The organism is Pseudomonas sp. LA5 (assembly GCF_028640825.1).
GTDB classification, from domain to species: Bacteria; Pseudomonadota; Gammaproteobacteria; order Pseudomonadales; family Pseudomonadaceae; genus Chryseomonas; species Chryseomonas aestiva.
The window spans coordinates 20,643-134,024 of sequence record NZ_JAQYZY010000024.1; the positions used below are offsets into that span (position 1 = coordinate 20,643).

General features: G+C 65.6%; 101 protein-coding genes and 1 pseudogene (1 of these 102 cut by a window edge). 58 read left to right on the top strand and 44 right to left on the bottom strand.

Annotated features, from left to right (window positions below; all coding sequences use genetic code 11):
- The first annotated feature begins 156 nt into the window (after positions 1-156).
- Positions 157-1,044: an alpha/beta fold hydrolase gene (locus tag PVZ72_RS04945; protein WP_273861339.1), complete on the top strand. Its 888-nt coding sequence runs from the start codon at positions 157-159 to the stop codon at positions 1,042-1,044.
- Positions 1,045-1,259: 215 nt separating this feature from the next.
- On the opposite strand, the gene PVZ72_RS04950 is transcribed toward PVZ72_RS04945, so the two are convergent.
- From PVZ72_RS04950 to PVZ72_RS04975, 6 genes are all read right to left on the bottom strand, one after another.
- Positions 1,260-2,231, bottom strand: a complete 972-nt coding sequence (locus tag PVZ72_RS04950) for a D-2-hydroxyacid dehydrogenase family protein (RefSeq protein WP_187980063.1) — start codon at positions 2,229-2,231, stop codon at positions 1,260-1,262.
- 145 nt (positions 2,232-2,376) lie between these two features.
- Positions 2,377-3,183: an ABC transporter ATP-binding protein gene (locus PVZ72_RS04955; RefSeq protein WP_273861340.1), complete on the bottom strand. Its 807-nt coding sequence runs from the start codon at positions 3,181-3,183 to the stop codon at positions 2,377-2,379.
- Entirely contained in the window at positions 3,165-4,178 is a 1,014-nt protein-coding gene (locus PVZ72_RS04960; protein ID WP_273861341.1) for a FecCD family ABC transporter permease, read from the bottom strand. Before PVZ72_RS04960 ends, PVZ72_RS04955 begins: the two co-directional genes overlap by 19 nt.
- Positions 4,175-5,152, bottom strand: a complete 978-nt coding sequence (locus PVZ72_RS04965; protein WP_187981247.1) for a FecCD family ABC transporter permease — start codon at positions 5,150-5,152, stop codon at positions 4,175-4,177. The genes PVZ72_RS04960 and PVZ72_RS04965 overlap by 4 nt, the downstream gene beginning before the upstream one ends.
- 59 nt (positions 5,153-5,211) lie before the next feature.
- Positions 5,212-6,156: an ABC transporter substrate-binding protein gene (locus tag PVZ72_RS04970; protein ID WP_187980060.1), complete on the bottom strand. Its 945-nt coding sequence runs from the start codon at positions 6,154-6,156 to the stop codon at positions 5,212-5,214.
- Positions 6,157-6,450: 294 nt separating this feature from the next.
- Complete coding sequence (locus tag PVZ72_RS04975; protein WP_273861342.1) at positions 6,451-8,577, bottom strand: TonB-dependent siderophore receptor; 2,127 nt, start codon at positions 8,575-8,577, stop codon at positions 6,451-6,453.
- A gap of 165 nt (positions 8,578-8,742) precedes the next feature.
- Between PVZ72_RS04975 and guaB the strand changes: the two genes are divergently transcribed.
- The 4 genes from guaB (at position 8,743) to PVZ72_RS04995 (ending at position 17,849) form a co-directional block, all read left to right on the top strand.
- Positions 8,743-10,212 carry an IMP dehydrogenase gene (gene guaB, locus PVZ72_RS04980; RefSeq protein ID WP_059315777.1) on the top strand — a complete coding sequence of 490 codons (1,470 nt, stop codon included), beginning with the start codon at positions 8,743-8,745 and terminating at the stop codon, positions 10,210-10,212.
- Positions 10,213-10,340: 128 nt separating this feature from the next.
- The gene (gene guaA / locus PVZ72_RS04985; RefSeq protein ID WP_173149486.1) at positions 10,341-11,918 is read left to right on the top strand and encodes a glutamine-hydrolyzing GMP synthase; all 1,578 of its coding nucleotides are present in this window, start codon (positions 10,341-10,343) and stop codon (positions 11,916-11,918) included.
- A 499-nt stretch (positions 11,919-12,417) separates the two neighbouring features.
- Positions 12,418-15,222, top strand: a complete 2,805-nt coding sequence (locus PVZ72_RS04990) for a hypothetical protein (RefSeq protein ID WP_273861343.1) — start codon at positions 12,418-12,420, stop codon at positions 15,220-15,222.
- Positions 15,219-17,849 (top strand): adenosine deaminase, encoded by a 2,631-nt coding sequence (locus tag PVZ72_RS04995; protein WP_273861344.1) that lies wholly within the window; start codon positions 15,219-15,221, stop codon positions 17,847-17,849. Before PVZ72_RS04990 ends, PVZ72_RS04995 begins: the two co-directional genes overlap by 4 nt.
- Before the next feature lie 573 nt (positions 17,850-18,422).
- On the opposite strand, the gene PVZ72_RS05000 is transcribed toward PVZ72_RS04995, so the two are convergent.
- From PVZ72_RS05000 to PVZ72_RS05035, 8 genes are all read right to left on the bottom strand, one after another.
- Positions 18,423-20,369, bottom strand: coding sequence for a putative bifunctional diguanylate cyclase/phosphodiesterase (locus PVZ72_RS05000; protein ID WP_273861345.1), 1,947 nt, complete (start codon positions 20,367-20,369; stop codon positions 18,423-18,425).
- Positions 20,370-20,782: 413 nt separating this feature from the next.
- Positions 20,783-21,460 carry a type 1 glutamine amidotransferase domain-containing protein gene (locus PVZ72_RS05005; protein WP_187980055.1) on the bottom strand — a complete coding sequence of 226 codons (678 nt, stop codon included), beginning with the start codon at positions 21,458-21,460 and terminating at the stop codon, positions 20,783-20,785.
- Between the two features lie 146 nt (positions 21,461-21,606).
- Entirely contained in the window at positions 21,607-22,857 is a 1,251-nt protein-coding gene (locus PVZ72_RS05010; RefSeq protein WP_273861346.1) for a hypothetical protein, read from the bottom strand.
- 177 nt (positions 22,858-23,034) lie between these two features.
- Positions 23,035-24,210: a chromate efflux transporter gene (gene chrA / locus PVZ72_RS05015; protein ID WP_273861347.1), complete on the bottom strand. Its 1,176-nt coding sequence runs from the start codon at positions 24,208-24,210 to the stop codon at positions 23,035-23,037.
- Between the two features lie 10 nt (positions 24,211-24,220).
- On the bottom strand, positions 24,221-24,646 hold the full coding sequence (arsC, locus tag PVZ72_RS05020; protein WP_187980052.1) for an arsenate reductase (glutaredoxin): 426 nt from the start codon (positions 24,644-24,646) through the stop codon (positions 24,221-24,223).
- Positions 24,643-25,689 carry an ACR3 family arsenite efflux transporter gene (gene arsB, locus PVZ72_RS05025; RefSeq protein WP_187981246.1) on the bottom strand — a complete coding sequence of 349 codons (1,047 nt, stop codon included), beginning with the start codon at positions 25,687-25,689 and terminating at the stop codon, positions 24,643-24,645. Before arsB ends, arsC begins: the two co-directional genes overlap by 4 nt.
- Positions 25,690-25,773: 84 nt before the next feature.
- Complete coding sequence (locus PVZ72_RS05030) at positions 25,774-26,097, bottom strand: ArsR/SmtB family transcription factor (protein ID WP_187980051.1); 324 nt, start codon at positions 26,095-26,097, stop codon at positions 25,774-25,776.
- 69 nt (positions 26,098-26,166) lie between these two features.
- Positions 26,167-27,090, bottom strand: coding sequence for a LysR family transcriptional regulator (locus PVZ72_RS05035; RefSeq protein ID WP_273861348.1), 924 nt, complete (start codon positions 27,088-27,090; stop codon positions 26,167-26,169).
- A gap of 65 nt (positions 27,091-27,155) precedes the next feature.
- Between PVZ72_RS05035 and PVZ72_RS05040 the strand changes: the two genes are divergently transcribed.
- Together PVZ72_RS05040 and PVZ72_RS05045 are read left to right on the top strand one after the other, a co-directional pair.
- Entirely contained in the window at positions 27,156-27,689 is a 534-nt protein-coding gene (locus PVZ72_RS05040; RefSeq protein ID WP_187980049.1) for a GNAT family N-acetyltransferase, read from the top strand.
- Positions 27,689-28,849: an MFS transporter gene (locus PVZ72_RS05045; RefSeq protein WP_273861349.1), complete on the top strand. Its 1,161-nt coding sequence runs from the start codon at positions 27,689-27,691 to the stop codon at positions 28,847-28,849. Before PVZ72_RS05040 ends, PVZ72_RS05045 begins: the two co-directional genes overlap by 1 nt.
- 20 nt (positions 28,850-28,869) lie before the next feature.
- On the opposite strand, the gene PVZ72_RS24140 is transcribed toward PVZ72_RS05045, so the two are convergent.
- The 3 genes and pseudogenes from PVZ72_RS24140 to mntR all read right to left on the bottom strand — a co-directional run bounded on the left by PVZ72_RS24140 (position 28,870) and on the right by mntR (position 30,734).
- Positions 28,870-29,412 (bottom strand): methyl-accepting chemotaxis protein, encoded by a 543-nt coding sequence (locus PVZ72_RS24140; protein ID WP_431312620.1) that lies wholly within the window; start codon positions 29,410-29,412, stop codon positions 28,870-28,872.
- Positions 29,407-30,183, bottom strand: a pseudogene (locus PVZ72_RS24145) (PAS domain-containing protein); the annotation flags it as partial. The gene PVZ72_RS24140 and the pseudogene PVZ72_RS24145, both read right to left, overlap by 6 nt.
- Positions 30,184-30,284: 101 nt before the next feature.
- The gene (gene mntR, locus PVZ72_RS05055) at positions 30,285-30,734 is read right to left on the bottom strand and encodes a manganese-binding transcriptional regulator MntR (RefSeq protein WP_017640022.1); all 450 of its coding nucleotides are present in this window, start codon (positions 30,732-30,734) and stop codon (positions 30,285-30,287) included.
- 218 nt (positions 30,735-30,952) lie between these two features.
- Here mntR and PVZ72_RS05060 point away from each other — a divergent pair, with 218 nt between their 5' ends.
- Together PVZ72_RS05060 and PVZ72_RS05065 are read left to right on the top strand one after the other, a co-directional pair.
- Complete coding sequence (locus PVZ72_RS05060) at positions 30,953-32,299, top strand: Nramp family divalent metal transporter (protein WP_187980046.1); 1,347 nt, start codon at positions 30,953-30,955, stop codon at positions 32,297-32,299.
- A 124-nt stretch (positions 32,300-32,423) separates the two neighbouring features.
- Entirely contained in the window at positions 32,424-33,437 is a 1,014-nt protein-coding gene (locus tag PVZ72_RS05065) for a YrzE family protein (protein WP_133862652.1), read from the top strand.
- A gap of 97 nt (positions 33,438-33,534) precedes the next feature.
- Here the strand turns inward: PVZ72_RS05065 and PVZ72_RS05070 are convergent, their stop codons facing one another.
- Positions 33,535-34,092 (bottom strand): TetR/AcrR family transcriptional regulator, encoded by a 558-nt coding sequence (locus PVZ72_RS05070; RefSeq protein ID WP_187980045.1) that lies wholly within the window; start codon positions 34,090-34,092, stop codon positions 33,535-33,537.
- 95 nt (positions 34,093-34,187) lie between these two features.
- On the opposite strand from PVZ72_RS05070, the gene PVZ72_RS05075 reads away from it, so the two are divergent.
- Positions 34,188-35,369: an MFS transporter gene (locus PVZ72_RS05075; RefSeq protein WP_273861350.1), complete on the top strand. Its 1,182-nt coding sequence runs from the start codon at positions 34,188-34,190 to the stop codon at positions 35,367-35,369.
- A gap of 139 nt (positions 35,370-35,508) precedes the next feature.
- Here PVZ72_RS05075 and PVZ72_RS05080 read toward each other — a convergent pair whose 3' ends face one another.
- Positions 35,509-36,447 (bottom strand): DNA/RNA non-specific endonuclease, encoded by a 939-nt coding sequence (locus tag PVZ72_RS05080; RefSeq protein ID WP_273861351.1) that lies wholly within the window; start codon positions 36,445-36,447, stop codon positions 35,509-35,511.
- 153 nt (positions 36,448-36,600) lie between these two features.
- Here PVZ72_RS05080 and PVZ72_RS05085 point away from each other — a divergent pair, with 153 nt between their 5' ends.
- Positions 36,601-37,956, top strand: a complete 1,356-nt coding sequence (locus PVZ72_RS05085; protein WP_187980042.1) for an OprD family porin — start codon at positions 36,601-36,603, stop codon at positions 37,954-37,956.
- A gap of 677 nt (positions 37,957-38,633) precedes the next feature.
- Here the strand turns inward: PVZ72_RS05085 and PVZ72_RS05090 are convergent.
- The 3 genes from PVZ72_RS05090 to PVZ72_RS05100 form a co-directional block, all read right to left on the bottom strand.
- Positions 38,634-43,766: a DUF4011 domain-containing protein gene (locus tag PVZ72_RS05090; protein ID WP_273861352.1), complete on the bottom strand. Its 5,133-nt coding sequence runs from the start codon at positions 43,764-43,766 to the stop codon at positions 38,634-38,636.
- Between the two features lie 140 nt (positions 43,767-43,906).
- Positions 43,907-45,289, bottom strand: coding sequence for a heavy metal sensor histidine kinase (locus tag PVZ72_RS05095; RefSeq protein ID WP_273861353.1), 1,383 nt, complete (start codon positions 45,287-45,289; stop codon positions 43,907-43,909).
- Positions 45,286-45,957 (bottom strand): heavy metal response regulator transcription factor, encoded by a 672-nt coding sequence (locus PVZ72_RS05100; protein WP_093254533.1) that lies wholly within the window; start codon positions 45,955-45,957, stop codon positions 45,286-45,288. The genes PVZ72_RS05095 and PVZ72_RS05100 overlap by 4 nt, the downstream gene beginning before the upstream one ends.
- Positions 45,958-46,077: 120 nt before the next feature.
- Between PVZ72_RS05100 and PVZ72_RS05105 the strand changes: the two genes are divergently transcribed.
- The 4 genes from PVZ72_RS05105 to PVZ72_RS05120 all read left to right on the top strand — a co-directional run bounded on the left by PVZ72_RS05105 (position 46,078) and on the right by PVZ72_RS05120 (position 49,307).
- Complete coding sequence (locus PVZ72_RS05105; protein ID WP_017640014.1) at positions 46,078-46,689, top strand: hypothetical protein; 612 nt, start codon at positions 46,078-46,080, stop codon at positions 46,687-46,689.
- Between the two features lie 63 nt (positions 46,690-46,752).
- Entirely contained in the window at positions 46,753-47,379 is a 627-nt protein-coding gene (locus PVZ72_RS05110) for a cytochrome b/b6 domain-containing protein (protein ID WP_133862660.1), read from the top strand.
- Positions 47,366-48,121, top strand: coding sequence for a molybdopterin-dependent oxidoreductase (locus PVZ72_RS05115; RefSeq protein ID WP_187980039.1), 756 nt, complete (start codon positions 47,366-47,368; stop codon positions 48,119-48,121). The genes PVZ72_RS05110 and PVZ72_RS05115 overlap by 14 nt, the downstream gene beginning before the upstream one ends.
- Before the next feature lie 304 nt (positions 48,122-48,425).
- Positions 48,426-49,307 (top strand): NAD(P)-dependent oxidoreductase, encoded by an 882-nt coding sequence (locus tag PVZ72_RS05120; protein ID WP_273861354.1) that lies wholly within the window; start codon positions 48,426-48,428, stop codon positions 49,305-49,307.
- Positions 49,308-49,347: 40 nt separating this feature from the next.
- Here the strand turns inward: PVZ72_RS05120 and mqo are convergent, their stop codons facing one another.
- The gene (gene mqo, locus PVZ72_RS05125) at positions 49,348-50,859 is read right to left on the bottom strand and encodes a malate dehydrogenase (quinone) (protein WP_273861355.1); all 1,512 of its coding nucleotides are present in this window, start codon (positions 50,857-50,859) and stop codon (positions 49,348-49,350) included.
- Between the two features lie 139 nt (positions 50,860-50,998).
- Positions 50,999-51,907 carry an AEC family transporter gene (locus PVZ72_RS05130; protein ID WP_273861356.1) on the bottom strand — a complete coding sequence of 303 codons (909 nt, stop codon included), beginning with the start codon at positions 51,905-51,907 and terminating at the stop codon, positions 50,999-51,001.
- 430 nt (positions 51,908-52,337) lie between these two features.
- Here PVZ72_RS05130 and PVZ72_RS05135 point away from each other — a divergent pair, with 430 nt between their 5' ends.
- The gene (locus tag PVZ72_RS05135) at positions 52,338-53,159 is read left to right on the top strand and encodes an AraC family transcriptional regulator (protein WP_273861357.1); all 822 of its coding nucleotides are present in this window, start codon (positions 52,338-52,340) and stop codon (positions 53,157-53,159) included.
- Here the strand turns inward: PVZ72_RS05135 and PVZ72_RS05140 are convergent.
- Positions 53,145-53,732: a LysE family translocator gene (locus tag PVZ72_RS05140; protein ID WP_273861358.1), complete on the bottom strand. Its 588-nt coding sequence runs from the start codon at positions 53,730-53,732 to the stop codon at positions 53,145-53,147. The genes PVZ72_RS05135 and PVZ72_RS05140 overlap by 15 nt on opposite strands.
- Before the next feature lie 202 nt (positions 53,733-53,934).
- On the bottom strand, positions 53,935-56,157 hold the full coding sequence (locus PVZ72_RS05145) for an ATP-binding protein (RefSeq protein WP_187980034.1): 2,223 nt from the start codon (positions 56,155-56,157) through the stop codon (positions 53,935-53,937).
- Between the two features lie 251 nt (positions 56,158-56,408).
- On the opposite strand from PVZ72_RS05145, the gene tadA reads away from it, so the two are divergent.
- A complete protein-coding gene (tadA, locus tag PVZ72_RS05150; protein WP_133862666.1) occupies positions 56,409-56,912 on the top strand; it encodes a tRNA adenosine(34) deaminase TadA in 504 nt (167 codons plus the stop codon).
- Here tadA and PVZ72_RS05155 read toward each other — a convergent pair.
- From PVZ72_RS05155 to PVZ72_RS05175, 5 genes are all read right to left on the bottom strand, one after another.
- Positions 56,909-57,307 carry a SufE family protein gene (locus PVZ72_RS05155; RefSeq protein WP_273861359.1) on the bottom strand — a complete coding sequence of 133 codons (399 nt, stop codon included), beginning with the start codon at positions 57,305-57,307 and terminating at the stop codon, positions 56,909-56,911. The two genes, tadA and PVZ72_RS05155, sit on opposite strands and share 4 nt — an antisense overlap.
- Positions 57,304-58,512 (bottom strand): aminotransferase class V-fold PLP-dependent enzyme, encoded by a 1,209-nt coding sequence (locus PVZ72_RS05160; protein ID WP_133862668.1) that lies wholly within the window; start codon positions 58,510-58,512, stop codon positions 57,304-57,306. Before PVZ72_RS05160 ends, PVZ72_RS05155 begins: the two co-directional genes overlap by 4 nt.
- A gap of 50 nt (positions 58,513-58,562) precedes the next feature.
- Positions 58,563-59,597 (bottom strand): 2,3,4,5-tetrahydropyridine-2,6-dicarboxylate N-succinyltransferase, encoded by a 1,035-nt coding sequence (gene dapD, locus PVZ72_RS05165; RefSeq protein WP_158892591.1) that lies wholly within the window; start codon positions 59,595-59,597, stop codon positions 58,563-58,565.
- 73 nt (positions 59,598-59,670) lie between these two features.
- Positions 59,671-60,033: an ArsC family reductase gene (locus tag PVZ72_RS05170; protein WP_273861360.1), complete on the bottom strand. Its 363-nt coding sequence runs from the start codon at positions 60,031-60,033 to the stop codon at positions 59,671-59,673.
- Positions 60,034-60,164: 131 nt separating this feature from the next.
- Positions 60,165-60,605 carry a YhcB family protein gene (locus PVZ72_RS05175; RefSeq protein WP_064307427.1) on the bottom strand — a complete coding sequence of 147 codons (441 nt, stop codon included), beginning with the start codon at positions 60,603-60,605 and terminating at the stop codon, positions 60,165-60,167.
- A 185-nt stretch (positions 60,606-60,790) separates the two neighbouring features.
- On the opposite strand from PVZ72_RS05175, the gene PVZ72_RS05180 reads away from it, so the two are divergent.
- The 6 genes from PVZ72_RS05180 (at position 60,791) to rpsI (ending at position 65,787) form a co-directional block, all read left to right on the top strand.
- Complete coding sequence (locus PVZ72_RS05180) at positions 60,791-61,426, top strand: alpha/beta hydrolase (RefSeq protein WP_273861361.1); 636 nt, start codon at positions 60,791-60,793, stop codon at positions 61,424-61,426.
- 33 nt (positions 61,427-61,459) lie between these two features.
- The gene (locus PVZ72_RS05185; protein WP_187980031.1) at positions 61,460-62,806 is read left to right on the top strand and encodes a tryptophan--tRNA ligase; all 1,347 of its coding nucleotides are present in this window, start codon (positions 61,460-61,462) and stop codon (positions 62,804-62,806) included.
- Positions 62,807-62,892: 86 nt separating this feature from the next.
- Entirely contained in the window at positions 62,893-63,987 is a 1,095-nt protein-coding gene (gene zapE, locus PVZ72_RS05190) for a cell division protein ZapE (RefSeq protein ID WP_273861362.1), read from the top strand.
- A gap of 54 nt (positions 63,988-64,041) precedes the next feature.
- Positions 64,042-64,743: a deoxyribonuclease V gene (gene nfi / locus PVZ72_RS05195; protein WP_273861363.1), complete on the top strand. Its 702-nt coding sequence runs from the start codon at positions 64,042-64,044 to the stop codon at positions 64,741-64,743.
- Between the two features lie 207 nt (positions 64,744-64,950).
- Entirely contained in the window at positions 64,951-65,379 is a 429-nt protein-coding gene (gene rplM, locus PVZ72_RS05200) for a 50S ribosomal protein L13 (RefSeq protein ID WP_007160609.1), read from the top strand.
- Between the two features lie 15 nt (positions 65,380-65,394).
- On the top strand, positions 65,395-65,787 hold the full coding sequence (rpsI, locus tag PVZ72_RS05205) for a 30S ribosomal protein S9 (RefSeq protein WP_017640910.1): 393 nt from the start codon (positions 65,395-65,397) through the stop codon (positions 65,785-65,787).
- Between the two features lie 673 nt (positions 65,788-66,460).
- Here the strand turns inward: rpsI and rne are convergent.
- Positions 66,461-69,757 (bottom strand): ribonuclease E, encoded by a 3,297-nt coding sequence (gene rne / locus PVZ72_RS05210; RefSeq protein WP_273861364.1) that lies wholly within the window; start codon positions 69,755-69,757, stop codon positions 66,461-66,463.
- Positions 69,758-70,461: 704 nt separating this feature from the next.
- Between rne and rluC the strand changes: the two genes are divergently transcribed.
- From rluC to sppA, 3 genes are read left to right on the top strand one after another with little or no spacing between them, the layout of a single operon-like run.
- Complete coding sequence (gene rluC, locus PVZ72_RS05215) at positions 70,462-71,415, top strand: 23S rRNA pseudouridine(955/2504/2580) synthase RluC (protein WP_133862675.1); 954 nt, start codon at positions 70,462-70,464, stop codon at positions 71,413-71,415.
- Positions 71,408-72,094: an HAD-IIIA family hydrolase gene (locus tag PVZ72_RS05220; protein ID WP_273861365.1), complete on the top strand. Its 687-nt coding sequence runs from the start codon at positions 71,408-71,410 to the stop codon at positions 72,092-72,094. Before rluC ends, PVZ72_RS05220 begins: the two co-directional genes overlap by 8 nt.
- Positions 72,087-73,079, top strand: coding sequence for a signal peptide peptidase SppA (gene sppA, locus PVZ72_RS05225; RefSeq protein ID WP_133862677.1), 993 nt, complete (start codon positions 72,087-72,089; stop codon positions 73,077-73,079). Before PVZ72_RS05220 ends, sppA begins: the two co-directional genes overlap by 8 nt.
- Positions 73,080-73,100: 21 nt before the next feature.
- Here sppA and PVZ72_RS05230 read toward each other — a convergent pair whose 3' ends face one another.
- Entirely contained in the window at positions 73,101-73,679 is a 579-nt protein-coding gene (locus PVZ72_RS05230) for a Maf family protein (protein ID WP_187980026.1), read from the bottom strand.
- A 99-nt stretch (positions 73,680-73,778) separates the two neighbouring features.
- Between PVZ72_RS05230 and PVZ72_RS05235 the strand changes: the two genes are divergently transcribed.
- From PVZ72_RS05235 to PVZ72_RS05295, 13 genes are all read left to right on the top strand, one after another.
- On the top strand, positions 73,779-74,306 hold the full coding sequence (locus PVZ72_RS05235) for a YceD family protein (RefSeq protein ID WP_133862679.1): 528 nt from the start codon (positions 73,779-73,781) through the stop codon (positions 74,304-74,306).
- Between the two features lie 10 nt (positions 74,307-74,316).
- Positions 74,317-74,499 carry a 50S ribosomal protein L32 gene (gene rpmF / locus PVZ72_RS05240; RefSeq protein ID WP_007160601.1) on the top strand — a complete coding sequence of 61 codons (183 nt, stop codon included), beginning with the start codon at positions 74,317-74,319 and terminating at the stop codon, positions 74,497-74,499.
- A gap of 6 nt (positions 74,500-74,505) precedes the next feature.
- Positions 74,506-75,495: a phosphate acyltransferase PlsX gene (plsX, locus tag PVZ72_RS05245; protein ID WP_443218234.1), complete on the top strand. Its 990-nt coding sequence runs from the start codon at positions 74,506-74,508 to the stop codon at positions 75,493-75,495.
- 82 nt (positions 75,496-75,577) lie between these two features.
- Positions 75,578-76,513 (top strand): ACP S-malonyltransferase, encoded by a 936-nt coding sequence (gene fabD, locus PVZ72_RS05250; RefSeq protein WP_187980024.1) that lies wholly within the window; start codon positions 75,578-75,580, stop codon positions 76,511-76,513.
- 15 nt (positions 76,514-76,528) lie between these two features.
- Positions 76,529-77,272, top strand: coding sequence for a 3-oxoacyl-ACP reductase FabG (gene fabG, locus PVZ72_RS05255; RefSeq protein ID WP_133862682.1), 744 nt, complete (start codon positions 76,529-76,531; stop codon positions 77,270-77,272).
- 168 nt (positions 77,273-77,440) lie between these two features.
- Positions 77,441-77,677, top strand: a complete 237-nt coding sequence (acpP, locus tag PVZ72_RS05260) for an acyl carrier protein (protein WP_007160597.1) — start codon at positions 77,441-77,443, stop codon at positions 77,675-77,677.
- Between the two features lie 137 nt (positions 77,678-77,814).
- A complete protein-coding gene (fabF, locus tag PVZ72_RS05265; protein ID WP_273861367.1) occupies positions 77,815-79,059 on the top strand; it encodes a beta-ketoacyl-ACP synthase II in 1,245 nt (414 codons plus the stop codon).
- A complete protein-coding gene (gene pabC / locus PVZ72_RS05270; protein WP_273861496.1) occupies positions 79,059-79,871 on the top strand; it encodes an aminodeoxychorismate lyase in 813 nt (270 codons plus the stop codon). The genes fabF and pabC overlap by 1 nt, the downstream gene beginning before the upstream one ends.
- A gap of 3 nt (positions 79,872-79,874) precedes the next feature.
- Complete coding sequence (mltG, locus tag PVZ72_RS05275) at positions 79,875-80,933, top strand: endolytic transglycosylase MltG (RefSeq protein WP_273861368.1); 1,059 nt, start codon at positions 79,875-79,877, stop codon at positions 80,931-80,933.
- Entirely contained in the window at positions 80,930-81,568 is a 639-nt protein-coding gene (gene tmk / locus PVZ72_RS05280) for a dTMP kinase (RefSeq protein WP_133862686.1), read from the top strand. The genes mltG and tmk overlap by 4 nt, the downstream gene beginning before the upstream one ends.
- On the top strand, positions 81,561-82,544 hold the full coding sequence (locus PVZ72_RS05285) for a DNA polymerase III subunit delta' (protein ID WP_133862687.1): 984 nt from the start codon (positions 81,561-81,563) through the stop codon (positions 82,542-82,544). The genes tmk and PVZ72_RS05285 overlap by 8 nt, the downstream gene beginning before the upstream one ends.
- Before the next feature lie 39 nt (positions 82,545-82,583).
- A complete protein-coding gene (locus tag PVZ72_RS05290) occupies positions 82,584-82,940 on the top strand; it encodes a PilZ domain-containing protein (protein ID WP_017641886.1) in 357 nt (118 codons plus the stop codon).
- A 55-nt stretch (positions 82,941-82,995) separates the two neighbouring features.
- Complete coding sequence (locus PVZ72_RS05295) at positions 82,996-83,778, top strand: TatD family hydrolase (RefSeq protein WP_273861369.1); 783 nt, start codon at positions 82,996-82,998, stop codon at positions 83,776-83,778.
- 216 nt (positions 83,779-83,994) lie between these two features.
- Here the strand turns inward: PVZ72_RS05295 and PVZ72_RS05300 are convergent, their stop codons facing one another.
- Entirely contained in the window at positions 83,995-85,125 is a 1,131-nt protein-coding gene (locus PVZ72_RS05300) for an aminotransferase class V-fold PLP-dependent enzyme (RefSeq protein WP_158892633.1), read from the bottom strand.
- 171 nt (positions 85,126-85,296) lie between these two features.
- On the opposite strand from PVZ72_RS05300, the gene PVZ72_RS05305 reads away from it, so the two are divergent.
- The 4 genes from PVZ72_RS05305 (at position 85,297) to PVZ72_RS05320 (ending at position 88,245) form a co-directional block, all read left to right on the top strand.
- Positions 85,297-85,938, top strand: coding sequence for a TetR/AcrR family transcriptional regulator (locus PVZ72_RS05305; protein ID WP_007160588.1), 642 nt, complete (start codon positions 85,297-85,299; stop codon positions 85,936-85,938).
- Between the two features lie 65 nt (positions 85,939-86,003).
- Positions 86,004-86,972 (top strand): GTP 3',8-cyclase MoaA, encoded by a 969-nt coding sequence (locus tag PVZ72_RS05310; protein ID WP_133862690.1) that lies wholly within the window; start codon positions 86,004-86,006, stop codon positions 86,970-86,972.
- 86 nt (positions 86,973-87,058) lie between these two features.
- A complete protein-coding gene (locus tag PVZ72_RS05315; protein WP_273861370.1) occupies positions 87,059-87,673 on the top strand; it encodes a DUF4823 domain-containing protein in 615 nt (204 codons plus the stop codon).
- 11 nt (positions 87,674-87,684) lie between these two features.
- Positions 87,685-88,245, top strand: a complete 561-nt coding sequence (locus PVZ72_RS05320) for a DUF1285 domain-containing protein (protein WP_273861371.1) — start codon at positions 87,685-87,687, stop codon at positions 88,243-88,245.
- 31 nt (positions 88,246-88,276) lie between these two features.
- Here the strand turns inward: PVZ72_RS05320 and PVZ72_RS05325 are convergent, their stop codons facing one another.
- Positions 88,277-89,926 carry an electron transfer flavoprotein-ubiquinone oxidoreductase gene (locus PVZ72_RS05325; protein WP_187980018.1) on the bottom strand — a complete coding sequence of 550 codons (1,650 nt, stop codon included), beginning with the start codon at positions 89,924-89,926 and terminating at the stop codon, positions 88,277-88,279.
- A 292-nt stretch (positions 89,927-90,218) separates the two neighbouring features.
- On the opposite strand from PVZ72_RS05325, the gene PVZ72_RS05330 reads away from it, so the two are divergent.
- The 5 genes from PVZ72_RS05330 (at position 90,219) to PVZ72_RS05350 (ending at position 95,412) form a co-directional block, all read left to right on the top strand.
- Positions 90,219-90,971 (top strand): electron transfer flavoprotein subunit beta/FixA family protein, encoded by a 753-nt coding sequence (locus tag PVZ72_RS05330; RefSeq protein ID WP_133862694.1) that lies wholly within the window; start codon positions 90,219-90,221, stop codon positions 90,969-90,971.
- The gene (locus PVZ72_RS05335) at positions 90,971-91,900 is read left to right on the top strand and encodes an electron transfer flavoprotein subunit alpha/FixB family protein (protein WP_273861372.1); all 930 of its coding nucleotides are present in this window, start codon (positions 90,971-90,973) and stop codon (positions 91,898-91,900) included. The genes PVZ72_RS05330 and PVZ72_RS05335 overlap by 1 nt, the downstream gene beginning before the upstream one ends.
- Positions 91,901-92,117: 217 nt before the next feature.
- Positions 92,118-93,551, top strand: coding sequence for an aminotransferase-like domain-containing protein (locus tag PVZ72_RS05340; RefSeq protein WP_133862696.1), 1,434 nt, complete (start codon positions 92,118-92,120; stop codon positions 93,549-93,551).
- Positions 93,552-93,658: 107 nt separating this feature from the next.
- Positions 93,659-94,189, top strand: a complete 531-nt coding sequence (locus tag PVZ72_RS05345; protein ID WP_273861373.1) for a hypothetical protein — start codon at positions 93,659-93,661, stop codon at positions 94,187-94,189.
- A gap of 113 nt (positions 94,190-94,302) precedes the next feature.
- Positions 94,303-95,412, top strand: coding sequence for a Gfo/Idh/MocA family protein (locus PVZ72_RS05350; protein WP_273861374.1), 1,110 nt, complete (start codon positions 94,303-94,305; stop codon positions 95,410-95,412).
- Between the two features lie 61 nt (positions 95,413-95,473).
- On the opposite strand, the gene PVZ72_RS05355 is transcribed toward PVZ72_RS05350, so the two are convergent.
- Positions 95,474-95,641 carry a DUF2897 family protein gene (locus PVZ72_RS05355; RefSeq protein WP_007160578.1) on the bottom strand — a complete coding sequence of 56 codons (168 nt, stop codon included), beginning with the start codon at positions 95,639-95,641 and terminating at the stop codon, positions 95,474-95,476.
- A gap of 48 nt (positions 95,642-95,689) precedes the next feature.
- Complete coding sequence (locus tag PVZ72_RS05360; RefSeq protein WP_187980015.1) at positions 95,690-96,145, bottom strand: multidrug/biocide efflux PACE transporter; 456 nt, start codon at positions 96,143-96,145, stop codon at positions 95,690-95,692.
- Positions 96,146-96,227: 82 nt separating this feature from the next.
- Here PVZ72_RS05360 and PVZ72_RS05365 point away from each other — a divergent pair, with 82 nt between their 5' ends.
- The 5 genes from PVZ72_RS05365 (at position 96,228) to PVZ72_RS05385 (ending at position 101,872) form a co-directional block, all read left to right on the top strand.
- On the top strand, positions 96,228-97,103 hold the full coding sequence (locus PVZ72_RS05365; protein WP_273861375.1) for a LysR family transcriptional regulator: 876 nt from the start codon (positions 96,228-96,230) through the stop codon (positions 97,101-97,103).
- Between the two features lie 90 nt (positions 97,104-97,193).
- On the top strand, positions 97,194-97,892 hold the full coding sequence (gene pyrF / locus PVZ72_RS05370; protein ID WP_187980013.1) for an orotidine-5'-phosphate decarboxylase: 699 nt from the start codon (positions 97,194-97,196) through the stop codon (positions 97,890-97,892).
- A 103-nt stretch (positions 97,893-97,995) separates the two neighbouring features.
- Complete coding sequence (locus tag PVZ72_RS05375; RefSeq protein WP_007160574.1) at positions 97,996-98,913, top strand: AAA family ATPase; 918 nt, start codon at positions 97,996-97,998, stop codon at positions 98,911-98,913.
- On the top strand, positions 98,910-99,866 hold the full coding sequence (locus PVZ72_RS05380) for a DUF58 domain-containing protein (RefSeq protein WP_187980012.1): 957 nt from the start codon (positions 98,910-98,912) through the stop codon (positions 99,864-99,866). The genes PVZ72_RS05375 and PVZ72_RS05380 overlap by 4 nt, the downstream gene beginning before the upstream one ends.
- Positions 99,863-101,872 carry a transglutaminase TgpA family protein gene (locus PVZ72_RS05385; protein WP_273861376.1) on the top strand — a complete coding sequence of 670 codons (2,010 nt, stop codon included), beginning with the start codon at positions 99,863-99,865 and terminating at the stop codon, positions 101,870-101,872. Before PVZ72_RS05380 ends, PVZ72_RS05385 begins: the two co-directional genes overlap by 4 nt.
- On the opposite strand, the gene PVZ72_RS05390 is transcribed toward PVZ72_RS05385, so the two are convergent.
- The 3 genes from PVZ72_RS05390 to PVZ72_RS05400 all read right to left on the bottom strand — a co-directional run bounded on the left by PVZ72_RS05390 (position 101,854) and on the right by PVZ72_RS05400 (position 104,373).
- Entirely contained in the window at positions 101,854-102,033 is a 180-nt protein-coding gene (locus tag PVZ72_RS05390) for a hypothetical protein (RefSeq protein ID WP_133862705.1), read from the bottom strand. The genes PVZ72_RS05385 and PVZ72_RS05390 overlap by 19 nt on opposite strands.
- 74 nt (positions 102,034-102,107) lie before the next feature.
- Positions 102,108-103,382, bottom strand: a complete 1,275-nt coding sequence (locus PVZ72_RS05395; RefSeq protein ID WP_273861377.1) for a methyl-accepting chemotaxis protein — start codon at positions 103,380-103,382, stop codon at positions 102,108-102,110.
- Positions 103,383-103,542: 160 nt separating this feature from the next.
- The gene (locus tag PVZ72_RS05400) at positions 103,543-104,373 is read right to left on the bottom strand and encodes a TatD family hydrolase (protein ID WP_273861378.1); all 831 of its coding nucleotides are present in this window, start codon (positions 104,371-104,373) and stop codon (positions 103,543-103,545) included.
- A gap of 88 nt (positions 104,374-104,461) precedes the next feature.
- Between PVZ72_RS05400 and PVZ72_RS05405 the strand changes: the two genes are divergently transcribed.
- Together PVZ72_RS05405 and PVZ72_RS05410 are read left to right on the top strand one after the other, a co-directional pair.
- A complete protein-coding gene (locus tag PVZ72_RS05405; RefSeq protein WP_273861379.1) occupies positions 104,462-105,892 on the top strand; it encodes a transglycosylase SLT domain-containing protein in 1,431 nt (476 codons plus the stop codon).
- A 153-nt stretch (positions 105,893-106,045) separates the two neighbouring features.
- On the top strand, positions 106,046-106,351 hold the full coding sequence (locus tag PVZ72_RS05410; RefSeq protein ID WP_187980007.1) for a hypothetical protein: 306 nt from the start codon (positions 106,046-106,048) through the stop codon (positions 106,349-106,351).
- On the opposite strand, the gene PVZ72_RS05415 is transcribed toward PVZ72_RS05410, so the two are convergent.
- The 4 genes from PVZ72_RS05415 to PVZ72_RS05430 all read right to left on the bottom strand — a co-directional run bounded on the left by PVZ72_RS05415 (position 106,335) and on the right by PVZ72_RS05430 (position 111,267).
- Entirely contained in the window at positions 106,335-107,411 is a 1,077-nt protein-coding gene (locus tag PVZ72_RS05415) for a GGDEF domain-containing protein (RefSeq protein ID WP_273861380.1), read from the bottom strand. The two genes, PVZ72_RS05410 and PVZ72_RS05415, sit on opposite strands and share 17 nt — an antisense overlap.
- A gap of 167 nt (positions 107,412-107,578) precedes the next feature.
- Positions 107,579-108,082, bottom strand: a complete 504-nt coding sequence (gene greB, locus PVZ72_RS05420; protein WP_273861381.1) for a transcription elongation factor GreB — start codon at positions 108,080-108,082, stop codon at positions 107,579-107,581.
- Positions 108,083-108,085: 3 nt separating this feature from the next.
- Complete coding sequence (locus tag PVZ72_RS05425; protein ID WP_273861382.1) at positions 108,086-110,596, bottom strand: ABC transporter permease; 2,511 nt, start codon at positions 110,594-110,596, stop codon at positions 108,086-108,088.
- Positions 110,593-111,267: an ABC transporter ATP-binding protein gene (locus PVZ72_RS05430; protein WP_133862712.1), complete on the bottom strand. Its 675-nt coding sequence runs from the start codon at positions 111,265-111,267 to the stop codon at positions 110,593-110,595. Before PVZ72_RS05430 ends, PVZ72_RS05425 begins: the two co-directional genes overlap by 4 nt.
- A gap of 148 nt (positions 111,268-111,415) precedes the next feature.
- Between PVZ72_RS05430 and PVZ72_RS05435 the strand changes: the two genes are divergently transcribed.
- The 3 genes from PVZ72_RS05435 to PVZ72_RS05445 form a co-directional block, all read left to right on the top strand.
- Positions 111,416-111,970, top strand: a complete 555-nt coding sequence (locus tag PVZ72_RS05435) for an arylesterase (protein ID WP_178083933.1) — start codon at positions 111,416-111,418, stop codon at positions 111,968-111,970.
- A 98-nt stretch (positions 111,971-112,068) separates the two neighbouring features.
- On the top strand, positions 112,069-112,350 hold the full coding sequence (locus tag PVZ72_RS05440) for a hypothetical protein (RefSeq protein ID WP_007160562.1): 282 nt from the start codon (positions 112,069-112,071) through the stop codon (positions 112,348-112,350).
- Between the two features lie 74 nt (positions 112,351-112,424).
- Positions 112,425-113,382, top strand: the 5' portion of a protein-coding gene (locus tag PVZ72_RS05445; protein ID WP_133862714.1) for a L,D-transpeptidase family protein. The gene runs 20 nt beyond the window's last position; 958 of the gene's 978 nt are visible here — the first part of the coding sequence; the start codon lies at positions 112,425-112,427; its stop codon lies beyond the right edge, outside the window.

The following is a 113,382-nucleotide window of genomic DNA, read 5'->3' on the forward strand; positions in this document are numbered from 1 at the left end:
TTCGCTGTAGGAGCGCCCCATGGCCGCGATGCTCTCAGACGCCGTAGCCCGGTAGGGTGGAAAACCGCGCAGCGTTTTCCACGCGAAGTGGCCACCTTGGGAACTCCCAGGCCCGCCCACCTCTCCGCTCTACAACACCCTTTGCGGAGAACTCTGATGCTCACCTCCATCCAGGCCGGCGTCTTGGACGTGGCCTATCAGGTCCAGGGACCGGACGGCGGCGCGCCGGTCCTGCTGCTGCATGGCTTTCCCTACGACATCCACGCCTACGCCGAGGTGGCCGATGAACTGGCCGCCGCTGGCTGCCGGGTCTATGTCCCCTTTCTGCGTGGCTACGGCGCCACCCGCTACCTGAGCGCCGATACCCCGCGCTCCGGCCAGCAGGCGGCCCTGGCCCATGACGTCCTGGCGCTGCTCGATGCCCTGGGCCTGGAGCGGGCGACCCTGGCCGGTTACGACTGGGGTGGCCGCGCCGCCGGCATCGTCGCCGCCCTCTGGCCCGAACGGGTCGCGGGGCTGGTGCTGGGCGACGGCTATCCGATCCAGGACATCGCCGCCGCGGCGACCCAGCCGGCCGAGCCGGCGGCGGAGCTGCGCTATTGGTACCAGTACTATTTCCACGGTGAACGAGGGCGCGCCGGCCTGGCGGAACATCGCCGCGACTTCTGTCGACTGCTCTGGTCGCTGTGGTCACCCAGCTGGCGCTTCAGCGATGCCACCTATGCGCTTACCGCTGCGGCCTTCGACAATCCCGACTTCGTCGACACCGTGATCCACTCCTATCGCCACCGCTACGGCCTGGCCCCGGACGCTCCGGCCTATGCCGAGACCGAGCGCCGGCTGGCGGCGCAGCCACCCATCCCCGTGCCCACCACGGTATTGGCCGGTGCCGACGATGGGGTCACCACGGTGCAGGGTGAAGCCAGGGTGGTGCAGCACTTCAGCGGACCCTTCCGCTACGAGGTGCTACCCGGCTGCGGCCACAACATCCCCCAGGAAGCCCCCGCCGCCTTCGCCGCTGCGATAAGGGAGCGGTTGTCGTAGGTTGGGTTGAGACGGCTTCATCGTCGAAACCCAACAGCGCTCAAGCCTGGACAATGGTGGGCTTCGCTGCGCTCAACCCAACCTGCGAGGTGTACACCGCTTTTCCCCCTCTCTTTCTGGGAGAGGGCTGGGGTGCAGTTGTCAAGCCTCGCTGCGCCCAACAGAGCGCTGCGTAGAGTGGATAACGGCGCAGCCTTATCCACGCGCCCCCAAGCCTACCGCCCCAACACCTCCGGATTGGCCAGCCCCGTCGGTTCGCCGGCGAAGAAGCCCACCAGGTTGGCGAAGGCCTCGCCGAAATAGAGTTCGTAGCTGTGCTTTTCCACGTACCCCAGGTGCGGGGTGCAGAGCACCTGGGGATGGGCGAGCAGGGGATCGTCCGGCGCCACCGGCTCCTGCTCGAAGACATCCAGCGCCGCCTGGCCGGGATGACCCTGTTCCAGCGCCGTGAGCAGGGCGCCGGGTTCGATCAGGCCGGCGCGGGCGGTGTTGACCAGCAGGGCGCTCTTCTTCATCCGCGCCAGGTCTTCGGCCCGCACGCAGCCGCGGCTGCGCTCGCTGTATCTCAGATGCAGGCTGATGACATCGGCCTCGGCGAAGAAAGACGCCTGGCTGGTCGCCGCGCGATGGCCGTCGGCTTCGGCGCGGGCGCGCGAGGCCTCGCTGCCCCAGACCAGCACCGGCATGCCGAAGGCCTGCCCGTAGCGCGCCAGGCGCTGGCCGATCTTGCCGTAGCCCCAGATGCCGAGGAGCTGCCCATCCAGCCGTTCGCCCAGGTTGACCTGCCAGCGTCCGGCATAGAGGGCGTCGATGGCCGGCTTGAGCTTGCGCCGGGCCATGAGGATCAGCGTCCAGGTCAGCTCGGCGGTGGAGACCGGCGAACCACTGCCTTCGCAGACCGCTATTCCCCGGTGGGTGCAGGCGGCCACATCGAGGTGGGCGGTGGCCTTGCCGGTCTGGCTGATCAGCTTGAGGCGTGGCAGGTGCGCCAGCAGCTCGGCGTCGATACGGGTGCGCTCGCGGGTCAGCACCAGCGCATCGGCATCGCGGAAGCGCTCCACCAGCACCTTGGGATCGCGCTCGGCATCGTGATAGAGCGTCACCTGATGCCCGGCGCGCTGGAGCAGGGGGTAGCAATCCAGGGTTTCGACGACGTGCTGGTAGTCGTCCGGGATGACGATATGCATGGCGGGCTCCGTTGTTGTTCTGGATCGCCAGTGGAGCACCTGCGGGGTCGTCCGACAAGATGGGGTGCAACGGTGGACGAGGCGGCGCCCTTGTCCACCCTAGCGGTAGCCTGGAAAACCGCGCAGCGTTTTCCGGGGCCTGCGTCTAATAGGGAATCACCAGCGGCGTGCCCGCCAGGGGATTCTCGATCACCGCGCACCTGAGGCCGTACAGCGCCTCGATCAGCTCGGGGGTGACGATCTCCGCCGGCGGGCCCTCGGCGAGGATGCGGCCGGCGCGCAGGGCGATGATGTGGTCGGCGTAGCGACAGGCCTGGTTGAGGTCGTGCAGTACCGCCACCAGGGTGCGGCCACCCTCCCGATTGAGGCGGCAGAGCAGCTCCATCAGCTCCACCTGGTGGGCGATGTCGAGAAAGGTGGTGGGCTCGTCGAGCAGCAGCAGCGGGGTCTCCTGGGCCAGCGCCAGGGCGATCCACACCCGCTGGCGCTGCCCGCCGGAGAGGCTGTCCACCGCCCGCTCGGCCAGCTCCAGGGTGTTGGTGGCTTCCAGGGCGTGCTGCACCGCGCGCTCGTCGGCCTCCGTCCAGCCGGCGAAGGCCTGACGATGGGGATGACGCCCGCGGGCCACCAGGTCGCTGACCAGGATGTCGTCCGGTGCCACCGCGCTCTGCGGCAGCAGGCCGATACGCCGGGCCACCTCGCGGGTCGGCAGGTCCTGGATCAGCTGGCCGTCCAGGCGCACCTCGCCGGCGCTGGGGCGGATCAGCCGCGCCAGGCTGCGCAGCAGGGTCGACTTGCCGCAGCCGTTGGGGCCGATGATGACGGTGAAGCGGCCATCTGGCAGCCGCACATCGAGGTCGGCGCAGATCGGCTGGCCGCCGTAGCCCACGGTGAGGCGGTGGGCGGCGAGGCGACTGGAGGGGGCGTCTTGGCTCATGGGGTCCGCCGCCATTCGCGGCTCAGCAGGAAGATCAGATAGAGGCCGCCCAGGGCGCCGGTGAGCAACCCGACCGGAATCTGGAAGGGCGCCAGCAGCCGCTGGGCCAGCAGGTCGGCCAGGGCGGTGAGGCAGGCGCCGAGCAGGGCGGGGGCGAGGATGCCGAGATCGGCGCTGCGGGTCAGGCGGCGGACCAGCTGGGGCGCCGCCAGGGCGACGAAGCCGATGGGGCCGGCGGTGGCGATGGCCAGGGCGGCCAGGGCCACGGCGACCGCCAGCAGCAGATTCTGGCTGGGCAGCACGGCCAGGCCCAGGGCGCGGGCCAGGTCGTCGCCCAGCTCCAGCAGGCGCAGCCGCCGCGCCAGCCAGGCGGCCAGCGGCAGGAGCAGCAGGCAACCGGCGAGCAGGGTCAGGGTGCGACTCCAGGTCAGCATGTCGAGGCTGCCGAACAGCCAGAGCCGGGCCTCCTGGGCTTCATCCAGCTCGGCGCGGGTCAGCAGGTATTCGTTGAGCGAAGCGAGCAGGGCGCTGACGGCGATGCCCAGCAGGATCATCCGCTCGCCACGGATACCCGCCAGAGCCGCCAGGCCGGCGACCAGTACCGCGGCCAGCAGCCCGCCGCTGAGGGCGCCCAGCATCAGCGCCGCGCCGCCCAGTTGCAGCCAGAGCAGGGTGATCAGCGCACCGCTGGCCGAGCCGACGGTGAAGCCCACCAGATCCGGACTGGCCAGGGGATTGCGCGCCAGCCGCTGGAAGATGGCGCCACTGGCACCCAGGGCCGCGCCGACGCCAAAGGCCGCCAGCAGTCGCGGCAGGCGCAGCTCCAGCAGGATCAGACTGGCCAGGGCGTCGCCCCGACCGAGCAGGGTGGCCGCCACCCGGTGCGGCGCCGGGGCGAAGGCACCGCCGCTGAGGGTCAGGGCGCAGATGCCGATGGCCGCCAGCAGGAGCAGCAACAGGCAGGCCTTGAAGCGCGCCGAGCGGCGGGGGGCGAAGCGATGACGACTCAAGGGCGCACCCGCCGGGCGGAACGGATGATCAGCGCGAGCAGCACCGGGGTGCCGAGCAGGGCGCAGACGATTCCCGCCTCCAGCTCGCCCGGCAGGGCCACGCGGCGGCCCAGGGTGTCGGCCAGCAACAGCAGATTGGCCCCGGCCAGCGGGGCCAGTGCCAGGATCCAGCGCCAGTCGGCGCCCACCAGCAGGCGCAGGGCGTGGGGCACTACCAGGCCGAGAAAGCCGATGGGTCCGGCCACCGCAGTGGCGGCGCCGCACAGCAGCACGATGGCGACGAAGGCGAGCAGCCGCAGTTGTCCGGGGCGGGCGCCGAGGGCGCGACCGAGGTCGTCGCCCAGGGCCAGGGCATTGAGACGGCTCCCCAGGGGCAGGCCCAGCAGCAGGCCGATCAGCAGCAGCGGCAGGATGCCGAGGGCGCCACCCGGCGTCTGGCCGCTCAGGGCGCCCACCGCCCAGAAGCGGTAGCTGTCGAACACCGCGCTGTCGAACAGGGTGATGATGCCGGTGCAGGCGTTGAGGCTGGCGCTGAGGGCGATGCCGGCCAGGATCAGTCGCAGCGGCTGGCCACGGGCCGGAGCGCTGCCACCGAGCAGATAGACCAGGCCGGCGGCCAGGGCTGCCCCCAGCAGGGCGCAGGCCAGGCGCGTCGGGGCGTCGTCAAGCCCTGCCAGCGACAACCCGGCCACCACGGCGAAGGCCGCTCCGGCATTGATGCCCAGCAGTCCGGGGTCGGCCAGGGGATTGCGCGTCAACGCCTGCATCAGGGCGCCGGCCAGGCCTAGGGCGGCGCCCACCAGCAGCCCGAGCAGGGTACGCGGCAGACGCAGCTCCCAGAGCACCACGGCCTCGGTGGAGTCATCGGGCGCAACCAGCAGGTGCAGGATCTGCGCCGCCGACAGCGACCGTGCGCCTATGCCCAGACTCGCCACCACCGCCAGCGCCAGGACGCTCAGCAGCAGGACCAGCACCAGGCCACCGCGGGCGGCGGATGCCCGTTGCGCAAGAGGCGCGGGGCGGGCCGGCGGGGTCATGTCATCCCCAGGGCGCCGGCGACCGTGCCGATCACCTGGCGGGCAGCGAGGGGCCCGGCGTTGAGATAGAAGGCGTCGGTATCCACGCGAACGGCCCGGGACTGACTCACCGCAGTCAGCCGCGGCCACAGCGGTTGCCGCTCCAGGCTGGCCAGGGCGGTGCCCTGCTCGGCGTAGAACAGCCAGTCGGCGTCGGCCAGATCCAGCAACTCGGCGCTGACATCCCGCGAGGTGCCCTTGAAGCGCTGCGCCGCCGGGCGGGTCACGCCCATGGCCTGCAGCAAGCCGCCGGCAAAGGAATCCGCGCCCATCAGACGCAGCCGGGCGCCGCTGGAAAACAGCAGCGAGGCGGAGGGCGGCTGAGTTCCCAGGCGCTGCGTGATGCCGGCGAGATCCCGATCCAGGTCCGCCAACAGGCGCTCGGCCTGTTGGCGCCGCCCCAGGGCATCAGCCAGCACGAGGAAGTCCGGCCGCCAGTTGCCACCGGTGCCGCGCGCCACCACCGTGGGGGCGATGCGCGAAAACAGCTCCAGGCCGCCGGCCTTGAGCACGGTGCGGTTGAGCACGATCAGATCCGGCGCCAGGCGCGCCAGGGCTTCCAGATCCGGCGCCTGGCGACTGCCCAGATCGACCATGGCGTCCAGCTCGCCGGCGCGGCCGGCAAGGGCGCTGCGCAGATAGCCGGGGGCCAGTTCGCGATTGTCCACCCGGGTGGTGCCCGCCGGGATCACGCCCAGGCTCAGGGCGGCGTCCAGCTGGCCGGTGGAGATCACGGCCACCCGCAGGGGCTGGCGGGGGATAAGGGTGCTGCCCACCACATGCTCCACCTGCCGCGGGAACTCGCCATCGACGACCGCTGCACGCGCGAACACCCGACCGGACAGGCCGGCGAGCAGGACGGTACCGGTGGCGAGCTGGAGAAAGGCGCGACGATCGAGCATGAAGGCGACTGGCTGAAGACTGAAAGAGCCCCGTCAGGCGGGCCGAGGCCCCGAGCGGGGCGGCTAGGATAGAGCATCGCTACGGGCCTGGCATCCGCTAAGGACGCCGGGCCGGTCCCTCTCCCTTTGGTGTGAGCGCAGGCTGCTATCGGATCGCGGCCATGGGCCGCTCCTACAGGTGATGCAAACTTGGGCGTAGCGTGGAAAACCGCGAAGCGTTTTCCACTGTGTTGCACGTTTCGATCCGCCCCCTCTCCCCTTGGGACAGGGCTGGGGTGAGGGCAGGCCGCTGGCTTAGAAGCTCACCGTGGCACTCAGCCGCGCCGTCCGCGGCTCGCCCACCGCCACCTGCAGCGGACTGTTGGCGCTCGACGGGTAGTACTGCTTGTCGAACAGGTTGTCGACGTTGAGCTGCAGGCGGGTCTGGTAGCCGGTCACCGGCAGGTCCCAGCGCAGGAAGGCGTCGGCCACGGTGTAGCTGCTCATGTAGAAGCTGTTGGCCGCATCGCCGGCCCGCTCTCCGACGTAGCGCGCGCCGCCGCCGAGGTGCCAGCCACCGAGGTTGGAGGGGACCGGCAGGTGGTGGGTCAGGTAGAGACTGCCGCTGTGCTTGGGTGCCTGGGGCAGGCGCTTGCCCTCGTTGCTGGGATCATCGAGCACCTCGGTGTGATCGTAGGCATAGGTGGCAATCATGTCCCAGCGCTCGGCCAGATGGCCGGTGAGGTCCACTTCGAGGCCCCGCGAGCCGACCTTGCCGGCGGCTTCGCTCACGCTCACACCCGCCACGTTGCTGGTGGTCACTACGTTCTTCTTCTGGATGTCGTACAGCGCCACGTTCAGATTCAGACCAGGCGTCAGGTCGTACTTGGCACCCACCTCGAAGCTGCGGCCTTCTTCGGGATCGAAGGTGTTGCCGCGGTCGTCGACGGTGGTGTTCGGCACGAAGGATCGACTGTAGTTACCGTATAGCGACAGGGTATCGGTGGCCTGGAACACCACACCGGCCAGCGGCAGGGCCGCGTGATCGCGCTTGTCCAGATTGGCGACATAATCCCGGCCTAGGCCTTGATCGCTGTACTGCTTGAAACTTTGGTAGCGGCCGCCCAGCACCAGGATCCAGCGATCGTTCAGGTGCCAGTTGTCCTTGAAGTACAGCGAAGTGGATTCCAGGCTGCTGTCCTGATCGCTCTGGGTCGTGCTCAGGAGGCTGGGTGCTGCCAGGCTGCCGTACACCGGCGCGTTGATATTGATGTTGCGGCGCGAGGCATTGTTGTTGCGGTAGGTGTTGCCACGGTACTGGTCGTTATCCTCGTGATCGAGGCCCACTAGCAGATCATGGCGTTGGCCCAGCAGATCCTGCCGGCCGATGAAGTCCCAACTGGCGTACGTCGTCTCGTAATCGTAATGGGCGCCATTGGCCGTCCGCAGCAGATTGCCATTCGCGGCCAACGAGACCGGCTGGGCGAAGTCCAGGCTGTACCTGTCGTTGTTCCAGGCGTAGATCAGCCGCGTCTTCCAGTCATCACTGAGCTGGTACTCGTAGCGAGCGCTAGCCGTCTCGGTGATGCCTTTGCTCTCGGACCATTTCTCGTCGAGGCGCTTGTCGTAGCTGGCGCTGCTGGGATGCCCATTGACGAACACCGTCCCGCGATCCACCGGGCCGGTGTAATCGTTATAGGAATAGGCCAGGGTCAGGCTGGCGCGCTCGCCGGTCCAGGACAGCGACGGCGCCACCAGGCTGTGCTGATCCACGCCATAGTTGCGCCAATAGTCTTCGCTCTGGCGCTCGGCGATCAGCCGATAGGCGAAGCCGCTGTCACCCAGGGGGCCGGTGGTGTCGATGCCGAGATTGCCGCCGCCTTCGCTATAGGCCGAGCCGCTCAGGGTGGTGCGTTGCTGGTACTGCGGCTGCTTGCTGACCACGTTGATCAGACCGCCGGGCTCCAGGGCGCCATAGAGCAGCGAGGCGGGGCCCTTCAGGACTTCCACGCGCTCGGCGGTGGCGTCGAAGTTGTGCGACAGATTCGAGCGCACCCCATCGCGAAAGATGGAGCCATCGGCGTTGCTGCCGAAGCCGCGTTTGACGAAGGCATCCTTGGTCCCGGCCAGGGTGTTGCCCTGGGTCACGCCGCTCACGAATTTCGAGGCGTCGTCCAGGGTCCGCACCTCGTAGTCCTGGATCAGCTGCGGGGTCACGGTCTGCACCGATTGCGCCTCTTCCCTGATCGGCACATCGCTCTTGCTCGCCGTGGAAGCGGTAGCCGCCCGATAGCTGTCGTCCGCCTCGCTGGCCGTGGCGGAAATGTCCATGGGGGCGAGACTGGCGTTTTCCGCGGCCAGCAGGCCCGAACTGGTTGCCAGGGCCAGGGTGCTGAAGGCGAAGGGCGCGAAACGGCGAAGGGCTCTGGGCGGCGTGTTCAAGGGCAATCTCGGCAGGGGCGGGTAAAGTGGCGGCGATTCTATGTTGATAGTCATTCTCACGTAAATCGAATCCTCTTACCGTTGGTGTCCGAGTGCGTTGCCGCCCATCCCCAAGCGCAGGTATAATGTCGCGCTCCTAAATTTTCCCGCCCGGGAGCGCCCGCCATGCTGCGCATCAGCCAAGAAGCCCTGACGTTCGACGATGTTCTCCTCATCCCCGGCTATTCGGATGTCCTGCCGAAAGACGTCAGTCTCAAGACCCGCCTGACCCGTGGCATCGAGCTGAACATTCCCCTGGTGTCCGCCGCCATGGACACCGTGACCGAGTCCCGTCTGGCCATCGCCATGGCCCAGGAAGGCGGCATCGGCATCATCCACAAGAACATGACCGTCGAGCAGCAGGCCGCGGAAGTCCGCAAGGTCAAGCGCTTCGAGGCCGGCGTGGTGAAGGACCCCATCACCATCGACGCCGATGCCAGCGTGCGCGATCTGTTCGACCTGACCCGCCTGCACAACATCTCCGGTGTCCCGGTAATCTCCGGCCGTGACCTGGTGGGTATCGTCACCTCCCGCGACGTGCGCTTCGAGACCCGTCTCGACGTGCCGGTGCGCGAAGTCATGACCCCCAAGGATCGCCTGGTCACCGTGCGCGAAGGCGCCGACAAGCAGGAAGTCCGCGAGCTGCTGCACAAGCACCGCATCGAGAAGGTGCTGATCGTCGACGAAGCCTTCGCCCTCAAGGGCATGATGACCGTCAAGGACATCGAGAAGGCCAAGGCCTACCCCAACGCCAGCAAGGACGACGCCGGTAGCCTGCGCGTCGGTGCCGCCGTCGGTACCGGTTCCGAGACCCCCGAGCGCGTGGCCGCCCTGGTCGCCGCCGGCGTCGACGTCATCGTCGTCGACACCGCCCACGGCCACTCCAAGGGCGTGATCGAGCGCGTGCGCTGGGTCAAGGAGACCTACCCGCAGGTGCAGGTGATCGGCGGCAACATCGCCACCGCCGAAGCCGCCAAGGCCCTGGCTGACGCCGGCGCCGACGCGGTCAAGGTCGGCATCGGCCCGGGCTCCATCTGCACCACCCGCATCGTCGCCGGTGTCGGCGTGCCGCAGATCTCCGCCATCGCCAACGTCGCCGCCGCCCTCGAAGGCACCGGCGTGCCGCTGATCGCCGACGGCGGCATCCGCTTCTCCGGTGACCTGTCCAAGGCCATCGTCGCCGGTGGTTACTGCGTGATGATGGGCTCCATGTTCGCCGGTACCGAAGAGGCCCCGGGCGAGGTCGAGCTGTTCCAGGGCCGCTCCTACAAGTCCTATCGCGGCATGGGCTCCCTGGGCGCCATGTCCCAGACCCAGGGCTCCAGCGACCGCTACTTCCAGGATTCCGCCTCCGGCGCCGAGAAGCTGGTCCCGGAAGGCATCGAAGGCCGCGTCCCCTACAAGGGCCCGCTGGCGGCGATCATCCACCAGCTGATGGGCGGCCTGCGTGCCTCCATGGGCTACACCGGTTGCGCCACCGTCGAGCAGATGCGTACCAAACCGCAGTTCGTGCGCATCACCGGCGCCGGCATGGCCGAATCCCACGTCCACGACGTGCAGATCACCAAGGAAGCGCCTAACTACCGCGTTAGCTGATTCCTGATTCAAGAGCCTGTTAAAAGCGCCGCGTGTGGACTTTTAACAGGCTCTTAGTTCTTACGTTGCGATTCGGGGCTGTCTTACAGCCCCGAATCGTCTGAACCTAGCGCTATCGAGACCTGGCCATGTCCCAAGACATCCACGCCCACCGCATCCTCATCCTCGACTTCGGCTCCCAGTACACCCAGCTCATCGCCCGCCGCGTGCGCGAACTGGGCGTCTATTGCGAGCTGCATCCCTTCGACATGGACGACGCCGACATCCGCGCCTTCGCTCCGCGCGGCATCATCCTCGCCGGCGGGCCCGAGTCGGTCCATGAGGCCGGCAGCCCGCGCGCACCCAAGGCGGTGTTCGACCTGGGCGTACCGCTGTTCGGCATCTGCTACGGCATGCAGACCATGGCCGAGCAACTCGGCGGCAAGGTCGAAGGCTCCAACATCCGTGAATTCGGCTATGCCAAGGTCGACGTGGTCGGCAAGAGCCGCCTGCTCGAAGGCATCCAGGACCACCTCGACGACGACGGCGTGCTCGGCCTGGACGTCTGGATGAGCCATGGCGACAAGGTCGGCAAGCTGCCGGACGGCTTCCACATCGTCGCCAGCACCCCGAGCTGCGCCATCGCCGCCATGGGTGACGACGAGCGCGGCTGGTACGGCGTGCAGTTCCACCCCGAGGTGACCCACACCAAGCAGGGCGGGCGCATCCTCTCGCGCTTCCTGAAGGACATCTGCGGCTGCGAAGCCCTCTGGACCCCGGCCAACATCGTCGAGGACGCCATCGCCCAGGTGCGCGCCCAGGTCGGCAGCGCCAACGTGCTGCTGGGCCTCTCCGGCGGCGTCGACTCCTCCGTGGTCGCGGCCCTGCTGCACAAGGCCATCGGCGAGCAGCTGACCTGCGTCTTCGTCGACAACGGCCTGCTGCGCCTGCACGAGGGTGACCAGGTGATGGCCATGTTCGCCGAGAACATGGGCGTCAAGGTGATCCGCTCCAACTCCGAGCAGCGCTTCCTGACCAACCTGGAAGGCGAAGCCGACCCGGAGAAGAAGCGCAAGATCATCGGCCGCACCTTCATCGACGTCTTCGACGCCGAAGCCAGCAAGCTCGACAACATCAAGTTCCTGGCCCAGGGCACCATCTACCCCGACGTCATCGAGTCGGCCGGCGCCAAGACCGGCAAGGCCCACGTCATCAAGTCCCACCACAATGTCGGCGGCCTGCCCGAGGAGATGAACCTCAAGCTGGTCGAGCCGCTGCGCGAACTGTTCAAGGACGAGGTGCGCAAGATCGGCCTGGAACTGGGGCTGCCCTACGACATGGTCTACCGCCACCCCTTCCCGGGTCCGGGCCTGGGCGTGCGCATCCTCGGCGAAGTGAAGAAGGAATACGCCGACCTGCTGCGTCGCGCCGACGATATCTTCATCAGTGAACTGCGCAAGGCCGACTGGTACCACAAGGTCAGCCAGGCTTTCGTCGTCTTCCAGCCGGTGAAATCCGTCGGCGTGGTCGGCGACGGCCGCCGCTACGCCTGGGTCGTCGCCCTGCGCGCGGTGGAAACCATCGACTTCATGACCGCCCGCTGGGCCCATCTGCCCTACGAGCTGCTGGAAAAGGTCTCCAACCGCATCATCAACGAAATCGACGGCATCTCCCGCGTCACCTACGACGTCTCGAGCAAGCCGCCGGCGACGATTGAGTGGGAGTGACTTAGTGGGCTTTGTATTAATTCATTAATTCTCTAATTAAGTAGGGTCCGCAAATGTGGGCCCTATTTTTTTGGGTATTTTTTATTAATCTGACAATGCCTGTTGAAGCAATTTTAAAATCATCTCGATTCCACGCAAAAATATCGATGTTTTCTTATTGATGGGTGTTTTTTGTATATATGGATTTCCAAGAATAATTATCGTAAGCTATATGTCTGGATTTAAATTAGTTATTTATTGGTGGTTGTTTATTAGGGTTTAATTCGGTTTATATTTTAAATTTTTATAAGTTTTCGGTTTACAAATCTTGCTATTTTTTAGCGTGTGAATATATTAATGAGATAGCTTGGTCAATGGTTTGAGTATACGTGTGGGTCGACATTGTGCTTTTATTATGCCATGAGCACTCTAGAGCGAGCCAGCAGTAAGCGTATAAGTCATTGACATTTTCCTTAAATAGGGATCCGACAAGGATAAACAAAGAATGCGGGGTTTTTAAATGCGTGTTATTGATCTTAATGGAAGTGGTGCTGAATTCTTTGACGATACTGCTAAAGTTCTTCAAGGTGAGGCTTTAGAAAAGCTAGGCTCTATAATAAGAGCCCAGCTTGGGCGGCTCGAAAATCCGAATTACAAACCGCCTTTAGGAACAGAGTTAAGTTATCCGCGGCCTCATAATGGAATACTAATACAAGGAGGGAGAGGGAGTGGTAAGACAACTTTCCTCCTCAATGCTTTGCATTACCTTCAACATAATCAAAGAGACAGTTCTCAGGTTTGGTTTGAGGGGTTGCAAAGTAGACTTCAAGTTTTACCCCCAATAGATCCTACGCTGATCGAAACCAAAGAGCATATCATAATAGTGATTATTTCGCTGATTGATGCTGCGCTCGATAACCTAGCCAATAATCCAGAAGCGAGCCGGGAAATAGTAAATGAAGCTCGAAGAAGAATGGCTGAAGGTCTCGGCCTTCTTGATGGAATTGGAAAGAGTAACCCGTATGGGGAGGAATGGGAGGATCCAGAGTGGATTATGAGTCGAGGCTTAAGAAAAGCCCGTAATGGCCGATCTTTTGAAATAAAATTTCAAGTATATATTTACGAAGCTCTCAAAGTTCTTAATAAAAAGGCCTTTGTTCTGGCTTTTGACGATGTGGATACCAATTTCCAGCATGGAAGTACAATCCTTGAAACAATTCGAAAGTATTTGACATCACCTCAGCTTATTCTTTTGATATCTGGAGATCTTGAGCTGTATGGCCGATTGGTAAGGCGAAATATTTATGATACGTTTGGAAAAAATGTCATGCGATACGATCCTGATGTTATTGGGGAAGAAAAAACCGGTATTTCTTCCGCTGTTCAAGAGTTAGAAGAACAGTATCTTTTAAAGATCGTGCCGCCACAGAATCGTATTGCTATGATGCCTCTAGGCGGTATTATGCAAGCTGCGCGCTCTAGCGAAATAGTAGTTGTTCCATTCGGCAGATCTGAGAAATTTCCTCTGCGCGAGTGGGCTAGCAAAAGTATACGGCGACAGCTGCTTGAAGAATCGTCTTCTAATGGGGCGAAAGATGTATACCATCCTTTCCTTGAACTAGTATCTCGCGAGCATTTGCGTTTGGTCATCGGATATCTTCGCGCGATCGGTGAGGAGGATTCGGTACTTGGTCGTCGGGGAGTTTTTTCTGTATTCGAAACGCGTCTTCGGCTTGCTGGCTTGGACTCGCTACAATTAGCGCATGCGACTCTAAATGACGTCTTGTTATTTACTTTCCGTTGGTTAATAACGCAAGACAAGCCGACATCTCTTGCTCGATTTGGTGTGCCTAGCGATGCTGACAAAGCGATTATCCTCCATTGTTTAGCCCTGGCTATCTCCGCGGAGTTAAAGGGATCGCCAGCTAATTGCCTACGAACTCTTTTAACCTTTAATCTTCCTATTTCGATGATGCAACGTACAGGGTTGTCGCGGCTAAGGGAGCGTAAAGCTATCCTAGAGTTTATATGGGGTGATGCGAGTCCAGATCTTCTTGAGGTGGCGGGATGCATCGGTTCTATTGCACGTTTTGACACCGCTGAAGAAAGCTCCAATAGTATAGGTAGTTTAAGGGCAAGTTGTTTCGGTTCAGTTGGCACAAAAAAAGAGGAGGTCCGATCTGAGCTGATGCGTAAGATGTTTGATTTGCCTCCGAATAAAAGCGCAGAAGGCATTAAGACAGTAAGGGATCTAGAAGGCGCCATTTCTTCTAAGAATGATGATGTTTCTGCTAGACGTTGGCTGACAAGTCTTTTAAAAGATACGGATATCGCAGAGATGTATCCGCAGAAAGGAGTTGTCTGGTTTCCGCTTCATGACTTGTCAATTCGCTGTGGGGAATTTGGCTCGTTACTGGATTTAATTACTTTTGATAGGTTTAGTGGGCGCGGTGAACAATTTAGGTCTGTATCTGCTATATCTTTGCTAGCATCCATATCAAAAATCCTAGCAGATAAAGATGGCCTTGAGCTACGCGAGCTTGCACGAACCTCTATAATTCCTGCATTTCTTCCTGATGTTGACGTCACGCGCTTAGGCTTTTCCGAAATAGAGGATATGCCAGCAGGTGGCGACGGTGAAGAAACCGCTCCTTTTGAGGCAGAAGAACAGTCAGATTTTCCTAGGTTTTTAGAATGTATTAGTGGCTGGAAACGTTTTGCTAAGCAATATGCTGGTGACGATAGCGACGCTCATGGAAAAATAGCAGAAGTATCTCCGTCGGAACTAGCACGTATTGCGGAAAGAATTCACGATCAGCTGCTGTCATTGGATGAAGAGGTCACGCTCGACTGGAAAACAGGTCATATTTTACACCGTCAAATTACTAATATTTTACATGCGTTGCTAACGACAACTTCCGGAAATTTTGGTCGACTCGCATCACCTAAATCTTCGGATCGCCCACTTGTTGAAGCACTACGACGAGCTTCAGATCAAGATGCTCGATATTTTCATCCCCTTGCTGCGATTGTACTCTCCTGTCCTTTGGTTTGGGCGTTTCTCAATACAGAAGAAGCATATAAAACGAGCGGGACTAGCACCTATAGTTTGAAAGATGAAGCAGAAAGAGCGTTACGGACGTTCCAAGACAACTGCGGAGTAGAAGACGCCCCCTTTAATCCAGAGTGGCTTAATCCACCAATTATCTCGATTGCAATTGGGCGTCGTAGCGTAGCGCGCCCACGAACAGTTACCCAAGCAGGTTTTTTTGATTTGTTGAATGTAGTGCCTAGGTACTACCCTAAATCTAGTGCTTCCAAATGATAGAAAACTTCGCGGAAAATAGATTTTTCGTTCGCTCTTTAGTTGAGCTCGCAAAGGCGAGCATGTCTAATCTCGACATGCTCGCTCGGCTAGAGTTAGGGGCCAGCGGAGGATCAGCAGACACCCACCTTAAAAGCCTATGTTTGACAGCTGAGGGTCGTGCAACAATAACTAAAAGTTTCGTAACTGGAAGATTTTTAAGATTTCGCAAGCTACATCCATTGCTGACAGATGAGGCTCTAGAACATAAGCTTGCGTGGGCCATAGCTGGCCTAGCTCAAGAGCAGTCTGACTGGTCTCGCGATACTGTCAACGAACCAGGGAAATGTATAATTCCCTTGCTCACGCGACTTGCAAGAACTTTCCTATGTGAAGCTCGTGATGGTTCTTTACGCGTACGTTCATGCTATCTAGCAGAGTGGCAAGACCTCGTGCTGGTAGTTCCCCCAATGTTAGTTTCCGCTGCTTGGATGGCCGTGCATACGGATGGGCTTGGAGATACGATTTCTAATCGCAGAATCTTTCAGCAACGAGTGCAAGGCTGGCTTTGCGATAGCACACTTCCTGTAGACGATGATCCGTTTCTGGATCACCTTTGCAGGGTAGAAGGTCTCGATGAGGCTCACATGCATCTAAATGGAACCACAGAAGCTGATAAGGTGTGGATGGATGCACTGCGTAAACCTTCTAATGTTGTGGGAGCCATTAGCAGCAATATTGGGCGTGAGCATGGGATGCACGCTGCAATTGGGAATGGGGTAAATCGGCTTTTGATTCAAGAAGATTCGGCCCTTACTCCTAAGCTTCTTTTGAGAAGGGTGGAGAGTGCCGTAGACTTGAAGTCTTTTTTGCTTGAAACTTTGGGTTCAGCTCAAGAGTGGTCTTTTTCTAATAGTTCGAGCTTGCAACAAAGATATGCAGCTGCGGTTCGAGGTAGGGTAGCCGAAAATGGAATGTCCGCAACTACCGCAGAAGCGCTACAGTTGGTAGATATTATTATCAGTATTAAAAAAAGTCGTGACGATAGTTTTCGTGGACTTGCTTTTTTTTGGTATGCATTGATTCGCGCTCAGTTTTGTAGGCTTTTAGTTCAGCAGGTTGAGCAGAAAGGGTTTGATCAGTTTCAATATATAACTTTCAATGAGTTGCGTGAAAATACCGAGAAAGACTTTGCCGAACGGTTCCGCCAGATTGATCGAGGATTGCAGCAGCCAATTGATTTTCTAGAGGGGCGTTTTGCACCTAAGACTACACCTGATGGAACTGCTATTCGGTTGATGCAGATCCTGCGGGGCTATCTCCAATTTTTAGACGAAAGACCAGATGGTAAATCTCGAGGAATTCTAAGAAAATTCTTTTCTGACAAAAAGGAATTTTCTCCGTCGCTTTCAACGACGCTAGGGTTAGTGCGCTCTTTTGAAAACGGAAAGATAGAAAACGGCGAAGAGCTGATCGCGCGAAGCGAGCGTCGTCTACGGCTCGGACTTGTAGTGCATTTCATTAAAAAAACCGACTCTGATGAGCGTGGACGTTTTAAAGAAGGTGGTTATCTTGCACCGGTATGCAGAGATAGCAAAGCTAGACGAGAGGCTGACCAATCAGCGCGGGCTTTAGTCATGTTAATGAATAGTACTGCAGGGCTTTCCGAGATTATTCGAGGCGTAGACGCTGCCAGTAACGAGCGTCATTCAGGTCCTGAGGTTTTTGCTCAAGTCTTTCGGCGGCTAAGTCGCGCTGGTATTAAACGTTTCACGTATCACGTTGGGGAGGATTTCGTACATATTGCTTCAGGTTTACGTGCGATTCATGAGGCAGTTAGATTTCTCGATTTGTCAGCAGGCTGTCGTATAGGGCATGGTACTGCCGCAGGGCTAGTTCCTTCCAAATGGTGGTCTTCAGTTGGAGGGGCGTTAGTTCAGCCGCTTGAGGACAGACTCGATGACCTTGTTTTTGCATGGGGAACTCTATCGTATAAGGGTGTCCTGCTTGATAGGCTGCCCTTGCTCGATTTAGAAATACGGCGCTTGTCAATGCAAATCTGGCAAGATCCGGTTTTAACTCCAGATCTTCTTTTGCGTGCGTGGCAGTTAAGACACCTCGATCCCACTGTTCGCGATTACGGAATGTATGACGTAGACCGAGAACGCAATGCTGAAATTCAGCTTTTTCAGGATTGCAAAAGCCGAGATCCTGATGCGCATACACAGTTTCTTCGCAGGCATGGAGTTGGCGTCGCAAATAGTGTACTTAAGCATGGGGCAAAGCCAGTTTTGGTGACGCGTGAAACTGATGTTCTAGATATTGAAGTCCTTGAGGTTTTACAGCTAGCAACGCTGGAGCTATTGCAAGAGCGTCGCATAGCGATCGAAACTTTACCTAGCAGCAATGTACGAATAAGTATTCATCAGGCCTATGAAGATCATCATGCTGTAGGTTGGTTGGGTGTCGGGAAAAAACTCGGTTCCGCAGCAGTTATTATTGGTTCAGACGATCCCGGGATCTTTGCAACAAGTCTCAGGGCAGAATACGCCCATTTGCTACGTGCGCTAGAGAGCAATGGTGCTGGTTTAGAAGCGACAAAAATTTTGGAAAACATGAATACTAATTCAAAGCGTTTTAGATTCTGAAAGCTTTTAGGTGTTCTATAATGGCTTTTGTGTTTAGGAGTATTCTCATGTTCGAATTGAGTATCAGTTTTTCGTCATTACGCATATTCGAAGTTTATTTGTGTGGGTTTTAGCTGTTTCTTGTTTTGAAAATCGAAAGCCTGCTATTTTACAAAGCTCCAATATCAATCCTTTTCAATTTATTTTCTTTTAAAAAGGCATGTGCTATTTCTTATAAGTCAATCGGGGCTTGATTATTGACTCGATTACTGTCTTTGGCTGATTGTCTGTGAGTTAGGACCCTTCGCTGTTTGTAAAAGTCGGTTAAGGCGGTAAATTACTATGTTAGTCAGGGTTTAGAGGAGCTATCGGCACACGAGATGTCTTGAAGTTGCCGTAGACACATCTACCTTTAGCTGCTGTATCATCAAATAAATCGATGGAATCTCTCGCATCACCTATTACATTTTGGGTAGCAGTCGTTTGGGCACGGTAAGTCGAAATAGCGGTGAGTACATAGCGAAATCCCACTCGTTAAGGATGAGCTTAGCTGTTGCAGTATGTACTTGTGTAGCGTCTAACCCTTTCTAAGAGTCAAACCGCAAACACCTCAGCCAACTGCTCCCCCTCCAACCAACCCCTAATATCACTCGCCCGCATAGGCTTGGCGAACAGATAGCCTTGGGCCCAAGTACAGCCTAGATTCTTCAGCGCACCCAGTTCTGCTGCCGTTTCCACCCCTTCCACGATGCATTCCAGCTGCATGTCCTGGCACAGGGCGATCAGGGATTTGACGATCTTGAAGCTGGCCGGGTCGAGGTGGAGGTCGGTGACGAAGGTGCGGTCCACCTTCAGTTTGGTCAGCGGTAGGGCGTGGATCTGGCTGAGGCTGGAATAGCCGGTGCCGAAGTCGTCGAGGGAGATGCCGCAACCCAGTTCGCGAAAGCGGCTGATGGCGCGCTGGGTCTGGGGCAGGTCCTGGATAGCGGCGGTTTCGGTGATTTCCAGGTCGAGGCAGGCCGGATCGAAGCCGCTGTGCCTGATCAGTTCGACGATCTGCTGGGCGGCGTCTTCCGAGCCGCAGTCGTGGGCGGAGAGGTTGAAGGCCAGGCGGATGCCCTTGGGCCAGTGCACAGCCGCGTTCAGGGCCTTGCTCAGTAGGGGCAGGGTGAGGCGATTGACCATGCCGACGCGCTCGGCGGTGGCGATGAAATCACCCGGTGGCACGTTGCCCAGCTCCGGGCTTTCCCAGCGCGCCAGGGCCTCGAAGGCCACCGTCTGCTTGCTGTGGATGTCCACGATGGGCTGGAAGACCATGTAGAACTCGCGCTCCAGGTCGGCCCGGCGCAGGGCCTGTTCGGTCAGGCCTTCGCGATTGAGTTGCTGGCGATGGGCGGTGCTGAACAGGCAGGCCGTGCCGGGGCGGTGGCGCTTGCTCTGGTACAGGGCGTAGTCGGCGTGTTCATAGACGTCCGTGGCGGTAAAGGCCTGGTCGGGAAAGGTCGCGATGCCCAGCGAGCCACTGATCTGGATGGGCATGTCCACCAGCAGGAACGGCTCGCGCAGGCTGGCGCAGACCTTTTCGCCAAAGGTCCGCAGCTGCTCGTCGTTCAAGACCCGGGTGATGATCAGGCTGAATTCGTCGCCGCCAAGGCGGGCCAGGTGGACGTCCTCGTCGAGCAGTCCGCTCAGGCGCTGGCCGACCTGATAGAGCAGCCGGTCGCCCACGCTATGGCCATAGATGTCGTTGACCGGCTTGAAGCCGTCTAGGTCGATCAGGCCCACGGCCAGGCGGGTCCCCTGGGCGCGCGCATCCGCCAGCAGGGTATCGAGGCGGGCGAAGAATTGCCGGCGGTTGGCGAGGCCGGTCAGGCTGTCCTGATTGGCGAGCTTGAGATTTTCCTCGCTGAGCTTGGCTGTTTGCGCCTGCATGTTCACCAGGCGGGTGAAGTCGCCGTACTGCGCCTTGAGGATGACCAGCATGGCGATGGACACCAGCAGGACGTCGATCGCCGTGGCCACGAAGGTGCTGATGGTGGTGGAGGCGAAGAACACCACGAAGGCGGTGTTGACCACGGCGGTGGTGGCCAGGGCCGCGGGCAGCAGGTGCATCATGCAGAAGATGCAGCCGATTACCGTGATCGCCATGTAGAAGCCCACATGCGCCTGGGTATAGCTGTCGCCATAGGGAAACAGTGCCAGCGCCCAGGCGGTGAAGGCCGAGGCCACGATGGGCGCGAGCCTGTTGGTGCGCTTCAGGGCCGTCAGCATCTGCGTCGGACTGCGCGGCTGATTGCGCGTGCGGACCCATTCGGCCGCCCGGATCACGCCGAACAGGGTCATGATCAACGGGCAGTAGAGCACCAGCCAGCGTGGCGCGACGGCGTAGTGGGTGCCGGCCAGCATCAGGGTGTTGGTCAGCAGGATGAAGTACATCATCGGCAGCTGGCGCGACAGCGCGAGGTATTGCGCCTTGACCAGGCCGGGATTGTCCTTGGGCACGGACATCAGGACGCGCACGCCGAGCAGGATTCTCTTCATCGGGCAATGCTCTGAAAATACGACCAGGTAACCAACTGCACGGATATCCTTTCCAGCCTGGGCGGAGCAGGGTTGAAGGCTGCGCTCATGGGAGGGTGTCGGCTGGCGCCTGGATTTCTGCAACCTTGGCGACTAATGGCACTTTGATCTTGTTCGAGTTGCCAATCGTCATAGTTATAGGCGAGGCGAGCGCCGGTGAACAGCCTGGACGATTGCCGGCGACCAAACGCTTGGCGTAGACCTCCAGTGGTCGTTCAGCAGTGAAGACAGGGGCGCCTGGCCGGTCCGCCTGAGTAGTCGGGAACGGGACGCAGCCTTGTGCTCAGCTCTCCCGCGCAGGAGCGGCCAGGTCGGTGGTGATGGACCTCAACGAAAAGCCCGCCATTAGGCGGGCTTTTTCAGGTTCGGGACGCTCAGCCCAGCTTGGTCAACAGGGCATCCGCCGCCGCTTCCGAACTGGCCGGATTCTGGCCGGTGACCAGGTTGCCGTCCTCCACTACGAACTCGCCCCAGTCCGGGCCCTTCTCGTAGCGGGCGCCAAGCTTCTTCAGCTCGTCCTCCACCAGGAAGGGCACCACGTCGGTGAGTTGCACGCCGGCTTCTTCGCTGTTGGTGAAACCGGTGACGGTGCGGCCCTTGACCAGCGGCGTGCCATCGGCGGCCTTGACGTGGCGCAGCACGCCAGGGGCGTGGCAGACCAGGCCGAAGGGCTTGTTGGCCTGGGCGAAGGCTTCGAGCAGGGCAATGGAGTCGCGGGATTCGGCGAGGTCCCAGAGCGGGCCGTGGCCGCCGGGATAGAAGAGGCTGTCGTAGTCCTCGGCCTCTACCTTGGCGAGCTTGACGGTATTGGCCAGGGCCTGCTGCGCCTCGGGATCGTTCTTGAAGCGCTCGGTGGACTCGGTCTGGGCGTCGGGGGCGTCGCTCTTGGGGTCCAGCGGCGGTTGACCACCGGCGGGGGAGGCCAGGGTGATCTCGGCACCGGCATCCTTGAAGACGTAGTAGGGGGCAGCGAATTCTTCCAGCCAGAAACCGGTTTTCTTGCCGGTGTCGCCGAGCTGGTCGTGGGAGGTCAGGACCATCAGGATCTTCATCGCGCGTTCCTCGTGTTCGGAAGGGTATCGCTAGACAGACCCTGGGTTCCTGCCGTGAGTGCCCGGCTCTTGTGGTAAGACACGAGTACCTCACAGAAGCGGCCGGCGAGCCGCCCGGTTGGGGCGGCCGTGGCATTCAGGGGCGATCAACCCCAGCCAAGCGTGCCGCCCGGCTCATAGCGCTCACGAGCGGAGACGGTGCTGGCGACGTCATCGAGGTTATGAACGCCTACCAGTTTGATCAGCGAGTCCAGGTTGTCGACCTGGCCTTCGTAGCCTGCGTCCCGGAAGACATAGGTGTCCTGGCCGTAGTGGAAGACGGCGGCATTGACCAGGCCGGTGGTGGACTGGGTCACGGTGTTGAGCGCGGCGAACAGGCTGGTCGCCTTCGCCAGGGCGGCGTCCTGGATGGTGACCACGGCTTTCTCGTCGTACACCGCGAAGCCGAAGATGATGTGGTCATCGTTCGCGTTGTAGTCGGTGACCGTCACATGGTTGGCGGCCAGGGAACGGTTGGCGGCGGCGCTGCTACTGCCATCGAAGTTGACCAGACTGGGTTCGAGGCTCAGGTAATCGGGCCCTTCGCCCAGGGTAATGGTGGCCCCGTGACCGTAGCTGCCGCTCAGGTTGGCGTTGTGGGCGGCCACGCCCTTGGTGAACAGCAGGTCCACGTAATCGTTGCCAGCGCCGGCGTTGATGGTGACATCAGCCTGCTGGATATGGGCGCTGATCTGATCGCTACCGGCGCCGGTATCGACGGTGATGGCCTTGACCCGCGAGTGGGCGAGGGAGGCGACGCTATCCAGTTCCGCGGCGGCGATGGTGCTGACACTCACCGAGTCCTTGCCGCTGCCGGTGATCACGCTCTTCAGGAAGGCGCTCTGGCTGGCATAGGTGTAGTCATGGCCTTCGGTGTAGCCATGCAGGAAGTCGATCGACAGGCCGGCAGTGGAAGTAGAGCCGTCGAAGGTCTGCAGGCCATCGAAGTTGTCCAGGGTGATGATGTCGCCTTCATTGAACTGATTGGTCGGCACGTCGGTGAGGCTGACGGTCAGCTTGGCGATGCTCGAATCCAGGGTGCTGTCGCTGGTGGTGGCGCCGCGAGAATGGCCTTCGAGGCGGGTGATCTGGTCTTCCCAATGACCGGTCAGGGTCAGTTCGTTCAGGGTCGAGCCGGCCGCATAGTGCGGGCCCTTGGCGTCGAAGGTCTTGGCGAAGCCGACGTATTCGGGCGCGGCATTGATATCCAGGGTAAGGCGCGGCTGGCTCTGGAAGGCGTAGTAGGTAACGCCATCAAAGGTGCCGGCCGGCTTGGCGGGCGCGGCGGCCAGGGGCGCCTTGGCAAGGGCAGCGGTGAACAGGGGGGCGGTGGTGTCCAGGGGATTCTTGTAGGTCATGGCGGTCATCCTTAATGCAGGTCAGGCCGAGCGCTCGCTGGACACGTTCTCGCGCAGGGCAAGACGTTTCATACAGCTGAACGTCACGCCGACAGTGCCTAGCTTTCCACGGAGCTACAGCGAACCACGCCGCAATTTCATCGGGCCACTAGTGGCACGCCGCTAAACGGTAGTGCGCTAAAAGTTCAACAACCAGGCGGCCAGAACGACCAATAGCGCGATCAGCACGGGCGACCAGCGGGTGCTCAGGAGCAGCACCAGGGCCAGCGCGGCCAGCGCGACGTCCAGCGGGCCGCGGATGCCTCCCGTCCAGACCGGATCGTAGAGGGCCGCCAGCAGCAGGCCGACCACCCCCGCGTTGAGTCCGGTCAGGGCGCGTTGCCAGCCGGGGTGCTGGCGCAGGGTCTGCCAGAAGGGCAGGGCGGCGAGCAGGATGAGCGCGCCGGGCAGAAAGATCAGCAGGGTCCAGAGCAGGCCATTGAGCCAGGCGGGCAGGGTGGCGGGCACCAGGGCACCCAGGTAGGCGGCAAAGGTGAACAGCGGTCCGGGCACCGCCTGGGCCAGGCCGTAGCCGGCCATGACCTGACCATCGCTGACCAGGCCGACGGGCACCACCACCGCCTGCAGCAGCGGCAGCACCACATGGCCGCCGCCGAAGACCAGGGCCCCCGCTCGATAGACACCCTCGGCCAGGTGGCTCCAGGCGGGCAATAGCAGCAGCGGCAGCAGGAACAGCAGCAGGGCGACGACCCCAAGGTGCCGGGAGAGTCCGGTTCGCAGGACCAGGGCCGGCGGCGTGGCGGTCGGCGCCAGTGCCAGGCGACCGACCAGGGCGGCCAGGCCCAGCCCCAGCAGTTGCCCCGCCGAACCGGGCAGCCAGAGCGCCAGGCCGGCGGCGACCAGCGCCAGGACGCGACGCGGCGTATCCGGGCACAGGCTGCGGCCCATACTCCAGACCGCCTGGGCCACCACGGCCACGGCGAAGACCTTGAGGCCATGCACCGCGCCCGAGTCGGCCAATCCCGGAAAGTGGCCAAGGCCCAGGGCGAACAGGATCAGCAGCAGGGCGGAGGGCAGGGTGAAGCCGAGCCAGGCTGCCAGCAGACCCCAGCCGCCGGCGCGCCCCAGTCCCAGGGCCATGCCGACCTGGCTGCTGGTCGGACCGGGCAGCAGCTGGCAGAGCGCGACCAGCTCGGCATAGGCGGCTTCATCCAGCCATTGGCGGCGGGTGACGAAGGCCTGGCGGAAATAGCCCAGGTGGGCGATGGGCCCGCCAAAGCTGGTGCAGCCCAGGCGCAGAAAGATCATGAAGACCTGCCAGGCGCTGTCCTTATCGCGGGCGATGTCGCGCATGGCGGCCCGATCAGCCGCGCGGCGTCGCAGAAGGAGCCACCACCTCGCCGTCTTCCTTGACGAAGGGTCCGCGCTGCGGCTCGGGCAGGATCTCCAGCACCCGTTCCGAGGGGCGGCAGAGCCGGGTACCCAGGGCGGTCACCACGATGGGCCGATTGATTAGGATAGGGTGCTGGAGCATGGCGGCGATCAGGGCCGCGTCATCCAGCCGCGGATCGTCCAGGCCCAACTCGGCGTAGGGCGTACCCTGCTGGCGCAGCAGCTCCCGTACCGGCATGCCCAGGTCGGCGATCAGCCGCTCCAGCTGCGCCTGGTTGGGCGGTGTCTCCAGGTAGTGGATGACCGTCGGCTCGACGCCGCTGTTGCGAATCAGGCCCAGCACGTTGCGCGAGGTGCCGCAGGCGGGGTTGTGGTAGATCGTGACGGCGTCGTTCATGGGCGATCTCGACGGGAGGAAAGGGCGCCGCGTTCGTACCAGCCGCGCGAGCCGTTCACCAGGCGCACGACCAGCAGCATCAGCGGTACCTCGATAAGGACCCCCACCACGGTAGCCAGGGCGGCGCCCGAGTGGAAGCCGAACAGGCTGATGGCGGCGGCCACCGCCAGTTCGAAGAAGTTGCTGGCGCCGATCAGCGCCGACGGACAGGCGACGCTGTGGCTCTCGCCCACCAGGCGATTGAGCCAGTAGGCCAGGGCCGAATTGAACAGCACCTGGATCAGGATGGGCACGGCCAGCAGGGCGATCACCAGCGGCTGCGCCAGGATCACCTCGCCCTGGAAGGCGAACAGCAGCACCAGGGTGGCCAGCAGGGCACCCATCGAGAAGGGCCCCAGGCGGGCCAGGGTGCTGTCGAAGGCGGCCTGGCCCTGGCGCAGCAGCGTGCGCCGCCAGAGCTGGGCGAGGATCACCGGCAGCACCAGGTAGAGGATCACCGAAAGCAGCAGGGTGGCCCAGGGCACGGCGATCGACGACAGACCCAGCAACAGACCGACGATGGGGGCGAAGGCGAACACCATGAGGGTGTCGTTCAGTGCGACCTGGGACAGGGTGAACAGCGGATCGCCCTGGGTGAGTCGACTCCAGACGAAGACCATGGCCGTGCAGGGCGCCGCCGCCAGCAGGATGAGTCCGGCGATGTAGCTATCCAGCTGCTCGGTCGGCAGCCAGGGCGCGAAGAGCTCCCGAATGAACAGCCAGGCGAGCAGCGCCATGGAGAAGGGCTTGACCGCCCAGTTGACGAACAGGGTGACGCCGATCCCGCGCCAGTGCTGGCGGACCTGACCGAGGGCGCTGAAATCCACCTTGAGCAGCATCGGCACGATCATGATCCAGATCAGCAGGCCGACCGGAAGATTGACCTGGGCCAGCTCGATCCGGCCGATGAAGCGGAACAGGCCCGGTGCCAGCTGGCCGAGCGCGATGCCGGCGACGATGCAGAGCGCCACCCAGAGGCTGAGGTAACGCTCGAAGGTGTTCATGGCGGGTGCTGCCGGTGGGCAGGCGTGGGGACTGTGCATGGCGGGCCTGGTCGGATGATCGGTGGATGGGTGCGGGTCAGCGGATCAGCAGGCACAGCGCGGCGATTCGCTGACCACGCAGTCGCCGCCGGCGCAACAGTGCTCGGTCAGATAGCCGAGCAGCGCATTCATGTGCGCGTAGGCCGCCCGATAGATCAGGTTGCGTCCCTGGGACTCCACCGTGACGAGACCAGCATTGGCCAGTTCCTTGAGGTGGAAGGAGAGGTTGCTGCGGGCCACCTCGAGCTGGTCGGCCAACTGGCTGGGCATGAGGCCGGCGGTGCCGGCGACCACCAGGGCGCGGAAGACCCTCAGGCGCTGGGCATGGGCCAGGGCGGCGAGGGCGGATACGGCGAGTTCTTCCTGCATGATTCGATAATTCAATGATCGTTGAATAATTGAATCATAAGGCGTGGCGGCCGCCTGGTCGAGCCCTGCTCAGCGACGCAACCGCCGGAGCGCTTCCAGCACCTGCTGCAGCGGGCGGCTCAGGAGTTTGTCGCGGCGCAGCACCAGGGCCAGGGTGCGGGTCAGGGGCGGCGCCAGCGGCTGGACCCTCAGGCCGTGGCGATGGTGCTCGGTGGCCACGGCGATGCCGGGCACCAGGCTGTAGCCGAGGCCGGCGGCCACCAGTTCCTTGAGCGCCTCGATGCTGCCCAGCTCCATCACCGGCCGGCTGGCCTGGCCGGCGCGGCGAAACCAGTCGTCGATCAGCAACCGGGTGCTGCTGCCGGTCTCGAAGGCCAGCAGCGGCGCCTCGGCCAGTTCCGCCGGGTCCAGCGCACCTGTCGGTAACAGACTGGCAGGCGGCAGCAGGGCGACGAAGGCATCCTCCAGCAGCGGCTCCACCTGCAGGTTGCGGCCACTGGCGGGCAGGGTGACCAGGCCCAGGTCGAGGCGGTTGTCTTCCACCGCCCGCAAGACGTCCAGGGTGTTGCCGGTGCTGACCCGCACGTCCAGCTGGGGAAAGCGCTGGCGCAACTGGCCCAGCAGCGGCGGCAGGAGATGGATACAGGCGGTGGCGCCGGTGCCGATGGCGACCCGTCCGCTGACCGTCTCGCCATGGCTGGCCAGGGCCTGCAGGGCCTGGTCCACCGCCGTCTGGATCTGTTCGGCGTGGTCCAGCAGCAGACTGCCCGCGGCGGTGGGCTTGAGTCCGCGCCCCAGGCGCTCCAGCAGCTTGAGACCCAGGCGCCGTTCCAGCTGGCGAATCTGCAGGCTGACCGCCGGCTGGCTCAGCCCCAGGCGATCGGCCGCGGCGGAAAAGCTGCCGGTGGCGACGACCTGGACGAAGGTCTGCAGCTGGATGAGATTGAGGTCGGCCATGCCAAGGTTTCGCTTATACCGGTGATAACCGAGCATAGCTTTATCTTTGGCTGGCCGTCCCGGCATGATCGCTTCATCGACCTCGCGAATGGACCTCTCCCGTGAACACCGCTCTGCAGTTGCGCGATGCGACCCCCGCCGATCTGCCGGCCATCCAGGCCATCTATGCTGAACACGTGCTGCGCAGCTGCGCCAGTTTCGAGCTGGAGCCGCCGGACCTGGCCGAGCTGGAGCGCCGGCTGGCAGCGGTGCGCCAGGCCGGGCTGCCTTACCGGGTGGCCGAACGGGACGGCGCGGTGGTGGGCTATGCCTATGCGGTGCTCTATCGCCCGCGACCGGCCTATCGCCATACCGCGGAAGACTCGGTGTATGTACGCGACGGCCTGGGTGGCCAGGGTATCGGCCGGCGGCTGCTGGAAGAGATCGTCGCGGCCTGCACGGCGGCGGGCTTTCGCCAACTGGTGGCGGTGATCGGTGACAGCGCCAACCAGGGCTCCATCGCCCTGCACCAGCGCCTGGGGTTTCGCACCGTTGGCATCTTCGAGGCGGTGGGTTTCAAGCATGGCCGCTGGGTGGATACGGTCCTCATGCAGCGCAGCCTGGGTGAGGGCGAGCGGACCCCGGGTACGCGCTGATGACGCCGATGCCGAGCGATCGCGCCATCTGGCAACTGGGGCTGATGCAGTTGCTGGCCTGGGGGCTGGCCTTCTATCTGCCGGGTGTCTACGGCCCGGCGATGGCCGCGGGACTGGGCTGGGACGCGCGCTGGGTCTATGGCGGCTTTTCCCTGGCGATGCTGACCATGGGGCTGGTCTCGCCCTTCAGCGGCGCGGTGATCGAACGCCTGGGCGGCTGTCGTACCCTGCAACTCGGCCTGGTGCTCGATGCCCTGGGTTGCCTGGGCCTGGCGGCGGCCCAGTCGGCGCCGCTGTTCTACCTGGCCTGGGTGACCCTGGGCGTGGGCATGCGCCTGTCGCTGTACGACGCTGCCTTCGCCACCCTGGCGCGCCTGGCCGGCGAGCGCTCGCGGGCGGTGATGGTGCGCATCACCCTGCTCGGCGGGCTGGCCTCGGCGGTGTTCTGGCCGCTGGGGCACTGGCTGCTGGAGGTGCTGGGCTGGCGCCTGGGGCTGGTGGTCTATGCCGGCATCGCCCTGGCCGGCATGCTGCTGCTCTTGCCGCTGCCCAACGTGCGTGGGCGCCTGCCCAGCGCCGAATTGCCACCCGCGGCAGGGGGCGGCTCGCCGCGCCTGGCCGGCGTGCTGTTCGCCACCGGGATGGCGTTGATCGGCTTTCTGTCGGCGGGGCTGTCGGCCCATCTGCCGGCGCTGCTGGCCGAACGCGGGATGCCGGTGGGGGTAGCGGCGCTGTGGGGGATCGGCCAGGTCTGCGCGCGGCTGGCGGAGCTGGCTTCCGGCCAGCGGCTTTCGGCGCGTCAGCTCAATCTGGTGCTGGGGCTCGGCCTGCCACTGAGTTTCGCCCTGGCGCTGGCGAGCGAAGGCCATCTTGGTCTCACCGCCGGCTTCGTCTTTCTCTATGGCGCCCTCAACGGCCTGGTGGCGGTGCTGCGGGCCAGCCTGCCGCTGGAGTTGTTCGATCGGGCGCTCTATGCGCGCCTGACCGGCAAGCTGCTGGCGCCGAGCTTCCTGCTCTCGGCGGCCGCGCCCTGGTGCTATGCCCTGGCCCGGGAGAGCTGGGGTGACCGTGGCCTGCTCGGGCTGTGCCTGCTGGTCAGCCTGGGGGTGACCCTGGCGGCGCTGGGGCTGCTCGGGTGGCGGCGTCCGGCGCCGGCCTGAGGCGGGCGCCGGTCCGTGGGCTAGTTCAGGCGGCGGGCGAACTGCCCCACCGCCCCGACCACGCGCTGGGCGCCGTCCTGGATCTCGGTGATGCGGGTGCCCGCGGCGTTGGCCAGTTGCAGGCCCTGTTCCGCCTGGTGCTTGCTCGCCGCCATGTTGGCCACGGCGGTCTGCGCCAGTTGCTGGTTCTGCTGCACCACGCCGACGATCTCCTCGGTGGCCTTGCTGGTGCGGCCGGCCAGTTGGCGGACCTCGTCGGCCACCACGGCGAAACCGCGGCCCTGTTCGCCGGCCCGTGCCGCCTCGATGGCGGCGTTGAGCGCCAGCAGGTTGGTCTGTTCGGCGATCCCGCTGATGGTCTTGACGATGGTGCTGATCACCAGCGACTGCTCGCCCAGGGCCTCGATGCCGTTGGACGCGACCTGCAATTCCTCGGCGATCTTGCGCATCACCGCGACGGTGTCCTGCACCACCTCGGCGCCTTCACGGGCGCTTTCATCGGTCTGCTGGGAGATGTCGAAGGCCACCTTGGCCGCCTCGGCCACCGCCTGTTCCTGTTCCACCTGGGCGGTGATGACGGTGGCGAATTTCACCACCTTGTACAGCTCGCCACGGGTGTTGAGCACCGGGTTGTAGGAGGCTTCCAGCCAGACGGTGCGACCGTGGCTGTCGATGCGCTTGAAGCGGCTGGCGATGAATTCGCCGCGATTCAGCCGTGCCCAGAACGCCTGGTAGTCGGCGGAGTGACTCTCTTCGCTGGTGCAGAACATGCGGTGGTGCTTGCCCTGGATCTGCTTGAGCGAATAGCCCATGCCCTGCAGGAAGCGGTCGTTGGCGGTGAGCACCTCGCCGGCCAGGTTGAATTCGATGACCGCGGTGGATCTCAGCAGGGCGTTGATCAGGCCGGAGTGCTCGGTGGAGGTCTCCACCTGTTCGGTACGGTCGTTGCCGTAGCAGATGGTCTTGTGGATGCGGCCATCGGCGTCACGCAGCGGCTGCCAGGTGGCATAGAGCCAGGCTTCCTGGCCGTTGGCCCGCAGCAGGCGATACATGCCGCTGGTCTGCTGGCCCTGGCTGAGCGCGCTCTTGAGATCGCGATAGCAGGGCAGTTGTTTGACGTATTCGGGAATGAAGGCATCCAGCGGACGCCCCACCACGTTCTCGGCGCGATAGCCCATCTCGCGGCAGAAGCGCTCGTTGACCTTCTCGATGTTGCCACGGTCATCCACGGTAAGACTGAGCGCCTGGCTTTCGAAGCCCGCGTGCAACTGACGCAATTCGGCGACTTCGGCACGCAGTTGGGCGAGTTCGGTCTTGAGGGGGCGATTGAACATGGCAGGGCACCGAGAGGAGTGAAAGTATGACTTCCACTACTTCGACGGTGCCGGGATTTTCTTAAGGGAAGCTGAGCGACTTTCGACTAAAGCCGCAGGCGTCAGGCCTGACGGCTGGCGATGAAACGGCGGAAGACGGCCAGGGTGGCCTCGCTGACATGGTGCTCCATGCCCTCGGCATCGCGCCGTGCGGTATCGGCGTCCACGCCCAGGGTCAGCAGGAAGGTCTCCACCACGTGGTGGCGCGCGCGACTGGCTTCGGCCAGGGCTTCGCCTTCGGGGGTGAGGAAGACGCCGCGATAGGGACGCTGCACGATCAGGCCGGCGGCGGCCAGGCGCTTGAGCATCTTGGCCACGGTCGGCTGGGCGACGCCGATGCGCGCGGCGATATCCACCTGACGGGCTTCACCGCCGTCCCGGATGAGGTCGGAAATGAGCTCGACATAGTCCTCGATCAGCTCCTGACGATGGGCTTCGCGGACCTGTTGAAAACCTTCCATATGAATGGATGGATCGACCAACCGATTCAGCAGTTCGTCGTCCTTTGTCATGTTGCCCACCTGAATGACCTTCTCCGCAAAGACCTGAGGCGCGTCGAGAGGACGCGTGCGGGCGCCATTTTGACCGAGTTGCGAGCGAATACCAAAGATTCCTTCGCCAATGGGCGTTATCGACGGATGAGATAGAGATTTTTTATTGCTGGATGTGTGAATTTTAGCCTAGGCTAAATTCTCCAAAGGGTAGTCCTACCTTGCCGCACGAGTCCGCCATGAAAGAGTCCGCCAGCTACGTCGAGCCTGCCTGGCAGGAGCCTGCGCCGTCCGCCCGGCCCAGCCTGGGGCGGATGAATGCCAGCGTGCCGGTGCCCGAAGGCGGCAGCTGGCTGCGCCGGCTGCTGGCCTTCATCGGCCCCGGCTACATGGTCTCGGTGGGCTACATGGATCCGGGCAACTGGGCCACGGACCTGGCCGGTGGCTCGCAATTCGGCTACCTGCTGCTGTCGGTGATCCTGCTCTCCAATCTCATGGCCATCCTGCTGCAGGCCCTGGCCGCACGCCTGGGCATCGCTACCGGGCTGGACCTGGCCCAGGCCTGCCGCGCGCGCTATTCGCGGCCGGTGAGCCTGCTGTTGTGGATCGCCTGCGAGATCGCCATCATCGCCTGCGACCTGGCCGAGGTGATCGGCACCGCCATCGCGCTGAATCTGCTGTTCGGCATCCCGCTGATGTGGGGCGCCATCCTCACGGCGCTGGACGTCTTTCTCATCCTGTTGCTGATGAATCGCGGCTTTCGCTGGCTGGAAGCCTTCGTCATCGCCCTGCTGACGCTGATCTTCGTCTGCTTCGGCGTGCAGATGGTGCTGGCCCAGCCGTCACTGGCGGCGATTGCCGACGGCTTCCTGCCCAAGGCGGAGATCGTCACCAATCCGGCCGCGCTGTACCTGGCCATCGGCATCATCGGTGCCACCGTGATGCCCCATAACCTCTATCTGCATTCGTCCATCGTGCAGACCCGCGCCTATCCGCGCACCGAGGCCGGGCGGCGAATGGGCCTGCGCTGGGCGGTGGCCGACAGTACCCTGGCGCTGATGCTGGCGCTGTTCGTCAACGCCGCCATCCTGATCACCGCCGCGGCGGTGTTCCACAGCGCCGGGCGCACCGACGTGGCCGAGATCCAGGACGCCTACCACCTGCTGTCGCCGATGCTGGGCGTCGGCATCGCCTCGCTGCTGTTCGCGGTGGCGCTGCTGGCGTCGGGCATCAACTCCACCGTCACCGCGACCCTGGCCGGCCAGATCGTCATGGAGGGCTTCCTGTCGCTGCGCATTCCCGACTGGGCGCGGCGGCTGATCACCCGGGGCATCGCCGTGATCCCGGTGGTGGTGGTGACCGGCCTCTATGGCGAGAGCGGTACGGCCAAGCTGCTGGTGCTCAGCCAGGTGGTGCTGTCCATGCAATTGCCCTTCGCGGTGATCCCGCTGGTGCGCTTCGTCTCGGACCGCCAGCTGATGGGCAGCTTCGTGATCGGTCGGGTCACGCAGGTGCTGGCCTGGGCGATCGCCGGGCTGATCGTGGTGCTCAATGTGAAGCTGCTGGCCGATATCCTGCTTGGATAGCGGACAACTGAGGTCCTACGACCTCTGAAGGCTCTGGAATGCAGGTCTGGGAACTTCCGAAAGCGGGACGGTATCAATCCGTTACCACAATAAGTTCTTCCCATCACCACCCGGAGCACCTGCCATGTCCTATGACGCCCGTCACACCCCAGCCTATGCAGCCACCACGGCCACCGCCACCGCGCCCCTGCTGAAGCGCATTTCCTGGAGTTCGATCATCGCCGGCGTGGTCATCGCCCTGACCGTTTCGCTGCTGCTGAGCCTGCTCGGCACCGCCATCGGCTCGGCTTCCATCGATCCGCAACAGGAAGCCAATCCGCTGTCCGGCCTGGGCAAGGGCACCGGTATCTGGGTCGGCGTCAGCGCCGTGGTCTCGGTCTTCGTCGGCGCCTGGATCGCCGGTCGCCTGGCGCAGCGCGAAGGCGCCCTGCACGGCATCCTGGTCTGGGCCAGCGTGACCCTGGTCAGCGTCTATCTGGTGTCCAGCGCCGTCAGCGGCGTGGTGCGCACCGGTCTGAACGTGGCGGGCAGTGGCCTGTCGATGGTCGGCAGCGGCCTGTCCCAGGCGGCCCCGGCCCTGACCAACCAGGTTCAGGACCAACTGCGTCAGCAGGGCATCCAGCTCGACCTGGGTGATCTGCAGAACGAACTGGAAACCGCGCTGCGCCAGACCGGCAAGACCGAGCTGCAGCCGGAGAATCTGCAGCAGCAGGCTCAGGGCGCCGAACAGGATGCCAAGAACACTGCCCAGAACAGCGCCAACAATCCGCAGCAGACCGATGACCAGCTGGGTGCCCTGCTGGATCGTCTGAAGCAGCGTGGCGACCAGGCCTGGAATGCCGCTGACCGTCAGGCTCTGGTGAACCTGATCAAGGCCCGCACCGGCAAGAGCGACGCCGAGGCCAACGCCATCGTCGACAAGGCCCAGCAGACCTACCAGCAGGCCTATGCCAAGTACCAGGAGCTCAAGGCCCAGGCCGAGCAGAAGGCCCGCGAAGCGGCTGACGTGGCTGCCCGCAAGGTCTCCCAGGCCAGCTGGGTCCTGCTGATCAGCCTGGTGATCGGTGGCATCGTCGGTGCCATCGGTGGTGCCCTGGGTCGTCGTACCCAGCCGGCCAACAAGGTGGTCGCCGCCTAAGCGCAACCTCTGGCGGATCCCCTGGGACCCGCTGACAAGGCACGAGGCCCGGACTGGCGACAGTCCGGGCCTCGTCGTTTAGGGGCCGGTGCTTTTCCTAGCGGTCTGGCCGCAGTACCCGGGCGAGCAGCTGCAGGCACAGCGCCAGGTCGGGGCGTTCGGCGCCGAACAGGGTGCGATAGATCAGCGGAGCGACCAGGCCGTCGAGCAGGGCGTCCAGGGGCGGTGCCGGCTCGCCACGTCGGTGGGCGCGTTCGAGCAGCAGCTCCAGGCGCTCCCGGGTCGGCTCGGTGCAGCGCACCGCGCATCCCGGATCGGTGGCGGCCAAGGCGTCCCTGAGCATGGCCTGGCCAGGGGTGGAGGCAAGGTCGTCGACATAGTGTTCCAGCCAGCGTTCGAGATCGCCTTTCAGGCTACCGGTGTCTTCCGGCGGCTGGTCCGGGCGCAGGCGCTGTAGGTCGACGTCGGCCAGCAGGCTGGGCAGGTTGCCCCAGCGACGATAGAGGGTCGAAGGCGTGACCCCGGCGCGCGCGGCGATCAGGGGGACGGTGAGGGCTTCCCGGGGCTGCTCCTGCAGGAGCGCCAGGACGGCCTCGTGGATGGCTTGCTGAACGCGGGCACTGCGGCCGCCGGGACGGGCTTGCTTGTTGGTCATGCTGACAGGATACCCGGCTCTTAACGCAAACGCATTGCTTTTGCTGCAGGAAGGGTTCAGGCTTTAAAGCAATTAATTAGCTTTAAGGTGTGGGCATGTCTTCACTGAACGGCTCTTCCTCCGCACGCCTGGCGCTGCTGGGCTCGGTGCTGCTGACCTTCCTCGCCGCGTCCAGCGCGCCGACCCCCCTCTATGCCAGCTACCAGCAGGCCTGGGACTTTTCCACCTTCTGGCTGACGCTGGTGTTCGCCGTCTATGCCTTTGCCCTGCTGGCCGCCTTGCTGGTGGGCGGGCGGCTGTCCGATCACCTGGGGCGCCGGGCGGTGATCCTGGCGGCGCTGGTGCTGGAAGCGGGCTCCATGCTGCTGTTCCATCAGGCCCACGGTCTGGCTGATCTGGTCCTTGCCCGCGCCCTGCAGGGCCTGGCGACCGGGATCGCCACCAGTGCCCTGGGTGCGGCGCTGCTGGACGTGGATGCCGAGCGCGGCCCCTGGTTGAACAGCCTGACGCCCCTGCTCGGCATGGCGGTCGGCGCGCTGGGTTGCGGTCTGCTGGTGGAATTCGCGCCGGCGCCGCTGCAACTGGTCTATCGGCTGTTCCTGCTGCTGTTCGTGTTGCAGGGCCTGGCGCTGCTGCGCCTGCCCGATCGCGTACCGCGCCGGCCGGGCCTGCTCGCCGCCTTGCGTCCCCAGCTGGCGGTGCCGCCCCAGGCTCGCGTCATGCTCTGGCGGGTATTGCCGCTGGAACTGGCGGTCTGGGCGGTGGGCGGCTTTTATCTGTCGTTGATGCCGGGGCTGGTCAAGGCGGCGACCGGTACGACGTCGATCCTGGTCGGCGGGGTGGTGGTGGCCGGTCTGACGCTCACCGGTGCGGCCTGTCTGCACGGCCTGCGTGGCTGGCCGCCCATGCGCCTGCTGCGCCTGGGCGCGGTCACCCTGGTGGCCGGTCCGGCCGTGCTCTGGTTGGCGGTGGCCAGCGGTCAGCTGGGTTTCTTCGCCCTGGGTACCCTGGTGACCGGCGTCGGCTTTGGCAGCGGTTTTCTCGGCGCCACCCGCAGTCTGCTGCCGCTGGCCGAACCGACCCAGCGCGCCGGGTTGCTGGCCGCCTTCTATGTGCTCAGTTACCTGGCGTTCTGCCTGCCCGCCCTGGCGGTCAGCGCCCTGGTGCCGCTGCTGGGCCTGGCCGGCGCCGCCGAACTCTATCTGGGCGGGGTGATCCTGCTGGCGGCGCTGGGCGTGCGCAACAGCCTGCCGCGCGCCTGCGTGCAGCCGGGATAGGCTTTGTCTGAAAAGTGCCTGCGCTTGGTCATGCGGCGTTAAAAATCCGTTCGGAATGCTCATTTACCATTCGTAAACTCCGCTTCCTCACGGATTTTTGCCTTGCCTGACCTTCGCTCGGCGACTTTACAGACAAGCCTTAGAGCAGGATGTCGGTAGGACCGAAAATGGCCCGCTCGACGGGGCTGCCGGTGGCCCGCTCTTCATTGGAAAAGCCGTCGTGGTCGCGCAGCGGGCCGAAGTCGATGCCGGTCAGTTGCTCGATACGCAGGACGCTGCATTGATAGGTGCGCAGGCGGCCGAAGGTGATGGACAGCTCGTCGAGTTCGCGGCGCTGGTCGATCAGATAGGCGCTGGCGGAGGGCTTGCCGTCGTCACCGAGAAAGGCCACCACCTTCCAGAAGGCCTCGGGAATCCGGGCCTCGCGGTAGGAGCGGTCATCCGCGCGCAGGACCGGGCCGCTGAAGACGGTGATGCACGCCTGCCAGCGCTGGGTGTTGTCGAGCAGATAGTCCTCCAGCTCCAGCCAGGTCCGCTGGTTGAAGGCGGCCATCTGTGGTGCGCAGTTGGTGAAGTGGAAGGTGTCGCGGTTGGCCTGGGTGGCGGCGGCGCCCCAGTTGGGGTCCTGGCGGCGCACCAGGTGGCCGCGGTCGAGCAGGTTGTCGGCATAGAGCGCCTCGCCGAGCTGAGCCTCTAGCGGCACCCGGCCGTCGTAGGCCCAGGCATCGCGGCTACGGGGCACCTCGACGTGCTGGTCGCCGTCGATATTGACGCCGACCCAGAGCGCCATTCGCCGGCTGCGCGAGAGCGTGACCGAGAAGTGGGTGTAGTCCAGGCGATCGCCGGAGGCGGGCAGCGGATAGACGTCGCCGGCCAGGGCCGCGCTCGGACGGGGCCAGGGGACCTGGAAGGCGCCCAGGAAGTCGGCCTGGTAACCCTGGCGATCCGCCAGGCTGGCGGCGGGGGTGATGCGCGGCTCGGTGCTTCTCAAACCGGCGGGTTGCGCCGGCAACAGGGGACGCAGGTCGGCGAGGCGCGGGCGATAGGCGAGATCGACGGCAAAGGGCTGGCTGGGCATGAGTTATCTCGGGCGCAGAGGACGAACCGTCAGCGCAGCACAGGAAGGTGACCGGACGATGACCACGGTCAGCGAAGTGGTATGCGCCGGCGCTAGCTGGCAAACTCGTTCGCGACCTAACGATTCCCACCGAGATCCCCGAGTGAACCGCCCATGAAGCTATCGCTGTTTTCCCCTCTTGCCCGTCGGCGTACCTGGCTGCTCGGCGTGCCCGGCCTGCTCCTCAGCGGCGCCGCCCTGGCCAGTCAGCAGTCCGATGCCAAGGGCTTCGTCGAAGACGGTGACCTGACCCTGTTGCTGCGCAACTACTACTACCTGCGCCAGAACGAAGGCGACGGCCATGGCGCCGCCGCGCGCAACAGTCGCGATCCGCGCAGCTGGACCCAGGCCTTCCTGCTCAATTACACCTCGGGCTTCACCCAGGGCACCGTGGGCGTGGGCGTGGATGCCTATGGCTACCTGGGCCTCAAGCTGGATGGCGGTGATGGCCACGCCAATACCCCGAACATGCCGGTGGACGGCGACGGCAGCCAGCGCAGCGAATTCAGCAAGGGCGGGGCGGCGGTCAAGCTGCGCGTCTCCAACACCGTGCTCAAGTACGGTGACCAGCAGCCCACGGCGCCGGTGCTGGCGGCGGGCGGCAACTGGCTGTTTCCGCAGACCGCCCGTGGCTGGAGCCTGGTGAGTCAGGAAGTCGATCACCTGATGCTCGAAGGCGGTCACTTCACCGCCGCCACGGCGCCGCGCACCACCGGCTCGGACGGTGGCATCTTCGCCGGCTATGCCGGCGTTGAAGCGGCCTCGGCCAGCTATGCCGGGGGTGTCTACAAGTTCAGCGATCACCTCAGCGCCTCGCTCTACGCCGGGCACTTCGAAGACGTCTGGGACCAGTACTACGGCAACCTCAACTATGTTGTACCGCTGGCGGCCGAGCAGAGCCTGACCTTCGACGCCAACCTCTATCGCACCCTGGACGCCGGCAGCGCCAAGGCCGGCAGCATCGCCAACACCGCCGGCTCGCTGGCCGCCGCCTTCCAGACCGGCGCCCACACCTTCACCCTGATCCACCAGCGTATCCATGGCGACCAGCCTTTCGACTACGCGGTCTTCGGCGCGCCGGTGCCGGGGTCCTTCGGTGACTCCATCCTGCTCGGCAACTCGATGCAGTTCTCCGACTTCAACGGTCCGGGCGAGCGCAGCTGGCAGGCCCGCTATGACCTGGACATGGAAAGCTACGGCGTGCCGGGCCTGAGCCTGATGGTGCGGCATACCCGCGGCAGCGGCATCGACGGTAGCCACGTGGCCGCCGATTCGGCCTATGCCGGCCTCTATGGCGACGGCGACAAGGAACACGAGACCGATCTGGAGGCCAAGTACGTGCTGCAGAACGGCCCGGCCAAGGACTTGAGCTTCCGCCTGCGCCAGGCCTGGCATTCCGGCAGCCAGAGCACCGGCGGCACCGTGGCCGAGACCCGGCTGATCACCGAGTACCCGCTGAATATCCTGTAATTGATCGCGCTCCGTAGGTTGGGCCTTTTAGGTTGGGTTGAGCGTCGCGAAGCCGAACAGTCCATTGGCCGTCGGCATGCCCGGGAATGCCCTCACCCCAGCCCTCTCCCAAGGGGAGAGGGGGTAGTTCGGTGTGAGCAGGTGCCTGGTAGGTTGCGTTGAGCGCAGCGAAGCCCAACAGTCCATTGGCCATCGGCATGTCCGGGATACCCTCACTCCAGCCCTCTCCCAAGGGGAGAGGGGGGTTAGTTCGGTGTGAGCAGGTATCTCGTAGGTTGGTTGAGCGCAGCGAAGCCCAACAGTCCTTTGGCTATCGGCATGTCCGGGAATACCCTTACCCCAGCCCTCTCCCAAGGGGAGAGGGGGTAGTCGCGTAGAGTCGATAACGGCGCAGCCTTATCCACGTTCAGGTGCGTTGATCAGTGGAAAACGCGGCGCGGTTTTCCACGCTACGGACGCCCTGGCAGCGTGATACCAGGGGGCAAGCCATCACCTGCGCCGGACCCAATCGCCCCCTCTCCCTCCGGGAGAGGGCTGGGGTGAGGGTTGCCCCCACCAACGGCGCCAGGGTCGAGCGCGGATCGTTGGGCTTCGGCGATAAGGCCGCCTCAACCCAACCTACGGGTGTGGGCCTGGTAGGTTGGGTTGAGCGCAGCGAAGCCCAACAGACCTCACCCTCAACCCTTCGTCCGCGACGCCTCCAGCAGCTTCTCGATCTCCCCATGCAATCGTTCGGTCGCCCCGGGGCGGTCGATCCACCATTCGGTGGACCAGACGCGCAGGAGGGTCCAGCCGAGGCCCTGGAGGATGGCGCTGCGGGTCTTGTCGCGGTCACGGGCGGTGGCGGCGCTGTGGTAGGTGGCGCCGTCGCATTCGATACCGACCAGGTAGTCGCCCGGGCGGTCGGGATGGACGATGCCCAGGTCGATGCGGAAACGCGACACGCCGATCTGCGGCACCACCTGCCAGCCCTTGGCCTGCAGCGCCTGGGCCACGGCTTCCTCGAACGGCGAGTCATGGCCACCCAGGGAGCCCTTTACCGCCGCCGCCAGGGCCTGGGGGCCGCGCTGGGCGAATTCCAGGAACAGCTTGAGATCGCGCACGGCGCGGGCATTGGTGCGATTGAGGTCGATCAGCCCCGGATCGAAGGAGGAGAACACCAGCATTTCCCGCCGCGCCCGGGTCACGGCGACGTTGAGGCGCCGCCAGCCACCGTCCTTGTTCAGCGGACCGAAGTTCATCGACATCGTATTGGCGCCGGGCTCGGTGGGACCGAAGCCGATGCCGAGCATGATCAGGTCGCGCTCGTCGCCCTGGACCGTTTCCAGGTTCTTCACCACCACCGGCTCGGCCAGGTCTTCGGCGAAGTGCGCCTCGATCTCCGGGTGCTGCTGGCGCGCGCGGTCGAGCAGGTCGGTGACCAGCCGCTGCTGTTCGCTGTTGAGGGTGATGATGCCCAGGCTGAGGCCGGCAAAGGCCGGATCGAGCAGGCGCTTGACCGCTTCGGCGACCATGGCCTGGGCCTCGATGGCATTGTGGCGGCCCTTGCCCTTGGCGTAGACGCCATCGACCCGCCGCCATTCCACCGCGCTCGGACGGATCTCCGGGGCGGGGAAGGTGATGAGCTTGCCGTCGTAGTAGTGGTGGTTGGAAAAGGCGATCAGGCTTTCATGGCGACTGCGGTAGTGCCAGTTGAGGCTGTGGCTGTAGATGCCGGCGCCCAGGCATTCGTCAAGGATGCTTTCCAGGTCCTCGGCGGTGTCGTCCTCGCCGGCGGCGCGGTCGAAGAAGCGCGTTGGCGGCATCTGCCGGGGGTCGCCGGCGATCACCACCTGCACGCCGCGGGCGATGGCGCCCACCGCGTCCCAGGGCGCGATCTGCGAGGCTTCGTCGAAGATCACCAGGTCGAACAGACCGCCGTCCGGCGGCAGGTACTGGGCGATGGACAGCGGACTCATCAGCATGCAGGGCGCCAGTCGCGCCAGGGCGTCGCCCATTTCCAGGGCCAGCTGGCGCAGCGGCTTGTGTCGGCGCTGCTTCTGCAGTTCGTGCTTGAGCACGGCGAAGCCGCCACCCTGACGCGCCGCGTCGTTCTTCGCTGGCAGGCCGTGGCAGAGCAGGGCGCGGATATGGCGCACGGCCAGGGTCTGCAGGCGATCGTCCAGCCGGCGATAGGCCTGGATATCGCTCTCGTGCTCGGCCGGGACGAAATCGCGCAGCAGCGGCTCGGCGTCCAGCGCGGTGGCGGCGAACCAGCGGGCATAGGCGGTCTCGAACAGGGCTGCCAGGTCCTCGACCGGGGCGGCCGTGGCACGCGCGATCAGAGTTGCCAGGCCGAGGGCGTCGGCTTCTTCGCGGACGCGCTGCCAGTCGCACCAGGCCTTGAGCCGACCCGGCTGACGCAGCAGCGCGGCAGCGGTACGCACCAGCTCGGCGGCGGCGGTGTCACCGGCCAATCCCGCCTGAGTGGCGAATGCCTGGCGGGCGGCTTCGGCCGCGTCGAGGGCCTCGGCGAAGGTACCGCTGGCCGGGGCCAGGGTGGTGTCCACCGGCTGATCCTCGGGATGCTGCAACCGGCGCGCTGCCGCCTGGCGCAGGGCCAGCAGCTGCTCGGGCGTTTCCGCCAGGGTCGGCAGCGCCGCGCTCAGTCTTTCCGCCAGGACGCGGCGCGCGAGCAGGGCGTCGAGATCGCTGGTGACACCCTGCCAGCCACTGATGCCGGCCAGGGTGGGCGTCAACTCGTCCAGTTCGGTGAGCAGGGTGCGCTGACGCCGCAGCCGCGGCAGATCGGCAGCCACATCGGGCTGACCCTGGGTTTCGCCCTGGCGGGCGAGATCCTGGGTGACCTGTCGCTGGGCGCGGCTGGCGAAGATCCAGAAGCGCTGCCCGGCGGCGTCCCACGTGGTTTCCAGCTGGGTCAGGGCGACACGGCGACAGGCTTCGGCGGCATAGGGCACCGACAGCTCGCGCTCCAGTATCTGGTAGTCGCGCAGCAACTCCAGGGCGCGCCCCAGCTGGCGCTGACGCTCGGCAGCGCCAGGCCCGAAGGCGAAGGCCAGGTCCTGGCCAGCGGCGTTCTGCAGCAACTCGGCGAAGTCCAGCAGGCGACGGGGCGCCACCTGGTCCGCCAGTGGCAGACCGAGGACATCACGCAGGCGTTGCCGCGCCTGCTGCAGTGCCTGTTGGGTGTCGCGTAGCCGTTCGGCGGCGCTGACCAGGGCATCCTGCCAGGCGTTGGACCAGGGATGGGCCGGCAAGAGCGCGAAATCCGCCGCCAGGCTGCGGCCGGTCTCGGCGTGCAGGGCCAGGCGCCGCACGGCGTTGCGCAACTCGGCCAGGCCCTCGGCGTCGTGGGCGTCGGCCTGGGACCAGGCGAGGCGCGGGGTATCGGGGGCGGCGTCGCGCAGTACCCGACCGATGCTCTGTTGCAGGGTCAGGCCGTTGAGCCAGCGCCGGTGCAGGCGCTCGACCACGGCATTGAGACGATCGCGCAGGCGTTCCACCTCGGCGGCCTCGACCAGCCATTCCTCTTCGTCGAGGCCGTCGCGGGTATCCCAGGCGCGCTCCAGCTGCTTGAGCACCTCGGCCTTGGAGGCCTTGCTCGAATGCAGTTCCAGGCAGAACTCGCCAAGCCCCTGGGCCTCCAGGCGGCGATATACCACGTCCAGCGCCGCGCGCTTCTCGGCGACGAACAGCACCCGCCGACCGAGCGCCAGATTGTGGGCGATCATATTGGCGATGGTCTGGGACTTGCCGGTGCCGGGCGGGCCGTCGAGCACGAAATCCTGGCCACCGGCCGAGGCCAGTACCGCCGCCAGCTGCGAGGAATCCGCCGGCAGCGGGGTGAAGAGTTCGGCCGGGGTCACCTGGCGATCCAGCTCGCGCTCGCGAGGAAAGCTGCCGCCGCCCAGGTAGGCGCCGGATTCCGCGGTACGTTCCAGCAGGTGGCGCACCAGTGGGCTTTCCAGCAGCTGGTCGCTGCGTTCGGTGAGGTCCTTCCACATCAGGTACTTGGCGAAGGAGAACTGGCCCAGCAGCAATTCGCTGCTGACCTCGAAGCCGGGCAGGTCGCGCACCGCACGCCGCATCCTGGTCCAGATGCCGTCCACGTCGATGCCGTTGCCATCGCCGGGCAGCGGGCCGTCGAGCCCGGGGATGTCCAGGTCGAAGTCGTGGCGCAGGAGCTCCAGCAGGGTCAGGTTGAAGCGCGGCTCGTCCTCGAACAGGTGCAGGGTAATGCCGCTGGCGGCGCTCTGCCGTTCCAGGCGCACCGGCAGCAGGATCAGCGGCGCGCGGTAGTGCTTGGGATCGTCGGCGGCCTTTTTCCAGCGCAGGAAGCCCAGCGCCAGGTAGAGGGTGTTGGCGCCGCCCTCGTCGAGATCGCTGCGGGCGCGGCGATAGAGTTCCACCAGCGCCGCGTCCAGCTTGGTCGCATCCAGGGGGGCGACCACCTCGCCGCGGGCCAGGGCGCCGCGGGCGTATTCGTCGTCGAGATTCTCGTGTTCGCGGGCCTCGTGCAGCACGGCGTCGCGGCCGCTCACCGCCAGGTCCGGCAGCGGCACCAGGCGCAGCGCCCGGCCCTCGGCCAGGCGATCTTCCAGCGCGGCCGGCTCGGGGCAGAGCAGGGGCACGCTGCGGGCGTTGTCCGGCACGTGCAGCAGGCGATTGCGGGTGGTGAGGTCGAGCAGCTTGCGCTGCCACAGCGCCAGGCGCCCGACCGGGGTGGTCGGCGCCGCCTCGACGTCCACGTCGAAGGCCGGCAGCGGCGGGGCCTCTTCCAGGGTCTCGCCCGGCAGCAGCAGACCGTCCGCGTTGCTGGCCGGCTGGCCGGGCACCGCCAGCGGGCGGATGCGTTGCAGGCGGGCACGGCGGACGTCCAGGGCCAGTACGAAGGTCTCGTCGTCCAGCTGCCGCTCGGCCAGTTGCATGGCCTGACTGAAGGACGGCGGCGGCGAAGCGGTGGCCTGGGTGGTCTCGAAGACCAGCAGGTCCTTGAGCGCCACCCGCTTGCGCACCGGCTCGGCGTCGTCGGTGAGCAGCTGGGCGAATTCCTGGGGTTGCAGCCAGACCCCGGCGAAGGCATGGCCGCGGGTGATGACCAGCAGTGGATTGAGGCCGGCCTGTTCCAGCGCCGCGCACGCGAGCAGTGCGAGATCCAGGCAGGTGGCCAGGCCACCGTCGAGGATGCTGCCCGGCGTGCGGATCTTCTGGCCCTGGCGCTCGAAGCTGGCGGGCGGCACCGCATAGGTCAGCTGCAGACCGCACAGCGCCGACCAGAGCGCCGAGCCCAGTTCCCAGACGCGCCGCCGCGAGCCGCTCTCGTACCCGTCCAGCGCCGTGGACTTGCCGGCGCGACGCAAGACCTCGGCGGCTGCGCCCAGCAGGCGATCCACCGCCGGATCATTGGGCATGACGAAGGCCGCCGCCAGTTCCGGCATGCTGTCCACGCCACCCCATTGGTTGCGTGCCAGCAACTCGACCGGATAGCACCGCGTCTGCAGGATCGTCTCGCCCTGGCGCACCGTGAAGGTCAGCTGGGCGACCAGGCTCTCCTGCAGGCTGCCAAGCAGCGCGGCGTCGAATTCGAGGTCGCGATCATCGAGGTAGAGGGTGCCCTGGGGATCGAGGCGCTCCAGGTGCCAGGTGCGCGGGACCACGAAGGCCGGCTCGGCCGTGACCGTCAGACTGAGGTCGGCGAGGGCTTCCTGGCCACTGTGGGTGAGGCGCAATTCGCGCAGCACGGGCACCGCGTTCTGGTGCGCCGCGAAGCCGATCTTGCCGGCCAGCACCAGTTCGACATCCACGCTCATCGCCTACCACCCTTGCTTATTGCCTAAGGTAGATGAATGTACAGTAGTGGGCGGGTCGATGCAGCCCATAGCCCGCCTGGGCAAGCGGAAAAAGTCCTTTGGTGACGGGCGGTTGCGTGGTTTGAGCGATAGGTCGCGGTTCAGGCTGCCGGGGTCGGGAAGACCAGGCTGAAATGGATGCCCCGTTCATTCTGCTCGACCTCGGCACGACCGCCATGCAGACGCATGATCGCCGCGACGATGGCCAGGCCCAGGCCGTTGGAATCATGGGGTTGATGGCGGGAGGGATCGGCGCGATAGAAGCGGTCGAACAGCCGTTGCAGATGCGCCGGCGCCAGGGCGGGGCCGGTGTTGCTGACGCGAATACGCTCGCCCTCCGCCTGCAGGCGGATCTCGCCATCCGGTTCGGCGTAGCGGATGGCGTTGGCCACCAGGTTGCTCAGGGCGCGGCGCAGCATCAGCGGATCGGCGACCACCTGGCCGCCACCGGCCACCACTAGGCGCAGGCCGCGCTCGTCGGCCGGGCCTTCGAAATAGTCGGCGATGCGCGCCAGTTCTTCGTCCAGTTGCAGCGGCTGCGGGGTCAGCACCGCCTGGGCGTCGTCGGCGCGGGCGAGGAAGAGGATGCTCTCCACCAGCCGCGAGATGCGCTCCAGCTCTTCCAGGTTGGATGCCAGCAGCGTCTGGTAGTCCTCGCTGCTGCGCACCTGACGCAGGGCGACCTCGGTATGGCCCATGAGGGCATTGATCGGGGTGCGGATCTCGTGGGCGAGGTCGGCGGAAAACTGCACCAGCCGGCCATAGCCGTCGGCCAGCCGCGCCAGCATGGCATTGTAGTTTTCCACCAGCGGCTGCAGTTCACGCGGGGCATCGGCCAGCTCCAGGGGCGCGGCCAGTCGGGTCGGGGTGATGCCGCCGGCATGGCGGGCGATGCGCCGCAGCGGCGCCAGGCCGCGCCGCAGCAGCAGATAGCCGAGCCCGGCGGTGGCGAGGAAGGCCAGGGTCACGGCGCCGAGCAGCCCCAGCCGGAAATCGGCCAGGGTGGTGTCCTCGTTGCGCAGCACATGGGCGGCGGTCAGTTCCACCGGGCCTTCGGGGGTGTTGACCGCGACCCGCGCCGCGCGCCAGCGGGTCCCGTCGGCCAACTGGCCTTCGCGCAGATCGGCCCGTGTCGGTCGTCGTGTCTGTGGCACCACGGCCAGGTCGGGGAGGGCGATCTGCAGCGGATTGGAGGCGATCACCGGCTTGGCGCCCGGCGTGCCGATGAGAAAGACGTCCTGCTCGTTGCCCAGCATGTTGGCGAACAGCTGCGGACTGCGGCCCAGGGTTTCCAGCGACAGGTCGGCGCTGAGCAGGCTGCGAAAATGCGCGAGCCGGCCGAGCAGGGCGTAGTCGGCGCGCTCCAGCACGGTACGTTCCAGGCTGTGGTAGAGAAAGGCCCCCGCGCCGCCCACGGCGAGCAGCGCCACCAGGGCGAAACCCAGGGTGGCGCGCAGGATCAGCGAGGGTGACCGCGCGCTCAAGGCCGCACCTCGCAGACGTAGCCGATGCCGCGCACGGTATGGATCAGCTTGACCGGGTAGGGGTTGTCGACCTTGGCGCGCAGCCGCTTGATGGCCACGTCCACCACATTGGTGTCGCTGTCGAAATTCATGTCCCAGACCTCGGCGGCGATCAGGGTGCGCGACAGCACCTCGCCTTCACGGCGCAGCAGCAGGTGCAGCAGGGCGAATTCCTTGTTGGTCAGCACGATGAGGTCGTCACCGCGGGTCACCCGTCGCCGCAGGAGGTCCAGCTGCAGGTCGGCCAGGTGGAAGTGCTCGGGCTCGCGCACCACGCCACGGCGCAGCAGGGTGCGGATGCGCAGCAGCAGCTCGACGAAGGAGAAGGGTTTGACCAGGTAGTCGTCCGCGCCCAGCTCCAGGCCGCGGATGCGATCCTGCAGACCGTCGCGGGCGGTGAGAAAGAGCACTGGCACGTCGAGCTTCTTGCGCAGGACTTCCATGATCTGCCAACCGTCGATGCCGGGCAGCATCACATCGAGGATGACCAGGTCGTAACGGCCGTCCAGCGCCAGGTGCAGGCCGTCGGCGCCGTGCTGGGTCCAGTCGACCGCGTAGCCGGATTCGCCGAGGCCCTTTTTCAGGTACTCGCCGGTCTTCTGGTCGTCTTCGATGAGGAGAATATGCATGACGTCATGGTAGGGCCTCCGGTCGCTTCGCTGGGTGACATTTTTGTCATTCGCCGGTCATCTTGCTGACCCCCCACGCGTCGCACTGTGGCGGGGCGATTCCCTATCCCAGGAGGTTTCATGCGTACCCAGACTCTGCTCCGCGGTTCCCTTGCCCTGCTGCTCGCCAGCAGCGCCCTGCTGGCCCAGGCCGCGCCCATGCCCACCGTCAAGCCCATGCGTGGCACCGTGGACAGCGTCCAGGGCGACACCCTGGCCTTCACCACCCGCAACGGTGCCCACCAGACCCTGATGCTGGATGACAAGACCAGCTACCGCGCCGTGTCCAAGGCCAACCTGGATCGCATCGAAGCCAACAGCTTCATCGGCTCGGCCGCCACGCCGCAGCCCGACGGCACCCTCAAGGCGCTGGAGGTGACGGTGTTCGAGGCCAGCCTGCGCGGCTCCGGCGAAGGCCACTACGGCTGGGAAAACGCCGATGGCAGCACCGGCACCATGACCAACGGCACCGTGGGCGAACTCAAGAAGGCCAACGGCCGCACCCTGACCGTGCAGTACAAGGGCGGCGAGAAGCAGCTGGTGGTGCCGGAAGATGTGCCCATCGCCTATGTCGAGAAGGGCGACCGCAGCCTGCTCAAGCCCGGCGCCAAGGTGGTGCTGTTCCCCGCCGAAGACGGCAAGCACGCCAAGGGCGTGGCCGTAGGTAAGGACGGTTTCACCCCGCCCATGTAAGCCCCACGCGGTCGCCTGGTTTGACGGCGACCGCCTCCATCTCGCGGTGAAGAGGGAAATGTCATGACCACCTCGCGACGGCGCCTGGTGCACCGCTGGCCGGTGCGCCTCACCCATTGGCTCAACGCCCTGGCGATGCCCTGCATGTTCATGAGCGGCTGGGCGATCTACAACGCCTCGCCGCTTTTCCCCTTCACCTTTCCCGCCTGGGCAACCCTTGGCGGCTGGCTGGGCGGCGCCATCGCCTGGCACCTGGCGGTCTTTTGGCTGCTGCTGGTGAATGGCCTGATCTATCTGCTCTATGGCCTTTTCAGCGGCCACTTCCGGCGCGATTTCCTGCCGCTGTCGCCACGCGCCATCGGCCGCGATTTCGTCGCCGCCGCACGGCTGCGCCTGGGTCATCGGCTGGGCACCTACAACGCCGTGCAACGCCTGCTCTACTGGGGCGTGCTGGCCCTTGGGGTGCTGGTAGTGCTCTCGGGCCTGGCCATCTGGAAACCCGTGCAGCTGCAGGGATTGGCCGCTCTGCTCGGCGGTTTCGACACCGCCCGCTACGTGCACTTCTTCGCCATGGCCGGCATCGGCGCCTTCGTCGTCGTGCACCTGGCCCTGGTCATCCTGGTACCCCGCACCCTGCCGCCGATGATCACCGGTCGGGCGCATGAGGAGGTTAACGATGAGTCGGCGTGAACGCCTGCGCCTGGAGCCGGCGCAACAGCGGCAGGTGGAAAATCTGCAACGACGCCTGCTGCTCAAGCAGGGTCTGACGGTGGGCGCCCTGGCCATGCTCAGCGGCTGCAACCTGCAGGACGGCGACAGCGTCGACAAGGTGCTCTGGTCCATGTCGCGCTTCAACGACCGGGTGCAGGCCTGGCTGTTCGGCCGTGAGCGCCTGGCGCCGACCTATGCCGCCAGCCAGATCACCAATCCCTTCCCCTTCAACGCCTTCTACCCCGAATACAACGTTCCGGAAGTGGACCTCAGCGACTATCGCCTGGAGGTCTCCGGCCTGGTTGCCAACAAGCAGGCCTGGACCCTGGAAGACCTGCGCCGCCTGCCGCAACGCGCCGACATTACCCGCTTCATCTGCATTGAGGGCTGGAGCGCCATCGGCCAGTGGGGCGGGGTGCCCCTGCGCACCTTCCTCGAACGCATCGGCGCCGACACCAGCGCCAAGTACGTCGGCTTCAAGTGCGCCGACCGCTATTACTCCAGCATCGACATGGCCTCGGCGCTGCACCCCCAGACCCTGCTGGCGCTGGACTTCGGCGACGTGGCCCTGCCGCCGGACTACGGCTATCCGCTGCGGCTGCGGGTACCCACCAAGCTCGGCTTCAAGAATCCCAAGCACATCCAGGCGCTGTTCGTGACCAACGACTATCCCGGTGGCTACTGGGAAGACCAGGGCTACAACTGGTTCAGCGGCATCTAGGGACAACCTCTGCTGCGCGTCGGCCGAACTGCGTTGAAAAGACCCTGGGTCGCCAGCCCGGCCTAGGCGGCCCCGTCGCAATGCTCATTTACCACTCGTAAACCCGAGCGCGGGTCCGATCCGCTTCCTCAGGTCTTTGATTCGCTGGCGCTCACCCTTCGGGCCAGCCTTTGGCTGTTACTCCCGTTGGTCGTTGCGCCTGGTCTGGCTCTAGCTCGCGAGACGTTGCCCAAGCTTCTGGTGGCGGAACCCCGGCCTGGAGGTAGAGTCGAGATACCACCATCCTCTACCGGGAGCTCCCCTCATGTCCGCTCATCCCTCGATCGGTTTCATCGGCTTCGGCGCCATGGCCCAGCGCATGGGCGCCAACCTGCGCGAGGCCGGTTATACGGTCAGCGCCTATGCCGAACACCAGCAGGACGGCGAGCGCCATGGCACGCCGATGGAATCCCTGGCGACCCTGCTGCCCCAGGCCGAGGCAGTGATCGTCTCCCTGCCCAGCGACGCCATTCTCGAACAGGTGCTGCTCGGCCCCGACGGCGTCCTCGCCCGTCTGGAAAGCGGTCGGCTGCTGATCAACACCAGCACCAATTCGCCCGCGCTGTCGCTGCGTCTGGAAGCGGCCGGCCGGGCCCGCGGTATCGCCGTGGTCGAGGCGCCGGTGTCCGGTAGCACGCCCGAAGCGGAAAAGGCGCAGCTGGTGGTCCTGGCCGCCGGCGAGCCCGAAGCGGTGGAGCGGGCGCGGCCGATCCTCGAAGTCCTGGGCAAGACCGTGCACCACGTCGGTCCGACCGGGCAGGGCGCGGCCATCAAGCTGGCCATCAACGGCCTGATGGGCGCCGGGCTCGCCGCCCTGGCCGAGGCGCTGGCCTATGCCACCCGCGCCGGCCTGGATGCCGAGGTGCTGTTCGAGGTGTTCGGCGACCTGGCGGTGCTCTCGCCCCATCACCAGCGCAAGCTGGCGGCCCTGCGCGATGGCGACTTCGCCCCGCAATTCCCGGCCGCGCTGATGCACAAGGACATGGGCCTCCTGCTGGCCGAACTCAACGCCACCTTCCAGGGCGCGCCGACCCTGGCCGCCGCGGCGCAGCAACTGGCGCTGGGCGCCGAGCTGCATCCGGAGGCCGATTACCTGATCACCGCCGACATCCTGCTGGAAGAAGCCGAAGACGCCGCCACCCGCTGACGGACTTAGCCGCATGCCCAGGCGTGCGGCCAAGGGCGCCTCAGACGTCAGCGATCCCCAGGACCCTGGCGGTTTCGGCGCGACTCTGCCGGCAAGCTGCCGCATCGAACTTCAGGTCGATGCCATAGGTCGGCAGAATGCGCCGCAGCGCCGGCAGCCAGGCGTCTTCGGTGAGACGCTCCGGGAAGCAGGTTTCCAGCACTTCCAGGGCGATGGCCGCTGCCGTCGAGGCACCGGGCGAGGCGCCGAGCAGTGCGGCGATGGATCTGTCCGCGGCGCTCACCAGTTCGGTGCCGAATTCCAGTTCACCCTTCTTGCTCAGCAGGCCGTGCTGACCGGTGGGCTTGATGGTCTGCACCCGCTGCCCGGCCACGGCTTCCTGCCAGTCGCGCTTCAGCGCCAGGGGGAAGAATTGCTGCAGCATGGCGAACTGCTGGTTGGAGCTCTGGAAGATCTGTCCAATCAGGTATTCGGTCAGGTCCACATTGTCCTTGGCCACGTTCAGCAGTGGCAGGATGTTGTCGTGGCGTAGCGAGGTGAAGAGATCGGTCAGGGCACCGTGCTTGAGAAAGCGCGAGGAAAAGCCCGCATAGGGCCCGAACAGCAGCGAGCGCTGGCCGCCGACGATACGGGTATCCAGGTGTGGCACCGACATGGGTGGCGAGCCCGAGGGCGCCTTGCCATAGACCTTGGCCTGGTGCCGTTCGGCCAGTGCCGGGACGTCGCAGCGCAGCCAGATGCCGGAGATGGGAAAGCCGCCGAAGCCGTGGCCTTCCGGAATGCCGGACTTCTGTAGCAGCGGCAGCGAGCCGCCACCGGCGCCGATGAAGACGAACCGGGCGATGACTTCCGTCCGCCCACCGTGCTCGACGTCCTCCACCGTCACCCGCCAGCGACCGCTGTCGGTACGCGCCAGGTCCACCACCCGCTGGTGATAGTGCACGGCGAAACCGGATTGCTGACTGAGCTGGCGCACCAGCAGGTGGGTGAGGGCGCCATAGTCGACGTCGGTCCCGGTCACCATGCGCGTGGCGGCAACCGGCTCGTCGGCACCGCGTCCTTCCATGATCAGCGGTGCCCACTGGGCGATCTGGGCTCCGTCCTCGCTGTATTCCATGCCGTGATAGCAGTGATGGGCGCTCATCGTCCGATAGCGCTCACGCAAGAAGGCGACGTTTTCCGCCCCCCAGACGAAACTCAGGTGCGGGCAGGCGTGGATGAAGGCCTGCGGATCGGGGATGGCGCCCTTGCGAACCAGATGGGCCCACAGCTGGCGCGAGAGATCGAACTGGGTGTTCACCTTGAGCGCCTTGGCGATGTCGACGCTGCCGTCGTCGCGCTGTGGGGTGTAGTTCAGCTCGCAGTTGGCGGCATGGCCGGTCCCGGCGTTGTTCCAGCCCTGGGAGCTCTCCTGGGCGCAATCGTGCAGACTCTCGAACAGGGTCACGCTCAGGCTGGGGTCGAGCTCCTTGAGCAGGGTGCCCAGGGTGGCGCTCATGATGCCGGCGCCGATCAACACGACGTCGGGTGAATCCGTGGAAGATAACGACATGCCAGGTTCCTCGCGGTCAGGGGTTTGATGGTGGCGCAATACGACTGGGCGGCCGAGCGGCCAACAGGCCATGGCGCGCTCCTGCAACCGCTCTGATTTGCCGGGGCTCACGGCTTGCGCCTCGCGAGCCCCCGACGGGCTAGAGCAGGGTGGTCAAGGCGATACCCAGGGCGATACCCGGGATGGCGACCAGGGTGCTGAACAGCACGCTCCGCGCGGCGTCCTCGGTGTAGACGCCGTGGGCCATCGCCAACGTGGGCGCCGCCGTGGCCGCCGGCAGTACGCCGAGCAGGAATACCTGCTGGAGCAGCCCGCCCTGCAGGCCCACGGCCAGGCCGACGCCCAGCATCACCAGCGGTTGCAGCAGGTTCTTCAGGGCCACATTGAGCCCGATGTCGCGATCAAGACGCGGTTGGATGCCGGACAGAATCAGGCCCAGGGTGAACAGCGCGACGCCCCCGGCTGCCCGACCTATCTCGTCCGTCGCCGTCACCAGCAACTGGGGCAGGCGGATACCCAGCAGCGCACAGAGCAATCCCAGCAGCGGCAGGATCACCAGCGGCTGGCGCAGCGCCTTGCCGAGCGCCTGGCGGGCCCCGCCGCCGCTCAACAACAGCAGCGACAGCGGGATGACCACCAGGGTGAAGATCAGGTTGCCGACGATCACCGCCAGCACGGCGGAGGGGCCGATGGCGGCGGTCAGCACCGGCGGCCCGCAATAGGCCATGTTGGGAAAGGCCACCGTGATGCCTCGCATGGCTCCTTCACGCCACGTCCGCCCACCGCGGTAGCGACCCAGTAGCAAGCCCAGCAGCCAGACGCCGATGAGTCCGGTAGCCAGGGTCGCGACATAAGGCAGGTTGAGGATCTGCTCGGGGCGGGTGTGGGCGGCGGCGAGGAACAGAGCGATAGGCAGGGCGAAGGTGACCACGAAGGTTGCCAGGGGCTTGCTTGCCGTCTGCGGCAGCACCTTCCAGCGGCCGGCGCCCCAGCCCAGTAAGGTAACGAAGATGATAGGGGCGAGTGCCTCGGAAATGGTCTCGATCATGAGCGAGGCCCCATGAGAGCCGGGGACACGGCGAAAGACTGGCTGAATGGCGTTGGATCATCGAATGAACAGCAAGGCATCCGAAACTCCTGTGCCCGCCCAGATGCGGGTCTTCGATTGATAGATTCATCGCGGCCTCTTTCCGGGTAGCGCCAGCTTCGAGATACCAGCCGTTACGCCTGAAGGGCTCTGTAATGCGGGTTTACCCTTTCTCTGAGGGCAAAGTGAAACGTTTGTTTATATCTGTTAGTGCGACATTTTGTCGCATATAGACCTTTGTCGGATTCCCTAGGCGGTCGCGTCATGTCTTCGCCGAAGTCGGCGCAAGACCACCCGCCCAGCCGGGTGCAGCGCAAGCGAGCGTCCGCTAAGCTGGCTGGCCTGGCCGGATACTGGTGTCCAGCGGAAATACCCGGTGCAAGGAGACGGCATGACAGCGACCACCTCACGCTTCTGGCGCGATCCCGCGCTGCCCTTCCTCGAAGCCCGTTCCATCCAGGACGGCCGCGCGCTCTGCTATGCCCCGCATTCCCACGAGACCTTCTCCATAGGTACCGTGCTGGGTGGGCGCAGTCGCTATCACAACGGCTCGACCCGCGAACTGGTGGGGGCGGGCACCCTGGTGCTGATGAATCCCGGTGACGTCCATGCCTGCAATCCGCAGGGCGAGGACGCCTGGCGCTATCGCATGCTGCACGTGGACGCCGGCTGGCTGGCCGAGCTGCAGCGCCCGGGGGCTGACGACTTCCAGCCGCTGGCCGTACAGCTGTCCCGTGACGGCCAGCTGTACGCCGGTCTGGAAGCCCTGCATGCCTGCCTGATCGACCCGGATAGCCTCACCCTGCAGCGCCAGAGTCAGGCGCTGCTGTATTTCGAGGCCGTACTGGCGCGCCTGGGGCGTACCCCGGTCGCGGCAGCGCGGGCCCGCGAGGATCGCCGCCTGAGGCGCGCCGCCGAATTTCTCGATGCCCACTGCAGCGAGGGTGTCAGCCTGGATCAGCTCAGCCAGGTGGCGGATCTCTCGCCCACCCAGCTGATTCGCAGCTTTCGCCGGCGCTATGGCCTGACGCCCCATGCCTACCTTATCGACCGGCGCATTCGCCTGGCACGGCAACACCTGCGTCAGGGCGATGGCCTGGCCGAGGTCGCCCTGGCCACCGGCTTCGCTGACCAGGCCCATCTGCAGCGCACCTTCAAGCGCCTGGTGGCGGCCACCCCCGGTCAGTACCGCGCCGCGTCAGCCCTCCCATAGCAGCGAAGCGGCGCACAGCACCAGCAGCGCCGCGAGGGCGCGATTGAACAGGCGCAGGCGGGCCGCCGACGGTGAATGGCCGCGCAGCCATTGGCCGGCCACGGCCCAGCAGGCCAGGGAGGCGAAGCAGATCACCAGGTAAAGACCGGCGAACAGCATCAGACGCCCGCGATCTTCGCCGACGAACAGCGCCACCCCGGCCGCGGCGGCGAGCCAGGCCTTGGGATTGAGCCACTGCAGCAGGGCGCCGTCGCGAAAGCCCGGGCAGGCGGCCACCGCGCCACTGCCCAGGTCTCCCGCGGCCCGTGCCAGTTTCCACGCCAGGTACAGCAGGAAGAGCGCGCCGGCCATACGCAGGATCCACAGCAGCGCCGGCCAGGCGGCCAGTACCTGGTGCAGGCCGAGGCCGACTGCCAGCAGCAGGACGACGAAGCCCAGGGTGGCGCCGGCGACATGCCACAGGGCCGGTCGCCAGCCATGGACAAGGCCGGTGTTGAAGCCCACCAGATTGACCGGGCCAGGAGAAAGGGATGCCACCAGGGCAAAGGCGGCCATGGACAGGATCAGGGTCATCGCAAGGTCTCGACAGTTGTGGAGACCTGAACCTAGCGAGGGCGACCCCTGGCGGTATTGAAGAAAATGACCCTTCCGACCCGACGAAAGGCGGGAATTCGCAGCGTTTCGCTGACGTCCATTACAGCGAGCTTAGCGCTCCCCCGGTGGTTTCAACGTCGCTGTCGGCCACCGGGGCTTTCTCTTTTCGGATCCTGGCGCGCTAGGGTGCGATAGGCAGGGTAAATCTGAAGGTGCTGCCCTGACCCAGGGCGCTGGTGACGCTCAACTCACCGCCGTGGGCCTCGACGATGCCCTTGGCGATGTACAGTCCCAGGCCGTGACCGGTGGGATTGTCTTCCTGTACGTGCCAGAAGCGCTCGAATACCCGTGCCTGTTGCGCCTGATTCATGCCGCGGCCGTTGTCGGTCACGCTGATCTCGGCCAGGTTGCCGATCTGGCGCATGCTGAGTTGCACCAGACCACCTGGCGCGGTGAACTTGATGGCATTGCCCAGCAGGTTCATCAGCACCTGGAAGATGCGCTCGGCTTCCACCAGCACCTGGAGATCCGGATCGGCGGCGTATTCCAGACTGATGTTCTTGATCTCCGCCAGTGGCCGCGACAGCAGGATGGGTTGCGCGCAGACGTCCGCCAGGCGCGCCGGGTTGAGGTTCAGTGCCAGGCGATCCGACTCGATCTTCGACAGGTCCAGCAGGTCGCTGATCAGGGCGTTCATGCGGTTGGCCGCGGTCTCTATCACCTGCAGCGAACTGGGCAGGCGGTCATCGCCCAGCGCCAGCTTTTCCAGTTGGCGCTGCAGCATCCCGACCTTCATCAGGATGATGGTGATGGGGCTGCGCAGGTCATGGGAAACCGCCGCGACGATCTCGTCGCGCAGGCGCACCGCCTGGCGTTCGCGTTCGACCTGGCGCGCCAGGTCCAGCTCGATGGCCGAGCGGCGCAGGTCCTTGGCGGCAAACAGATCGGCCGGGCGCCAGCGCTCCGAGCGCAGGCGGACCAGTTCCTTCCAGGCATCGAAGGAACGCCGCGGATGCGGATAGTTGAGCCCCGGGCCCGGCGTGGGCGACGTGGCTTCAAGCTTGGCCGGATTACCACTCCAGACCACGGTGGTGACGATCTCCGGGCGGAACCAGAGCACCAGATTGCGCACCGGCTTGGGCAGCGCCAGTGCCAGGACGCCGCTGACCCGATCGCTGTAGCGACGGGCCTCGGGCAGTTCGTCGGCCAGGCAGCGGGTCGCATAGATGCCCGAGGCATCCATCTCGGCCGTCACCCAGGCGGCGAGGATGCGAATGTCTTCCGCGCTCGGGCATTCGCCCAGGGTGCTGAGCTCATCCTCCACCAGCACCGCGACACCGGCGGCATTCACCAGCTCCAGGAGATCGGTGGGTCTTTCGCTGAGGCCACTGAGTACCTCGCCACGGCTGTCGCACATGCCCTGGATCAGCGCCGCCAGTTGCGCCTCGCGCGCATCGATCTCGCGTTGCACCTGGCGGTTTTCCAGCGCGCGAATCATCAGCGACACCAGCACCCCGACCGAGCGGCAGGCCATCCGGGTACGGAAGGGCAGATAGAGCGGTTCGCGATGGCCACAGCTGATCAGCCCCCAGAGCTTGTCGTCGCTGATCAGCGATACGCTCATGGACGCACGCAGGCCCTGGTTGCGCACGTACTGACAATGGATGGGCGATACGCTGCGCAGCACGGCGTGGGTGAGGTCGATCGGATCCCGCCCGGTGCCATGCAGAAAGGCCGGTACCAGCGGGACCGCCTCGTACTGAGCGTCGGGGATGTTGCGAATCCAGTTCTCGTGATAGAGCGCGCGGGCCTGGGCAGGAATATCGGCCGCCGGAAAGTGCATGCCCAGATAGCTGTCGATGTCGTCGACCCGGTCCTCGGTCACCACCTGGCCATCGCCGCCGTCATCGAAGCGATAGACCACCACCCGATCGAAGCCGGTGAGGGCACGCACCTCGCGCACCGCACCTTCGCACAGCTCAGGCAGGGTGCGAGCCTGCTGCAGGCGGGCCAGGGCGCGCGCCAGCCCGGCGGGCTCGACACCGCCATGGTCGTCCGGCTCGAATTCCAGAAACACCAGGCCGCGGCTGCGATGCAGGATCACGTCCATGTCGCGGACCGGACGTGTCCAGCTCAGCGGATTGGCTTCTTCCAGATGCTCCAGGGTCAACGCCTGCCGCACCTGCTCGAACAGCTCGAGCGGCAGCACCTGCTGCAGTGGCCGACCCAGCAGCTCGACCTGCGGCTTGCCCAGCAACTCGGGCAGATTGCGGCTGACATGCTTGGTCAGCCACTCCGCCTCATCGAAGGCGATGAGGTAACCGTGTGCCTGGATGGCGCCTGGAATGCGGATCGGCTCGCTTTCGCAGCTTTGCAGCGACTGACCGGAAGGTGCAGCAATCATGCGACTGTCTCAGATGAACTCTTGAATAGGACCGCACCAAGGCGGTCCTGTTAAAGCTTTAGCACCGAATGGCTGTGAATGTGATGCCGATCACGCACGGCTCCCAGACCTCGCACCAGTTTCGCATCGGCTGTATCCGATAACCATTATTGCGATCATTTTTTGCCGAAGGATTCATTCTTGGTGTCGGATCCCATGGCTGGCCTCCCGGGCTGACGGCGGTATCATGGCGCTTTGCGCAGAGTTCAGTCATGGCCCGCTTCCGCCCCTTGCCCATCATCGATCGCAGCCGGGATGACCTGTTCATGCGCGAGGCCCTGGTCCTGGCAGAGCAGGGCGCCGGGCAGGGCGAGGTGCCGGTCGGAGCCGTGGTGGTGCTCGACGGAGAGGTCATCGGCCGCGGTTTCAATCGGCCCATCGGTGCTCACGATCCCAGCGCCCATGCCGAGATGGAGGCCATCCGCGATGCCGCCACGCGTCTGGCCAATTACCGGCTGCCCGGCGCGACGCTCTATGTGACGCTTGAGCCCTGCAGCATGTGCGCCGGCCTCATCGTCCACAGTCGCATCCAGCGGCTGGTCTATGGCGCCAGCGAGCCACGCGCCGGCATGGCCCAGAGTCGCGGGCGCTTCTTCGAGCAGGACTTTCTCAATCACCGGGTCCTGGTGGAAGGCGGGGTACTGGCCGAGGCCTGTGGCCAGGTACTGACCGAATTCTTCCGCGCGCGGCGCAATCCCGCGGCCAGCGAAGGCTAGGCCGCCAGTTCGTGCATCCGCGTGAGCACGGCGTTCAGGCCGTTGCTGCGCGATTGCGACAGCTGCCGTTCCAGCCCGAGTTCGCCCAGCCAGCCGTGGATGTCGAGGCGGCCCAGCTCTTCGCGGGTCAGGCCATTGGCGCGCACCAGCACCACGGCGAGCAGTCCCTTGAGCACCCGGGATTCGCTGCTGGCGCGAAAGAAATGACGATCACCCTGGGCTTCATGGGTCAGGCGCACCCGACTCTCGCAGCCTTGCACCAGATCCTCGTCGCGTTCCGCGAGCACCGCCGGCAGGCGCTCGGCCCACTGCAGCAGCAGTCGCGAGCGCGCTTCCCAGCCCTTGGCGATGATGAAGGCGCGGCGGGCTTCCGCCGCATCGGGAAGCAGATTCATCGCAGCAGCTCCAGGGCGTTGTCGAGGGCAGTGAAAAAGCGCTGCAGGTCCTCGGCATCGTTGTACAGGCCAAGGGAGACCCGCAGCGCACCGGGGGTCTGCAGGGTCTGGAACAGCGGCATGGCGCAGTGCTGACCGGCGCGCACCGCTATGCCCTGTTCACCCAGCAGGTGAGAGAGGTCGCCGACATCGATGCCCGCGACCTGGAAGCTGGCCAGGGCGATCTGGGGTTCACCCAGCACCTGGACGCCGTCGCGGGCGGCCAGCCCGGCCAGGAGCTTCAGACTGAGCGCCTGCTCGTGGCCGCGGATCAGCGTCTCGTCCTGACCCTGTAGCCAGTCGACCGCGGCGCCCAGGGCGATGGCCGCGCCTATGGGCGGCGTCCCGGCTTCGAAGCCCATGGGCGCGGCATGAAAGCGGGCGTCGGTGAAGGTGGTGTGCTGCACCATCTCGCCGCCGAACTGCCACGGCTTGAGCCGCGCCAGGCCAGCGGCCTTGCCCCAGAGCACGCCGATGGCCTCGGGGGCATAGAGCTTGTGCCCGGAAAAGACATAGAAGTCGGCGTCGAAGTCGCCCGGGCGATGACGGCCATGGACCGCGCCCTGGGCGCCGTCCACCACCAGCCAGGCCGGCGAGCGCGCCCGTACCAGGGCCGCGAGTTCCGCCAGTGGCTGCCAGGTGCCGAGCACATTGGACAGCTGGCTGACCGCGACCACGCGCGTTCGTGGGCCCAGCAGCCGCTCGGCGGCTTCCAGGTCCAGATGACCGCTCGGGGTCAGCGGGATGACCCTGAGTTCAAGGCCCCGACGCCGGGCCAGCTGCTGCCAGGGCAGCAGATTGGCATGGTGCTCAAGGGCGCTGATGAGAATCTCGTCACCCGCCGCGCAGGCGTCTTCCAGCCCATAGGCCAGCAGATTGAGGGCTTCGGTCGCGCCGCGGGTCAGCACCACCTCGTGCGGCGCGGCCGCGCCCAGCCAGGCGGCGATCCGTCCACGGGCGCCTTCGTAGGCAGCGGTGGTCCGCTCGGCGGCCCAGTGCTGGGCGCGGTGCACATTGGCTGCACCCAGGCTGTAGCTGGCCAGCAGGGCATCCAGCACCACCTGGGGCTTCTGCGCCGTGGCGGCGCTGTCGAGGTAGGTGATGCCGTCGGCGGCGAAGGCGGTGAAAGCCGGAAACTCGGCTCTCCAGGGAGAGGGTAGCGACATGGCGACAGCTCCGGGGTAGCCCGCGTGAGGCAGGCTGCCCGGTTGTGGACTCAGTTGTGCGCGTGCAGCGCTTCGTTGAGTTCGATGGCGGTCTTGTTGGTCTTGCACTCGACCGCGCCGGTTTCCGAATTGCGGCGCAGCAGCAGGTCGCTCTGACCGGCCAGTTCGCGCGCCTTGACCACCCGTACCAGCTGGTTCTGGTCATCCAGCACGGCGACCTTGGTACCCGCGGTCACATAGAGGCCGGATTCCACGGTGCAGCGGTCGCCCAGCGGGATGCCGATGCCGGCGTTGGCCCCGATCAGGCAGCCTTCGCCGACGCTGATGATGATGTTGCCACCGCCCGACAGGGTGCCCATGGTCGAGCAGCCGCCGCCCAGGTCCGAGCCCTTGCCGACGAACACGCCCGCGGAGACGCGGCCTTCGATCATGCCCGGGCCGGCGGTACCGGCGTTGAAGTTGACGAAGCCTTCGTGCATCACCGTGGTGCCTTCACCCACATAGGCACCCAGGCGCACGCGGGCGGTATCGGCGATACGCACGCCGGCCGGCACCACGTAGTCGGTCATCTTGGGGAATTTGTCCACCGAGAAGACTTCCAGCAGCTTGCCGCGCAGACGGGCTTCCAGCTGCTCGGCCGGCAGCTCGGCCAGGTCCACGGCGCCCTGGTTGGTCCAGGCCACGTTGGGCAGCAGGGCGAAGATGCCGGTCAGGTTCAGCCCATGGGGCTTGACCAGGCGATGGGACAGCAGATGCAGCTTCAGGTAGGCCTCGGGGGTAGAAGCGGGTGCGGCGTCTTCGGCCAGCAGGGTGGCCACCAGCGGCTTGTTGCTTTCCGCCAGGCGGGTCAGCAGCGCCGACTGCACGGCATCGATGCCCTTGAGGGCTTCGGCCAGACCGCGGGCCTGGGCCGGAGCGAAGGCGATGGCCTGGTTGCCACCCTGGTACTCCAGCAGTGGCGCGACCGCCTCGACCAGCGCTGCCGGGGGATTCAGCAGAGGCTGTGCATAGAAGACTTCCAGCCAGGCGTCCTGGCGATTCTGGGTGCCGACACCGAAGGCGATACTGAAGAGGGCATTCGACATGTGACTGTTCCTTTGCAAAGGCACCGATCCGGTCGGTGCGAGATGTGCGGTAGTGGGGGCGGTGGCCGCGGAGTCAGTTCAGGGCCGCGGCATAGAGCTCGGGCTTGAAGCCCAGCAGGGTACGGTCGCCGAGATCGAGCACGGGTCGCTTGATCATCGAAGGCTGCGCCAGCATCAGGTCGATGGCCCTGACGGTATCGAGGTCGGCCTTCTGGGCGTCGTCGAGCTTGCGGAAGGTGGTGCCGGCGCGATTGAGCACCTTGTCCCAGCCATGTTCCGCGCACCAGGCCGCCAGCCGTTCGCGGTCGATGCCGCTCTGCTTGTAGTCATGGAAGTGATAGGCCTGGCCATGCTCATCAAGCCATTGGCGGGCCTTCTTCATGGTGTCACAGGCCTTGATGCCGTAGAGGCTCAGGCCACTGGCCGCTGCGGGCATGGCGTTCTCCTGCGAAAGACTGCAACCGCAGATTATGCCATGACGGGCCGGAAAAGGGCCGGGCGTCGCGCCCCGAGTGACGAGGGCAGGCGCCGGAAAGCAGAGGGCCGGGGAGTCCCCGGCCTTGGCGATCAACCGCGGCTTTTCACGCCGTAGGTTTCGTCGAGGGTGCCGGGGGTGCCGTCACCTTTGGGCGCATAGTCCCGCGGCGCTTCGGTCGGACCGTCGATGCGCTCGCGACTGGACGGGTAACGCTGCTCGGCGCTGTGCAGCGAGGCCAGCAGGTGCTGACGGGTCAGCTCGTCCTGGGCCAGACGCTCGGCGCCTTCGGACAGGTGCGACTGCATGTCCTGGTAGGTCTGGGTGAGCTTGCGCACCAGGCCGGCGGTGGTGCTGAAGTGGCTGGTGACCTCGTGCTGGTAGTCGTCGAACTTCTTCTGCAGGTCATCCAGCTGGCGCTGCACGCGGCTCGGCGCGGCACCCGGCACCAGGCGCGCCAGCAGAAAACCTATCCCGACCCCGATCAGCAGCGCGATCAGGGGCAACAACCAGGTAGTGAGCGACTGTTCCACGAAACTTCCTCTATGAGCGGCTTTGCTTTACGGTAACGGCAGACCGGCGAGCCTGTACACTGGGTTGCGTCATCTGCCATTCGCTGGGCGTCATCATACCCCGCAGTCAGGCATCGCGCAGGATCGACCCTATCAAAATCAACTCTTTGGATGAGCACTGTTCGTCCGGGATCACGGAGTCAAGCGTGTCAGCCCGTGAACAAACCCTGCTGCTGGAGGGCCCCGCCGGCACTCTGGAAGCGCTGTACCAGAGCCCGGATGCCGCCACCGGCGCGGTCCTGCTCTGTCATCCCCATCCGCTCCATGGCGGCGCCATGCAGAACAAGGTGGTCGCCACCCTGCAGCGCATCGCCCGGGACGCCGGCCAGGCGACCCTCAGATTCAACTTTCGTGGCGTCGGCGCCAGCACCGGCGTGCATGCCGGCGGTGAAGGCGAGATCGACGATGCCGCGGCCGCTGTGGCCTGGTTGCGCGACCGCCACCCCGACCTGCCGCTGACCCTCTGCGGTTTCTCCTTCGGTTCCTATGTCGCCGCCTGCCTGGGCGGCCGCCTGGAAGGCGAAGGCGTGGCGGTGGAACGGCTGTTCATGCTGGCGCCGCCGGTGGAGCGTTTCGCGGTCGACGGTCGCCTGCCACAGCGGGCGCGCCTCACGGTGATCCAGCCCGAAGCCGACGAGGTGGTGACCCCCGAGCGGGTCTACGCCTGGTCCGCCGCGCTCGAACAGCCGCACGAATTGCTTCGCGTCGCCGAGTGCAGTCATTTCTTCCATGGCAAACTCGTCGAACTCAAAGATCTGGTCCTGCCGCGCCTGCAGGCCTGACCCTCGTTAGTCTCTCGGATTCCCAGCGCCTCCATGACCACTCGCATTCTCACTGGCATCACCACCACCGGCACCCCGCACCTGGGCAACTACGCCGGGGCCATCCGTCCCGCCATCCGCGCCAGTCTGGCCGCCGATGCCGACTCCTTCTATTTCCTCGCCGACTACCATGCCCTGATCAAGTGCGACGACCCCGCGCGCATCCAGCGTTCGCGCCTGGAGATCGCCGCCACCTGGCTGGCCAGCGGCCTGGATCCGGAGCGGGTGACCTTCTATCGCCAGTCCGACATCCCCGAGATCCCCGAACTGACCTGGCTGCTCACCTGCGTCGCGGGCAAGGGCCTGCTCAATCGCGCCCATGCCTACAAGGCCGCGGTCGACCGCAACCTGGAACAGGGCGAAGACCCCGACGCGGGCGTGACCATGGGCCTCTACAGCTACCCGGTGCTGATGGCCGCGGACATCCTCATGTTCAATGCCCTGCGCGTGCCGGTCGGGCGTGACCAGATCCAGCACGTGGAGATGGCCCGCGACATCGGTCAGCGCTTCAATCACCTGTTCGGCAACGGGCGCGACTATTTCGCCCTGCCCGAGGCGGTCATCGAGGAAAGCGTCTCCACCTTGCCCGGTCTCGATGGCCGCAAGATGTCGAAGAGCTACGACAACACCATCCCGCTGTTCGGCAGCGCCAAGCAGCTCAAGGACGCCATCGCCCGGATCGTCACCGACTCGCGCCTGCCCGGCGAGCCCAAGGATCCTGACAGCGCCCATCTCTTCGCCCTCTACCAGGCCTTCGCTACCCCCGAGCAGAGCGCGGCCTTCCGCGCGGCCCTGCAGGATGGCCTGGCCTGGGGCGAAGCCAAGGGTCAGCTGTTCGAGGTACTGGATGCCGAGCTGGGCGAAGCCCGCGAGCGCTATGCGGCGCTGATCGCCCGTCCCGACGATCTGGAAGACATCCTGCTGGCCGGCGCCGCCAAGGCCCGCCGCGATGCCACGCCCTTCCTCGGCGAACTGCGCGAAGCCGTGGGCCTGCGCTCGCTCAAGACCCAGGTCGCTGCCGGCAGCACCAAGAAGAAGGCCAGCAAGACCGCTCGCTTCGTCAGCTTCCGTGAAGGCGATAGCTTCCGGTTCCGCCTGCTCGACGCCGACGGCACTGAACTGGCGCTGTCGATCCCCTTCGCCGAAGCCAAGACCGCCGGCATCACCAGCAAGCAGCTGGTCGCGACGCCGGCCAGTGTCGTGGCAGGCGAGGGCAACGGCTTCCAGCTGCTGCTGGACGATCAGGTGATGGCTGAGGGCGTCGCCAGCGATTCCCCCGCCGCGCGCGATGCCCTGATCGAGCGCACTCGGGCCGCGCTCGCACAACTGGCCGAGTCCTAAAGGGCACCCGTGGTCCCCGGCGTTGTCAACGCCAGGGACCGCCATTACAGTGACCACCCTTTTTTCCCACCCGACCAGAAGCCGCCATGACCCCCCTCGAGCGTTACCAGGCCGACCTCAAGCGCCCGGAGTTTTTCTACGATGCTGCCCAGGAAGAGGCCGTCCGCCATCTGCAGCGCCTCTATGACGAATTGCTCGTCGAGCCCGCGTCCAAGGGTGGCCTGTTCGGCAAGCTGCTCGGGCGCAAGACGGTCACGCCGGTCAAGGGGCTGTATTTCTGGGGTGGGGTAGGGCGTGGCAAGACCTACCTGGTCGATACCTTCTATGACGCCCTGCCGTTCAAGCAGAAGATGCGCACCCACTTCCACCGCTTCATGAAGCGCGTGCATGAAGAGCTGCGCACCCTCAAGGGCGAGAAGAATCCCCTGACCATCATCGCCCGGCGCTTCGCCGACGAGGCGCGGGTGATCTGCTTCGACGAATTCTTCGTTTCCGACATCACCGACGCCATGATCCTGGCGACCCTGCTCGAAGAGCTGTTCAAGAACGGCGTAAGTCTGGTCGCCACCTCGAACATCGTACCCGACGGCCTCTACAAGGACGGCCTGCAGCGCGCGCGCTTCCTGCCGGCCATCGCGCTGCTCAAGGAACATACCGAGATCGTCAACGTCGACAGCGGTGTGGACTATCGTCTGCGTGCTCTGGAGCAGGCCCAGCTCTTTCACTATCCGCTGAGCGACGAGGTCGAGGCGGCGATGGCCAAGAGCTTCCGTTCGCTCACCGTCGAGTGCAACGACCTCTGCGAAAACGTGCCGCTGATGATCGAGAATCGCGAGATCCGCGCTCGCCGCACCTGCGAAGACGTCGCCTGGTTTGATTTCCGCGCCCTTTGCGACGGTCCGCGCAGCCAGAACGACTACATCGAGCTGGGCAAGATCTTCCAGACGGTGCTGGTCAGCAATGTCGAGCAGATGGATGCGCTCAAGGACGACATGGCACGACGCTTCATCAACTTGGTCGATGAGTTCTACGATCGTCAGGTCAAGCTGATCCTGTCTGCCGAGGTCGAGCTCAAGGACCTCTATTCCGGTGGCCGCCTGGAGTTCGAATTCCAGCGCACCCTCAGTCGCCTGCTGGAAATGCAGTCCCACGAATACCTGGCGCGTCCGCACAAGCCGTGAACCCTGCCTGGGTTGAGGGATCAACCCCTTGACCCAGGTTTTCGGGAGGTACGCGTGAATTCCGATCCCTTCGCCGATTGGGATGGCTCGCCCACTCAGGCGCGCATCCTGCAAAGGCAACTCGCCAGGCAGGTCCTGCTGCACGACGACTTCGGCTCACCGCGGCGTTACGCCGGTGTCGATGTAGGTTTCGAAGAGGGCGGCGAGATCACCCGTGCGGTGGCCGTCCTGCTGGATGCCGAGACCCTCCAGCCGCTGGCCCATGCCGTCGCGCGCATCCCCACGGTGATGCCCTATGTCCCGGGACTGCTGTCCTTTCGGGAACTCCCTGCACTGCTCCAGGCGCTGGCGGAATTGCCGGAGACTCCCGATCTGGTGTTCTGCGATGGCCACGGCATCGCCCACCCGCGCCGGCTGGGCATCGCCGCTCATCTGGGTGTGGTCACCGGTCTGCCGACGATCGGTGTGGCCAAGAAAATCCTTACCGGCCACCACGGCGAACTCGCCGAGACGCGCGGCAGCCAGGTCGACTTGCTGGATCGCGAGGGTGGGGTGATAGGTACGGTGCTGCGCAGCAAGGATCGGGTCAGGCCGCTGATCGTGTCGCCCGGGCACCGGGTCGGTCTGGCCACTGCACCCGCGCTGGTCATGGCCTGCGTAAGGCGTCACCGCCTGCCGGAACCCACGCGACTGGCAGACCACCTGGCCTCACGCCGTCAGGGTTCGGCGGCTACCCAGGCGCTATTTCCCTTCTGATTCTCTGCTTGCTTTTTTACCCTGAGCGGGTATCATGCCGCAGCTTTCTTGGCGGGGGATGCCTAAGCCTGCCGAGATCGCCGTAGCGGACGCCGACCCGAGCCCCCGAAGAGCGTCTGTTTCCGGCTGCCCCCGACTTGTCTGGGGTTGCACTGTTGTGTAGAATTTGCCGTCTTTTTACCAGGGCGGCCTCTGAGGCCATAGAGAATGAAAACTTTCACCGCAAAACCGGAAACCGTTAAGCGCGACTGGTACGTCGTCGACGCTGCTGGCCAGACTCTGGGTCGTCTGGCTACTGAAATTGCCACTCGCCTGCGTGGCAAGCACAAGCCCGAATACACCCCTCACGTTGACACCGGCGACTACATCGTCGTCATCAACGCCGAGCAGGTTCGTGTGACCGGTGCCAAGACTACCGACAAGATGTACTACCATCACTCCGGTTTCCCGGGTGGCATCAAGTCGATCAACTTCGAAAAGCTGATCGCCCGTGCTCCCGAGCGCGTCATCGAGACCGCCGTCAAGGGTATGCTGCCGAAGAACCCGCTGGGCCGCGACATGTATCGCAAGCTCAAGGTGTACAAGGGTGCGAACCATCCGCACACCGCTCAGCAGCCCCAAGAACTCAAGTTTTAATCGGGATAGTACAACATGTCGGCAACTCAAAATTACGGTACCGGCCGTCGTAAGACTGCCACCGCTCGTGTCTTCCTCCGTCCGGGCACTGGCAAGATCTCCATCAACGATCGCGCTCTGGACACCTTCTTCGGCCGCGAAACCGCGCGCATGGTCGTGCGTCAGCCCCTAGAGCTGACCGAGACCCTGGAGAAGTTCGACATCTACGTTACCGTCGCTGGCGGTGGTGTGAGCGGTCAGGCCGGTGCTATCCGTCACGGCATTACCCGCGCTCTGATCGAGTACGACGAAGGCTACCGCAGCTCCCTGCGCAAAGCCGGTTACGTCACTCGTGACGCCCGTGAAGTCGAGCGTAAGAAAGTCGGTCTGCGCAAAGCGCGTAAGCGTCCGCAGTACTCCAAGCGTTAATCCTTCGGGATACGCTCGAAAAACCCAGCCAATGGCTGGGTTTTTTTATGCCCAGGATTTTTCCCGCATGGGCGCTGGAGCCTCCGGCAGACAGGCTATCTCGCCCGGCGTTGGGCTTCGCTTCGCTGCGCTCAGCACCAACCTACCCGGTATGCCGAGGCATGGTAGGTTGGGCTGAGTCGGCTCCACCGCCGAAGCCCAACAGTCCGGCCATTCCTTCCGGCGTTGGGCTTCGCTGCGCTCAGCGCCAACCTACCGGCTATGCCGGGGCACCGCAGGTTGGGTTGAGGCGGTTCCATCGTCGAAGCCCGGCAGCCTTGGTTATCTCGCCAGCGTTGGGCTTTGCTGCGCTCTACCCAGTATGCGGGGCACCGTAGGTTGGGTTGAGGCGGCTCCATCGCCGAGGCCCAACAGTCCTGCTATCGCGCCAGTGTTGGGCTTCGCCGCGCTCAGCATCAACCTACACAGTATGCAGGGGGCCGTAGGTGGGTTGAGGCAGCCCCGGCGTGGGGGTTGGCACGAAGGTCATCTTCCCCTGCTTCTGGCTCAGTGCTCGCCTTCGCGAGGCTGCTATGGCATGTCCAGGGTGGCGTCGAGCGCGTACCGGCGCCTGTACGGATTCCAGGCATAAAAAAAGAGGCGCCTAGGCGCCCCTTTTCATGGGTGGCTGAGATCAGCCGGGATGATTTTCCCGGGAGTCCTTGAGCTTGCGATCGAGTTCGGCCTGAGTGGCCTCGTCCTCTTTCACGGCATCGGCCTTGGGCGCTTCGTCAGTGACACTGTCCTGACCGGTCAGGGCGACACTGGCCGCTTCTTCCTGGGCAGGGCTGGGTACGACCTCGACGGGCTCTTCCACCACGATCGGTGCCGACTCGGCCTCGGCTGCGGGCAGCTCCTCGGTCGCCTGGGCGGGCTGGACCTCGGGCGCCTGCTGCGGCTCCACGGTGCCTACCGCTGCGGTAGCGAAGGTTTCCTCGGTTTCGGCTATGGCGCCCAGCGCGGGTGCCTCGGCCTGCTGCTCGGGCTGGCTGGCGCGAGCGGCTTCAGCTTCACGAGCCATGCGCTCACGGCGACGACGCTCGCGCGGGTCGTTGGAGGCGCGGCCTGCGGCCGACTCTGCGGTTTCAGCTTCGACCGGTGCGGTAGGAATGGCGGCAGGGGTCGCGACCGGGGCGATCTGCTCGGCGGCAGGTGCGGCAATTTCCACTTCCTGGTGCGGCGCACGCTCGTCCTGCAGCTGGCTCACGTCGGGCGTGAGGATCTCCGGCTGGGCCGGCGCTTCGGCGGCAGGCTGCTCCACCGCGGTTTCCCGGGTGACTTCAGCGACAGGGGTGTCGGCAGCAGCCACTGGCTCCTGCTGATGAGCCTCACGAGCCGCTTCCTGGGTGGCGACGGCAGTCACGCTCTCGCTCACCACGACAGCGGTGCCCAGAGCTATGGCGGCGGGCGCTACAGGGGCATCGGTACCCGGCTCTTCGTCTTCGATGAAGTTGCCATTGGCATCGCGCTGACGCTCACGACGGTTGCTGCGGCGACGCTGACCGCGGGAACGGCGACGCGGACGCTCTTCGCCTTCTTCCAGCTCGTCATTGCCTTCCAGTACTTCTTCTTCGTTCAGCTCTTCGGCACTGGCCGCTTCCTGACGCTCTTCGCGAGCCTTGCGCTCCTCGCGGGGCTGACGCTCTTCACGTGGCTTGCGTTCCTCGCGAGGCTGACGCTCCTCACGCGGCTGGCGCTCTTCGCGAGCCGGACGCTCTTCGGCACTCACGCGCTCTTCGCGCGGCTGGCGCTCTTCACGGGGTTGACGCTCTTCACGGGGTTGACGCTCTTCACGCGGCTGACGCTCTTCGCGAGAGGCGCGCTCCTCACGGGGCTGACGCTCTTCGCGAGCCGGGCGGTCTTCGCGCGGCTGGCGTTCTTCACGCGGTTGACGCTCTTCGCGAGTGGCGCGCTCTTCGCGGGGCTGACGCTCTTCGCGAGCCGGGCGGTCTTCACGGGCCTGACGCTCCTCGCGGGGCTGACGCTCTTCCCGCGGCTTGCGCTCTTCACGGGCCGGGCGCTCGCTGCGCTCGCCACGATCGGCGCGGGGCTGACGCTCTTCGCGCGGCTTGCGCTCGTCGTCACGACGACCTTCGCGGCGGCGATTCTGCTGACGGCCGTTGCGGCGCTCGTCCTGGCTGCGCTGCTCGTCGCTGCTCTTGGCGGCGACCGGCGCGGCAACGGCCTTGTCGGCCATGGGCTGCTCTTCGGTCTTGCCGGCGAACAGGCTGACCAGGGACTTGACCAGGCCCTTGAACAGATTGGGCTCGGCGGTGGCCTTGGCTGCAGGGGCGACGGGCGCCACGACTTCGGCCGTGACCGGGGTGGGGGCCGGTGCGCGCTCGGGCGCAACCTTCACCGCTGCTTCCTGGCGCACCAGGGTGCGGGTGGAGCTGACCGGCTGCACCTCTTCGGCTTCGGTGTTGGCCATCTCGTAGCTGGACTGGCTGTTCAGCAGCTCGGGATTGTCGTCACGCAGACGCTGCACTTCGAAGTGCGGGGTCTCGATGTGATCGTCCGGCAGGATGATGATGCGCACGCGGGTGCGCAGCTCGATCTTGGTGATGCTGTTGCGCTTCTCGTTGAGCAGGAAGGACGCGACCTGGATGGGTACGTGGGCACGAACCTCGGCGGTGCGATCCTTGAGGGCTTCTTCCTCGATCAGGCGCAGGATGGCCAGCGACAGGGATTCCACGTCGCGGATGATGCCCTGGCCGTTGCAGCGGGGGCAGACGATGCCGCTGGTTTCGCGCAGGGAAGGGCGCAGGCGCTGGCGGGACATTTCCAGCAGGCCGAAGCGGGAGATGCGACCGATCTGCACGCGGGCGCGGTCGGCTTCCAGGGCTTCGCGGACGCGATCTTCCACGGCGCGCTGGTTCTTGACCGGGGTCATGTCGATGAAGTCGATGACGATCAGGCCGCCGATGTCGCGCAGGCGCAGCTGGCGGGCGATTTCCTCAGCCGCTTCCAGGTTGGTCTGCAGGGCGGTTTCTTCGATGTCGCCGCCCTTGGTGGCGCGCGCCGAGTTGATGTCGATGGACACCAGGGCTTCGGTGGGGTCGATGACGATGGAGCCGCCCGAGGGCAGCTTCACTTCGCGCTGGAAGGCGGTCTCGATCTGGCTTTCGATCTGGAAGCGATTGAACAGCGGGACGCTGTCCTGGTACAGCTTGATCTTGCTGGCGTACTGCGGCATCACCTGGCGGATGAAGCTCAGGGCTTCTTCCTGGGCTTCGACGCTGTCGACCAGCACCTCGCCGATGTCCTGGCGCAGGTAGTCGCGGATGGCGCGAATGATGACGTTGCTTTCCTGATAGATCAGGAAGGGACCCTTGCGCTCGCCCGAGGCTTCGTTGATGGCGGACCAGAGTTGCAGCAGGTAGTCGAGGTCCCACTGCAGTTCTTCGGTGCTGCGACCGAGACCGGCGGTGCGCACGATCAGACCCATGTCGCCCGGGGCGTTCAGGCCGTTCAGGGCTTCGCGCAGTTCGTTGCGCTCTTCACCCTCGATGCGACGGGAGATGCCGCCCGCGCGGGGATTGTTGGGCATCAGCACCAGGTAGCGACCGGCGAGGCTGATGAAGGTGGTCAGGGCGGCGCCCTTGTTGCCGCGCTCTTCCTTTTCGACCTGGACGACTACTTCCTGGCCTTCGGAGAGCACTTCCTTGATGTTGACGCGGCCTTCCGGGTTCTTCTTGAAGTATTCCCGGGAGATTTCCTTCAGCGGGAGGAAGCCGTGGCGGTCGGCGCCGAAGTCGACGAAGGCGGCTTCCAGGCTGGGCTCGATGCGGGTGATGCGACCTTTGTAGATGTTGGCCTTTTTTTGTTCGCGGGCTCCGGACTCGATGTCCAGATCGAACAGACGTTGACCGTCGACCAGGGCAACCCGCAATTCCTCGGGCTGGGTCGCGTTGATGAGCATTCTTTTCATGTAATACCACTACGTTCCAGGCTCTCGGCCCACGTGGTGGCAACAGGATTCAGGAGAAGGGTGCACGGGGTCGTATCGAAGCCGGTCCAAGCCGGCCTTCGTGTCCAGCAGCAGGCCCGGGGGCGTGCCGCGACTACGTCTCCTGCAGGCGCTTGAGCGACTGCCGTTGCAGCTCCACAAGAGGAGGAATCAACCAGGCATGGTGCGGGCGTGACAGCCGAAAGGCTCAGGCAGCCGGGTCGTCGCGGGATTCGTGTCAGGTGTCGCGGTTGGAGCATCGGCCGTTGGCCTTGAGGCTTCCACCTGCGATCGTCACCTTGGCCGAAGCTGGGCGCGAAGCGGGCTGCAGGCGTACTGTCAGGCTACGCGATACGCTGGTTGTGCATCTCCATCCTGCACACAATCTTCAGGAATCTGGTGCCGCCCGCAAGGTCCGGAGCGGTTGTCGTTTTACAGCTGACACCCTGGGTGCCGCTGCCTTGGTTACCAGGCGGATCGCAGCTCGCCACTCACCCCCTTGGGCAGAGTCGGCGGTCTGCTGGACGGCCAGACGTCCAGTGACTATTGCATTTGCAGCCTATTATTCGCGGGCGGAATCTACGGCCTCGCGAGCGGTGCCATCCAGACAGGACTGATAACCGCCTCCGGACTATAGCAGCAAGCTTTAAGTGCTTCAAATAAGGGAAAATTGCTATCATCTGCCGATGACTAAGCCTCCTTCTCCCAGCACCGGCGTTCAACTGCTCGATGTGCCCGCCGACTATGCCGGCCAGCGTATCGACAACTTCCTGCGTACCCAGCTCAAGGGCGCGCCCAAGACCCTCATCTATCGCATCCTGCGCAAGGGCGAAGTACGGGTGAACAAGGGGCGCATCAAGCCCGACTACCGACTGCAGGCCGGCGACCAGATCCGCGTACCGCCACTGCGCCTGTCCGAACCCGACGAGCCAGCGCCCCTGGCCAAGGGACTGCTTGAGCGCCTGGAAGACTCCATCGTCCACGAGGACAAGACCCTCATCGTCATCAACAAGCCGGCCGGCATCGCCGTGCACGGCGGCAGTGGCCTGTCCGGCGGGGTCATCGAGGTCTTTCGCCAGCTGCGTCCCGACGCCCGCGACATCGAGCTGGTCCATCGTCTCGATCGGGATACCTCGGGCCTGCTGATGATCGCCAAGAAGCGCAGCATGCTGCGCTTCCTGCACGAAGCCTTGCGCGGCGACGGTGTGGACAAGCGCTATCACGCCCTGGTGCGCGGCCATTGGCCGGCGGCCAAGAAGAAGATCAGCGCGCCGCTGCTGAAGAACACCCTCAGGTCCGGCGAGCGCATGGTCGAGGTCAATGACGAGGGCAAGGAGGCACTCACCGAATTCCGGGTGCTGCGGCGCTATGGCGAATTCGCCACCCTGGTCGAGGCACGGCCGGTGACCGGGCGGACCCACCAGATCCGCGTCCATGCGCGCCATGCGGGGCACGCCATCGCCGGCGATCCCAAGTACGGCGACGAAGCCTTTTCCCAGGAGATCCGCGAGCTCGGTGGCAAGCGACTGTTCCTGCACTCCGCGAGTCTGGTGATCCCCTTGCCCGAAGGCGGTGAGCTGCGCCTGGAAGCGCCGGTCGACAGCACCTGGAGTCAGACGCTGGAGCGTCTGGATGCCTGACTACCAGCTGCTGATCTTCGATTGGGACGGTACCCTGGCGGATTCCATCGGCCGGATCGTCGAGGTCATGCACGTGGCGGCCGAGCAGTTGGGGTTGCCGCCGCGCAGCGACGTGGCCATCAAGGGCATCATCGGCCTGGAACTGGTCGCAGCGATCCAGACCCTCTATCCGCAGCTGGTGACCCCGGCGCAGATCGAGGGCTTTCGCGATGCCTACAGCGCCGAATTTGTCCGTCACGAGCAGGCGGCCTCGCCGCTGTTTCCCGATGTGCTGAGCGGGCTGCAGCGCTTTCGCGCCCAGGGCTATCAGCTGGCCGTGGCGACGGGCAAGAGCCGTCGCGGCCTGGCCCGTTCGCTGCAGCAGCATGGCCTGAACGATTTCTTCGACATCACCCGTTGCGCCGACGAGGCCGCCGGCAAGCCCGATCCGCAGATGGTGCAGGAGATTCTCGCCCACTGTGGCGTGGCGCCGGAGCGGGCCCTCCTGGTAGGAGATGCGGTCTTCGACCTGGAAATGGCGCGACGCGCTGGGGTTGCTGCGGTCGGGGTCGCCTATGGTGCCCAGCCGGCCGAGGTCCTCAGGGATTTCGGACCGCGCCTGGTGATCGAAGCTTTCGCGGACCTGGCGCTATGGCTGGGTGACAATGTGGTGTGCAGGAGTGATAGCGGGCATGGCTGACGAGTGGAAGGAAGACAGCGGACGTACGCGTCCGGCGGACGACAAGACCTGGGCCCTGATCGAGAAGACCATGCTCGCCAGCGTGCGCGAGCAACGGCGAGCGCGGCGCTGGGGCATCTTTTTCAAGTTGCTGACCTTCGCCTATCTGATTGTCATGCTGGTGCTGTTCACGCCCCTGCTGTCCCTGGGCAAGAAGGGCGGGGTGACCGAGTCCGGCGCCCATACCGCGCTCATCGAGCTCAAGGGCGTGATCGCCGACGACGAGAAGGCCAGTGCCGACAATGTCGTGACGGCGCTGCGCAAGGCCTTTGACGACAGCAACACCCGCGGTGTGGTGCTGCGTATAAACAGCCCAGGCGGCAGTCCGGTGCAATCCGGCTACATCTATGACGAGATCAAGCGTCTGCGCGGTCTGCACCCGGACATCAAGCTGTACGCGGTGATCACCGACCTGGGTGCCTCGGGCGCCTACTACGTGGCCAGTGCGGCCGATGCCATCTATGCCGACAAGGCCAGTCTGGTCGGCTCCATCGGCGTGACCGCGGCTTCCTTCGGTTTCGTCGGCACCATGGAAAAGCTGGGCGTGGAGCGGCGGGTCTATACCTCCGGCGAACACAAGGCCTTCCTGGATCCCTTCCAGCCGCAGAAGCCCGAAGAGACCCGCTTCTGGCAGCAGGTGCTGGATACCACCCATCAGCAGTTCATCGACAGTGTCAAGAAAGGCCGCGGCGATCGACTCAAGGTCGAGGGTCATCCCGAGTTGTTCTCCGGACTGGTGTGGTCCGGCGAGCAGGCGCTTTCCCTGGGGTTGATCGATGGGCTCGGCAGTGCCAGCTACGTGGCACGGGATGTGGTCAAGGAGGAGCGCCTGGTGGACTTTACCCAGGAGGACTCGCCCTTTGATCGCTTCGCCAAGCGCCTGGGTGCCAGCGTTGCCGAGCGTCTGGCGCTCTATATGGGCTGGCAGGGTCCGGCGCTGCGTTAATTGGTGCCAGCTGCAGGTGGCCTAGGGCACCTGCACTCCTGCCTGGCGCAGCAATGCGGCCAGGCGGATCAGCGGGAGGCCGATCAGACTGGTCGGATCCTCTCCCTGCATGGCTTCGAACAGGGCGATGCCGAGGCCTTCGGCCTTGAAGCTGCCGGCGCAATCATAGGGTTGCTCCGCCCGCAGATAGCGATCGATCGTCGCAGCATCCAGCGGGCGAAAGCGCACCTGGAAATCCACCACCTCGCTGCGGCACTCGCCGGTTCGACTGTCCAGTACGGTCAGGCCGGTATGGAACACCAGGGTGCGACCGCTGGCCCGGGCCAGTTGCTGATGAGCCCGTTCATGAGTCAGGGGCTTGCCAAGAATCTCGCCGTCGACGGCGGTCGCCTGATCCGAGCCGATGATAAGTGTCGGCTCCCGCTGATCGGCCAGGGCGGCGGCCTTGGCGCGGGCCAGGCGTTCTACCAGCGCCCGCGGGCTCTCGCCGGGTAGCGGCGTCTCGTCGATGTCCGGCGACTGGTGGGCGAAGGGCAGCTGCAGCCTTTCCAGCAATTGGCGGCGGTAAGGCGAGCTGGAAGCGAGTAGAATGAGAGGCATCAGTTTGTTCTCGGGCGAGGTCGACCAAAGGTCGGTCGGAGTCGCTTCGGGGTTAATTTCCTTTGACAGCCGTAAGGCCGTCCCTATAATGGCGCGCTTATGTTGAATGGGCCAATTCCACCTCAGGTCGATCCTCGCAAATTGGCGGATCGCGGCGTAACCCTCAAGGGTGAGCTGCCTCTCGCGAACATGCGGCGTGTCGGCGAGCAGCTCGTGAAGTCCGAAGGCGCGGTTGCCGTCGTCCTCGACTTCGGGCGTGATCAACAAAAGCAATTCGTCATCCATGGTGTCCTGGATACCAAGGTCGAGATGATTTGCCAGCGTTGTCTGGAGCCGGCAGTGCTTCCCATTAGCAGCGAATTCGATTTCGCCGTGCTCTGGGAAGGGAAGTCGGCCGATGCCTTGCCACAGGGTTACGATGCCCTGGAGGTTGGTGAAGAGCCCCTGGATCTGCATAGTCTGATCGAAGAAGAGCTGCTGCTCGCGCTGCCGATCATTCCCGTGCATCCAGAAGGTGCTTGCCAGCATCCGGAAGGTTTCGAGGCGCCCGAAGAGCCGGCGGACGAGGAAAAGCGACCCAACCCGTTCAGTGTACTTGCGCAGTTGAAGCGTGACCCAAACGTTTAGGAGTTAAATCATGGCTGTTCAGCAGAACAAAAAATCCCGTTCCGCTCGCGACATGCGTCGTTCGCACGACGCCCTCGAAGCGAACGCTCTATCCGTGGAAAAGAGCACCGGTGAAGTTCACCTGCGCCACCACGTGTCGCCCGACGGTTTCTACCGCGGTCGCAAAGTGATCGACAAAGGTTCCGACGAGTAATCCTCGATCGAAATCGTCATCGCGATCGATGCAATGGGCGGGGACTTCGGTCCCCGCTGCATTGTTCCTGCTTCATTCGACGCTCTCGAGCGTTTCCCCGCCTTACACCTCCTTCTCTGTGGTCAGCGCGACGCCCTGTCGGCCTGGTCACCGCCTGCCTCTCTTGCCGCTCGCCTGCAGTTCGAATACGTCGATGGCCTCGTCGGGCCCGATGAGCGACCCGCCAGTGTGGTGCGCAGTCGCACCCGTACGTCCATGCACGCTGCGCTCGAAGCGGTGCGGCAAGGCCGCGCCCAGGGCTGCCTGAGCGCCGGCAATACCGGGGCCTGGATGGCGCTTGCGCGCCTGCTGCTCGGGACGCTGCCGGGCATCGATCGCCCGGCCATGATGTCGGCACTGCCCGGGCAGGGCGGGCATCGGACGCTGCTGCTGGATCTTGGCGCCAATCTCGACACCACCGCCGAACAGCTGGTGCAATTCGCCTATCTGGGGGCAGGTGCGGCCCAGGCCCGGGGCCTGGCGCGGCCAAGGGTCGCGCTGCTGAATGTCGGTCGCGAACCGGGCAAGGGCACGCCGGTGATCCAGGACGCCGCACGGCGCCTCGCCGAGAGTCAGGCCTTCGACTTCATCGGCTTCGTCGAGGGCAGCGATCTCTATGCGGCGGTGGCGGATGTGGTGGTCTGCGATGGCTTCACCGGCAATGCCGTGCTCAAGTCCGGAGAGGCGCTGCTGCGCCTGCTGGTCGAGCGCAGCGGCACGGCTTCCTGGCTCGAGCGTCAGTTGCTGCAGCCCTGGCTGGCCCGGCGTTTCCGCCACTGGGATCCGGAGTTGCGCAATGGCGCGAGCTTTCTCGGCCTGAATGCGGTGGTGGTGAAAAGCCATGGCGCGGCAGGCGAAGTTGGTCTCGTTCAGGCCATCGAGCGTGCCCTGCGCGATGTGGAGACTGATCTCCCCGGGCGGATCCGGTTAAACTTGGCGGTTCTGAAAGCGGTGTGACCGACCGGTCGACACCGACATCTCAGTCTGTCAGTGGCGGAACCGCGGTTTCGCCGGCAATGGACCTACAAGAGACCTGCCTATGTCCGCCTCTCTCGCTTTCGTCTTTCCCGGTCAGGGTTCCCAGGCCCTGGGCATGCTGGGTGAGCTGGCCACGCACCACGCGCTGATCGGCGAAACCTTCGCCGAAGCGTCCGCTGTCCTCGGCTATGACCTCTGGGCGCTGACCCAGCAGGGCCCGCAGGAGTCGCTCAACCAGACCGACCGCACCCAGCCCGCCATCCTGGCCGCCTCCATCGCATTGTGGCGTCTGTGGCTGGCCGAAGGCGGCGCCAAGCCGGCCTATGTCGCCGGTCACAGCCTGGGCGAATATTCGGCGCTGGTCGCCGCGGGCAGCCTGCCGTTCGCCGAGGCGGTACGCCTGGTGGCGCGCCGCGGTGAGCTGATGCAGGAAGCCGTCCCCGCCGGGCAGGGCGGTATGGCCGCCATCCTGGGTCTGGAAGATGCCCAGGTGCTGGCCGCCTGTGCCGAAGCCGCCCAGGGTGAAGTGGTGAGCGCGGTCAACTTCAACGCTCCGGGCCAGGTGGTGATCGCCGGTGCCGCCGCTGCGGTGGAGCGCGCCATCGAGGCCTGCAAGGCCCTGGGTGCCAAGCGCGCCGTGGCGCTGCCGGTCAGCGTGCCCTCTCACTGCGACCTGATGCGTCCGGCGGCCGAGCGCTTCGCCGAGGACGTGCGTGGCTGCACCTGGAGCCAGCCGGAAATTCCGGTGGTGCAGAACGTCAATGCCGGCGTCAACACCGATCTGGCCAGCCTCCAGCAGGATCTGCTGGCCCAGCTGTACAGTCCGGTGCGCTGGGTCGAGTCCGTGCAGTACCTGGCTGCCCAGGGCGTCACCCACCTAATGGAGTGCGGCCCCGGCAAGGTACTGGCCGGTCTGAACAAGAGATGCGTCAAGGGCGTGGAAACACTGGCCCTGGACACCCCCGACGCCTTCGCCGCCGCGCGCGCGGCTTTTTGAATCGAGGAAAACGAGATGAGTCTGCAAGGTAAGGTCGCCCTGGTCACGGGCGCCACGCGTGGTATCGGTCAAGCCATCGCCCTGGAACTGGGTCGGCTCGGCGCCACCGTGATCGGCACCGCGACCAGCGAGGCGGGTGCCCAGCGCATCGCCGAGTCGCTCAAGGCCAATGGCATCGAAGGTACCGGTCTGGTGCTCAACGTGTCCGACAACGCCTCCGTCGCGGCTGCCCTCGAGCAGGTCCAGACGCAATTCGGCGCGCCGTCGATCCTGGTCAACAACGCCGGTATCACCCGCGACAACCTGATGCTGCGGATGAAGGACGATGAGTGGTTCGACGTGATCGATACCAACCTCAACAGCCTGTTCCGTCTCTCCAAGGCCGTGCTCAAGGGCATGACCAAGGGTCGCTGGGGTCGTATCATCAGCATCGGCTCGGTGGTCGGCGCCATGGGCAACGCCGGTCAGGCTAACTATGCCGCCGCCAAGGCCGGCCTCGAGGGCTTTACCCGGGCGCTGGCTCGCGAGGTGGGTTCGCGCAACATCACCGTCAATGCCGTGGCCCCGGGGTTCATCGATACCGACATGACCCGTGAGCTGCCCGAAGCCCAGCGCACCGCGCTGCTGACCCAGATCCCGGCCGGCCGCCTCGGTCAGGCCGACGAGATCGCCAAGGTGGTCGGCTTCCTGGCGGGCGAGGGCGCGGCCTATGTGACCGGCGCCACGATCCCCGTGAATGGCGGAATGTACATGAGCTGACCGACGTTACCCCCCGCGCGGCTATTGCGCTAAGCTGGTAAACTGTCGGACCAGCAATGGCCGCGCATACGTCTTGATGTCGCGTCAGCTTGAAATACGGAAATCCCTTTCTATACACTTACGCGCAATCCGTTGTGCGGATTTTTCCTTTAGGAGTGAGAACACGGTATGAGCACCATCGAAGAACGCGTTAAGAAGATCGTCGCTGAGCAGCTCGGCGTGAAGGAAGAGGAAGTTACCAACAGCGCTTCCTTCGTCGAGGATCTGGGCGCCGACTCCCTTGACACCGTCGAACTGGTGATGGCTCTGGAAGAGGAATTCGAGACCGAAATCCCGGACGAGCAGGCTGAGAAGATCACCACCGTCCAGGAAGCTATCGACTACATCGTTGCTCACCAGCAATAAGTAGTCGCCAGTTTCGGACAAAAGAAGCCGCACGTCCTGTAGGGCGTGCGGCTTTTCTTTAGGTCCAGGGTCAAGATCGATGCAATCGGCTGTTTTTAAGAGGGGTGGCCGCCCCGGAAGGACAAGAGGAGTTGGGTGTGTCGCGTAGACGTGTCGTGATCACGGGTATGGGCATGGTATCGCCGCTTGGCGCCGATGTGGCGAGCAGCTGGGAAGGCATCCTGGCCGGTCGCAGCGGTATCGCGCCGATCGAGCATATGGACGTCTCTGCCTTCAGCACGCGGATCGGCGGATCGGTCAAGGGATTCGACGTGGAGCAGTACCTGTCCGCGAAGGAAGCCCGCAAGCTGGATCTGTTCATCCAATACGGTCTCGCCGCCAGCTTCCAGGCCATGCGTGACAGCGGTCTCGAGGTCAACGATGGCAATCGCGAGCGCATGGGTGTCGCCATGGGTTCCGGCATCGGTGGACTGACCAATATCGAGACGAATTGCCAGTCGCTGCTCGCCCAGGGTCCCCGCCGTATTTCCCCCTTTTTCGTACCGGGCTCCATCATCAACATGGTGTCCGGCTTCCTGTCGATCCACTTGGGTCTGCAGGGCCCCAATTACGCCATCGCCACTGCCTGTACCACGGCAACGCACTGCATCGGCATGGCGGCGCGCAACATCGCCTATGGCGAAGCCGACGTCATGGTCGCCGGCGGTTCGGAGATGGCGACCTCGGGCCTGGGTCTGGGTGGCTTCGGCGCGGCGCGTGCCCTGTCGACCCGCAATGACGATCCGACCCGCGCCAGCCGTCCCTGGGATCGCGATCGCGATGGCTTCGTGCTGTCCGACGGTGCCGGCGCCCTGGTGCTGGAAGACTACGAGCACGCCAAGGCGCGGGGCGCCCGCATCTATGCCGAGCTGATCGGCTTCGGCATGAGCGCGGACGCCTTCCACATGACCGCCCCGCCGGAAGATGGCGCGGGTGCTGCTCGCTGCATGAGAGCGACGCTCAAGGATGCCGGTATCGCGCCGGAAGCGGTCGACTACGTCAACGCCCATGGCACCTCCACGCCAGCCGGCGACCTGGCCGAAGTGGCGGCCTTGAAGCAGGTGTTCGGCGAGCAGGCCAAGCGTCTGAGTGTGAGCTCCACCAAGTCCATGACCGGTCACCTGCTGGGCGCCGCGGGCGCGGTGGAAGCCATCTTCACGGTGCTCGCCCTGCGCGACCAGGTGGCGCCGCCCACCATCAATCTGGACAATCCCAGCGACGGCTGCGATCTGGACTTCGTGCCCCACGAGGCACGGCAGCGGCCCATCGAAGTGGCCCTGTCCAATTCGTTCGGCTTCGGTGGCACCAACGGCAGTCTGGTGTTCCGGCGCTTCGACGCTTGATCCAGGACTGGCTCAACGGCCAACCGCTGGACCCCGGTCTGCAACGCGATCGGGGTCTGGCCTATGGCGATGGGCTGTTCGAGACCATCGCCGTACGCCGGGGCCAGCCGCGTCTGCTCGACCGTCATCTGCAGCGGCTGGCCACCGGTTGCCAGCGGCTGCGTATTCCCTGCGACATCGCCCAGCTGGACGCCGAGATTCGCGCCTATGCGGCGCTGCTGGGGGAGGGCGTGGCCAAGCTGCTGCTCACCCGCGGCGATGGCCTGCGCGGTTACGCCCCGCCGGCCGAACCCGAGGTGCGGCGCCTGCTGCTGGGATCGCCCACGCCGGCCTATCCACCGGCTCACGCGACCGAGGGTATCGCCCTCTATCCCTGCACGACGCGTCTGGCTACCCAGCCGTTGCTGGCCGGGCTCAAGCACCTGAATCGACTCGAGCAGGTCCTGGCGCGCGGGGAATGGACCAGCACCGACTATGCCGAAGGCCTGATGCTGGATCAGGACGGCCGGCCGATCGAAGGGGTGTTCAGCAACCTGTTCCTGGTCTGCGCGGGGCGGCTGCAGACCCCCGCGCTCGATCGCTGTGGCGTGGCCGGGGTATTGCGCGGTCTGTTGCTCGACCTCGCCGCCCAGGCAGGCATCCCGAGCGAGATCCGGCCGCTGGCGCTGGACGAACTGCTCGGTGCCGACGAAGTTTTCCTCTGCAACAGCCAATACGGTATCTGGCCCGTGCGCCGGTACGCAGCCGCGAACTGGTCCGTGGGGCCGGTGACCCGTAAACTGCAAGGTTCGATAAACGAGATTCTGGAATAGCCGATGCGCAAGGCGAGAGCTCTGCTTACGGCGGTCTTGGCCGCCGGTGGCCTGCTGCTGGTCCTGGCCGGTTGGCGCCAGCACCAGGCACTGATTCAGCCGTTGAAAGTCGATGGCGAGCAACTGATCGAGATCCCCAAGGGCGGGACCCCGGGCGGCAGTCTGCTGCGCCTGGAAGAGCAGGGCGTGCTCGATGGCGCCTTCTGGCTGCGCCTGTACTGGCGCTTCAATCTGGCCGGGCAGACGCTGCACAGTGGCGAATACCGCCTGACCCCGGGCATGACGGTGGAGCAATTGTTCAGCCTCTGGCGCAAGGGCGAGGTGGTGCAATACGGCCTCACCCTGGTGGAAGGCTGGAATATCCGCCAGGTCCGCGCTGCCCTGGCGCGCCAGCCCAAGCTCGAGCACGATACCGCCGAGCTGGACGATGCGGCCCTGATGAAACGCCTGGGCCTGGACGGCCAGCACCCCGAGGGGCGCTTCTTCCCCGATACCTATCGCTATGTGAAGGGCCAGCGCGAATCCGACCTGTTGCGCCAGGCCAACCAGCGACTGCAGGCCGTGCTCGATCAGGAATGGCAGGCGCGGGATCCCGCGGTGCCCTACAAGGACGCCTACCAGGCGCTGATCATGGCCTCGCTGGTGGAAAAGGAAACGGGCGTCCCCGAGGAGCGCGACGAAATCGCCGGGGTCTTTGTCCGGCGCCTGGCGGCCGGCATGCTGCTGCAGACCGATCCCACGGTGATCTACGGCATGGGCGAACGCTACAACGGCCGGATTACCCGCGCCGATCTGCGCGAGCCTTCGCCCTACAACACCTATCTCAACGCGGGACTGCCCCCCACGCCGATCGCCATGCCCGGTCGCGAGGCCATCCATGCGGCGCTGCATCCCAAGGACGGCGACAGTCTGTATTTCGTCGCCCGCGGTGATGGCAGCCATGTCTTTTCCAGGGACCTGGAAGCGCACAACCAGGCGGTCCGCGACTTCCAGCTCAAGCGGCGCTCCGACTATCGCTCCAGTCCCGCTCCGCAGACGTCCGAAACCAAGGAAACCCCATGACGGCAAACGGCCTGTTCATCACCCTCGAAGGCCCCGAGGGCGCGGGCAAGAGCACCAACCGCGACTATCTCGCCGAACTCTTCGGCGCCAGCGGGCGTGAGGTGGTGCTGACCCGCGAGCCGGGTGGTACGCCGCTGGCCGAGCGCATCCGCGAGATCCTGCTGGCGCCGGCGGCCGAGCCCATGGCCGTGGATACCGAATTGCTGCTGATGTTCGCCGCCCGCGCCCAGCACCTGGCCCAGGTCATCCGGCCCGCCCTGGCGCGCGGAGCCCTGGTGCTCTGCGATCGCTTCGTCGATGCGACCTATGCCTACCAGGGCGGCGGCCGCGGCGTACCCGTCGAACGCATCGCCACCCTGGAAGCCTTCGTGCTGGGCGATCTGCAACCCGATCTGACCCTGGTGTTCGACCTGCCGGTGGACATCGGCCTGGCCCGTGCCGCCCGCCGTGGTGCCCTGGACAGATTCGAGCAGGAGCAGCGCGCCTTCTTCGAGGCGGTGCGCCAGACCTATCTGGATCGCGCCCGGGCCGTGCCGGCCCGCTATCGCCTGATCGATGCCTCGCGCAGTCTCGCCGAGGTGCAGACTGATCTGCGCGCCCTGGTCGCCACCCTGGAGTCAACGTTTGGTGGCTGACGTCTATCCCTGGCAGCAGGACCTCTGGGCGCGGATCTCGCCCCGGCGGCAGCATCCCCATGCCTATCTGCTGCATGGCCCGCGCGGCATCGGCAAGCGTGATCTGGCCGAACGCCTGGCCGCCCTGCTGCTGTGCCAGGCGCCCCAGGGGGATGCCGCCTGCGGCCAGTGCAAGGCCTGTTCCCTGCTCAGGGCCGGGACCCACCCCGATTACTGCGTGATCCAGCCGGAAGAGGCCGAGAAGCCTATCCGCGTCGACCAGATCCGCGGGCTGGTGGACTTCGTTACCCAGACCGCCCAGCTGGGCGGGCGCAAGCTGATCCTGCTGGAGCCGGTCGAGGCGATGAACCTCAATGCCGCCAACGCCCTGCTCAAGAGTCTGGAGGAGCCCTCGGGCGCAACGGTGCTGCTGCTGGTGAGTCACCAGCCGAGTCGCCTGCTGCCCACCGTGCGCAGCCGCTGCGTGCAGCAGGCCTGTCCGGTGCCCTCGCGCGCCGAGAGTCTCGCCTGGCTGGGCGAGCGCCTGCCGGAGCTTGAGGAAGAGATCCGCATCCAGTTGCTGGTGCTGGCTGGCGGCTCGCCGCTGGCGGCCCTGCGCCTGCATGGCGAGGACGTGCTCGCCCGCCGGGCCTTGGTGGTGGAGGGGGTGAAGCGCCTGCTCAAGCGCCAGGCGGCGCCCAGTCAGCTGGCCGAGAGCTGGAACGCCGTGCCGCTGCCGTTGCTGCTCGACTGGTTCTGCGAGTGGACCCATGGCGTCCTGCGTCAGCAGTGGGGTGGCGCCGATGCCGAAGCCGCACCGGACATGGCCAAGGTGCTGGGTTATCTGGCCGAGAAGAGCGCGCCGCAGGCAGTGCTGACCCTGCAGGAATGGCTGCATGCCGAGCGGCAGAAGGTGCTGGGCAAAGCCAACCTCAACCGCGTATTGTTGCTGGAATCGTTGTTGATCCGCTGGGCCGGCCTGGTGCCCGGACGCTAGCGATCCGCGCGTTCGTCTTGCCTGTCTCGAGAGAATCTCATGAGTTTGCCGCAGAACCTGGGCCCCCGTAATGGCATCCTGTCCCTCACCATCAAGGACAAGTCGGTGCTCTATGCCGCCTACATGCCCTTCATCCGCAACGGTGGCCTGTTCATTCCGACGGGCAAGACCTACAAGCTCGGCGACGAGGTCTTCATGCTGCTCAACCTGATGGACGAGCCGGACAAGATCCCGGTCGCCGGCAAGGTGGTCTGGATCACCCCCAAGGGCGCCCAGGGCAATAGAGCCGCCGGGGTCGGCGTGCAGTTCAACGAAGGCGACAATACCGCGCGCAACAAGATCGAAACCTATCTGGCCGGCTCGCTGAAGTCGGACCGTCCCACCCATACCATGTGATGCCTGCGCCGTCCCGCTGGGGCGGGGTGTCGCTGCTGATTCAAGGCTATTTCTCGTGCACTTCGTCGACTCCCACTGTCACCTGGATCGACTCGATCTTTCCCTTCACGACGGCTCCCTGGACGCAGCGCTGGATGCCGCGCGTGCCCGGGGCGTCAGCCAGTTCCTCTGCATCGGCGTCGATGCCGGCAATGCCCCCACGGTGCAGGCCCTGGCCGAACGCTATGCCGACGTCCACTGCGCCGTGGGTATCCACCCGCTGGATGCGGCCCAGGGCAGTGCCATCGATCTCGACTGGCTGCTGGCGCGGCTGGCCCATCCCCGCGTCGCCGCCATCGGCGAGACCGGGCTGGACTATCACTATCAGCCGGACACCGCCGAGATCCAGCAGCGGTCCTTCGCCCTGCACCTGGAGGCGGCCCGCCGCACGGCGCTGCCCCTGGTGATCCATACCCGCGAGGCGCGGGCCGACACCCTGGCCATGCTGGGCGCCGCCGACCTGCCAGGCGCCGGGGTGCTGCACTGCTTCACCGAGGATTGGGCGACGGCCAAGGCGGCGCTGGACCTGGGCTTCTACATCTCCTTTTCCGGCATCCTGACCTTCCGCAATGCCGCCGACCTGCGCGACGTCGCGCGCCAGGTGCCGGCCGATCGCCTGCTGGTGGAAACCGATTCGCCCTATCTGGCTCCGGTGCCCCACCGCGGCAAGGCCAATCTGCCGCAATTCGTGGTCGAGGTCGCCCAGTGCCTGGCCGACGTGCGAGGCGTCAGTCTGGAGACCCTGGCCGAGCAGACCACGGCCAACTTCCGGCGGCTGTTTCCCCGCGCCACCCTCTAGGCAAAAAAATGGCCCGGGTATCCAGGGATACCCGGGCCGGACCAGCGGTTCGCCTGGACGGAGAGCCGCCTCCCTGGCCCGCGCCGCGGGGGTCGACGCGGCCAGTCACTTGAGTATTGGTCAGCTCGGAGAAAGGTCCAGTCGGGATTGGACGTTTTTTAAACAGTTTTGGAATAGCGCTGCCCCGACACTGGCTATGCCGGGCCTTTCAGGCCATCAGAAGCGCGCCAGCGCCCCGACCAGATCCAGCGTCTGTTCCAGGACGTGCTCGCTGGTATAGAAGTGTGGCGACAGGCGGATGCCCGGACCCCGCTGGGCGCAGACCACGTCGGCGGTCTTGAGCCGTTCGAACAGTTGGCGGTTGTCCCAGCCTTCGAGCGAGAAGGTGAGGATGCCCGAGCGCCGCTCGACGTTGGCCGGCGAATGCAGGACGGCACCGGGCAGGCGGCGGATATGGCTGTCGAGCAGCTCGATCCGCGCCAGCAGGTCCTTGCCCACCTGTTCCATGCCGGCATCCTCCAGCAGCGACAGACTCGCCTCCAGGGCCACCGCACCGAGCATGTTCGGGCTGCCGCACTCGAAGCGCATCGCCGTCCTGGCCGGTTGCCATTCGCGCTGGCTGTAGTCGCCGGCGTTGTCCAGCATGTGCCAGCCGTACTCGTGCAGCTTCAGCTGCTCGCGCAGATCGGCGCGGCAATAGAACACCCCCAGGCCTTCCGGGCCGAGCATCCACTTGTGGCCGTCGGCCATGGCGAAGGCGCAGTTGCAGGCCTGGGCATCAAAGGGCAGGGCGCCCAGTTGCTGGATGGCGTCGACGCACAGCAGCACGCCCTTGGCGTCACAGCCCTGGCCCAGTTGGGGCAGGTCCAGGCGCAGGCCGCTGGCGTATTGCACGGCGCTGATGGCCATGAGTCGGGTGCGCGGGCCGCAGGCCGCCAGCAGATTGGCCTCGGGGGTGTCACCCAGGCTGACTTCCACCACCTCGACGCCAAAGCGGGCCAGGGCTTCCCACACCACCCGGTTGGAGGGGAACTCCTCGTCGCTGATCACTACCTGGTCGCCGCTCTGCCAATCCAGGCCGAAGGCGACGAAGGAGAGCGCTTCCGAGGTGTTCTTCACCAGGGCGATGTCGCTGCTGGACGGCGCATTGAGCAGGCGGGTCAGGCGATCGCGCAGGCGCTGTTCCATGACCAGCCAGGTCGGATAGTTGCGCGCACCGTATTGGCAGTTTTCGGCGGCGAATTCGGTGACGGCCTGCGCAGCGCGCTTGGGCCACGGGGCCACGGCCGCGTGGTTGAGGTATCTCATGGCGTAGGCCTGAGGGAATTCGTGCTTCCAGGAAGACATTGACTCGATCCGTACAATCTGGGTGTGATGGGGCATAATAAGGGGCGCGCCCGCGCGGTTCACCGATGCTTTCGGTGCAGCTCGCCCAAGGTGTGACGAAGTGCCGGTATGCCGAGGGGTGACTGGCGATTCGAAGGCCCTATCCCTTTTCAAAACAACAAGTGGGCTGCCATGCAGAAAGAATCCCGCAAAGTCCGCGAGTTCCGTCGCCGCGAACAGGAAATCCTCGATACCGCCCTGCAGCTGTTTCTCTCCGAAGGAGAAGACAGCGTCACCGTCGAGATGATCGCCGAGGCGGTCGGTATCGGCAAAGGCACCATCTACAAGCACTTCAATTCCAAGGCCGAGATCTATCTGCGGCTGATGCTGGATTACGAGCGGGACCTGGCCGAGCTGTTCCAGTCGGACAACGTCGCCCGCGACCGCGAAGCGCTCTCCCGCGCCTATTTCGAATTCCGCATGAGCGATCCGCAGCGCTACCGCCTGTTCGATCGACTCGAGGAGAAGGTGGTCAAGACGCGTCAGGTGCCCGAACTGGTCGAGCAGCTGCACAGCATCCGCACTTCCAACTTCCAGCGGCTGACCAGTCTGATCGAAGGCCGGATCGACGAAGGCAAGCTCGAGGACGTCCCGCCCTATTTCCATTACTGCGCCGCCTGGGCGCTGGTGCACGGGGCCGTGGCCCTTTACCATTCGCCCTTCTGGCGCGACGTGCTGGAGGATCAGGAGGGTTTTTTCCAGTTCCTCATGGAGATCGGCGTGCGCATGGGCAACCGCCGCAAGCGAGACGTCGAAACGCCTGTCCGATCCTAGGGTCCGATAGAGGCAAGGGATGCCGCGCCATCCCTTTTCTCTTGTCCCACTGGAGTACCCCCAAGATGATCGTTGACCGCCAGGGTAGGGCGTTTCGCAACTTGCGGATCAGCCTCACGGCGGCCTGCAACTATGCCTGTACGTACTGCGTGCCCGACGGCAAGCGGCTCGTGGCGGCGCAGGACGAACTCAGTGCCGAAACCATGGCCCGAGGTGTGGAATACCTCATCGATGCCGCCGGTATCGAACGGCTGCGCATCACCGGGGGCGAACCCCTGGTCACGCCGCGGCTGGAACCCTTTCTCGCCCGTGTCTCCCAGCTCGGCCTCAAGGACATCAGCCTGACCACCAACGGTCAGCTGCTGCCGCGCAAGCTGGACTTCCTCATCGACCACGGTATCCGTCGCCTCAACGTTTCCCTCGACACCCTCGATGCCGAAGCCTTCCCGCGTCTGGCGCGGGGGGGCGATCTGGCCACGGTGCTGGCCGGACTGGAAGCGGCGCGGGCCGCCGGTCTCAAGATCAAGCTCAACATGGTGCCCCTGCGCGGCCAGAATCTCGACCAGGTGCTGCCGCTGCTGGACTATTGCCTGGAGCGGGGCTTCGAGCTGAGATTCATCGAGCTGATGCGCATGGGGCACCTGGCCAAGAATCCCGCGACCTTCAACAACCAGCTGGTACCCCTGGCCGAATTGCTGGAGATCATAGGTTCGCGCCATGCCTATGTGCAGGCCGATGCCCCGGTGGATTCCACGGCGCTGCGCTATCGCGTCGAGTCGGGCGGCCACTTCGGCGTCATCGCCAACGAAAGCGTGCCCTTCTGCCGGACCTGCTCGCGACTGCGCCTGTCGTCCACCGGCTGGCTGCACGGCTGCCTGTCGTCGAGCAACCGCCACTATGTCGGCGATCTGCTGGACAAGCCGCGTCATCTGGCATTGCCAGCGCTGCAGCGGCTGCTGGTGAAGGCGCTAGGCGACAAGCAGGAGGTGGCCTTCTCGGGGGGCGTGACCGTCATGAAGATCATCGGCGGCTGATCTACCGGCTGCGCCTCGAACTGGCGCGAAAGCTGCTAAGGCCCCTGTATCGACGACAACTTGGCGCCGGACGGGGTCTGCTCTTCATGGTCAAACTGCGTTTTCTCTTCATTTCCGTGCTGCTGGCCTGCCTGGGTGGCTGCATGAACGTCAGCGACATGGCGTCCGGTGTCGAGTACCACCTGCGCGACGCGGGGCTGCTCGACTACAGCAGGACCCAGCGGCTGAACAACTTTCGGCTACAGGCCGACTCCTACATCTACATAGCCCAGGGAGCCTTCGTGCCTGCGGGCCATCCCTATGCCCGCCCGAATGTGGTTGCGGAAGAGGCCTTCAAAGGCTTTGTGGAATACTTCCCGCGGGTAAGGCGGGCAGACAAACCTGAGGGTTTCGACGAGGCCATGGCCAAGGCCCGGCAGCTCGGAGCCCACTATGTGCTCTATACCCGCTTCGCTGGCGCGGACGATCGCATCGGCACCTGGGAGGAATGGGAAGATCAGGACGACATCGGGAGGGTCGGGCGCGATCGCAGCGTCGTGCAGATGATGCTGGTGGAGACCGCTACCTTCCGCCTGGTGGACACGGCACGGATTCGCAGTCGTGGCGGCTTCCTGACGTTCTATGACGAGCGCCCGGAAGACCTGCTCGGGCCGGCGCTCAATGAATATGCCCAACGCCTACTCGGTTTGGGCTCCCGATAGAGGAGAAGGGCGTGACCCAGGTTGACGTGACGCGGAATCTGCTGGCGCAGCTGCCAGCCGCCGAGGACGGCAAGCTGCCGCCCGTGGAGCTCTGGCACCCGCCGTTCTGCGGCGACATCGACCTGCGCATCGCCCGGGACGGTACCTGGTATCACCAGGGCACGCCGATCACCCGCCCGGCCATGGTCCGGCTGTTCTCCACCATCCTGAGGCGCGATCCCGAGCGCTATGTACTGGTGACGCCGGTGGAGTGCGTGGGCATCCAGGTCGAGGATGTGCCCTTTCTGGCGGTGGATGTCGAATGGAGCGGCAGCGGCAGGGAGCAGGCCCTGGATTTCCTCACCAACGCCGGGGATCGAGTCGCCGCGGGCGCCCAGCACCCGCTGCGATTCGAAGAACAGGATGACCAGCCTGCACCTTATGTCCGGGTACGAGGCGGGCTGGAGGCGCGGCTCAATCGGGCGGTGTTCTATCGGCTGATGGAGAGGGTCGAGGAGGGCACCCACGAGGGCCGCTCCTGGCTCGGCCTCTGGAGTCGCGGCAGCTTCTTTCCCGTCGCGCCCGCTGAATAGCGAAAGGGCCCCGCAGGGCCCTTTTTTACGCTTACATGTTGGGGTAGTTGGGACCACCGCTGCCTTCCGGCGCTACCCAGGTGATGTTCTGCGCCGGGTCCTTGATGTCGCAGGTCTTGCAGTGGACGCAGTTCTGGGCATTGATCTGGAAGCGCGGCTCGCCGCCATCGCGGACCACCTCGTAGACCCCGGCCGGGCAGTAGCGCTGGGCGGGTTCATCGTACAGCGGCAGGTTCTGCGCGATGGGAATCGAGGGATCCCTGAGCTTCAGGTGAACCGGCTGGTCTTCCTCGTGGTTGGTGTTGGAGAGGAACACCGAGGACAGCTTGTCGAAGCTCAGCTTGCCATCCGGCTTGGGATAGCTGATGCGCGGCGCCTCGTCGGCCTTCTTCAGGCAGGTGTGGTCCATGCGCCGATCGTGCAGGGTGAAGGGCAGGGCGCCACCCAGCAGGTTGTGCTCGACGAAGGCGAAGGCCGGGCCCAGTAGCGGACCGAACTTGTGCATGGCCGGACCGAAGTTGCGGCTGGCGTGCAGCTCTTCCTGCACCCAGCTGCCCTTGAAGCCGTCGACGTAACCCTGGAGTTCGTCGCCTTCGCGACCGGCCGCCAGGGCGGCGACGATGGCGTCGGCGGCGAGCATGCCGGACTTCATGGCGGTGTGGCTGCCCTTGATCTTGGCCGGATTGAGGGTGCCCAGGTCGCAGCCGATCAGGGCGCCACCGGGGAAGACCATCTTCGGCAGGGAATTCAGGCCGCCCTTGACCAGGGCACGGGCGCCGTAGGAGACGCGCTTGCCGCCTTCCAGGTACTGGGCCACCACCGGGTGGTGCTTGTAGCGCTGGAATTCATCATAGGGCGAGAGGTGCGGATTGCTGTAGGCCAGGTCGACGATCAGGCCGACCACCACCTGGTTGTCTTCCAGGTGATAGAGGAAGGAACCGCCCGGGTTTTCCTTGTCCAGCGGCCAGCCGGAGGTGTGGATCACCAGACCCTGCTCGTGCTTGGCCGGATCGATCTCCCACAGCTCCTTGATGCCGATGCCGTAGTGCTGCGGATCGGCGCCTTCGCCGAGCTTGAATCTCTGGCCCAGCTGCTTGCCCAGATGGCCACGGCAGCCTTCGGCGAACAGGGTGTACTTGCCGCGCAGCTCCATGCCGGGGGTGTAGACCCCCTCCTTGGGCTGACCTTCGCGATCCACGCCCAGATCGCCGGTGATGATGCCGCGCACCACACCCTGCTCATCGATCAGCGGCTCCTGGGCCGCGAAGCCCGGATAGATCTCCACGCCCAGGGCTTCGGCCTGCTGGCCGAGCCAGCGGCAGAGATTGCCCAGGGAGATGATGTAGTTGCCTTCGTTGTGCATGGGCTTGGGCACGAAGAAATTCGGCACCTTGGTCGCCTGGTGATCATCCTTGAGCAGGTAGATGTCGTCGCGCTTGACCGGGGTGTTCAGGGGCGCGCCGAGTTCCTTCCAGTTGGGAAAGAGCTCGTCCAGGGCGCGGGGTTCGAAGACCGCGCCGGAGAGAATGTGGGCACCGACCTCGGAGCCTTTCTCGACCACGCAGACACTGATCTCCTGGCCGTTTTCGGCCGCCTGCTGCTTGAGGCGACAGGCCGCGGACAGGCCCGCGGGGCCGGCCCCGACGATCACCACGTCGAATTCCATGTATTCGCGTTCCACGGCTCACTCTCCTCAGGCAAAACTCACGATCTGGTTATTTATGTAGGGATGCAACAAAAGACTTCATTATATCCGGCGTGCTCCCTGGTACCCATTCAAACGTTTGTTTAAATTTTCTGCAAGCCTGTTAGACTCGGGAGTTACCAGCCCCTGACGGACTGTCGCGTTGACCCCTGCTGCCGTGGAGGTCAACATAAGAAGAATTTGCAACAAGCTTGGAGCGGCAGGGGTCGTGTCCAACGCAAGGTCGCCTTGGCGTCCTGTTTATTCACCAGAATAAATCGAGGGATTCATGAAGGTTCTCGTAGCTGTCAAACGCGTGGTGGACTACAACGTCAAGGTCCGCGTCAAGGCCGACCAGACCGGTGTCGACCTGGCCAACGTCAAGATGTCCATGAACCCCTTCTGCGAGATCGCCGTGGAAGAAGCGGTGCGCCTGAAGGAAAAGGGTATCGCCAGCGAGATCGTGGTCGTGACCGCGGGTCCCGCCCAGGCGCAGGAACAACTGCGTACCGCCCTGGCACTGGGCGCCGATCGCGCCGTGCTGATCGACACCGGTACCGCCGAGCTGTCGTCGCTGACCACCGCCAAGCTGCTCAAGGCCGTGGTGGACAAGGAACAGCCGCAGCTGGTGATCCTCGGCAAGCAGGCCATCGACAGCGACAACAACCAGACCGGCCAGATGCTGGCCGCTCTGACCGGCTTCGCCCAGGGCACCTTCGCCTCCAAGGTGGAGCAGGCCGCTGACGGCCTCAACGTGACCCGCGAGATCGATGGCGGTCTGCAGACCGTGGCGCTCAAGCTGCCGGCGGTGGTGACCACCGACCTGCGCCTCAACGAACCGCGCTACGCCTCGCTGCCCAACATCATGAAGGCCAAGAAGAAGCCGCTGGAAACCCTGACCCCGGATGCCCTGGGCGTGGCGGTGAAAGCCTCCTACGAGGTGGTCAAGGTGGAAGCCCCGGCGGGTCGTCAGGCGGGCATCAAGGTCAAGTCCGTGGCCGAGCTGGTCGAAAAACTCAAGAACGAAGCTAAGGTGATCTGATGGCCATTCTCGTCATTGCCGACCACGACAACGCCAACCTCTTCGGCGCTACCCTGAACACCGTTGCCGCGGCCCAGGCCATCGGCGGCGACATTCATGTGCTGGTCGCCGGGCAGAACGCCCAGCCGGTCGCCGACGCCGCCGCCAAGCTCGCCGGCGTCGGCAAGGTGCTGCTGGCCGACAACGCCGCCTACGCGCACCAGTTGCCGGAAAACGTCGCGCCGCTGGTGGTCGAGCTGGCCGCCAACTACAGCCACGTACTGGCCGCTGCCAGCACCAATGGCAAGAACTTCCTGCCGCGCGTCGCCGCGCTGCTGGACGTCGACCAGATCTCCGAGATCATCGCCGTCGAATCCGCCGACACCTTCAAGCGGCCGATCTATGCCGGCAACGCCATCGCCACCGTGCGCTCCACGGCGCCGGTCAAGGTGATCACCGTGCGCGCCACCGGTTTCGATCCGGTCGCCGCCGAGGGCGGTTCCGCCGCCATCGAAGCCGTGAGCCTGGTCAAGGATGCCGACATCTCCAGCTTTGTCGGCGAAGAGCTGGCCAAGTCCGACCGTCCCGAGCTGGGCGCCGCCAAGGTGGTGGTCTCCGGTGGTCGCGGTCTGCAGAACGGTGACAACTTCAAGATCCTCTACGCCCTGGCCGACAAGCTGGGCGCGGCGGTGGGTGCCTCGCGCGCTGCGGTGGACGCCGGCTTCGTGCCCAACGACATGCAGGTCGGCCAGACCGGCAAGATCGTCGCGCCGCAGCTGTACATCGCCGTCGGCATCTCCGGGGCCATCCAGCACCTGGCGGGCATGAAGGATTCCAAGGTGATCGTCGCCATCAATAAGGACGAGGAGGCGCCGATCTTCCAGGTGGCCGACTACGGCTTGGTGGGTGACCTGTTCGAATTGATCCCCGAGCTGGAAAAGGCCATCTGAGGCCCACCCCCGTGCAAGAGCCCGCCCTTTGGCGGGCTTTTTCATGGGCGCGGCAAGGCCTCTGGCAGAGCCCCTGACGTCAAGGCGGGGTGCGCCGGTTCCTTGTCGTTTTTGGACATTGCCGCCTCGGGAAGGGAAGGGTTAAGGTCAGGCCTAGCTGTACCGGTATACCTTCAGGGTAGCCTGCTACTGTTCCGCTTTCGTCCAGGAAGACGCCATGACCAATCTGTTGCTCTACCAGCGCATCGCCCAGCAACTGGCGAACGACATCCGCACGGGGGTCTACAAGCCCGGCGAACGGGTGCCTTCGGTGCGCAAGCTGAGTCAGCAGTTGGGCGTCAGCCATGCCAGCGTGCTGCAGGCCTATGCCACCCTGGAAGACCAGGGGCTGATCCGGGCCCGGCCGCAATCGGGCTTCTATGTGCACCAGACCCCGGCGCTGACCGCGCCGACGCCGGACATCGCCACGGTGGAGCGGCCCAGCCTGGTGACCCGCGCGGGCATCATCAACCAGGTGCTGGCGGAATCGCGGCGGGAAGGCGTGGTGCCCCTCGGCATGGCGGTCCCCCAGCCCGACTACCTGCCCTTGCGGGCCCTGCACCAGCAACTGTCCAAGGTGACCCGTTTCCAGGCCCGCGCGGCCTTTTCCTATCTGCACAGTCCGGGCTACGAGCCCCTGCGCCGCCAGGTGGCCATCCGCCTGCGCGATGCGGGGGTGGTGGTGGGTCCGGAAGAGGTGGTGATCACCCATGGCTGCGTGGATGCGCTGCAGATGTCGCTGCGGGTGCTGACCAAGCCGGGCGACCTGATCGCTACCGAATCGCCGTCCTACTACGGGCTGCTGCAGCTGGCCGAGGTGCTGGGCCTCAAGGTGATCGAGATCCCCTGCGATCCCGAGACCGGGCTCAGCGTGGAGGCGCTGCAGCTGGCCGCGAGCCAGTGGCCGGTCAAGGCCCTGGTGGTGGCCGCGCGGCTGAGCAATCCCCTGGGGGGCAGCATGCCGGAGGCGCGGCAGAAGCAGCTGCTCAGATTGGCGGCGGAGCGCAACATCGCCATCGTCGAAGACGACATCTATGGCGAGCTGACCTACGACAGCGGCTCCAAGGCGCTCAAGGCGCTCGACAAGCAGGGTCGGGTCATCTACTGCTCGAGCTTTTCCAAGACCCTTTCGCCCGGTGTCCGCATCGGCTGGGTGGTGGCCGGGCCCTACCAGGAAGACATCTGCCGCCTGCAGACCTTTACCACCCATTCCGCCTGCAGCGTGACCCAGATGGGGGTCTCCGCCTATCTGGAGAACGGCGGCTATGACCGCCACCTGCGGGCCATCCGCCAGGAATACCGACGCAACATGACCGCCTTCCAGCTGGCGATCCAGGAGCACTTTCCCGAGGGCACCCAGATGAGTCGGCCCAATGGCGGCTTCATCCTCTGGGTCAGCCTGCCGGTGCGGGTGGACACCCGCCTGCTGCACCAGCGTGCCCTGGATCAGGGGGTGAGCATCGCGCCGGGCATGATCTTCAGCAACACCGACCAGTTCAATCACTGCATCCGTCTCAATTGCGGTCTGCCCTGGGGGCGCGACGCTCAACGGGCGCTGATGATCCTCGGGCTGCTCGCCCGTCAGCTCTGCCAGGAAAGCCTGGCCGCCTAGCGGCACGCCTGGAACCCGCCACGGGGCAGCGGAGTCGGTTGTAGAGACTGCCCCCTGTCGCGCCTGGTGCCTCGCTCCGGGGGCGATATCCTGAGTGTGGTGAACCTATGCGTGGATACCTGGCAACGACGGTGCTGGCCGTGACCCTGCTGCTGGCGGGCTGCGATAGCGAGTCACCGCCCGCCACCGCCAAGGCGCCTTCGGCAGCGGCGCCAGCGCCAGAGGCGCCGACGTCATCGGTGGCAATCGAGCCCCAGGGCAGCGCCGCCGATCTGCGCGCCTACCGCCTGGACCCGCTCCCGACCAGGGCCTTCGTGCTGCCTGCACCGCCACCCAAGAAACAGGACCTGGCCAGGAACAGCCAGCTCAAGAAGCCTGCCGTGTCCAAGCCGGCGCCGGCTGTCACCCATCCGCTCGACCTCAGTGTACCCGGTGAAACGGCGGCGTCCCCGTCGGTGAGCGCTCGCCGCCTGGGCTCGGGCAAGGCCGACAACAACGTCGCCGAGGCGGGTCTGCTGCCCCAGCTGTTTCGCAAGGAAGGCGACCCCGGTCGTTTTGAACTCGGCGGTCGGGTGATCAGTCGCGATCGCAGCGACGACTTCGAAGGGGCGGAGGTCGAATTGCGCTTTCGGCGCTAGTCCGTGGCTGCCAGGTGGTCGGTGCAGAACATCGGCCCGGAACTTCATCGCCGCAACGCTTGCCGACAGTTCAGGTGGCGGACACAACGTCTGCCCGGATTCGGGAGCGTTCCATGTCCAGTGCGACAGGCAAGATTCGTTATGCGGTGGTAGGCGGTGGCTGGATTTCCCAGGGCGCCTTCATGCCCGGGGTCGGCCAGACCCGCAATTCCGAAATGACCGCCCTGGTCACCGGCGATCCCGTCAAGGCGCGGGATCTGGCCGCCAAGTACGGTCTCAAGAGCTATACCTACGAAGAATTCCCGGCGCTGCTGGCTTCTGGCGAGATTGATGCGATCTACCTGGCCACGCCCAATTTCCGCCATCTGGAATTCGCCGTACCGGCGTTGGACGCCGGCATTCACGTCCTGCTGGAAAAGCCCATGGCGATCAGCGAGGAAGAATGCCAGGCGATTAACGTGGCGGCTGAGCGCTCCGGAGCCAAGCTGATGATCGCCTATCGACTGCACTGCGAGCCGGGCACGGTGGAGATGATCGAGCGGGTGCGCAACGGCGAGATCGGCGATCCGCGCCTGTTTACCTCGACCTTCACCCAGCCGGTCGACACGGCCAACCACCGTGCCCAGAGCGGCTTCTGGGCCGGTCCCGTCACCGACATGGGGCCCTATCCACTCAACGCCGTGCGGGCGCTCTTTGGTGACGAGCCCATCGAGGTCAGTGCCGTCGGGGTGCAGACACCCGGGCGCGACATCACCACCTGGGATGCCGTGACCGTGACCTTGCGCTTTCCCGAAGAGCGGCTGGCGACGTTCTCCGTCAGCTTCAGCGGCCCCAACACCGAGCGCTTCCAGCTGGTGGGCCGCAAGGGCGCGATCGAGGCCTCGCCGTGCTTCGGTTTCGGCGAAGGCGTCGCCATTGGCTGTCGCCTGACGGTGGATGGGGAGACAGAAGAGTTCAAGGCGCCGGTGGTGGATCACTTCGGCGGTGAGACGGCCTATTTCTCCGATTGCATCCTCGAGGATCGTCAGCCGGAGATGGACGGGGAGGAGGGCTGGCGCGACGTGCGCGTGCTGGCGGCCATCGAGCGCGCTCTGCAGAGCGGTCAGCCGCAATCCCTGGAGCCGCTACCCAAGCGCCAGGGACCGACCCGCAAGCAGGTGCGCAGCCTGCCACTGGCGGAAGTGCCGGAATACGTCAACACCAAGGTCCCGCTGGAGTCCTGAGACTATGAAGCCCTGCCGCACGAGACGCGGCAGGGCTTCGTCTGGACAACCCGGAGCGCCATCAGCGGTCCTGGGCCTCCTTGGCATCCATCTCGGCATTGCGCTGCCGGATCTTGGTTTTCTGTTCGTCGGTCAAGGGCACCTTGCGCGCCGTGTCCTTGAGCATGAGCAGGCTGCCGACCACCGAGCCGATGGCAACCAGCAGGATCAACCAGGCATACCAGGGCATCTTTCTTCTCCTTGAATGGCTATATCGCTTCGACCACGGGATAGGCTGTCAGTGCGCCCGGCAGCTCGCATTCGTGCGCCTGACCCAGGCGGCGTAACCCAGGTCGTAGAGCCAGTTGAACGCCAGGGTATAGGGCAGGAAGAACAGGATCAGTCCCAGGTCCAGCAGCAGCGCCTGCCAGAGACCGATGGACAGCCACCAGGCGGCCAGGGGCACCAGCACAACGATTAATCCCCCTTCGAAGCCGAGGGCGTGCAGCAGCCGCACACCCAGGCCACGGGTGAAGCCCAGGCGCTCCTGCAGTCGATCGAAGCCCAGGTTGAAGACCAGATTCCAGAGCATGGCGATAGCGGAAAAGGCCGCGGTGAGCAGGCCCATGTGCCCTAGGGAGCGATCCAGCAGCCAGGCCAGGGTCGGGGTGGCGAGCAGCACCGCGAGGCCTTCGAAAAGCAGGGCATGCAGCACGCGAGCACTCGCAGGACGCTGGGTGAGCGGAATGGACATGAGACGACTCCACAATGGACAGGCCCTTAGTCTCATCGGTTAAGCTGGGGAGATCAAAATGGAATCCATAGGCTGAGCCGATATGTATCCCAATGCCGAAGCCCTCGAGGCCTTCGTCGAGGCAGCCGCGACAGGCTCCTTCAGTGCGGCGGCCCGGGTGTTGGGCAAGCGGCAGTCCAGTATCAGCGAGAGCATCGCCCGGCTGGAGGACGAATTGGGGGTGCCGCTGTTCGATCGCCAGGGCCGCTACCCGGTGCTGACGGCTGCCGGCGAGCAACTGCTCGACCAGGCCCGCGCCGTACTCTCGGCCCATGACCGCCTGGCCAATCGCGCCACCCAGCTCGCGGCCGGGGTGGAGCCGCGCCTGACCCTGGTGATTTCCGATACCTACCAGCCCACCCGCTATGAGGCGCTCCTGGCCGAGCTGGACCAGCGCTATCCGGATCTCGAATTCGAATGCCTGATCGCCGAAGACGCCGATGTGCTCAACCTGGTACAGGGGCGGGCGGACCTGGGCTTGCTGGCGGGTCAGCCGCCTTATCCGGCGGACATCGAGGCGGCAACCCTGGATGGCCTGGTGACCTTTGGCCTGTACGTGGCTGCCGATCACCCGCTGGCGGCGCTGGAAAGGGTCACACCCGCCGACCTGGCGCCCTATCGCCTGCTGCGCCTGAGCACCGTGACCGAAGCCTCCCAGCAGGTCAGTCGCCTGCCGGACACCCGCGGTCGCTGCTGGTCGGCGCCCGACTATCTGCTGCTGCTGGACATGGCGGTGCAGGGGTTCGGCTGGGCCGAGCTGCCGCTGTGGCTGGTGGCGACCTTCGGCCAGGGACGGCTGGTGGAACTGGCCGTTCCCGGCTGGCCGCAGCGGGTAGCGGTGGATGTGGTCTGGTCGCGGCGGCGGCCACTGGGTCCGGCGGGCAACTGGCTGCGCGAGCGATTACTCAGGCCGAGTTGAAGGAGGGGAGCGCATGCCGACAGCGGCCAAGTGCCGGGGCGGCGCTTTTCTGCGAAAATGCCGGCCTTTGCCGTTTTGCCGAGAGCTCCCATGTCCGCCTGCCAGTCCCCCATCATCGTCGCCCTGGATTTCCCTTCGTCGTCCGCCGCCCTGGCGCTGGCCGACCGCCTCGACCCCGCCACCTGTCGGGTCAAGGTCGGCAAGGAGCTGTTCACCGCCAGCGCCGCCGGCGTGGTGGAAGCCTTGCGCACGCGCGGCTTCGAAGTCTTCCTCGACCTGAAATTCCACGACATTCCCAATACCACCGCCATGGCGGTCAAGGCCGCGGCGGAGATGGGCGTCTGGATGGTCAATGTCCACTGCTCGGGCGGCCTGCGCATGATGACCGCCTGCCGCGAGACCCTGGAGGCCATGAGCGGTCCCAAGCCGCTGCTGATCGGTGTCACCGTGCTGACCAGCATGGAGCGCGAGGACCTGGCCGACATCGGCCTGGACGTGGATCCCCAGGAGCAGGTCCTGCGCCTGGCCGGTCTGGCCGCTCGCGCCGGCCTGGACGGGCTGGTCTGCTCGGCCCAGGAGGCCTCGGCGCTCAAGGCCGCGCAGCCGGCGCTGCAACTGGTCACCCCCGGCATCCGTCCGGCCGGCAGTGCCCTGGACGACCAGCGCCGCATCCTCACCCCGCGCGAAGCCCTGGATGCCGGCTCCGACTACCTGGTGATCGGCCGGCCCATCGCCCGCGCCGCCGATCCGGCCCGCGCCGTGGAAGAGATCCTCGCCACCCTGAAATAAGCGGTAAACCTCCGGGACGGCGGTCGCCGGCAAAAGGTGCTGCTATTCTCGTTCTGCAGGCCGACCCCTTCTCGGGTAGGCGCAAGGCGAGAGACCTCAGGGCATGCACGATAGGTTGAACGCCTGTCTCAAGGCGGTAGACGGCGTTTTGTTGGGCAAGGAAACCCAGGTCAGGCTGGCGCTGGCCTGCCTGCTGGCGCGGGGTCACCTGCTGATCGAGGACCTGCCCGGGATGGGCAAGACCACCCTCAGCCATGCCCTGGCTAAGGTGCTGGGGCTATCCTTCCAGCGCATCCAGTTCACCTCGGATCTGCTGCCCGGCGATATCCTCGGCACCTCGGTGTTCGATCGCGACAGCGGCCAGTTCGTCTTCCATCCTGGTCCGGTATTCGCCGAGTTGCTGCTGGCCGACGAGATCAATCGCGCCACGCCCAAGAGCCAGAGCGCGCTGCTGGAAGCCATGGAGGAGGGGCAGGTGACCATCGAGGGCGCTACTCGGCCCTTGCCCGATCCCTTCTTTGTCATCGCCACCCAGAATCCCATCTCCCAGGGCGGCACCTTCGCCCTGCCGGAATCCCAGCTCGATCGCTTCCTGATGCGCCTGTCGCTCGGCTACCCCGGCCGCGCCGCCGAGCGGGCGCTGCTGCTCGGCGGTTCCGGACGCGAGCAGCTGCCGCGCCTTGAGCCCCTGCTGGATCACGCCCAGTTGCGGCTGATCCAGGCCGAGGTGCCGCGCATCCACGCCAGCGAGGCGGTGGTGGATTATGTACTGCGCCTGGTGGAGGCCACCCGCACCCAGACCTCCTTCGCCCTCGGCCTGTCGCCACGCGGCAGCCTGGCGCTGCTGGCCGCGGCGCGGGCCTGGGCGCTGCTGGCGGGGCGCGACCACGTGCTGCCCGAGGACGTCCAGACGGTGCTGCCGGCGGTGGCCGGCCATCGCCTGCGCGACATCGCCGATCCTGCCGGGCACGGTGGCGGCGCTCTGGTGCAGTGGCTGCTGCGCGAAGTCCCGGCGCTGTGACCGGCGGCGCTTGGCAGCGCTATCGAGACGGCTGGCTGACACGGCGGATTCCGCCGGCCAATCGCATCACCCTCGATCAGCGACGCATCTTCATCCTGCCGACCCGCCAGGGCGGCGCCTTCGCCATCGCCCTGCTGCTGATGCTGCTGGCCGGCATCAACTACCAGAACAGCCTGGCCTATGGCCTGACCTTCCTGCTGTTTTCCCTGGCGTTGGTGGCCATGTTGCACACCTATCGCAACCTGGCCGGCCTGCAACTGGTCGGCGGCGGCGCCAGCCCGGTGTTCGCCGGGGAGGTCGCCGGATTTCGCCTGCGCCTGGAGAGCAGTGGCCGCGCGCACCAGGGCATCGCCCTGGGCTGGCGTAACGAGCCGCTGGTGCTCAGCGACGTACCGGCGGAGGAGAGCGTCGCCCTGCAGATCTTTCACCCGGCGCCGAGCCGCGGCTGGCTGAGACCCGGACGGCTGCGGGTGGAGAGCCGCTTTCCCCTCGGCCTGTTCGTCGCCTGGAGCTGGCTGGACCTGGACGTGCGCGCCCTGGTCTATCCGCAGCCCCTGGCGACCACGACGCCACTACGCAGCGGCCAGGATGCCGGCGGCGAGGAGGGCCAGCGCCAGGCCGGACAGGGCGCCGACGACTTCCAGGGTCTGCGGCCCTATCAGCCCGGCGATTCACGCCGGCGGCTGGACTGGAAGGCCTTTTCCCGCGGGCAGGGCCTGCTGGTCAAGGACTTCACCGCCCTGGCCGGCAGCGAACTCTGGCTGGATTTCAGCGTGCTCGATGGCGACACCGAGACCCGGCTGTCCTGGCTGTGCCAGGCGGTGCTGGACTGCAGCGCCCGCCAGCTGCGCTTCGGCCTGCGCCTGCCTGGGGTGGAGCTGGCGCCGGCCACCGGCGAGAGCCAGCGTGACGCGGCGCTGCAGGCCCTGGCCCTGTTCGGACGGCCGACATGAGCACCGCCGTGCCGCAACCCATTCCGCGCATCGCCCTGATCTGGCTGCTGGTGGCCCAGGCCCTGGTGATCCTGCCGCACCTCACCCATCTGCCGCCCTGGGTCGGATTGCTCTGGGCCTTGTGCGCCGGCTGGCGGGTGCTGCTGTTCCGCATGCGGGTGCGGGCGCCGACGCGGATCGAGAAGGGCGGCCTGCTGCTCTTGACCATGGGCGGCATCTGGCTGTCGCGCGGCTCCTTCATCGGCCTGGACGCCGGTGCCGTGCTGCTGCTGGTGACCTTCGCCCTCAAGCTGATCGAGATGCACAGTCGCCGCGATGCCCTGGTGGTGATCTACCTGGGTTTCTTCGCGGTGGTGATCGCCTACCTGTTCGAGGACGGCCTGCTCGCCGCGCTCTACAGCCTGCTGCCGGTGACCGCCCTGGTGGCGGCGCTGATCGGTCTGCAGCAGAGCGCCCTGGCCAGTCGGCCGCTGGCGACGCTGAAGGTCGCCGGTACCCTGCTGCTGCAGGCGGTGCCCCTGATGCTGCTGCTGTTCCTGGTGTTTCCGCGCATCGGTCCGCTGTGGTCGCTGCCGCAAGCGGGCGACCAGGCGCGCACCGGACTGGGCGACAGCATGGCGCCCGGCGAGATCGCCCAGCTGTCGCAGTCCGCCGAGCGGGTGTTCCGGGTCAGCTTCGCCGGCGACCGGCCCGCGCAGCGTGATCTCTACTGGCGGGCCACCACCTACGAACGCTTCGATGGCGCGCGCTGGTCGGTCGATCCCGACACGGCCTGGAGTCCTGAACCGGCCTGGGCGCCGCGCGGACTCCGACTGGATTATCAGGTGGTCATGGAGCCGAGTGGTCGGCCCTGGCTCTATGGCCTGGACGTGGCGCGCAGCGATCAGCGCGACGTGCGCCTGGCCAGCGACTTCCACCTGCAGCGCCGCCGCCCGGTGGACCAGGCGCTGCTCTACCGGGTTTCCAGCTGGCCGCAGGCCATCCGCGAGCCGGAGCGGCTGTCCGCCTCCAGCCAGCGGCGCGCGCTGCAGCTGCCCAGTGGCGGCGAACCGCGTACCCGTGCCTGGGTAGCCCAGCTCAAGACCCAGGCGTCGACGCCCGAGGCCCTGGCCCAGGCGATCCTGGCCTATTTCCGCCAGCAGCCCTTCGTCTATACCCTGCAGCCGCCTACGGCAAGCGTCGATGCCATCGACGCCTTTCTCTTCGACAACCGTCGAGGTTTCTGCGCCCACTATGCCGGCGCCATGACCTTTGCCCTGCGGGTGGCGGGCATCCCCGCGCGGGTGGTGGCGGGCTACCAGGGCGGCGAATTCAACGCAGCGGGTGGCTATCTGCTGGTGCAGCAATTCGATGCCCATGCCTGGGTGGAATACTGGCTGCCAGCGCGCGGCTGGATCAGCGTCGATCCCACCGCCCAGGTAGCGCCCGAGCGGATCGAGCGCGGCTTGCAGGAGGCCCTGGCGGCCCAGGGCGCGGCCAGTGAATTCCTCGCCGACAATCCCTTCGCCGCCAATCGCTATCGCAACCTGGCCTGGCTCAATGAACTGCGTCTGGGCTGGGACCGCGTCAACTACGGCTGGCAGCGCTGGGTGCTCAACTACCAGGAAGACGCCCAGGGCGAACTGTTCAAGCGACTGCTCGGCGAGGGCTCGCTGCAACGGCTGGGACTGCTGCTGGCAGTGGTGGTGCTGGGCGTTCTCGGGGTGATGGCGCTGCTGGTGCTCAAGCCCTGGCAGCGGACCCGCGATCCCCTGCTGACGCGCTTCGGCCAGTTCGAGCGCCTGCTGGCGCGCCAGGGGATAAAGCGGCAAGGCGGGGAGCCTGCCGGCAGCTTCGCCGGGCGCGCCATGGCCGAATTGCCGGCGGCACGCGCGGCGATAATGGCGTTCTCCGCGGAGTTCCAGGCACAGCGCTATGCTGGTCGACCTGCGGATCCGGCGGCGCTATCGAGGGCGCTTAAAGCCTTGAAACGCCAGCTGCGTGAGCGTCAGACGCGCAACGACTGAGGCACGGGGAGGGCGTCGGGTTCCTGCAGGGCGAAGGCCACCAGGCAGACGACGGCCGCCAGGATCAGCGGTTGCGGATGCGGATTGCCGAGTGCCTGGGCGATGCAGCCCAGGCCCAGTAACAACAGAACGGCGGAAGTGAGGGTGGTGACCGAGCGCATGGCGGTTCTCCAAAAACGTGCGGGCATCTTGCCGCCTGTCGGGCAACCGCGCGAATGCGCTCTCGCTATGGAGGCTATAGGCGCAACTGGCGGATCGCCTGATTCAGGGTTCCTGCGAGGGCGGCCAGTTCGGTGCTGGTGCTGGCCGACTCCTGCGTCAGCAGCATGGTCCTTTCCGTGACATCGCGGATGCCTACAACCGACCTGCTCATCTCTTCCGCCACCTGGGCCTGCTGCTCCGCGGCCACGGCGATCTGGGTGTTGCTGTCGCGCATCAGGGTCACGGCGGCGGTGATGTCGGCCAGGGCCTGCCCGGCGGCGCCGGCCTGGACCACGCAATCGTCGGCCTTGAGCGAACTCTCGCGCATGAATTCCACGGCATCGCGGGTGCCGGCCTGGAGGCTGTCGACCATGCGCGTGATCTCGTCGGTGGAGCCCTGGACACGCTTGGCCAGGTTGCGGACCTCGTCGGCCACCACGGCGAAGCCACGGCCGGCCTCGCCGGCGCGGGCCGCCTCGATGGCGGCGTTGAGCGCCAGCAGGTTGGTCTGCTCGGCGATGCCGTGGATGACGTTGACCACGCTGGTGATACGCTCGCTGTTCTCGGCCAGCTCCTGGATCATCACCGCGGTCTGCTGCACGCCTTGGGACAGGTCGGCGATGGAATGGCCGACGCGCTCCACCGCCTGCTGGCCGGCGCCCGCCAGGCGATCGGCCTCCCGGGACTGGTCGCGGGTGCCGGCAGCGTGCTCGGCGATCTGCTGCACGGTGGCGCTCATCTCGTTGATCGCGGTGGCGGCCTGGTCGGTCTCGTGCTGCTGATCGTGCATGCCGCCACGGACGCCCTGCATGCCGCTGGCCAGGCGCCCGGCGCCTTCGTCCAGGCGCGAGGCGCTGGCGGCCACGGTACCGACGACGCGGGTGTAGCTGTCCTGCATGGCGTTGAAGGCCTGGGTCATCTGCCCGACCTCGTCACGCCCGCGCACCTCGACCCGGGCGGTGAGATCGCCGTCGCGCTCCACCCGCAGCATGGTGTCCTTGAGGCGCTGCAGATTGCCGAGGATGAAGCGGATCAGGAGCTGCGAGGCCACCAGCAGCACCAGCATCAACACACCCACGGCCAGGGCGTATTCCGGCGCCCGGGCGATAAAGATGTCGCCGAATGTCGGGGCGCTCAGCCTGGCCGCCGCGTCGCCCGCGGCGGCCTTGACCGCCTTGAGCTGTTCGGCGCGACCCGAGACTTCCAGCTGCATGGCGAACAGCACCAGCAAGAGGCTGGTGACGAAGGCGACGGCGTTGACCGCCCAGAATTTGTACTTGAGGGAAATATCGCGCAGCCAGGCAAACATAGGGGGCATCCAGTCGGCGGGGCCGCACAGCCTGGCAGGCCGGCGCGCCCCGGATCTTGACTGGCGTCAACGTCCTGCAGGGAGGAGGGTGACGCCGCGGAACAAGCCCTGAGGTTAACGGCTCCGGCCTGCGCGACTTTAGCGCAGCGGCGTCCTGCGCCTAGTCGTAGTCCTCCACCCGCTCTGGCTCGGCGATCTCCGGCAGGTCGAAGAAGGCACGAGCGGTGGCGGTGGTGTGCAGGGCGGTCTGCTCCGGCGTTTCGTTGCGCAGGTGCGCCACGGTGCGCAGGATCTCCGGCAGGAAGGCCGGTTCGTTGTGGCCATGGCGCGGCTTGGGTCTGAGGGTACGCGGCAGCAGGTAGGGGGCATCGGTTTCCAGCATCAGCCGACCGACCGGGATCTGCCCGACCAGCTCGTGCAGGTGCAGGCCACGGCGCTCGTCGCAGATCCAGCCGGTGATGCCCAGGTGCAGGTCGAGATCCAGATAGCCGTAGAGCGCCTTGCGCTCGCCGGTGAAGCAGTGCACCACGGCGGCCGGCAGATGGTCGCGATAGTCGCGCAGGATCGCCAGCATCCGCTCGCTGGCGTCGCGTTCGTGGAGAAACACCGGGCGGCGCAATTCGGCGGCCAGGGCCAGCTGTTCCTCGAAGCAGCGCTCCTGCTGCGGTCGCGGGGTGAAGTCGCGATTGAAGTCCAGGCCGCATTCGCCCAGGGCCCGCACCTTGGGCTGGCCGGCCAGGTCCCGCAGGGTCCTGGCCGCGGCTGCGTTCCAGGTCGAGGCTTCGTGGGGATGGACGCCCGCGGTGCTGAACAGGGCTTCGCCGGCGTCCAGGCGCAGGCAGAGATTGAGGGCGTTCTCGCTGTCTTCCAGGGTGGTACCGGTCAGCACCAGTTGCATCACACCGGCGGCCTGGGCCCGCTCGATCACCGCATCCACCTCCTTGAGCAGGCTGGGGTGGGTAAGGTTGACGCCGATGTCGATCAATTGCATGGTGCGGACCTTCTACAGACTTTGTTCCATCATTCTATCCGTAGTCCGGGTGCTATCGGCGCTGTCCCGGCCAGGTCAGGAGTCCTGGATGCCGTTTCGATTCACCCTTGTCATCCTCGGCTGCCTGCTCGCCGGTTCCGCCCAGGCACGGCTCGGCGCGCTGCCACCCGAAGCACCGCGGCATGTCGCGGCCCGCGACCTGACTGCCATCGAGCGTACCGGCGAGTTGCGCGTCCTGGTCAACCAGAGTCGGCACAGCTCCGGCGAATGGAACGGCCAGGCGCTGGGCATCGAGTATCGGCGCCTGGAGGCCTTCGCCCGCTACCTGCGGCAGCAGCCCGGCGGCCGGCCGCTGCGCCTGGTCTTCGTGCCCAAGGCCAAGGACGACCTCCTGGCGGCGCTGCAAAGAGGCGAGGGCGATCTGGTGGCGCCGGGCGAAACCCTGCTGCCACCGCCGCATTCGGCCCTGATCGCCGCGTCGGTGGCGGCGCCTGCCAGCCTGGTGGTAGTGGGCGGACGTGGTCAGCGCCTGCCACGGCATCTGGAACAACTGGCCGGGCGCCGGGTGGTGCTGCCCCAGGGCAGCGCCGCCGGCCCGGCCCTGGAACGGCTCAATGCCCAGCTGGAGAAGCGCAGGCTGCGGCCGGTACAGGTCGAGTGGGCCGATCCGAGCCTGGCGGTGGAAGATGTACTGGAGCTGACCCAGGCCGGCATCTATCCGCTCAGTGTCGTCGAATCCGGCCTGGCGCATCGCTGGACACGGGTGCTGTCGCGCCTGCGGGTCGCCGATCGGGTAGTGGTGGCCCATGACCAGGCGCAGCTCTGGTATCTGCGTGCCCCGGCGCACCAGCTCGCCGAGCGGATACGGGCCTTCGCCCGGCAACCCCAGGCGCGCGACGACGACAAGGCCTTTCGCCAGGCCTATGCGCGCCGCTATCAGGTGCGCGATCCGCTACAGGCCCATGACCGCAAGCGCCTGGCCCAGGTGCGGCCGCTGCTGCAGCGCTATGCCAATGCCTACGACTTCGACTGGCTGACCCTGGCCGCCATGGCCTACAAGGAGTCCGGCCTCGATCCCCATGCCCGCGGTGCTGGCCGCGCCGCGGGGCTGCTGCAGATCACCCCGCGGGCGGCGCGCAGCGTCGGGGTACGCAACCTGCATTCCGCCGAGGACAACGTCAAGGCCGCCACCCGCTATCTGGCGCGCCTGCGGCGAGAATTCTTCTCCAGTCCGCGGCTTGCCGAGCGCGAGCGCCGCGCCTTTACCCTGGCGGCCTACAACCTGGGCCCGGAGCGCGTTCAGGCGCTGCGGGCCAAGGCGCGCAAACAGGGCCTGGACGGCGATCGCTGGTTCTTCCAGGTCGAACGCATCGCCGCCGAGGAGGTGGGTATCGGGGTGGTCAACTACGTCGCCAGCGTCAACAAGTACCGGGTGGCCTTCAGTCGTGAACGGGCGCGCCTGGAAGCACCGGCCGTGGCGGCGACGAGCGCCAGGGCGATCCGCCGCGAAGACGGGTGAAGCCCGCTTGACAGGGCAGTCTGGCCCTCCCTAGGATGATCCTGCGCCGATTTAAACAGCAACTTGCGGGGCGCTTACAAATACCGCTAAAGCGCTGGACGGAACAGGCCTCGTACTACCGCCCAGCTGGATCCACGAGGCGGAATTTCGTTCATGCTACCGCTCCCGCTACGCCTTACCCCCCTGACCCAGGGCAAGCTCGCCAGTCATCCCGCCATCCTGCTCGGCGGTCCCGATCAGCCCACCCTGCTGCGCTATCTCGAGGGCTGGCCGAGGCGCTGGCCCCACAGTCGTACTCTGCAGATCCGCTTCGCCGACCGCGCCGAACAGCTGCGTGGCTTTGCCGACGACAGCTTCGACTTCGCCGTGGTGCAGTCGCCCGGCCAGGCCGGTCTTGCACCCCTGGTGCGGGAATTGACGCGGGTGGCGCGGCAGGGCGTGATTACCCGGCGGCGCTAGCGCGGGCATCAGCCAGACTGAAGCCTCCCTTGCCGGCAAGCTTGGCGGTGTAGAGCGCCTGGTCCGCCCGCGCCAGCAAGGCCGGACTGTCCTCCGTGGTCCGCTGCAGGGCGATGCCGATGCTCACGCTCGTACCCTGAGGCACCAGACGGCCGAGGATACGCCGGGCCAGATCCTGAGCCCCGTTTTCGGTGGCGTCCTGCACCACCAGCAGGAACTCGTCGCCGCCCAGGCGTCCGGCGAAATCACTTTGCCGCACGCTCAGAGTCAATACCTCGCCGCAGGTTTGCAGCAAACGATCGCCGGCGGCATGGCCCTGGACGTCGTTAACACCCTTGAAGTCGTCCAGATCGATATAGAAGACCGCCACGCGCCCAGACCCTGAACGAGGTCGGTGCAGGGCGCCCTCGAGCAGCGCGAGGATGCCCGCACGGTTGTAGAGTCCGGTCAGGCTGTCGTGAGTGGCATGCCAGCGGCTATCGAGTTCGGCCGTCAGTGCGCGGACCAGGGTGCGATTGAGCCTGTCCAGCAGTATCCAGTTGGCCGTGAGATAGAGCGGTGCCTGCAGCAGGAACAGCCGCAGCATGGGCTCGGGCTGGAACAGGGTGGCCAGTTTCATCGGGACGTCGGTGAGCAGGATCTGCAGGAAGGCATAGCGTGGAATGCCCTGGTTGCGCATGGTGATGGCCCCGTTCATGGCCACTGCCGAGGTGCAGCCCAGCACCTGCAGCACCCCATCGCCGCTGATAACGCAGGCGGCCGTGCCCACACCCAGGGTAGCCGTCCAGAGCAGCCCGAGTACCAGTGAAACCTCGCTGAGCCATGGCGGCGCCAGGCCGTCCATCAGCTGGATGCAGTGCAGCAGCACCAGGCGGGTGAGCCAGATCAGGGTATCGAGAATCATCCAGCCGAGGAACAAGGGCGTGGGATGCAAGAAGGCGCAGGTCCAGCTGATCAAAAGACTGTTCAGAGCGCCGACGAACATGGCGCTCCGTGAGGAAAACGGGCCGGCCAGCAGCTGCTGCTGCAGATTTTCGTCGAGCGGGTTCCGCGTGGTCACGAGCCAACGTAGTGCAGGCTGATTGGGCAAAGCGTAGAGCGTCGGCGCTCTCATGCCGCGAATCCTTGCTTGAGAAGGGGGCGGTCCTCCGCCGTATGCGCCGTGGATGTTGCCTTATTTTTGTGATGTAAATCACGTTTTTCGGACGGGAGTATCTGCCGACTCGATCAGTTATCGAGGTATTCGATGTCGACGATGTACCAGCGCTGTTCGCCAGCCGGCGTCTGCAGGCGGACTTCCGCGTCCAGCGCCTTGCCGACCAGCGCCCGCGCCAGGGGCGAGTCGATGCTGATGAGGTTCTGCCGGAGGTCCAGTTCGTCCGGGCCGACGATGCGATAGCGCTTCTCGGCGCCGTCATCGTCTTCCAGGGTGACCCAGGCGCCGAAATAGACCTTGCCCGGATCCGCCGGGCGCTCGCGGATCACCTTGAGATTCTCCAGCCGCTTGCGCAGGAAGCGCACTCGGCTGTCGATCTCGCGAAGCATCTTCTTGCCATAGATGTACTCGGCGTTCTCCGAGCGATCGCCCAGGGCGGCCGCCTCGCTCACCGCCTGGGTGACCTGGGGCCGGCGCACGTTCCACAGTTCGTGGAGTTCGGCGCGCAGCCGGGCTTCGCCGGCGGCGGTGATCAGGGGCGTGCCGGCGGTGCGCGGCGGACGGTAGCGACTCATGGATCAGCTTTCTCTCAGGATCAGTAACGGACTGGCGGTGAGGGCCCGCCGCGTGCCCAGCAGCCCCGCCGTGCCGACCAGCAGGGCGCCCAGCACCGGCAGGAGCAACAGCCAGGGGTGGGGTTGCCAGTCCAGCTCGAAGGCCAGCCGGTAGAGCAGGGCGCTGACGATCTCGCAACCGAGCGCCGCGAGCAAGCCACTGGCACCGCCGAGCAGGATGAATTCGGTGCGCCGCGCCCGTTGCAGCAATTCGCGCCGGGCACCCAGGGCGCGCAGCAGGGCGCCCTGGCGGATGCGTTCGTCGAGGGTCGCCTGCAGGCCGGCCAGCAGCACGGCGATACCGGCGGCCAGCACGAACAGCAGCACGAATTCCACGGCCACGCTGACCTGGCGCAGGATGCTGCGCAGCTGGTCGAGCAGGGCATCGATGGGCAGCAGGGTCACCGCCGGGAATTGCCGGGCCAGGTTCAGCAATTCGCGGTCGTGGCCGGGCGGCAGGTAGAAGCTGCCCAGGTAGGTGAAGGGCACGTCCTGCAGGGTGCCCGGGGCGAAGATGACGAAGAAGTTCGGCTGAAAGTTGTCCCAGCTGACCTGCCGCAGGCTGGTGATCCGCGCTTCGATCTGGCGGTCACCGATGATGAAGCCCAGGGTGTCGCCCAGGCCGACGCCAAGGCTGCGGGCCAGCTCGCTTTCCAGCGAGACGCCGGGCAGCTCGCCGGCGGGCAGCGCATCCCACCACTGACCGGCTTCCAGGCGATTGCCGTCCGGCAACCCAGCCGACCAGGTCAGATTGAGATCGCGCCGGGTGGCACGGCCACCGCGGGAGTCGTCTTCCAGGCCTTCCTGGGCCGGATGCCCCTTCACGCTGACCAGCCGCCCCTGCACGATGGGATAGAGCGGACTGGCGTGAAGCGAGAGCTCGCCCACCGCCGTGGCGAAGGCCTGGCGCTCGTCCGGCAGGACATTGAGGGCGAAGTGATTGGGTGCCTCGGCCGGCAATTGCGCCTGCCAGCGTTCCAGCAACTCGCTCCGCAGCAGCACCACCAGACTCATGGCCAGCAGGATCAGGCCGAAGGCCAGGGTCTGGCCCACCGCCGCCAGCGGATGGCGCAGCAGTTGGCCCAGCCCCAGCCGCCAGGCCAGGGGCGCACCCTGCATCCCCCGGCGCAGGCCACGCAGGGCCAGGTACAGCAGGCTGCCGAACAGCAGCCCGGCGAGCAGGCCGCCCACCAGCAGCGCCAGGGTCAGGCGCAGGTCCAGCGACAGTCGCCACATGATCAGCCCCAGGGCCAACAGGGCGCAGCCATAGACCAGCCAGGTGCGCAGGGGCACCGGCTGCAGGTCGCTGCGCAGGACCCGCAGTGGCGGGACCCGCCCCAGGGCGGCCAGTGGTGGCAGGGCGAAGCCGACCAGGGCGACCATCCCGGTGCCCATGCCGGCCAGCGCCGGACCGATCCCGGCGGCCGGCAGGCGCGCCGGCAAGAGTCCGTGCAGCAGCTCGAACAGCACCAGCTGCGCCAGCCAGCCGAGCAGGGCGCCGAGCAGACTCGCCGCCAGGCCCAGCAGCCCCAGTTGCAGGCCGTAGAGCATCAGGGCGTCGCGCCGGGTCAGGCCCAGGCAGCGCAACAGGGCGCTGGCGTCGAAGCGCCGCGCGGCGAAGCGATTGGCCGACAGCGCCACCGCTACACCGGCCAGCACCACCGCCACCAGACTGGCCAGGCCGAGATAGCGCTGGGCGCGCTCCAGGGCGTTGCCCAGTTGCCGATTGCCGTCGCCCGGTCCCTCGAAGCGCTGGTTGGCGGCCAGGGCCGGGGTGAGGGCCTGGCGATAGGCGGCCAGTGCCTGGGATTCGCCGCGCCAGAGTTCGCGATAGCGCACCCGACTGCCGGGCTGGATGACCCCGGTGGCGGCCACGTCGTCGAGATTGATCAGCACTCGTGGCGTCAGGCTGTAGAAGTCACCGGCGCGGTCGGGTTCATAGGTGAGCACCCGGGCAATGGTGAGGACCTTGCGGCCGATGTCCAGGCGATCGCCGACCTTGGCATCCAGCGCCAGCAGCAGGCGCGGCTCGACCCAGGCCTCCCCGGGGGCCGGAGCGCCGCCCGGCTGTTCGGGACCGTCCGGTACCGCGGCGCTGCGTACCTCGCCGCGCAGGGGGAAGTTGGCCTGGACCGCCTTGACGCTGGCCAGCTGCAGGGCCTCGGCACCTGCCGCCATGGTGCTGAAGTTGAGCGAACGACTGTGTTCGAGGCCTAGCTGCAGGCCGGCGTCCACCTGTTCCGGACGGGGCGGTTCGCTGCCCAGCAACACCAGGTCGGCGGCGAGGAATTCGCTGGCGCGATTTGCCATGCCCGCGCCGAGGCGGGCGGTGAAGTAGCCGATGGCGACGCTGGCCGCGACGGCGATCACCAGCGCCAGGCAGAGCATGCGGATCTCGCCGGCGCGGAGTTCTCTCAGACTCTGCCGCCAGGCCAGGCCGAACAGCCGGGCGAAGGGGAGACCGGTGCGCCTCATGCCGCGACCTGCCGACCGCCTTCCAGGCGCAGTTGGCGGGCGCAGCGCGCGGCCAGGCGTTCGTCATGGGTCACCAGCACCAGCGTCGTGCCCCGCTCGCGATTGAGTTCGAACAGCAGATCGCTGATATGGGCGCCGGTGCGGCTGTCGAGATTGCCGGTGGGTTCGTCGGCGAAGAGGATGCTGGGTCGCGGCGCGAAGGCGCGGGCCAGGGCCACCCGTTGCTGCTCGCCACCGGAGAGCTGGCGCGGATAGTGCCGCAGTCGCTCGCCCAGGCCGACCCGTTCCAGCAGGGCTACTGCCTGTTCCCGGGCCTGGCGCACGCCCTCCAGTTCCAGCGGCAGCATGACGTTTTCCAGCGCCGTGAGGCTGTCCAGCAACTGGAAGGACTGGAAGACGAAGCCCACCCGTTCTGCGCGCAGGCGGGCGCGGGCGTCTTCATCGAGGGTGTCCAGCCGCTGACCGGCGAGATGGACCTCGCCGCCGCTGGGCAGGTCGAGACCGGCCAGCAGGCCGAGCAGGGTGGACTTGCCGGAACCCGAGCTGCCGACGATGGCCAAACTGTCGCCGGCCTCCAGTTGCAGATCCAGCGCCTGGAGGATCGGCAGCGCGCCTTCCGCGCCCGTGACGACCTTGCTAAGGTCGCGTGCCAGCAGTATGACTTCGCTCATGAGGATTCCGATGCCGTATTCGAAGGGCCCGCACGCGGGCGGCTGTGGCGAGTTAGAGTCAAAAAGCCGGGCGAAGTCCAGTGCGCCTTTGCGCCAAGGCATTGCCTGGCTGCTGGCCGTGCTTTGCCTGACCCTGGCGCCCCTGGCCATGGCGCGCACCCTGCTGGTGGTGGGTGACAGCATCAGCGCCGGCTACGGCCTCGCCGAAGGCCAGGGCTGGGTACGGCTGCTGGAGCGGCGCCTGCAGGAGCAGAAGCTCGATTATCAGGTGGTGAATGCGTCCATCAGTGGCGACACCACCGCCGGTGGCCTGGCGCGCCTGCCAAAGCTGCTGGCCGATCATCAGCCCACGGTGGTGGCCATCGAGTTGGGCGGCAACGACGGCCTGCGGGGCCAGCCGCTGGCCCAGTTCGAGCGCAACCTCACCGCCCTGGTGGAGCAGGCCAAGGCCAGGGGCGCCCGTGTCCTGCTGCTGGGCATGCGCCTGCCGCCCAACTACGGACCGCGCTATACCGACGGCTTCGCCCAGGTGTATACCGACGTGGCCAAGGCCCAGCAGGTGGCCCTGGTGCCCTTCCTGCTCGAAGGAGTGGGCGGCGATCCCGCCTTCATGCAGCCGGATGGCATTCATCCTCAGGCCAATGCCCAGCAACGTCTGCTGGACAACGCCTGGCCCCAGTTGCAGCCGCTGCTGCGCGACTGAACGTCGGACTTTTCCCCGGCGGGGCTTTCCGCTAAGGTTGCGCGCCCCGCCGGTCCGGCCAATCTACCGCCCGGCGGATCCGCCCCTGGAGTATCCCGATGTCCCGCCTTTCCCGGTCCATGCACGGCTATCAGCTGATCCAGCCCGATGCCCAGCTCGACCTGTTCGCCTGCCGCGAGGGGCGGGTGCATATCGTCGCCCGGCAGCTGGAGCTGGGCTCGCCCACCGACCGGACCCTGTGCGGCACCCTGTTGCCGGCGCGGCCCCGCTTGCATCCGCTGAATCGCCGGGCGCTCGGTCTCAAGACCCTCTGTCCGGCCTGCATGCAGCGGCTGCAGGGTGCCAAACGAGGCCTGCCGAATCCATTACAGGTCTTTTGAGGCCCTGCCGGACGCCGATCGAGGCGTGTACAATTCGCGCCGTCACCTTTTTGCTTCTTGCAAGGATTCATCCCATGCCCGCGCGCGTTTCGACCCTGGTCGGTTCCCTCTCGCTGTTTGGTCTGTTGAGCGCGGGTACGGCGCAGGCACTGGAGTTGCCGCTGCCGCCACCCGGTGAAGACGTGGTCGGCGAGGTTCAGGTCATCAAGGCCGCCTACGAAGACACCTTCGCCGATCTCGGCCAGAAGTACGATCTGGGCTACACCGAGATGGTGGCCGCCAATCCGGGCGTGGACGCCTGGCTGCCGGGCGCCGGCACCGAGATCGTGCTGCCGACGCGCTTCATCCTGCCGCCCGGGCCGCGCGAAGGCATCGTCATCAACATCGCCGAATACCGCATGTACTACTACCCCAAGGGTGGTCATTCGGTGTTCACCTACCCGTTGGGCATCGGTCGTGATGGCTGGGGCTCGCCGGTCGGCGTGGCCAAGGTGGTGGACAAGATCAAGGATCCGGCCTGGTATCCGCCGGAATCCATCCGTGCCGAGCACGCCGCCGAAGGCGATCCGCTGCCCAAGGTGGTGCCGCCCGGTCCGGATAATCCCCTTGGCCCCTACAAGATCCGTCTGACCCTGCCGGGCTATCTCATCCACGGCTCGGACAAGAAGTTCGGTATCGGCATGCAGGTCAGCCATGGCTGCTTCCGCATGTACAACTTCAACGTCACCGAACTGGTTGGCATGCTGCCAATCGGCACGCCGGTGCGCATCATCGACGAGCCCTACAAGTTCGGCGTGAGCCAGGGCAAGCTCTATCTGGAAGCTCATCAGCCGGTCAACCTCAAGGGCGACCCGACCGATATCGACCGTCAGGCCGCGGTGGTCAATGCGCTGATCAAGCGTGACGACCTGCTGCAGGCCAACAGCGCGGTGAACTGGAACACGGTACGGGACGTGGTCCAGGGCCAGGACGGCCTGCCGGTGGAAATCGCCGACCTGCCTGCCGGCATGGTTACCGGTACGGTGGCCAAGG

Coding starts and splice junctions, on each gene's coding strand:
- PVZ72_RS04945 (WP_273861339.1), top strand. CDS start 157: ATGCTCACCTCCATCCAGGCCGGCGTCTTGGACGTGGCCTATCAGGTC.
- PVZ72_RS04950 (WP_187980063.1), bottom strand. CDS start 2,231: ATGCATATCGTCATCCCGGACGACTACCAGCACGTCGTCGAAACCCTG.
- PVZ72_RS04955 (WP_273861340.1), bottom strand. CDS start 3,183: ATGGCGGCGGACCCCATGAGCCAAGACGCCCCCTCCAGTCGCCTCGCC.
- PVZ72_RS04970 (WP_187980060.1), bottom strand. CDS start 6,156: ATGCTCGATCGTCGCGCCTTTCTCCAGCTCGCCACCGGTACCGTCCTG.
- guaB (WP_059315777.1), top strand. CDS start 8,743: ATGCTGCGCATCAGCCAAGAAGCCCTGACGTTCGACGATGTTCTCCTC.
- guaA (WP_173149486.1), top strand. CDS start 10,341: ATGTCCCAAGACATCCACGCCCACCGCATCCTCATCCTCGACTTCGGC.
- PVZ72_RS04990 (WP_273861343.1), top strand. CDS start 12,418: ATGCGTGTTATTGATCTTAATGGAAGTGGTGCTGAATTCTTTGACGAT.
- PVZ72_RS04995 (WP_273861344.1), top strand. CDS start 15,219: ATGATAGAAAACTTCGCGGAAAATAGATTTTTCGTTCGCTCTTTAGTT.
- PVZ72_RS05000 (WP_273861345.1), bottom strand. CDS start 20,369: ATGAAGAGAATCCTGCTCGGCGTGCGCGTCCTGATGTCCGTGCCCAAG.
- PVZ72_RS05005 (WP_187980055.1), bottom strand. CDS start 21,460: ATGAAGATCCTGATGGTCCTGACCTCCCACGACCAGCTCGGCGACACC.
- PVZ72_RS05010 (WP_273861346.1), bottom strand. CDS start 22,857: ATGACCTACAAGAATCCCCTGGACACCACCGCCCCCCTGTTCACCGCT.
- chrA (WP_273861347.1), bottom strand. CDS start 24,210: ATGCGCGACATCGCCCGCGATAAGGACAGCGCCTGGCAGGTCTTCATG.
- arsC (WP_187980052.1), bottom strand. CDS start 24,646: ATGAACGACGCCGTCACGATCTACCACAACCCCGCCTGCGGCACCTCG.
- arsB (WP_187981246.1), bottom strand. CDS start 25,689: ATGAACACCTTCGAGCGTTACCTCAGCCTCTGGGTGGCGCTCTGCATC.
- PVZ72_RS05030 (WP_187980051.1), bottom strand. CDS start 26,097: ATGCAGGAAGAACTCGCCGTATCCGCCCTCGCCGCCCTGGCCCATGCC.
- PVZ72_RS05035 (WP_273861348.1), bottom strand. CDS start 27,090: ATGCTCGGTTATCACCGGTATAAGCGAAACCTTGGCATGGCCGACCTC.
- PVZ72_RS05045 (WP_273861349.1), top strand. CDS start 27,689: ATGACGCCGATGCCGAGCGATCGCGCCATCTGGCAACTGGGGCTGATG.
- mntR (WP_017640022.1), bottom strand. CDS start 30,734: ATGACAAAGGACGACGAACTGCTGAATCGGTTGGTCGATCCATCCATT.
- PVZ72_RS05060 (WP_187980046.1), top strand. CDS start 30,953: ATGAAAGAGTCCGCCAGCTACGTCGAGCCTGCCTGGCAGGAGCCTGCG.
- PVZ72_RS05065 (WP_133862652.1), top strand. CDS start 32,424: ATGTCCTATGACGCCCGTCACACCCCAGCCTATGCAGCCACCACGGCC.
- PVZ72_RS05070 (WP_187980045.1), bottom strand. CDS start 34,092: ATGACCAACAAGCAAGCCCGTCCCGGCGGCCGCAGTGCCCGCGTTCAG.
- PVZ72_RS05075 (WP_273861350.1), top strand. CDS start 34,188: ATGTCTTCACTGAACGGCTCTTCCTCCGCACGCCTGGCGCTGCTGGGC.
- PVZ72_RS05080 (WP_273861351.1), bottom strand. CDS start 36,447: ATGCCCAGCCAGCCCTTTGCCGTCGATCTCGCCTATCGCCCGCGCCTC.
- PVZ72_RS05085 (WP_187980042.1), top strand. CDS start 36,601: ATGAAGCTATCGCTGTTTTCCCCTCTTGCCCGTCGGCGTACCTGGCTG.
- PVZ72_RS05090 (WP_273861352.1), bottom strand. CDS start 43,766: ATGAGCGTGGATGTCGAACTGGTGCTGGCCGGCAAGATCGGCTTCGCG.
- PVZ72_RS05100 (WP_093254533.1), bottom strand. CDS start 45,957: ATGCATATTCTCCTCATCGAAGACGACCAGAAGACCGGCGAGTACCTG.
- PVZ72_RS05105 (WP_017640014.1), top strand. CDS start 46,078: ATGCGTACCCAGACTCTGCTCCGCGGTTCCCTTGCCCTGCTGCTCGCC.
- PVZ72_RS05110 (WP_133862660.1), top strand. CDS start 46,753: ATGACCACCTCGCGACGGCGCCTGGTGCACCGCTGGCCGGTGCGCCTC.
- PVZ72_RS05115 (WP_187980039.1), top strand. CDS start 47,366: ATGAGTCGGCGTGAACGCCTGCGCCTGGAGCCGGCGCAACAGCGGCAG.
- PVZ72_RS05120 (WP_273861354.1), top strand. CDS start 48,426: ATGTCCGCTCATCCCTCGATCGGTTTCATCGGCTTCGGCGCCATGGCC.
- mqo (WP_273861355.1), bottom strand. CDS start 50,859: ATGTCGTTATCTTCCACGGATTCACCCGACGTCGTGTTGATCGGCGCC.
- PVZ72_RS05130 (WP_273861356.1), bottom strand. CDS start 51,907: ATGATCGAGACCATTTCCGAGGCACTCGCCCCTATCATCTTCGTTACC.
- PVZ72_RS05135 (WP_273861357.1), top strand. CDS start 52,338: ATGACAGCGACCACCTCACGCTTCTGGCGCGATCCCGCGCTGCCCTTC.
- PVZ72_RS05140 (WP_273861358.1), bottom strand. CDS start 53,732: ATGACCCTGATCCTGTCCATGGCCGCCTTTGCCCTGGTGGCATCCCTT.
- PVZ72_RS05145 (WP_187980034.1), bottom strand. CDS start 56,157: ATGATTGCTGCACCTTCCGGTCAGTCGCTGCAAAGCTGCGAAAGCGAG.
- tadA (WP_133862666.1), top strand. CDS start 56,409: ATGGCCCGCTTCCGCCCCTTGCCCATCATCGATCGCAGCCGGGATGAC.
- PVZ72_RS05155 (WP_273861359.1), bottom strand. CDS start 57,307: ATGAATCTGCTTCCCGATGCGGCGGAAGCCCGCCGCGCCTTCATCATC.
- PVZ72_RS05160 (WP_133862668.1), bottom strand. CDS start 58,512: ATGTCGCTACCCTCTCCCTGGAGAGCCGAGTTTCCGGCTTTCACCGCC.
- dapD (WP_158892591.1), bottom strand. CDS start 59,597: ATGTCGAATGCCCTCTTCAGTATCGCCTTCGGTGTCGGCACCCAGAAT.
- PVZ72_RS05170 (WP_273861360.1), bottom strand. CDS start 60,033: ATGCCCGCAGCGGCCAGTGGCCTGAGCCTCTACGGCATCAAGGCCTGT.
- PVZ72_RS05185 (WP_187980031.1), top strand. CDS start 61,460: ATGACCACTCGCATTCTCACTGGCATCACCACCACCGGCACCCCGCAC.
- zapE (WP_273861362.1), top strand. CDS start 62,893: ATGACCCCCCTCGAGCGTTACCAGGCCGACCTCAAGCGCCCGGAGTTT.
- rplM (WP_007160609.1), top strand. CDS start 64,951: ATGAAAACTTTCACCGCAAAACCGGAAACCGTTAAGCGCGACTGGTAC.
- rpsI (WP_017640910.1), top strand. CDS start 65,395: ATGTCGGCAACTCAAAATTACGGTACCGGCCGTCGTAAGACTGCCACC.
- rne (WP_273861364.1), bottom strand. CDS start 69,757: ATGAAAAGAATGCTCATCAACGCGACCCAGCCCGAGGAATTGCGGGTT.
- rluC (WP_133862675.1), top strand. CDS start 70,462: ATGACTAAGCCTCCTTCTCCCAGCACCGGCGTTCAACTGCTCGATGTG.
- PVZ72_RS05220 (WP_273861365.1), top strand. CDS start 71,408: ATGCCTGACTACCAGCTGCTGATCTTCGATTGGGACGGTACCCTGGCG.
- sppA (WP_133862677.1), top strand. CDS start 72,087: ATGGCTGACGAGTGGAAGGAAGACAGCGGACGTACGCGTCCGGCGGAC.
- PVZ72_RS05230 (WP_187980026.1), bottom strand. CDS start 73,679: ATGCCTCTCATTCTACTCGCTTCCAGCTCGCCTTACCGCCGCCAATTG.
- PVZ72_RS05235 (WP_133862679.1), top strand. CDS start 73,779: ATGTTGAATGGGCCAATTCCACCTCAGGTCGATCCTCGCAAATTGGCG.
- rpmF (WP_007160601.1), top strand. CDS start 74,317: ATGGCTGTTCAGCAGAACAAAAAATCCCGTTCCGCTCGCGACATGCGT.
- fabD (WP_187980024.1), top strand. CDS start 75,578: ATGTCCGCCTCTCTCGCTTTCGTCTTTCCCGGTCAGGGTTCCCAGGCC.
- fabG (WP_133862682.1), top strand. CDS start 76,529: ATGAGTCTGCAAGGTAAGGTCGCCCTGGTCACGGGCGCCACGCGTGGT.
- acpP (WP_007160597.1), top strand. CDS start 77,441: ATGAGCACCATCGAAGAACGCGTTAAGAAGATCGTCGCTGAGCAGCTC.
- mltG (WP_273861368.1), top strand. CDS start 79,875: ATGCGCAAGGCGAGAGCTCTGCTTACGGCGGTCTTGGCCGCCGGTGGC.
- tmk (WP_133862686.1), top strand. CDS start 80,930: ATGACGGCAAACGGCCTGTTCATCACCCTCGAAGGCCCCGAGGGCGCG.
- PVZ72_RS05290 (WP_017641886.1), top strand. CDS start 82,584: ATGAGTTTGCCGCAGAACCTGGGCCCCCGTAATGGCATCCTGTCCCTC.
- PVZ72_RS05300 (WP_158892633.1), bottom strand. CDS start 85,125: ATGTCTTCCTGGAAGCACGAATTCCCTCAGGCCTACGCCATGAGATAC.
- PVZ72_RS05305 (WP_007160588.1), top strand. CDS start 85,297: ATGCAGAAAGAATCCCGCAAAGTCCGCGAGTTCCGTCGCCGCGAACAG.
- PVZ72_RS05310 (WP_133862690.1), top strand. CDS start 86,004: ATGATCGTTGACCGCCAGGGTAGGGCGTTTCGCAACTTGCGGATCAGC.
- PVZ72_RS05315 (WP_273861370.1), top strand. CDS start 87,059: ATGGTCAAACTGCGTTTTCTCTTCATTTCCGTGCTGCTGGCCTGCCTG.
- PVZ72_RS05330 (WP_133862694.1), top strand. CDS start 90,219: ATGAAGGTTCTCGTAGCTGTCAAACGCGTGGTGGACTACAACGTCAAG.
- PVZ72_RS05335 (WP_273861372.1), top strand. CDS start 90,971: ATGGCCATTCTCGTCATTGCCGACCACGACAACGCCAACCTCTTCGGC.
- PVZ72_RS05340 (WP_133862696.1), top strand. CDS start 92,118: ATGACCAATCTGTTGCTCTACCAGCGCATCGCCCAGCAACTGGCGAAC.
- PVZ72_RS05345 (WP_273861373.1), top strand. CDS start 93,659: ATGCGTGGATACCTGGCAACGACGGTGCTGGCCGTGACCCTGCTGCTG.
- PVZ72_RS05350 (WP_273861374.1), top strand. CDS start 94,303: ATGTCCAGTGCGACAGGCAAGATTCGTTATGCGGTGGTAGGCGGTGGC.
- PVZ72_RS05355 (WP_007160578.1), bottom strand. CDS start 95,641: ATGCCCTGGTATGCCTGGTTGATCCTGCTGGTTGCCATCGGCTCGGTG.
- PVZ72_RS05360 (WP_187980015.1), bottom strand. CDS start 96,145: ATGTCCATTCCGCTCACCCAGCGTCCTGCGAGTGCTCGCGTGCTGCAT.
- PVZ72_RS05365 (WP_273861375.1), top strand. CDS start 96,228: ATGTATCCCAATGCCGAAGCCCTCGAGGCCTTCGTCGAGGCAGCCGCG.
- pyrF (WP_187980013.1), top strand. CDS start 97,194: ATGTCCGCCTGCCAGTCCCCCATCATCGTCGCCCTGGATTTCCCTTCG.
- PVZ72_RS05375 (WP_007160574.1), top strand. CDS start 97,996: ATGCACGATAGGTTGAACGCCTGTCTCAAGGCGGTAGACGGCGTTTTG.
- PVZ72_RS05385 (WP_273861376.1), top strand. CDS start 99,863: ATGAGCACCGCCGTGCCGCAACCCATTCCGCGCATCGCCCTGATCTGG.
- PVZ72_RS05390 (WP_133862705.1), bottom strand. CDS start 102,033: ATGCGCTCGGTCACCACCCTCACTTCCGCCGTTCTGTTGTTACTGGGC.
- PVZ72_RS05395 (WP_273861377.1), bottom strand. CDS start 103,382: ATGTTTGCCTGGCTGCGCGATATTTCCCTCAAGTACAAATTCTGGGCG.
- PVZ72_RS05400 (WP_273861378.1), bottom strand. CDS start 104,373: ATGCAATTGATCGACATCGGCGTCAACCTTACCCACCCCAGCCTGCTC.
- PVZ72_RS05405 (WP_273861379.1), top strand. CDS start 104,462: ATGCCGTTTCGATTCACCCTTGTCATCCTCGGCTGCCTGCTCGCCGGT.
- PVZ72_RS05410 (WP_187980007.1), top strand. CDS start 106,046: ATGCTACCGCTCCCGCTACGCCTTACCCCCCTGACCCAGGGCAAGCTC.
- greB (WP_273861381.1), bottom strand. CDS start 108,082: ATGAGTCGCTACCGTCCGCCGCGCACCGCCGGCACGCCCCTGATCACC.
- PVZ72_RS05425 (WP_273861382.1), bottom strand. CDS start 110,596: ATGAGGCGCACCGGTCTCCCCTTCGCCCGGCTGTTCGGCCTGGCCTGG.
- PVZ72_RS05430 (WP_133862712.1), bottom strand. CDS start 111,267: ATGAGCGAAGTCATACTGCTGGCACGCGACCTTAGCAAGGTCGTCACG.
- PVZ72_RS05435 (WP_178083933.1), top strand. CDS start 111,416: ATGGCGCGCACCCTGCTGGTGGTGGGTGACAGCATCAGCGCCGGCTAC.
- PVZ72_RS05440 (WP_007160562.1), top strand. CDS start 112,069: ATGTCCCGCCTTTCCCGGTCCATGCACGGCTATCAGCTGATCCAGCCC.